Genomic DNA, 104,699 nt, shown 5'->3' with positions numbered 1-104,699 from the left:
GAGCCCTTCCAGCGCCGCGCCCGGGTCTGCTGCTGAGCATAGCTTGGCTTGTAGCCGACTTGCCTGCCACGGTTCCGCCTCAGCTCCCGAGAGATCGTTGATGGCGGCCGATCCAAAGCTGCCGCGATTTGCCCGACCGAGCCGCCATTGGCCGAAAGGCGGGCAATCTCGCATCGATCGTCAAGGGAGAGCTGTTTGTAAGTCCGCCCCATGGCAACACCTCCAGATGGAAGTGTTGCACTTCGTTTGTGAACTCAGGGGACCCATTACCCCGACAGCCGCTTGTTGAAACAAGCTGTCGCCGCCATCGTGCCCATAACCGTGTCCTGTGGTTATGGGTCCAGGCCTCCGCCAGGACGACGGCGGGGCAAGTGGCCGTATGTCGGCTGCCTCACACCAGCCGCAGCACCGCCGCTCCCAGCGCCCCCGCCCACAGCGCAATGGCCGCGATACCCTGAATAAAAAATCCCGGGCCGCGTTTTGCGGCGGCCTTCGAATAGCCGATGAAGTAAACGATGCGGCCGACGATCCAGACCGCGCCGATCGCCGCTGCGCCAGAATCGCTGATGTAAATCGCGAAAAGCCAGAGCGACGGCAGGAAGATCGGCATCCATTCCAGCGTGTTCATCTGGATCCGGAACGCGCGCTCGAAATCCGGATGGCCCGACATTGCCGGCACCTTGACGCCCGTTTTGGCGCGCGAGCGCGACACGTTGATGGAGGTGAAGAAGTAGAACAGGATCGCCAGCAGCGTGACGAGGGCGGTGAGGTGATGCATCGCTAGTCCCTTCGAAGAGGTCCCGGTTCAATACCCGGTCAGCTCGAGATAGCCAACGCCGTCATGCGTACCGGCAAAGCTGATCGGCCCTTCCCAATAGGAAAAACCGGTCCCCATCCACGCCTGTGGATTGAGCGGCTTGCACTGGATCGAGAACGACCGCGAGGGGATCGCGATCTGCCATTCCACCGGGAGCTTGTGTCCCGCGACCTCAGCCGTCGCTTTCGGCATCATCTGGATATCGTCGCCCGCGATCATCTGCGTCTCGCCCGCCGCGCTGATCCAGTTGCCGAACGGATAATCTTTGCCGTCCTTCTGCCGGAGCCGGTACAGCATCAGCTTGTCACCGGATGACAGGTGCAGCGACAGCCAGTCCCAGCCGGTCTGGTCGGCATCGAGTGGCTGGCTGCTCCATTCGCGGTCCATCCAGGCCTGGCCGGAAACATCGACCGTCCTATCGTCGATGGTGAGCGTGCCGCGGGCGCGATAGAACGGCTGGCTGTAATAATAGGAGGCCTGACCGCGCTCCGATTTACGGCTGTAGCCGCCGGCGCCCTGCAACACCACCGGACGATCGGCCTCGAGCGTCAGCACGTAACTGAAGTCGGCGCCCGAGGCCTTCAGCGTCAGCGGCGCTAAAGCGCGATCTTCGGTGCGCTCGGATCCGTTCATCTCCCAATCGTCGATCCAGGCCGAGAACGGTTTCGCCGTGACGCCGGCCTGTCCCACACCACCGCGGGAAAACAGCTCGTTGAAGCGGTGGGTGTCGGCGCGCGTTACCGCGGCATGCGCCATCCACACCTGTTGATTGGCCCAGCCCTCGCCCTGCGGCCCCGGCTGCGTCGCCTGCCGGAACAGCGTCCATTGCAGGCCGCAAGCCGCGCCGCTGCCATCGACGAGATTCGCCGTGAGATACCACCACTCGATGCGAAACTCCGGATGCGGCCCGTGATCGCCGGGAAAGGCGAACGTCTTCCCCGGTGTGACCTTCGCAAAGCCGTCGGCCGTTTCGCCGAGCCCGGCATAACCTTGCGCGCCCGCGCGGCTGACAGCCGCGAGCGCGGCGATCCCGCCCGCGAAGGTGCGCCGGGAGATCCTGTCAGCGCTCATTGGCAAACACCTTGACGAGGCCCGCCGGCTGCATCCGGGCCAGTCGGATCATCGGCGGCAGCGCGGCAAGCAACGAGGCGAACAGCGCGATCGCGACCAGTTCGACCAGTTGCAGCGGAAACACATGGAACGGCAGCCGCCAGCCGAACGCCTTCACGTTCACGATCGCGATCAGGCACCACGCCACCAGCAGCCCGAGCGGCACGGCCAGGAGCGAGGTGAACAGCGCGACCGACAGCGTCTTGGTCAATTCGATCGCGGCAAGGCGCGGCCGCGTGATGCCGATCGCCCAGAGCGGCGCGAGCTGCGGCAGGCGGGAGTTCGCCAATGTCAGCAAGCTGGCCAGAAGCGCGATCCCGGCGACGCCGAGCGTGAACGCGTTCAGCGCCGAAGTCACCGCAAAGGTGCGGTTGAAGATCCGGATCGACTCCGCCTTCACCGTCGCCTGGTCGGCGACGCTGCGGTCGTCCAGCGCAAACTGCTTCTGCAGCGCCGTGATCAGGCTGGGGATATTCTCCTTCGCGACGATGAGACCGATGCGCGTCTGCGGCGTCTGCGGAAAATGCCGGATCAGCGCCGCGACATTCACCGCCAGCTGTCCCTTGGGGTTGCCGTAGTCGGCATAGATGCCGACGATGTCGAGCTCCCAGGTCCCGCCCGGCGCCGGGACGTCTACGACGTCGCCGACGCGGACGTTGAGGCGGCGGCTCAGCTGCTCGCTGATGAAAGCGGCATTGCCGGGTATGAGTTGTGTCCAGGCACGGGGTGCGGCTTCGAGCAGCGGCCAGCGCTCGCGATAGAGCGCGTGATCGGGCAGGCCAAGCAATTCCACCGGCTGGCCCTGCACCTGCGCCTCGGCGCGTCCGCCCGACAAGATCGCCTGGACATCGCTGCGCTCCTTCAGCCAGCTGCGGATCGCGACACCTTTGGCGTTGTCGGAGGCGCTGATGTAGACGTCGGCGGCGAGCCGCCCGTTGAGCCAGCCGATGAAGGTGCGGCTGAACGTTCCCACCATGGTGGACACCCCGACATTGACGGCGAGCGCGAGCAGCAGCGCCATCAGCGCCAGCGACAAACCCGAGAGCTGCTGCCGACTGTCCGCCCAGAACCACAGCGCGAGCGGCCTCCGCGCCAAACGCTGCCCGGTCCGCAGGATGATGTCGAGGAAGGCCGGCAAGATCAACGCCGCGCCGAGCATCAGCGCTGCCAGCACGCCAAGGCCCGCGATCAGCGATTGCCCGTACTGGAGCAGCAACAGCGCGACGGCGAACACGGCGCAGGCAGCCCCGCTCTGCAGGATCAGCCAACGGCTCTGCCTCTGTTGCCAGGCGCGCGGCTGCGCGGTCGCCAGCACCGGCATCCTGACAGCCTTGATCAGGCTGGTCGCCGCGGCAACAAGCGCGCCCACAATGCTGATGCCGATCCCGGCGAGCCACCATTCGGGACGCAAGCTGAGCTGCCCCGGGATTTGCGCGCCGTAGAGCCCTCGCAGGGATGCTGCGACGTCGGGCAAGAGCGCGGCTGCAATGAAATAGCCGCAGGCGAGCCCGATCAGGCCTGCGACCAGCGACAGCGCCACGAGCTCGACCACCAGCACGGTGTTGACCAGTCGTGCCGAGGCACCGCAGGCCCGCAGCGTGCGCAGCATCGGCAGCCGCTGCTCGAAGGCGAGGCCGACGGCTGAATTGACGATGAAAAGACCGACGAAGAACGACAGTAGGCCGAACGCGGTGAGGTTGAGGTGAAAGCTGTCGGTGAGACGCTCCAGCTCGGTCTCCGCATCCGGCTCAACCCGCTGTAAGCGGTCGCCGACGACGCTCGCTAAGGGCGCGGGCTTGCCCTTGGGCTTGCCGATCAGAAGCCGCGAGATCTGGTCCGGCTTGTTCAGCAGCCGCTGCGCAACGCCGATATCGACCACGAGCACGTCGGGCACGAGCTGCGGCAGCACGCGCAGCGGCGGCAGTATTGCGCCGTTGCTGATCGGCGGCGCTGCGCCTTCCCGCTCCTGCAAGTCGGTCAACGTTTCCTTTGCCACCAGCGTCTGGCCCGGCGGCGCGACGAAGCTGCTCAGATCGGCGGCGCCGAGGCGCGGTGCGTTGCCGACATCGACCGGTAGCGTCACCGGCTCGATGCCGAGCAGCCGGACCGAGCGCCCGTTGACCTGGACCCGTCCCTCCAGCATCGGCGAGACCGGCCAGCCGGCGCGGCGCAGCTTGACGAACAGCTCCTGCGGAAAAGTCGCGGCATCAGGCGCGACCAGCATCGGCGTGCGCGCGCCGCCGAAGGTTGCCGCGGCGCGGTCATAGGCGCTGCGGGCCTGCTGGTTGATCGCCTGCACGCCGCTCCACAGCGCAGTCGCCGCGATCAGCCCGATCAGGAGCGTCGCGAACTGCATCTTGTGGCGCCGCCAATGGCTGAGCAGCACGGCGAGGACCCAGAGCGCGCGCCTCATGCGATCCGCCCGGCATGCAGGTTGACGTGGCGATCGAGTGCGGCGGCCAGATGCAGGCTGTGCGTCACCATCAGAAAGCCGCAGCCGGTGCGCGTGACGAGGTCGCGCGTCAAGGCCAGCACGTCCTCGGCGGTGGCCTCGTCGAGATTGCCGGTCGGCTCGTCCGCTAGCAGCAACGACGGCTTCGTCGCTAGGGCCCGGCCAATCGCGACCCGTTGCTGCTGTCCGCCCGACAATTGTTCTGGATAACGCTTGAGCAGGCCGCCAAGCCCGAGACGCTCGATCAGCTCCTTGTACCAAGCCTCGTCGTACCGGCCGGCGATCCGTGCCTGAAACACCAGATTATCCCCGACCGACAGACTCGGGATCAGATTGTATTGTTGAAACACCAGGCCGATCCGGTCGCGCCGCAGGCCCGCGCGTCCCGCATCGGACAATTTGGTGACCTCCGTGTCTTCCAGTCGGATCGTGCCGCCATCGGCGGCATCGAGCCCTGCGATCAGGTGCAGCAGTGTGCTCTTGCCGCTGCCGGACTCGCCGGTCAGTGCGACGCGTTCGCCGGCCTTGAGATCGAGATCGACGCCGCGCAGGACATGGACCGGCTCACCGGCCGAAGAGAACGTCTTGGAGAGGTTTCGGATGCTCAGCACGATGAATGGCGCCGGACGGAATTAGCGGAATTGCTGCGTAGCACACTTGCTGCGGAAATGCCGGGTTGCGTTGGTATTGAAGCCGTTGTTAGCTCCTAAGAGGACCACATCAAAAAAGTGCCAAAAAGGGACGACGGGGAGAACGATGAGCGCTCAGGCAACGCAGCCCGCGGCGGGCAAGATGACGGGGATGTCCAAGGAAACGTCGAAGGAAACGCAAAAGCAAACGCCAAAGGGCGCCTGGACCGTTACATTTCTCCTGTTTCTTTTCATGCTGGTGAACTTCGCCGACAAGATCGTCGTCGGTCTCGCGGGCGTTCCGATCATGACCGAGCTGAAGCTCGAGCCCGAGCAGTTCGGTCTGCTCGGCTCGTCGTTCTTCTTCCTGTTCTCGATCTCGGCGATCGTGGTCGGCTTCATCGTCAACAAGGTACCGACCCGCTGGGTGCTGTTGACGCTCGCGGTGATCTGGGCGCTGACGCAGTTTCCGATGGTCGGCACCGTCTCTTTCACCACACTCCTGATTTGCCGCATCGTGCTAGGCGCCGGCGAAGGCCCGGCGGCCTCGGTGGCGATGCACGCGATCTACAAGTGGTTCCCCGACGAGAAGCGCACGATGCCGACCGCAATCCTGTCGCAGGGTTCGGCCTTCGGCGTGATCCTGGCGGTCCCGGCGCTGAACTGGATCATCGTCAACCATTCCTGGCACTATGCGTTCGGTGCCCTCGGAATCGTCGGCCTGATCTGGGTCGCCGCCTGGCTCGCACTCGGCAAGGAAGGCCCGCTGGACACCCACGCATCGGCCGTGATCGAACCGAAAATACCCTATCTCCAGCTTCTGACATCGCGCACTTTCATCGGCTGTGTGACCGCGACCTTCGGCGCCTATTGGGCGCTGTCGCTCGGGCTCACCTGGTTCACGCCCTTCATCGTCAAGGGCCTCGGCTTCTCGCAGTCTCAGGCGGGCTTCGTCTCGATCCTGCCCTGGGTGTTCGGGGCGACCATCGTCATTCTCACGGGCTGGATCTCGCAGGTGATGCTGGCACGCGGCTACACGTCGCGGATCTCCCGCGGCGTGCTCGGCTCTGTGCCGCTGATCGTCGGCGGCCTGATCCTCGCGATGATGCCGCACGTCCAAGGTGCCGGCCTCCAGATCGCCCTGCTCGTGGTCGGCTCCGGCCTGTGCGGCGCGATCTACGTCGTCTGCCCGCCCATGCTCGGCGAGTTCACGCCGACGTCGCAGCGCGGCGCGGTTCTCGCGATCTACGGTGCGCTCTATACGCTTTCCGGCATCATCGCGCCGCTCGTGATGGGCAGCGTAATCCAGCGCGCCGGCAGCATGCTCGACGGCTACATGACCGGCTTCACCATCAACGCCGCGATCATGGTCGGCTCCGGTGCGCTCGGGCTGCTCCTGCTCTGGCCCAACACGGAAAAGGCCAGGCTGACCGGTGGAGCTGCTCCGCAGGCAGCGCCGCTGAAGAGCGCGGTGTCGCCGACGTAAGGGGCCACTTCAGCCAACCCAATCACAACTGTCATCCCGGCGAAGGCCGGGATCCATAACCACGATTTTTAGTTTGGCGAAGACTTGGAGTTGGCAGCTTTGCGCCACAACTCCGATTCGTGGTTATGGGCCCCCGGCCCCTATGCGCAATTGCGCACTAGGCCGGGACGACAATTGAGTTTGTTGCTCAAGCCGCGATTTGCCGCTTCCGCTCCGTGAACGGCGACAGCACCACCGTCGCGACCATGAAGATCACGGATGCGCCGAACACCCAATGCGGCGCGCTCTGGTCCATAATCCAGCCGAACAACAGCGGGCTGACGATGCCGCCGAGATTGAAGCCGGTGGAGACGATGCCGAAGGCGCGCCCCGCCGCGCCGGGAGGTGCTGCATTGCGCACCAGCATGTCGCGCGAAGGCGCGATCACGCCGGAGAGGAATCCCGCGGCCGCCATCGTGGCGGTCAGTGCCCAGCCCGGCAGCGTGACCAGCGCGATCAGCAGCACGATCGCCGCGTTCGCGGCGAAGCAGGCGGCGGCGACATAGCCGTGGCGCTCGGTGTGGTCGGCAAGAAAGCCGCCCGCGAGCACGCCGGCGGCGCTTGCACCGAGGAAGGCGGTGAGCGCGACATTGGCCGCGGAATAGGTGACGCCATAGCCACTCATCAGCGCCACCACGCCGAAATTGTTGATGCCGGCGACCGACAGGCTGAGCAGCATGAACAGTGCCGTCAGCGTGATCAGCGCCGGCGTGATCACGGCCTGTTTGGGTGCGTTCTCGGTGCCTGGCTTGGTCTTGTGCGCGCCGGCATCGGGAATGTTCATGGTCACCAGCAACACCGCGACCAGAACGCCGATCACGCCCGATGCGATCAGCGCACCGACACCGCCTGACACGATGACCATCGCGGCGACGATCGCCGGCGCCACCGCGCCGCCGAAATAGCCGGCAAAGGTATGGATCGAGAAGGCGCGGCCCATCCGCGCTTCGTCCATGTGCTCGGCGAGGATGGCGTAATCGGCGGGATGGTAGACGCTGTTGGCGAGCCCGAGCAGCACGGCGCAGGCGATCAGCGAGGTGTAGCTGAGATGCAGGCCAAGCAGGATCAGCGCGAGGCCGCCGAGGGTGAGGCCGCCCAGCAAAATCTTTCGCGCGCCAAAATGGTCGACGAGATAGCCGGTCGGCGCCTGCGTCAGCCCCGACACCACGGCCGACACGGTCAGCGCGAAGCCGAGCTCGACGTAGCCGACGCCGAGTTGATTTTTGAGGAAGGGAAACAGCATCGGCAGGACCAGCAGATGAAAATGGCTGACCCAATGCGCGATCGAAATCCCCGTCAGCGTGCGTAGCGCGCTGTCCGCCTTGCCTTGCTGCGGTGCGGCGAGAACGTCGACCATTGCAGTTCCGTTTCACGTCCTTTGGAGACGCGCAAACTATCGGGCAGAGCGGTTATTTGTCCATGAACGCAGGCGCATGGCAGTAGCGCGGGGCAGGACGACAGTTGAGAGCGTGGCAAGAGACGAGCCCCTCAAAACGGCTCGTCGTCCGGCCCGTAGCGGTCGCGCTTTGGTGTCGCGATGTCGCCGTCTTCGTAATCATCGTCTTCGGTGTCGCGCGGAGGCTGAGGCTTCTTCGCCTTGTCTTTTGCTGGCGCGTCGTCCGCAATTTTGGGCGGCGCGCTCGGCTTGCCGATCTTGGCCATGGCTGGTCCCGGACAGTGATGCTGCGCCCAAACCTATCCGGAAGATATGTGCAGTTCCTGACTTATCTCAAGGCGGTCAGTGCACCACCGGCCCGCCGGCCTTCTTCCAGGCATCGATGCCGCCGGCGATGTGGGCGGTGTTGGTGAGCCCGGCCTCCTTGGCGGCGGCGACAGCCATCGCAGAGCGTTCGCCGAAGGCGCAGAAGAACACGACGCGGCGACCGGTGGCGGCCGCGACCTCGCGCAGCATGCCGCCGGGCTTGAGGCTGTCCTCAACGGACGGATAGGGTGTATGCAGCGCGCCTTCGAGCATGCCGTGCTTCATCCGCTCATTGGTCTCGCGCAAATCGACCAGCAGGATATCGGGACGGCCGAGGCTGCGGATCGCCTCGACGGCGCGGAGCACGCGGCCCTCTTTCTCCAGCTCCTCCTGGTGCAGGCCGACATGCATGTTGGCGGGCACCGCGACGTCCATCATCTTCGGATTGGGCAGCTTCAGATTGGCCATCAGCTCGATATAGTCGTCGACCGAGCGCACCTGGAGCCGCGGATTGTAGCGTTTCTCCTCGCCGATGGTGGAGACGGTGTCGCCCTTGTAGTCATGCGCCGGGAACACCATGGTCTCGTCGGGCAGCTTGAGCAGGCGGTTGAAGATCGAATCGTACTGCGCGCGCGACGAACCGTTCTGGAAATCGGTGCGGCCGGTGCCGCGGATCAGCAGCGTGTCGCCGGTGAAGACGCGGTCGCCCATCAAGTAGGAGTAGGAGTCGTCGGTGTGGCCGGGCGTGTACATCACGTCGAGCGACAGGCCCTCGATCGTCACCTTGTCGCCGTCGGCAACCCGCATCGCCACCACGTCGGCCTTGGTCTGGTCGCCCATCACGGTCATGCAATGGGTGCGGTCGCGCAGCTCGCCGAGGCCGGTGACGTGGTCGGCGTGCAGATGGGTGTCCACGGCCTTGACCAGCTTGAGATCGAGCTCGCGCAGGAGCTGGCAGTAGCGGTCGACCTTCTCCAGCACGGGATCGAGGATCAGCGCCTCGCCGCCGGCGCGGCTCGCCAGGAGATAGCTGTAGGTGCCCGAAACACTGTCGAAGAGCTGGCGGAAGATCATGGCAAGACCCGGCGTGAACTACCCCGAGATTCTACTACATTTCGAGCTTACAAGAGAAGCAATTCACTGCGTAAGCAAGAAAATTTGGAAGATTTTTATTCCTGTGACGGGCGGGTGGGCGTCACCTAGCCACCGCTGCCATTCCCCGCGAAGGCGGGGAATCCAGTACGCCGCGCCCTCCCGTACCCCTCGCGCTCTCGGAGTACTGGATCGCCCGCCTTCGCCGGCGATGACACCGAGTATGCCGCGACGCTTCGCCCCGGCAAAAGGCTCAGGGCCTCACCACCGTGTATCCGTTCTCGCTGAGGAACAGGATCTGCCCGACCCCGACCTGCACCGGCGTAGCGGCAGGGATGAACTCCGGCCGCTTGCCGGTCTCCCGCTCGATCGTGTCGACAGTGTTGAGGCAGATGTCGAAGCGTACGCCTTGCGCGATCAGGCTCTCGACCTGCTTGCGGCGCTCGCTGCCGGTGAACAGGAGGTCGATGCCGGGACCGAACGCCACCACCTCGATTGCGACCTTGTCGGGGTCGTAGGCCTTCAGCAAATTGTTGGCGACGCTGAGCACCAGAGCTTGCTTCCTGGCATCGCCATCGGAGAGCTGCAGCACGATCTTGTGCTCGGCGAACGGCTTGTCCTGGAGCGGCACCTGCTGCGCGAAAGCCGGTGGCATCGCCGCCCAGGCGAACAGCGCCAGCAGCATCGCGGATAGGGTTTGCGACCGCATCATCCCTGTCCTGCGATGCCCGGATTACCCTCGACGCCCTTTAGCGTGACGCCGGAGCCGAGCCGCTCCTGAAACATCCGGCCCGAGCGCAGATATTTTGCCACCACATCCCACACCGGCGCGCCTTGCTGGCCGTTGACCGAGGCCCAGCCCGCGACCTTGTAGCGGTGGCTGGCACTGAGCGCCTTGCCGCCATTGAGCTTCAGCTCCGAGATCCGGCTGCCGATCGTCGCCGTCGGCGTGCAGGTGTAGCTGAGCCCACCGGCGCGCACCATGTCGCCGCCCTGCTGGTAATAGGGATCGGTATTGAAGAGGTTGTCGCAGACGTCTTCCAGCACGTCCTTGATCTCCGCGCCGGTCATCTCCTGCACATAGGTCTCGGGATAGCTGATCGCGGTTTCCGCGAGCAAATCCTCCATCGTCAGTGCCTGGCCGGACAGTCCGGTGACGCCCCAGCGGAAGCCCGGCGACAGCGCGATCTCGGCGTCGAACTCGGTGCGCAGCGCGCTGCAGATAAGCTCGTCGACCGGGCCGGCGAAATTGTCGCGTCGATACAGCAGGCGATCGGGCGTCGCGATCTTCTCCAACCAGTCGGTGACGAAGGGTGCCCGCAACCGGCCGATCAGTTCGGCCATCCCGGGATCGGGTTTCAACAGCTCGGAATAGACCGGCAGCAGATGATATTTGACGTCGCCGACCTTGCCCTTGTCGAGCGCGAGATCGAGCACGGCCAGAAATTTTCCGTTGGAGCCGGCATTGGTGACGAGCGTCGTGCCGCTCGCATTCTTCACGGCGATGGGCTGCGGGATCGCATCATGGGTATGGCCGCCGAGGATGACGTCGATACCGGTGACGCGGCTTGCGAGCTTGAGATCGACGTCCATGCCGTTATGCGACAGCAGGATGACCGCATCGACCTTGTCGGTGCCGCGCAGGCCGTCGACATGCTTCTGGAGCTCTTCCTCGCGGATGCCGAAGGACCAGTCCGGCGTGAACCGTTTGGGATGCGCGATCGGCACGTAAGGGAAGGCTTGGCCGACGATCGCGACGCGATGGCCGCCGAGCTCCTTGATCACGGAGGGCTTGAACACGCGTCCCGTCGCCTTGTCGAAGGCCGGGGCATCATTGAATGCGGCTTCCTCGGTGAGAAAAACGTTCTGCGCCAGAAACTCGCCCCTGAAGCGCGCGAGATTGTCGCGCAGCGCCTGCTCGCCATAGGTGAATTCCCAATGCCCGGTCATCGCCTCGACACCGAGCAGGTTTGCGGCCTCGACCATGTCGCGGCCCTGCATGATGTTGGCAAGTCCCGAGCCTTGCCAGAGGTCGCCGCCGTCAACGAGCACGGACCGTTTTTCGCCGACATCGCCACGCAAGCGGTCGATCAGCGTCTTCAGATGGGCGAAGCCGCCGAGCTTGCCGAAGCGGCCTGCGGACTTCTCGAACTCGAAGCAGCTGAAGGCATAGGCATCCGCGCTGTCGGGCCTGATGCCGAAACGGTCGAGAAAGGCGCGGCCGACCAGATGCGGCGGCCGTCCCGCCATCTCGCCGATCCCGATATTGACGCTGGGCTCGCGAAAATAGACTGGATTGAGTTGCGCATGCGTGTCGGTGAGGTGAAGGATGCGCGCATTGCCGAACCGTTCGAGGTCGTAAATGCTCGCAGCCTCAGCACCGAGCGCAAGCCGCGGCAGGCTCAGCGATGCGGCAGCAAGGCCTGCATTCTTCAGGAAATCGCGGCGGCGGATCGCCATCCAGAAATTCTCCGCGCCCTCTCACGGTCGCAAGGCTGTTGCACAAGCGAACAGTCTAACGGATTTCCATCGCCTTCCAGGCTTCTTTTTCGGAAATCGCCTGGAAGATCGACGCCTTCGCCAGCGCCTCGGCCTCCCTGGCTGCGGCCACGGCGCGGTCGAAATCGCCGCCATCGGCCGCCTTCTTTGCGGCGGCCAGCGTCGAGACGGTCACGGTCCATTGGTTGCGCATGCCGGCGGCCTCCTTGGAGGCGGCCTCGGCGGCGGCAAAGGCCGCCTTGTAGTCTGCCTCATCTGCCGCGCGCGCCGCCGGCGCGAGCCCGAGGGTAAGCAGCAAGGCAAGCAGCCGGGCGAAAGGGAGTGACAGCTTCATGGCCGCGCTCCCGGTCCCGATATCGGCAGGCCGTTGGCGACGTAGGACAGGAAATATTCGACGTCGCGATATTCATCCGCCTGCGGCTCCAGCGGAACCGCGCGGGTCTGGCTGTTGCAGGTGACGAAGCGGCGGCTGGTGGTGCCCATGCCGCTCCATTCGGAGCGGTAGATCGGCATCGCGTTCAGAATGCCAAGCGCCGGCGCCAGGGTCTCGGCGCGGATGCGCTCACCCGGGCTCTGCACATGGCAGCTCGCGCAGGAGAAATTCAATTGGCCGCGGCGGGTGTAGAAATAGCGCTTGCCGTTCTCGAATGCCGCGAGCGCGCGAGGATCGTCGGGGATCTTGATGTCCATCGGCTTGCCGCGCGAGGTGAAGGCCATGTACGCCGTGAGCGAGGCCATCTCGTCCTTGACGTAGGAATAGGGCGCCTCGCCATTGGCCTCGCGGCAGCGGTTGAGCGCCAGCTCCAGCGTGACGACCTTGCCTTCCTTCTCGTCGAAATAAGGATAGTTCTGGCGGATGCCGATGCCGCCGTTCGGGAAGCAGTCCGCATAGGTCTTGCCGTTCTTGAACGGGGTGGCGAACATCTCCTTGCCGGCGTCGAGCGCAAACTCGTAGGGCGGGAATTCCTCCTTCTCCCGCCACTGCCGCTTCATGTCCTCGTTCATGGAATAAGGACCGTTGACGAAATCCTCGTGCTTCACATCAGGGAATTTCTGGAAGAAGAAGTTCTGGAACGCCTTGGCATCGGCGATGGGATCGACCTTGTCGGCCGCCACCACGCGTGGAGAGGTGAGGGCCAACGCGACGAGCGCGGCGCTCAACGAACCAAGCAGGATGGTGGTGCGGGCCTTCATCACGAGATCTTCGCAGTGGTCGTGTCCGACGCACCCTTGTTATCCGTCCAGAAGACCTTGAGATCGTCGCCCTTCTTGGCTCCCTTGAAGCTGAACTTGACGTAGGGGTCCTTCGAGACCGCGGTGCCCCAATCGGCAACGAAGACGTCCTTGCCGTTACATTCGAATTTCAGCTGCTGGATGTAATGCGCCGGGATCAGTTCGCCTTTGGCGTCCTTGACGAAGCCGGTATCCATCGGGTGCTGGATCAGCGCCTGCACCTCGGTGATGTCGCCGTTGGTGGTGGCGCGGACGCGAATGCTGGATGCCATCTCGATCTTCCTCGCTTAGCCGCCGCAGCCGCCGACGGTGACCTTGACCTCTTTGGTCGCGCTGTAGAGCTTGCCGTCGGCCTCCACGATCGCGACCACGTTGGTGGTCTTGGCCATCTTCAGCCGGTTGGCGACAGCAGGGATCGTGCCTTCGGGAATCCTGTAGCTGGCGGCCAGCGCGCTGGGATTCTCGGCCACGAAGAATGAAATCGAGGTGACCTTGTCGAGTGTCGTCGTCACCGAGATCGGCACCACACCGCCGTTCTCGGCGATCTCGGGGGCGTCCAGCTTGACCTTGTCGGACGGCTCGGCGGTTTTGCCGTAGAGCGCCTTGATGGCGTCCGCCTCGCTCTTTTGCTTGAACGCCTCTTCCGGATATTTGTCGTTGGCCGCGGCGCGCGCGGGCGCGGCGCCGAACGGCAGATTGCCGAGGCCGAGCAACGCGACCGAGGCTGCGCCCTGAAGGATCAGGCGCCGCGTCGCGCTTGGGCCGGTGAGTGTGGTCATCTCTGGTCTCCCAACCAAATCTCGTGGCATGCCTGAAGTCACAGGGTCTGCAGGAAATCAACGATCGCGCTGATCTCCTGTTCGGTCACAATCCGGTTCCGGCCGAACGGCGGCATCATGGTCTGCGGATTGCGCTTGGTCTCGTCGAAGATGATCGCGGTCAGTTCGTTGCGATCGGGGTACTTGGCCTTGAGGTCCTTCAGTTCCGGCCCGATCGTTCCCGGCAGGTCGCCACCCCTGATGACATGGCAGGTCAGGCAATTGCCCTTGCCGCGGTCGAAAGCGAGTTTCTGGCCGTCGGCCACAGCGGACTGCGCCCACGCCGGGGTGGCGAGGCCGGCTGCAATGGCCAGCAAGATGAACAGAACGGGCGTCCGGGAAAAGGCGGTCAAGGCGTTATTCCGAGGCGTTATGCGATGGTCTCGATTACGAAATAGAAGCGTTCCAAAGCACAAAGGGCGCCGCCTGACAATCAAGACTATCCACGCGACAAAATGGAGTTAATATCTTCCCGATTGCAACTAAAGAGATTATTTGTTCAGCCGGCTTGGTCCGAGAGTTAGGGACCGTGGCGCGGGCCGGCTGTTTCCTGAGCGTTTGGGCGCTCAACCTGTTTTCATCGCGTTCTCGTTTTTTCAAGGGGACCTCACTTGGCTGAATATGTCGTCGAATTCGGCAGGGATGGCGGTCGGGTCGAGTCGGATGGGCGGCTCGATGCGCCGGCATTTCATCGCAATCACGAGCCGCTCTGGGCGGCACTGGAACGGCATCTCGCCGGCTGCACCGGCAACGTGGTCGAGCTCGGCAGCGGAACCGGCCAGCACGTGGTCTACTTCGCCCGTCACACGCCCGGCCTGATCTGGTGGCCCAGCGATCTCAACCAGCGCCACCTCAAGAGCATCGAGGCCTGGCGCGTTCATTCAGGCCTCAAAAACATCCGCTCGCCGCTGCGGATCGATCTCACCGATCCGGACTGGTGCCCGGAGATGAAAAGCGGGCAGGGGCCGTCGAGTCTTGCCGCATTGTTCTGCGCCAATGTCATCCACATCGCGCCATGGAGCGTCGCCGAGGGTCTGTTCGCCGGCGCCGGCCGCTATTTGCGGGCCGACGGCAAGCTGTTCCTCTACGGCCCGTTCAAGCGCGGCGGCAAGCACATCGCGCTCAGCAATGCGGTGTTCGACACCTCCCTGCGTGAAGGCAATCCCGACTGGGGCGTGCGTGACATCGCCGATGTCGAGGCGCTTGCCCGCGGCGTTGGTCTTCGCCTTGTCGATACGATGGACATGCCCGCGAACAATCTGACCTTGGTATTCGCGCGATAGGAGGTCGTCATGCCCGGGCTTGTCCCGGGCATCCACGTTCTTCGTGCACCAGCTAAGGCGTGGATGGCCCGGTCAAGCCCGGCCATGACGGTGCGGAGATGTCAGCGCCGCAAACGCTAGCCCTCGTCCTTCCACCCGATCTTGTCCTTTAAGAACCGAAAGCCAATCACCTCGAACCCGGCGCGCTCCTTGTTGTCCTTGCCGTAGCCGTGGCCACCGGCTTCAGGCTCGTAGAACCAGGCCTCGTAGCCCATGGCCTGGAGCTTTGCCGCCATCTTGCGCGCATGCCCGGGATGGACACGGTCGTCGCGTCGCGTGGTGGCGATCAGGATCGGCGGATACGGCTGGCCGGCCTTGACGTTGTGATAGGCGGAGTAGGACTTGAGCCAGTCCCACTCCTCGGGCTTGTCGGGATCGCCATATTCCGCGATCCAGCTCGCGCCGGCGAGCAGCTTCGTGTAGCGGCGCATATCGATCAGCGGGATGGTGCAGAACAGCGCGCCGAAACGTTCGGGGTATCGCACCAGCATGTTGGTGATGAGGATGCCGCCGTTCGATCCTCCCTGTGCGGCAATGCGCTTTGCCGTTGTCATGCCGCGGCGGACGAGATCGGCGGCAACGGCCGCGAAATCGTCGTGCGACAGTTTCTTGCCGGCGAGCCGGCCGGCATCGTGCCAGCGCGTGCCGAATTCGCCGCCGCCGCGCAAATTCGCCTGCACCGTGGTGCCGCCACGCTCCAGCCACAGCTTGCCGAGTGACGGGTTGTAATACGGCTTCACCGAATGGGCGAAGCCGCCATAGGCGCTCATATAGACCGGTGCATCGCCGGTCTCGCCGGCGGGGCCGGTCTGTACATAGGGGATGCGTTCGCCGTCGGTCGAGATCGCTTCGTGCTGGGTCACCACGAGGCCGTCGGCGTTGAATGTTTTCGGCGCCTGCTTTAAGACCGTCGGGCTCGCGACGCCGCGCTCGATCAGCAGCAACGACGGCGGCGTCAGCGGATCCTGCACATTGGCAAGCAGGTCGCCATTGCTCTCGGAGGGATGGCGATCCAGCGGCCAGATGTCGACGACGCCGATCTGCGGCAGGCCGCCGAGCGACGCGCGGCTCCAGCCTATGGCCGACGGCGTGCAGATCTCGAATTGCGGCTGGAGCTCGTCGAGGATCGACAGCACCAGCTTGCCTCCGGTCCAGAACAGGCCTTGCAGGGCGCGGCGAGGTTCCGGCTCGAACAGCACCGCGAAATCGCGGCTGCCGGCGAGGAACGCCGAGAGCGACATGCCGAGCACGGTGTCGGCGGCATAGGTCTTGCCCTCGATCGACCAGGCTTCGCGCAGCTTCATCGCGAACCAGTCGCCATGCGCCTGCAACCAGATGCCGGTCGGCAGATCGAGCTTCGTCGTCGCACCGTCTGCATCGCGCAGCCAGAGCGCATGATTGAAGAAGTCGATCTGGTCGACGATCCAGCTGCGCGGGGCCGCAGCGGTGTCGTCGACGATGCCGGAGATCGCCATATGATCGGCCGTGGTCTCGATGATCACCTGCGCCTGATCGACAGGCTGGCCGCGTCGCCACAGGCGAACCGTCCGGGAATATCCCGAGCTCGTCGCCATGCCTTCGCCATGGGCGCTCGACAGCAGCAGCGTGTCGGCATCGAGCCAATCGGCGCCGCCCTTGGCTTCCGACAGCGCAAATCCGTCCGCAACGAAACTCTTGGTGTCGAGGTCGAATTCCCGCAAGGTGACGGCATCGCTGCCACCGCGCGACAGCCCCAAAATGGCGCGCGCGCTTCCCGGCTGCGTGGTGATGCCGCTCAGCAGCCAGTCCTCGCCTTCGCGTGCCGCGAGCTGGTCGACATCCAGCATGATTTCCCACGTCGGATGCGGTTTGCGAAACTCCGCAAGGGAAGTCTTCCGCCACAGGCCGCGCGGGTTGGTGGCGTCCTTCCAGAGATTGTGCAGTTCGGTGCCGCGGCGGCTGACATAGGGAATGTTGTCGGGACGATCGTAGATCGCCGCGAGGATGTCGCGATCGCGCGCGAAGGCCGCTCCGCCGAACGCGTCGAGTGTCAGGCTGTTCTGCCGTGTGACGAAATCGAGCGCCTGCTTGCCTTCGATCTCCTCCAGCCAGAGCCAGGGATCGTCGTCAGGAGCGCTGAGCGTAGGCCTGTCGTCGACGGACATGAACGAAACTCCGGAAGGTCGCGGCGGATAGGATTTGATCGAGCGCAAGCCGTCAAGTGCGCGGCCCATTATCATCGGCCCGATTGCGTCAGAGACATGGCCTGCGCCCGTTTGCGCCGGTTGCCCGCCCTCCCGCGTCCCGCCATAGTGCCGGGAATCAAGCGAGCCCTTGAAAGCACTTAAAAGCCCGTTGGGGCGGAAATGCCGATGCTGGATGTGACTGCAGCCAATGAGGTCGCCGCCGACGCCCGCGTGCGCGCCAATGTGGTGCGCCTTGCTGCCGCGCAGGCGCTGACCGGCGCCAATTCGGCGGTGATCTTCGCCACCGGCTCCATCGTCGGTGCGACGCTTGCACCCGACATGTCGCTCGCGACGGTACCGCTGTCGATGTACGTGCTGGGGCTTGCGGCCGGCACGCTGCCGACCGGCGCGATATCGAGTCGCTTCGGCCGCCGCTGGGCCTTCATCATCGGCACGGGCCTGGGTACGCTCACCGGCCTGCTCGGCTGCTTCGCGATCTTGCACGCTTCGTTTCCGTTGTTCTGTCTGGCGACTTTTCTTGGCGGCCTCTACGGCGCGGTGGCGCAGTCCTATCGCTTCGCTGCCGCCGACGGCGCCAGCGCGGCGTACCGACCCAAGGCGGTGTCCTGGGTAATGGCGGGCGGCGTGTTCGCCGGCGTGCTCGGTCCGCAGCTCGTGCAATGGACCATGGATGTCTGGCAGCCTTATCTCTTCGCCTTCAGCTTCTTGGTCCAGGCGGCTGTCGCGCTCATCGCGATGGGCATCGTCGCCGGGGTCGACATGCCGAAACCGGCGCCGGCCGATCTTCATGGCGGGCGGCCGCTGCTCGAGATCGTGACCCAGCCACGCTTCATCGCCGCGGCGCTGTGCGGCGTCATCTCCTACCCCATGATGAACCTGGTGATGACCTCGGCGCCGCTTGCCATGAAGCTGTGCGGCTTGAGCGTTTCAGATTCCAATTTCGGCATTCAATGGCACATCGTCGCCATGTACGGGCCGAGCTTCTTCACGGGCGCGCTGATCGCCCGCTTCGGCGCGCGCAAGGTCGTTGCCGCCGGCCTGCTGCTGGAGGCCGGCGCGGCCTGCATCGGCCTGTCCGGCATCACCGCGATGCATTTCTGGGTCACGCTGATCGTGCTCGGTGTCGGCTGGAACTTCTCCTTCATCGGCGCCTCGGCGCTGGTGCTGGAGACGCACCGGCCGCAGGAGCGCAACAAGGTGCAGGCCTTCAACGATTTCCTGGTGTTCGGCATGATGGCGATCGGCTCGTTCTCGTCCGGCCAGTTGCTCGCCAGTTACGGCTGGTCCGCGGTGAACATGGTGGTGTTTCCGCCGGTGCTGCTCGGTCTCGCCGTGCTCTCGTTGGCGTCCTGGACCCGTCGCCGCAAAGCGCGGCTCGACGCGGCCATGGGCGAGTTCCCGGATGCGATCTGACATGGCGGGAGGCTGTCAGCAGCGTTGATAGTTCGATCCAGGTCGAAGTGATTTTCTGGTGAAGGTTACTAGATGTCGTCATGGCCGGGCTTGTCCCGGCCATCCACGTCTTGGGCGCGCGGATCGAAGAACGTGGATGCCCGGAACAAGTCCGGGCATGACGGAGTAAGCGGCATGCTCGATAACCCTCGACACGACGGATCCGTCGACGAATCCTCTCTCCGCTACGAAGGCTGGCGCATCGTTGCGGTCTGCTTCCTGCTCGCGACCTTCGGCTGGGGGCTCGGCTTCTACGGCCAGAGCGTCTATGTCGCCGAGCTCCAGCGTGCGCACGGCTGGTCGGCCTCGCTGATCTCGTCGGCCACGACGTTCTTCTATCTGTTCGGCGCGCTGCTCGTCGTCTTCGTCGGCGAAGCCGTCAACAAGTACGGCCCGCGCCTCGGCCTGATCGCAGGGACGCTGGCGATGTCGGCCGCGGCGGTCGCGATCGGCGCGGTGCGCGAACCGTGGCAGCTTTATCTCGCGAACGCCGTGCTCGCCTTCGGCTGGGCCGGCACGAGCCTGGCCATGATCACCAACACGATCAGCCTGTGGTTCGACCAGAAGCGCGGCATGGCGATCAGCCTCGCGCTGAACGGCGCAAGCTTCGGCGGCATCGTCGGCGTGCCGCTGCTGGTGACCTTGATCGGCCATGTCGGCTTCGCCAGCGCGATGTTTATCGTCGCCGGCGCCATGCTGGTACTGCTCGTGCCGGTGATCCTGATTGTCGTCGGCCGCCCGCCCGATCTCCATGGCCGGCGCGCCGCGACGAAAACGAAGCCGCAATCGTCGGCGCAGATTCGTAGCCAGGCGTTGCGCGATGTCGGCTTTCTTACCGTGACCATTGCCTTTGCTTTGGTGCTGTTCGCGCAGGTCGGCTTCATCGTCCACCTGATCTCGTTCCTCGATCCCGTGATCGGGCGCGAGCGCGCGGCCGTCGCGGTTGCGGTGCTGACCGCGATGGCGGTGATCGGCCGGGTGCTGTTCTCGCTGGTGATCGACCGACTCAACCAGCGGCTCGCCTCGGCGCTGTCGTTCCTGAGTCAGGCCGTGGCGCTGTGTGTCGTCATCAATTTGCACAATGATTACGTGCTGATCGCCGCCTGCGCGTTATTCGGCTTCTCGGTCGGCAATCTCATCACGCTGCCGTCGCTGATCGTGCAGCAGGAATTCGATTCCGCCTCGTTCGGCGTGCTGATCAGCCTCAACACCGCGATCAACCAGGTGACCTATGCGTTCGGCCCCGGCGTGGTCGGTTTTCTGCGCGATTTCTCCGGTGGCTATGAGCTGCCGTTCTATCTGTGTATTGCGCTGGAGCTGGTGGCCGCGGCGTTGATCATGGTGCGGGGGCACACAAGGCGATCGACCGCTTCAGTCTGATCGCGGCGCGCGCGGGGCCCGCTTGGGCGACCTCGCCTTTCCCAATGCCGCGACCCGCATGAGGCGGCGAAAATGCAGGCATTCCATGTGACTTGGCGCCGGACAGGCCGCGGCATGGCGCAGGCCGTCGCGCATCGCGATAAGCTTGCGGATCGTTCGGTCCAACTCGTCGGCCTTGGCGGCAAGCTTCCGCCGGTCGATACGCGGCCGTCCGTCGGGTGCGAACATCCGGGCAACTTCATCGAGCGAGAAGCCCGCCGCGCGCCCCAGCGCGATCAGCGCCAGGCGATCCAGGATCTCCAGATCGAACAGCCGGCGCAGGCCGCGCCTGCCGATCGGGGCAATCAACCGCTTTTCCTCATAGAATCGCAGCGTCGACGCCGGAACACCGGAGCGCCGTGCGACTTCGGCGATATCGATCGTCATCACGCCTCTTGACCTCAAGTTCACTTGAACTGGCAGTATGCCGCGTCCAACGCCGCCAAGGCAAGACGAAAGGGGAAACCATCATGGACGCTATGCAGAAGGCGATTGAGCAGATGAGGCTTTGGAATGGTCCCGCCGGACGCGCCTGGGTCGAGACCCAGGACATCCTGGATGAGATGTTCAAGCAATTCGAGAGGCCGCTGTGCGAGGCCGTTCCTGCCGGCTCCAATCGTCGCGTCCTGGACGTCGGCTGCGGCACCGGTGGTCTGACCGTTGCGGTCGCGCGAAAGCTCGGGCAAGGCGGCCGTGTGGTCGGCATCGACATCTCCGCGCCGATGATCGGGGCGGCGCTGGCCCGCGCCGAGCGCGAAGGCACCTCGGCCAGCTTTATCTGCGCCGATGCGCAGCACCATAAATTCGACCCGGCGAGCTTCGATACGATCATTTCACGTCTCGGCGTGATGTTCTTCGAAGACTTCGTTGCGGCCTTCGCAAATCTGAGGCGCGCTGCCGCCGAAGGCGCCGGGCTCGCCGTCGTTGCATGGCGGGGCGCAGCGGAGAATCCGTTCATGACGGCGGCCGAACGAGCCGCCGCGCCCCTTCTGCCGAATATGCCTGCCCGTCCATCCGGCGGTCCGGGGCAGTTCGCCTTCGCTGACAAAGATCGGGTCAGGATCATCCTGCTGGAGAGCGGCTGGACCGAGATCGACATCCGGCCGGTGGATATTCCATGCCGCTTTCCTGCCAGCGAACTCGCTCGCTATGTCGGTTGGCTGGGACCCGTCGGAACGATCCTGCAGGACGCCGACAGGGGATTGCGCGAAAGGGTCGTGGATGCGGTGCGGCCCGCCTTCGCCCCCTACGTGGAGGCAGATGCGATCCGTTTTACCGCCGCATGCTGGATGATCCAGGCGCGGGCTTCAGCCGACGCGGCAGGCGAGGTCTCGAATGGGTGAAATGATTGAATTTCTGGTCGGCGCCGCCTTGATCGGATCCGGTGCAACGGCCGTGATCGATGGTTGGGCAGTTCTCCGCGCGCATGTTCTTGGAATCCCATCGCTAGACTATGGACTCCTAGGTCGCTGGCTCATCCTGCTCGCGCGCGGACAGTATCGGCATCTTAAGATCGCGGCACCCGATCCGGCTCCACGCGAGCGCCTGATTGGGTGGGCCGCGCACTACCTGATCGGCATTGCGTTCGCGGCCGTCTTGCTGGCGATCTGGGGGCTCGATTGGCTGCATTCCCCGCGTGTCGGCCCCGCATTGATCGTCGGAATCGGCAGCGCGGCGGCACCTTTCCTGATCATGCAGCCGGGCATGGGCCTCGGCATTGCTGCCCATCGCGCGCCACGTCCCAACGTGGCGCGTCTCAACACGCTACTCACGCATGCCGTGTTCGGCGTCGGGCTCTATGCGGCCGGATGGGTCCTGAGGCTCGTGCAGTGGCGAGGTGCGGACTAGGCCTCCCGCTGCTTCAGCAGCTCCTCCACATCCAGCCGCTTCGTGAACATCGAAAGCTTGCCGTCCGGCCCGAATGGCCATTGCTCCCGCGGCTTGTCCCAATACAGCTCCACACCGTTCTGGTCCGGATCGCGCAAATACAGCGCCTCGCTGACGCCGTGGTCGCTGGCGCCGTCGAGCGCAATGCCGGCCGAGAGCACGCGGTGCAACGCATCCGCCAGCGCCGGCCGCGTCGGATAGAGGATCGCGGTGTGATAGAGCCCGGTCGCATCAGGCGGCGGCGGCGAGCCGCCCTTGCTCTCCCAGGTGTTGAGCCCGATGTGGTGGTGATAGCCGCCGGCCGAGATGAAGGCCGCGCCCGAGCCCATGCGCTGCATCAGCTCGAAACCGAGCACGCCGCAATAGAAGCCCAGCGCGCGATCGAGATCGGCGACTTTGAGATGAACGTGGCCGATCCTGGTGCCGGCGGCGACGGCTTGGTTTTGCGACATGCGGCTGCTCCGTTAATGAACTCCAATTAGGTCCGGCCTCGGGACAGTGCTACCGGCCGATCTCGAAACCCAGCGTTTCCGGATAGGCAACTTACGACAGCTCCCGCACCTCGCCCTCCGGCAGCTCGAACTCAAACGTGTTCAGCGTCATCGACACCAGCGTGTAATAGCCGCAGAGACCAATCACCTCGACCACGCCGCGCTCGCCGAGCAGCTTCACCGCATCGTCATAGAGGCCCTTCTCGACGCCGTGGCGCTCATGCAGCGATTTTGCGACGTCGTAGATCATCTTAGCCCTGGGATCGTCGAAGACGGGTGTGCGGCGGTCGCGGATCGCGTCGATGATGTCAGGGTCCATGCCGCCGGCAAGCGCCAGCCGCTTGTGCGCGTACCATTCGTAATGGGCGGTCCAGTGCCGCGCCGTCACCAGGATCGCGATCTCCGAAAGTTTCGCGGGAAATATCGTATCGTAACGCAGGACCTCGCCGAGCCGCGTGGCGTGACGGGCCATGTCGGGGCTGTTGAGCCAGGCCATCATCGGTGCCGGCGGCCTGCCGCGCTTGCCGGCAATCGACTCGTCATAGGTCTGCCGCTGGCTCTCGTTCATTTCGCCAGGCGAAAGAAGCTTCAGGCGCATTGTTGTTTCCTCTTTGTTTTCAAGCTCGCCGTGGCGGCAACTATAGCGGATGCGTGACACGGAAGTGGTTGAATTCCGCGGGAGCTTGGCCCAGAGTCGCGCCCAACAAGCCGATTTTGAATGATGGAAACGACCAATGACTGACTCCAGGGCCAGCGAGACTGAGACCGCCGATCTCGAAACATTCCGCAGCGAAACGCGCGCCTGGTTGGAAGCCAATTGCCCGCCGGAAATGCGCAAGCCCGCGACGTCCGACGCCGACGTGTTCTGGGGCGGACGTAACGCAAAATTCTCGTCGGAGCCGCAGCGCATCTGGTTCGAGCGCATGCGCGACAAGGGCTGGACCGTACCCGATTGGCCGAAGGAGTACGGCGGCGGTGGTCTGAGCGCCGCCGAGCACAAGGTGCTGCGCGCGGAGATGGCCAGGATCGGCACGCGGCCCCCGCTGTCGAGCTTCGGGATCTGGATGCTCGGGCCGGCGCTGCTGAAATACGGCAACGATGCCCAGAAGAAGGAGCATCTGCCAAAGATCGCCGCGGGCCTGATCCGCTGGTGTCAGGGCTATTCCGAACCGAACGCCGGCTCCGATCTCGCCTCGCTGCAGACCCGCGCCGAGAGCGACGGCGATGATTTCGTCATTACCGGCCAGAAGATCTGGACCTCCTATGCCAACTATGCCGACTGGATCTTCTGCCTCGTCCGCACCGATTCCGCCGCGAAGAAGCACGACGGCATCAGCTTCATCCTGTTCGACATGACCTCGAAGGGCGTGACGACCAAACCGATCCTCCTGATCTCCGGCTACTCGCCGTTCTGCGAGACTTTCTTCGACAATGTCCGCGTGCCGAAATCGCATGTGGTCGGCACCGTCAATCGCGGCTGGGACGTCGCAAAATATCTGCTCCAGCATGAGCGCGCGATGATATCAGGCATGGGCGAGCGCGGCGTCGGCCGTCCGCTCGGCCAGATCGCGGCCGATTCCGTCGGCACCGATGCGCAGGGACGGCTCGACGATTCCATGCTGCGTGGCCGGATCGCCAGCTTCGACGTCGACGAAGCGGCCCTTGCCGCCTGCGCCGAGCGCGCGGTCGATCTCGCCAAGGCCGGTCAGGCCCATCCGGCGTTCTCGTCGGCGATGAAATATTACGGGACCGAGCTCAACAAGCGCCGTTACGAGATCCTGATGTCGGCCGGCGGCGTCGATGCGCTTGAATGGGAGAGCGAGCGTTCGAAACAAGGAGCGCGTCCGCGCGCCTGGCTGCGGACCAAGGCCAACTCGATCGAGGGCGGCACCACCGAGGTCATGCTCGGCATCGTCGCCAAGCGCATCCTCGATTTGCCGGGGGCGTAACCCCAGCGTCGTTCCGGGGCGGTCCGCAGGACCGAACTCAGGTGCGCGGTTGCGCACCTGAGAACCTCGAAATTCCGGGTTCACGCTTCGCGTGCCCCGGAATGACAACAACAGACATGCATTCCGCCAGACGTTAGAGACATTGCACATGGCCCTCGTCCTCACCGAAGAACAATCGATGCTCCGCGACAGCGCGCGCGGGCTGATCAGCGACAAGGCGCCGGTGTCGCATTTGCGGCATCTGCGCGATAGCAAAGACCCCATCGGCTTCTCCAGGGAGTTTTGGCATTCCTTCGCCGAGATGGGTTTTGCCGGCTTGCTGGTGCCGGAAGAGTTCGGCGGCAGCGGCCTCGGCTATGTCGAGGCCGGGGTGGTGATGGAGGAGATCGGCCGCACGCTGATGCCCTCGCCCTTCCTCGCAACCAGCGTGGTCGCGGCCTCGGCACTGAACCGTGGCGGCAATGCCGCGCAGAAGTCGGAGTATCTGCCGAAGATTTCCAACGGCTCCCTGCTCGCGACGCTCGCGATCGACGAGGGCGCAAAACACCGCCCGCTTCAGACCAGCCTCCAGGCCGTGCGCGCCGGCAACGGCTTCAAACTCTCCGGCGCCAAGGCGCTGGTGGTCGACGGTCACGTTGCCGATCTCCTCATCGTCGCTGCGCGTACGGCCGGCTCAGCCGGCGAGCGCGAGGGGCTGACGCTGTTCCTGGTCAACCCCAAGGCCAAGGGCGTTGCGATCGAGCGCACCATCATGGTCGACGCGCACAATGCGGCGCGGATCGAGCTTGCCAATGTCGAGGTCAACGCCGACAGCGTGCTCGGCGAAGTCGACCAGGGAGGCGGGCTGCTCGAGGGCGTGCTCGATATCGGACGGGGCGCAGTGGCCTCCGAAATGGTGGGTCTGAGCGAAGAGGTGTTCAACCGCACCGTCGAGTACCTGAAGAGCCGCAAGCAGTTCGGCAAGCTGATCGGCGAATTCCAGGCGCTGCAGCACCGCGCCGCCGAACTCTATGTCGATATCGAGATCACCCGCGCCGCCGTGATGAAGGCGCTGCAAGCGCTCGATACGGACGTCGCCAAGGCGGCGTCAGCCGTCGCAGTGGCGAAAGCCCGCGCCGGCACCACCGCCACGCGCGCGGTGCAGGAAGGCGTGCAGATGCATGGCGGCATGGGCATGACCGACCAGTTCGACATCGGCTTCTTTATGAAGCGCGCGCGCGTGTGCGAGGAATTGTTCGGCGACGCCAATTACCACACCGAGCAGCTGGCAAGGGCGCGGGGGTATTGAGGCGAGGGTACCAATGGGCACAGCTGCGCCTCGAATAGAGGTGTCGTCCCGGCGAAGGCGCGGGACCCATAACCCCAGGGAGCAGTTTGAGAAAGACTCGGAGTTGCTAGCTGCCGCTACAATTTCCGATGGTGGTTATGGGTCCCGGCCCCCCGTGCGCAATTGCGCACTAGGCCGGGACGACAAAGACCTCTTACCGCACCGGCGGCGCGTACTGCACGCCGCCCGCATTCCACAGCTGGTTCATGCCGCGCGGGATCTTCAGCTTCGACTTCTCGCCGATGTTGCGCTCGTACATCTCGCCGTAATTGCCGACGTGGCGGATGATGCGGACCACCCAATCCTTGGTCAGGCCGAGCTGCTCGCCGTAATTGCCCTCGGTGCCGACCAGCCGCATCACTTCCGGCTTCTTCGACTTCAGGGCCTCGTCGATGTTCTCCGAGGAGACGCCGAGCTCCTCGGCGTTGATCATCGCGTACAGCGTCCACTTCACGATCATCATCCAGTCGTCGTCGCGCTGGCGCACGACGGGGGCGAGCGGCTCCTTGGAGATCATGTCCGGCAGGATCATGCTGTCGCCGGGCTTCGACAGGTTCAGCCGCAGCGCGTAGAGCTGGGAGACGTCGGCGGAGAGCGTGTCGCATTTGCCGGTGTCGTAGGCTTTCACGACGTCGTCCAGCTTGTCGAACTTCACCTCTTCATACTTCATGTTGTTGGCACGGAAGTAATCCGCGACGTTGAGCGCCGTGGTGGTCCCGGTCTGGACGCAGACCTTGCTCCCGGTCAGGTCCAGCGCGGTTTCCTTGTTGCGCGCGCGCGGCAGCATGAAGCCTGCGCCGTCGTAATAGGCGACCGCGGGGAAATAGAGATCGTAGTCGAGCTCGCGCGCCATGCTCCAGGTCGAGTTGCGCGAGAGGATGTCCACTTTCCGGCTCTGCAATTCCTTGAAGCGCTCGTTGGCATCGAGCGCGACGAATTTCGCCTTGCTCGGGTCGTTGAAGATCGCGGAAGCCACCGCGCGGCAGAAATCGACGTCGAAGCCGGTCCAGTTGCCCTTGTCGTCGGGGATCGAGAAGCCCGGCAGGCCCTTGTTGACGCCGCACAGCACTTCGCCGCGGCGGACGGTGCGCTTCAACGTGCGGGTGTCGTAGAATTCATAGATGATGGCCAGGACGGCGACCAGCACGGCGACTGCGAGCCCGATCAGCAGGCCGCCACGAAAAGTGCGCATCATGTTGCTCTCTCGAAAAATCGGGAAAAGGAATATTCGCTAATGCGAGGAGATCAGAGTTCGGGCTTCTGCCGGATGACGACCTTGGTGCCGACAGGGACGCGATCGTAGAGATCGGCGACGTCGCGGTTGACGAGCCGGAAGCAGCCGGAGGAGACCTTGGTGCCGATCGTGTCGGGCCGGTTGGTGCCGTGGATGCGGTAGACCGTGGTGCCCAGATACATGGCGCGCGCACCGAGCGGATTACCGGGGCCGCCGGCCATGAAGCGCGGCAGATAAGGCTGGCGCTGGATCATCTCCGGCGGCGGCGTCCAGTCCGGCCACTCCTTCTTGTTGGTGATGTTCACCAGACCCTGCCACTGAAAACCGTCGCGGCCGACGCCGATGCCGTAGCGGATCGCACGACCGCCAGGCTGCACCAGATAGAGATGCCGTTCGGCGGTCGAGATGATGAGGGTGCCGGGCGCTTCGGTGGTGCGGAAGTAGACGACCTGCTTCTGCCATTCCGGATCGAGTTCATAGGCATCGTCGGCGACCAGGCCCGGCTCGTCGCCGCGGTCGGGCTGCTGGGCGTAGGCGTGGGGCGCGGACAGGATCAGGCCGATCGCAGCCACAAACATCCCGGTCAGGCGACGAAAATCCGTCATTTCAAGCTCTCCCCGCGGCCAAAGCCAAATCATCTGGAACCATCAAATCTCAGGGCCATCTTCATGGCAAGTTCAAGGCACCCTTAGACCATATGTCACGAGAATGCTTTGGTTTTTTGACGGACCGCGCGCAATGCCACAAACGGGGGATGGCGCGAAAAGCAGTGGTCGCAGCATCCTCACCGCGCGCGGCCTGTCAGATCTGGTTATTCTCAGCCGCGATCCCGAGCCGCCGGACGATCTCCGTCCCCACGGCCCGGGCCTCAGGCCTCGAACCGATGCGAGGGCTGCGAAACCGTTGTCCTGACTGCAATCGGATCACGACGATGCAGTGCTCGTCCTCGGAGCGGCCGCGGCGCTCGACCGTGATCGTCTTGACGTCGCGCGCTTCGATGTGGTCGGCGCGCAACGTGCCGTCGCCCCACAGGCGTTCGATCCGGATATCGCCCTGGCGGATGATCCAGAACGCGCCGGTCACAAGGTTGGCATAACGGGAAACGCCAAAAGCGGCGAGCGCGCCGACGGGCAGCAGCACGATGTCGACCGACCCGGGCGACAGGCCACGCCAGAGCCTGTAGGCGTAGGGAACGGCGCACAATGCGACGACGATCAGTGCGATGATCCTGATGTCTCTCTTCGAGAACGGCTCGAGGGGGTCGCCGAGACGCATCTCGGGATTGCTGGCATCGAGCGGATTGACCGGAGACTCGACGTCGGGGACGTCGAATTGCGCGGCGATCCGCGCCACCGTGTCGTGCACATGGGTGACGTCGGAGATCGGCGGCGATGTCAGGCGCTCACCGGAGGCCAAGGTGAAGGCGAGCTGGAAGCGGGCTTTCGCCCTCTTGCTGCCGGGAACCTGCAATCCCCTGATGTCGTCCTTGGCGACGATCCGCGTCCGCAGTCTTCCGAACGGGCGCTGCTCGCCGATCAAGATCTCGTCCGGCGTGATGATCCACACCACCGCCGGCGCCAGCATGATGATTCCGACGAACGCGGCTCCCACCAGCAGGGCGACCACGGAGATGGTCACTTCCAGGATGTCATGGGTGAACAGGCCCGGCGTGAAGCACAGCGCAACGGCGGCCGCAAAGCCGGACATGACCAGCCGCTGCGCAATCGAGGCGCCTTCACGAAGGCGAATGTCGGTGCTGTTAGTGGCGTCGTCCATCGCGGGCGGCTGATTACGTGGCCCGCGAAACTCCACGGACGGGTCCGTGGAGTCAAGCAACAAGGGCGCGACCCGTGCCGGGCGTCAGCTATTGGCGTTCAGCAGCTTTGCCACGGTGCGATCGATCTCGTCATAGCGGCCTTCGCCCTCGTGCTGGAACACGATCTTGCCGTCCTGGTCGATGATGTACTGCGCCGGCCAATATCGGTTGCGGTAAGCGTTCCAGGTCCTGGAATCATTGTCCTGCGCCACCGGATAGGTGATGCCGTGGCGCTTCAGGGCGGCCTGCACATTGGACGCCGAGCGCTCGAACGGGAATTCCGGCGTGTGCACGCCGACCACGACGAGGCCCTTGTCCTTGTACTTGGCATAGAGATCGGTGACGTGCGGCAATGTGTTGACGCAGTTGACGCAGCCATAGGTCCAGAAGTCCACCAGCACGACCTTGCCGCGGAGATCGGCGATATTAAGCGGCTTCGAGTTGAACCAGTTGTTGATGCCGGCGAAGTCGGGCGCGGTGTCCTGGCTGGCGGCGGCGGTGACGACAGGGACAGCGTGCGCGGCCTCGTCGCAGATGCCGGGGATGACGGCGCCTGTTACGGCGATGCCGATCAGTGCGGCGGAGACGGCGAGCAGTTTGAAAGTCATGGAAAGATCCTCCGGTGAAAATGAGTGATGATCACAGGCCGATCTGGCCGGTGGGATAGAAGCCGGTGAGCCACGCCACGATCAGCGTGTCGTATTGGAAATAGGCGGCGAGCGCGAAGCCGATCACGACGACGCCAAAGCCCTGCTGCAGCCGCGGCGAGATGCGCGCGAGACTGCGCACCCGCGTGGTGGCGGCTTGCCCGCCATAGGCGATCGCCAGCATGGGAATCGCCGCGCCGATGGCGTAGGCGATCAGCAGCGTGCCGGCCCAGGTCGCGTTCTCAGTGGTCGCGACCAGCGTCAGGATCGAGCCGAGCACCGGGCCGGCGCAGGGCGTCCAGACCAGGCCGAGCGTGGTGCCGAGCACGAGCCCGCCGAGTGCGCCTTCGCGCTGCGTGGCGCTGGAGTTGCCGAGATCGAGCCAGCCGTTGAGCCGGATCGACAGCCATTCGAACGGCGCCGGCCACAGCATCAACAGGCCGAAGCCGAGCAGCAGGATCGATGCCGCGTCGCGCAGCACGTTCGGATCGAAATCGAACAGCCGCGTGATAGCGCCGAGCAACAGCGCGGTCGCGGAGAACGAGATGACGAAGCCGAGCGCGATCATCGCCGGGCGCAGATGCGAGCTGCGGCCGATCGAGGCGCCGAGCAGGATCGGCAGCATCGGCAGCGTGCACGGCGCGGCGATGGTGAGGATGCCGGCGAGGACAGCAAAGACAAGTTCGAGCATTGGGGCACTCGTGGAGAGGGTCACGAGGGCAGTTCGGGATGAGAGAGGCAGTCGTTACGCCGCGTCACGCCTTCGTGACGGGAGTGCTGCTGCCGCAGCGGTGCCCCAAGCACAAAACGACCCGGAGGGGGGCATCCCGTCCGGGTCGTTGGAGGTCTTGGGAGGTTTAACGAAACCGTATGTGAGCTTTATAGGAGGGAAGTTTTTCCGCCTGATGTTGTGCTTTGTTTCAATTGTTTCGTCGGCGGTAACACTTCCGTCCGGGGTAGGGTCTAAACTTGTGTCCTATCCCATTGAAATAGCTGAACTTCAGGCGGCGAAGCGCTCGACGCCACAGCCCTTAAGCAATTCGGCCAGTTGCTTGCGGGCGTAGAACATCCGGGTCTTCACCGTGCTCTGCGGGATGCCGATGATCTGTCCGACCTCCTCCACCGACTTCTCATGGTAGTAGACCAGCGTGATGATCTCACGATGCGCGGGCGACAGCTTCTGAACGCAGGCGCGCAGGATGGCGCTGGTGTCGCTGCGGTCAAGCGAGGTCTCCGGCGTGTCGCAACCATCGGCGATCTGGCGCACGTCTTCCTGGTCGATATCTTCGAAGCGGCGCTGGCGCATCGCAGTCAGCGCCTTGAAGCGAGCGATCGAGAGCAGCCAGGTCGAAACCTGCGAGCGGCCCTGGAATTGGCCGGCGGTCCGCCACACGTCCAGAAACACCTGGCTGACCAGGTCTTCCGCCGTGGTCGCGTCGCGCACGATCCGCAGGATGAAGCGGTAGACGCGCACATTGTGCCGGCAATAAAGGATGTGCATCGACGTCCGGTTGCCGTCGGCAATGCTTTCGAGAAGCATGTCGTCCGAGGTCGCCTGAGCGGCAATGATGCTCTGGCTGGCTTGGGCGTTGATGGCGATGACGTTCGGCATTGACTTGGCTCCCCGTAGCGCCGCAACCGAGCGGCGTTTCCTTGGACCAAAGTGTTAATGAGCCAACGTTTCGGGACGTCTGCACGAAAAGCGGAAAATGGTTTCGTGCGCCACCAAATTGTTTCGTCGAATTAGCCGCGACGAAACATTCGGGGCAAAAAAGCGTGTAATTTCAATGTACGGAAAATACGGGGGTGGGATTAGGGCGAGCGGATGCGCCGGGAACGTATTTCGGGCCTTTGCGTTCGCACTCCCGTGTCGTCCTGGACAAGCGAGCAAAGTGAGCGCCGATCCATGACCCATGACCCCAGGGAGACGTTTTGCGGAAACGCGTGGTTGCCAGCCTCGCGCCACAATCTCTGCCTGGGGTAATGGGTCCTGGCCTTCGCCAGGACGACGATGGGAGGCGCTACGCCTTCTCGCCCGCCGGCGAGAACAGATAGCCGCCGCCGCGGATGGTGCGGATCACGGCGGGTTTTGCCGGATCGGGCTCGATCTTGCGGCGGATGCGCATGATGCGCAGGTCGACGGCGCGGTCGAAGGCTTCGGCGTCGCGGGCATTGGCCAATTCCAGCAGGCGCTCGCGCGACAGCACGCGCTTCGGATTGGCCGCGAACACTTTCAAGAGCCCGAACTCGGATGCGGTCAGCGGATGCTCGTTGCCCTCGTCGTCGCGCAAGGCCTGCGCTTCGAGATCGAGCCACTTCGTCCCGAACCGTACCAATTGCTCCTTGTCCGATTTCGTAGCCGCCGTGTTCGCCACGGCTTTCGCCGGCGCGCTCCGGCGCAGCACCGAGCGGATGCGTGCCATCAGCTCACGCAGCTCGCACGGCTTGGCCACGTAATCGTCGGCGCCGAGCTCGAGGCCGACGACGCGGTCGATCGGGCTTGCCGTCGCCGTCAGCATGATCACCGGCACGTTGATGCGGCTCTTGAGGTCGCGGATGATCGAGAGCCCGTCTTCCTCCGGCATGTTGAGGTCAAGCACGACGAGGTCGGGCATGCTGCCGTCGATCGCCGTGCGCAACGACTTGCCGCCGTCGCACAGCGTCACGGTGAAGCCGTGCATCTTGAGGTAATCGCCGACCATCTCCCGGGCCGGGGCCTCGTCGTCGACGATCATGATGTGCTGGCTTTGGGTCATGGTCCTGAGATCACGAAATTTCGGTCGCGGGGAGGGTGATGGTGAAGATCGAGCCCTTGCCGGGGCCCTCGCTCTCGGCGGTCACCTCGCCGCCGTGCATGTCGATAATACGCTTGACGATGGACAACCCAAGCCCGGTCGAGCTCTCGCCGGCGGTCGGTTTTGCCGACAGCCGCTGGAACCGGCCGAACAGGCGGCCGAGATCCTCCGGCGACAGGCCGGCGCCCTCGTCGCTGACGCGGACGATGGTGTCGCCGCCCTCATGGCTGACGACGACGCCGATCTTGCCGCCGATCGGTGAGTATTTGATGGCGTTGCTGATCAGATTGTCGATCGCCTCGCGAATGCGGTCGGTGTCGCACATGGTGACGACGTTGACGGGCGCGGTGACGCTGATCGCCTGCTGCTTGTTGACGGCGAGCGGCTGGTTGGCCTCGGCGACCTCCTTGACCAGGGCCGCGACGTCGACGGGCTCGCGGCGGATGGTGATGTCGAAGGCATCGGCCATCGCATCCGAGATCAGATGATCGACCATCGTGGTCAGGCGCTTGGTCGCATCGCGGATGTGATCGACCTGGGCCACGACGCCGCCTGACGACGCGCCGGTCGAGATCAACTCCTTCAGCATCTCGGTGCGGCCGAGGATGACGCCGAGCGGATTCTTCAGATCGTGGGCAACGGTACCGAGGATTTCGTTCTTGAAGCCGTTGGCGCGTTGCAGCCGCAGCCATTGCGCCGAGAGGCGGCGGTTGGCCTGCATCAGCGCGCGGGTGCGCTGGGCGACGCGGTCTTCCAACTGGGTGTTGGCGGCCTGGAGCTGCTGGTAGAGGATGACGTTGTCGAAGGCGATCGAGAGCCGGCTGGAGAAGATCTCGACCAGCGAGCGGTCGGTCTCGGACAGCTCGCGCTCGGCCTGCAGCAGCACCACGACCTCGCGGCCGCTTCCGGTGCGCAAATAGATCACGCTGCGGTGGTCGGCGAATTCGTTCTTGCGGCCCTGGAACGCGGCTTCCACCATCGCGCGCAGATCGGGGTCGAGCGCCTTCGACGAGGTGGTGCCGATGAAGCGGCTGTAGCAGCCGCTGCCGGCGAGCACCGAGAGCTCGGGGTCGATGCCGCCATTGTCGCGCAGGACCAGGATGCCGGCGCAATCGACGTTGAGCAGCGAGGCGAGCTGGGTTAGCACGCCCTCGGCGAGCCGCTGCATCGACTTGAAGTCGTACAGCGTCGAAGCCGCGTCGATGATGATCTCGAGCCCGCGCCTTGTCTGCAGCATGCGCTCGAGCTGCTGGTAGGAGCGCAGTGCCGCGGTCAGCGAGGTGAACAGCTTGTCGGCGGTGAGCTCGGTCTTGGCCTTGTAGTCGTTGATGTCGTACTGCACGATCACGCGCCGTTCGGGCGCTTGACCGGGCTGTCCGGTGCGCAGGATGATGCGCACGGTCTCGTTCTTGAGCTCGTTGCGGATGTACTCGACCAGCTCGAGGCCGGCGACGTCCGTCTCCATGATGACGTCGAGCAGCACGGCGGCGATGTCGTTGTGCGCGGCCATCAGCTTGCGACCTTCGGCCGCGGAATGGGCGGAGAGGATCTCCAGGCCCTGGCCGTTGAGGGAATAGTCCGAGAGCGCAAAACGCGTACCGTCATGCACGGCCGGATCGTCGTCGATGACGGCGATCTTCCATTTCCGGGCGTCAACATCCTCCGATGCGGTACCGGTGTCGTCGATCAGGTGGAGGACATCGTCCTGTTCGGCCATTGAGAAGTCCCGTCAGTCTCTGTGCTTTGCCCGCCGCCCTTGGCGACCCGGGGCATGATAATGCGAAAAGTAGTGCCTTGTCCCAGCTTGGATTCCAGCATCATGCGACCGCCGAGCTGCTGGGTGACGAGGTTATAGACGATATGGAGGCCGAGTCCCGTGCCACCTTCATTGCGCCTGGTGGTAAAGAATGGGTCAAAGGCCTGGCGCTGCACGTCGGAGGTCATGCCGGCCCCGTCATCGGTGAAGATGATCTCGACGTCGTCGGCCCCGCGCGGCCGCGCCGAGATCGTGATCGTGCCGGCGCGGCCGTCGGCAAAGGCGTGGTTGGCGGCATTGAGGAACAGGTTGGTCAGGATCTGGCCGTAGGAGCCGGGATAGCCGTCGAGCAGCAGTCCCTCGGGCATGTCGACATGGAGCGTGATCGGCGACCGCTTCAGCACCGGCCGCAGGCTCGCGATGATCTGCTCGGTGGCTTCGCTCAGGGAGAACTGCCGGCGCTCGGCATGGGAGCGGTCGACCGCAACCTGCTTGAACGACTGGATCAGCTCGCCGGCGCGCTGGAGATTGGCGACGAGCTGCTGCGAGGCGTCGCGCGAGGACTGCACGAATTCTTCCAGCTGCGAGCGGCGCAGGCCGCCGTCGCCCTTGAGCTGGGCCTCGAAGATTTCGGTGCGCCGGGCAAAGCTCGACGCAACGGTGAGGCTGATGCCGATCGGGTTGTTGACCTCGTGCGCGACGCCGGCGACGAGGCCGCCGAGGGCTGCGAGCCTCTCGGCATCGATCAGATTCTGCTGCGCGGCGTTGAGCTCGAGCAGCGCGCTTTCGGCCTTCTCCTTGGACGCGCGCAGCTCGTCCTCGGTCTGGCGCTTCGCGATGGCGTTCTCGCGGAACACTTCCACCGCGCGCGCCATGGCCCCGACCTCGTCGCGCGCGCGCGTGCCCTGCACCTCGCGGCCGAGGTCGCCGAGCGTGATCGCGCGCATCGCCGCCATGATCTGCTGCAGCGGCAGCCGGATCGACAGCGCGATCAGCACGCCGGCGGTGAGGATGATGCCGAGGAAGATCACGGCGATGGAAAGAACGCGACGGGAAATGTCCGCCAGCGTGCGGTCGAACGTCTCCTGCGCCTTTTGCTCGCGCTGGCGCATCTTGGTGGAGAGATCGTCGATGGCGCCGATCGCCTCGGCCTGGTTGGCGTCGATGGTGTTGCGCAGCAGCTCGGTACGGTTCGTGAGCTGCTCGGAGAGCTTTGCAAAACCCTCGCGCAGCGCGGCGGTCCGGGCGGCGAGTCGTCGCAGCGCCATGCGCTGGAGGTCGTTGTCGGCGAGATCGATCATCACGGGGATGGTCTTCTCGATGGTCTCGGTGTTGCGGCGGGCGTCGTCGGCCGCACCCGATGACAGCGACAGATAGTAGGAATTGGCCGCGACCAGCATCGCGGTGAAGGCCTCGCGCGACTTGCCCAGCGAAGGCCAGATCAGCGCGTCGCGATGGCCGGTGGCGCCTTCGATGATGGAGTAAAGGCCGGCCATGTCCCTGGCCGGTGCCTGCACCTGATCCTCGTAGGTCTTCGCGATGGTGGCCTGCACGCCGCGCAGCTCGCCGAAGCCGTTGAGGAAGCGGTCGGTGGTGCGCTCCAGCTCCTCGACCGAGCCCGACAGCATCGGGTCCTTGGCGGCGCGATTGGTCAGCGTCCCCAGCACCGCCTCGCGCAGCAGCAGGATCTCGGCGAACAGGTCGGGGCTCGGCTGGTTGATGTAGCGGTGGATCAGATTGTGCAGCCGCCCGGTCTCGCTTTCGAGCAGCGCCAGAATCCGGTCGGATTCGCGCACCTGGCGCACGTCGTCCCAGGCTGAGCCGAGCACCTGCGAGCCGTTCCAGATCAGCCCGACCAGCACGATGACCACGGCGGAGTTCAGCGCCGCGATCGACAGGATGCGCCAACGGATCGGCACCGCCCGGAGCACGCCGACCAGCCGCGCGCGCAGCCGCCCCATCGGGCCGGGCGACCTGTCTGCATGCTCGCTGTGTCCAAGCCCGGGCAAGAGGCCTCACTCCACCTTGCGAATGCGTTCGATCAGCGCGGCCGCGGCCGGATCCTGCCCGGCCTTGGCGTAGATCGCGACCATCGCGTCTTCGAACGGCTTGCGGTCGATATCCCTGACGATGGTGACGCCCGCTGCTTCCGCCTTGCGCTGTGACTGCTCCTCCAGGTCGCGCCATTTCTCGCGCATGAAGCGGCTGGAGCGCTGTGCGGCTTCCCTGAAGATGGTTTGCTCGTCGGCCGACAGGCTTTTCCAGGCCTTCAGCGAGATCACCAGCACTTCGGGGCTCATGGTGTGCTCGGTGAGGGCGAGATAGCCGGCATGTTTGTAATGGTCCGTCGTCACGTAGGATGGCCAGTTGTTCTCGGCGCCGTCGATCAGGTGGTTGGCAAGCCCGGCAAGCACCTGCCCATAGGGCATCTCGACCGGCTCCGCGCCGAGCGCGCGGATCATCTGGCTCATCAACTCCGACTGCTGCACCCGGATCCGCAATCCCTTGAGGTCCGCGACGTTTCTGACCGGGCGGGCGCCGTTGTAGATCGATCGCGCGCCGGAATCGTAGAAGGCGAGGCCAACGAAGCCGTAGGGCTCGAAGCTGCCGAGGATCTCGCTGCCGATCGGCCCGTCCAGCACCTTCTGCATGTGCTCGATGGACCGGAACAGGAACGGCATCGCCAGCACGTTCATCGCCGGAACGAAATTGCCGATCAGCGCCACATTGGTCCGGTTGAGATCGATCGCACCGACCCGGGTCTGCTCGATGGTCTCCTTCTCCTCGCCGAGTTGGCGGGAGTGGAAGACCTTGACCTCGTGCCGACCGCCGCTGCGCTCGGCGATCAGGGCGCCCATGTAGCGCAGCGCCTGCACGGTCGGATAATCCTCGGTCTGGGTGTCGGCGGCGCGGAACTCACGCGCAGCAGCTCCCGTCGCGCAGAGGGCGATCAAAAGCGCGACGAAAACCACCCCGGTCCGCGTGCGTTCGGCACGGTTCAACACTGGCACACTCAACCCCTCAGTGGTGGAGTCTATGGCGGGAGGAAAAGGTTCAATGCAATCTAGCAGATGGTCGTGGGAAGGCCATCCCGCCGGGCGCCTCGACGTGATTGTGCGGCGCGGCCGGGGCTCATTCCCGGTTGAAACCGCAAATGCCGCGCCTTAAGCAGGGGCAGCCGCTTTCGTCGGTGCGGCATGGAAAGAGCCATCGTGACTTCAGCATCGCGCCTTTCGCAGGTCGTCGCCGTTTTTGCGGCCCTCTCATTGGCCGCGCCGGTGCGGGCCGCGACCGACATCGCGTGGTGGCACGCCATGTCCGGCGAACTCGGCCGCCAACTGGAAAAGCTCGCCTCCGACTTCAACGCCTCGCAGCCGGATTATCGCGTGGTGCCAACTTACAAGGGCAGTTACACCGAGACGGTGACGGCCGCGATCTTCGCCTTCCGCTCGCGCAGCCAGCCCGCGATCGTCCAGGTCAACGAGGTCGCCACCGCCACCATGACCGCGGCCAAGGGCGCGATCTATCCCGTGTTCAGCCTGATGCGGGACATGAAGGAGCCGTTCTCGCTCAATGACTACCTTCCCGCGGTCTCCGGCTACTACACCGATGCGGCCGGCAATCTCTTGTCCTTCCCTTTCAATTCGTCGACGCCGATTCTTTATTACAACAAGACCATGTTCCGCGACGCAGGGCTCGATCCGGAGGCGCCGCCGAAGACCTGGCCGGAGCTTGGCGCTGCTGCAAAACGCCTGCGCGATCGCGGCGCGGTGTGCGGCTTCACCACCTCCTGGCCGTCCTGGATCCATGTCGAGAATTTTTCAGCCTTCCACAATCTGCCGCTGGCAACGCGGGCGAACGGCTTTGCCGCGTTGGATGCCGAGCTGACCATCAACAATCCGTCTCTCGTGCGTCACGTCTCCGAGCTCAGCGAGTGGCAGAAAACGAAAGTGTTCGACTATAGCGGCCGCGGCCAGTCGGCCGAGCCGCGCTTCCAGAACGGCGAATGCGGCATCTTCATCGGCTCCTCGGCGACGCGCGCCGACATCAAGGCGAATTCGAAGTTCGAGATTGGCTACGGCATGATGCCGTATTGGCCCGACGTGAAGGGTGCGCCGCAGAATTCGATCATCGGTGGCGCCACGCTGTGGGTGCTGCGCGACCGTCCGCGCGAGGAATACAAAGGCGTGGCACGATTCTTCGCCTATCTGTCGCAGCCTGGCGTGCAGGCCGCCTGGCACCAGAACACCGGCTATCTGCCTGTCACCCGCGCCGCCTTCGAGCTGACGCGCGCGCAAGGTTTTTACGAGCGCAATCCGGGCTCGGCGATGTCGTTCGAAGAGATCACGCTGCATCCGCCGACGGAGAATTCAAAGGGCATCCGGCTCGGCTCCTTCGTGCTGATCCGCGGCGCGATCGAGGACGAGCTGGAGCAGGCCTTTGCCGGCCGCAAGAGCGCGCAAGCCGCGCTCGATGCTGCGGTCGAACGCGGCAACAAGATCCTGCGCCAGTTCGAGCGCGCCAGCCCGGATAGGTAGGGGGAGGGATGGTAGCTCGGCGTTAAGGCGCAAGGCCATTCCACAGCGTCATGGCCGGGCTTGTCCCGGCCATCCACGCCTTGGCCGCAGCACGAAGAACGTGGATGCCCGGGACAAGCCCGGGCATGACGAGCTCAACAGCCGTTAGGTTACGATGTCGATGAAACTCCCTCATTGCGCCGACGCGGCAAGCTTTCGCGCCTTTCGCGCCGACCCTCCGCGATGGCTGCCGATCGCGCTCGATATCGCCCGCAGCCACGATCTCGATGCCAGCGCGCCGCACGTCTTTGCGACCGGCACCAATCTCGTGGTCGGGCTCGGCGATCGCCTGATCCTGAAAATCTTCCCGCCGCTGCTCCGCGCGCAGTTCGTCTCCGAGCACGGCTCGCTGGCCCAACTTGCCGGTCGCATTGATTTGCCAATTCCCGAGATCGTCGCGGAAGGCGATCGCGACGGCTGGCCTTATCTGATCATCACACGCCTTGCCGGCACGCTCGGCTCGGAGGTCTGGCCGTCGTTGCCGGAAGCGCAGAAGGAGCGCGTGCTGCGACAGATCGGCGAGACCATCGCCGCCGTGCAGCGCGCGCCGCTCGGCTCACTCGCGCAGATCCAGCCGCGCTGGGACGACTTCATGCGGGCCCAGATGCAGGGCTGCAAGGCGCGGCACACGCGTCTCGGCCTGGCGCCGAAATTCCTCGCCGGCCTCGACGATCTCCTGCGTGATGCGGCCGCGCTCATTCCGATGGATGCGTCGCCGGTGATCCTGATCGGCGAATACATTCCGGAGAACTTCCTGCTCGCCCGCCACGACGATCAATGGTCGCTCGCCGGCCTGTTCGACTTCGGCGACGTGCTGGCGGGATGGCGGGACTACGATCTGCTCGGCCCTAGCGCCTTCATGGCAGCGGGCCGGCCGGGCAGGGTGCGCAACCTGCTCGAAGGCTTTGGCTATGCGAAGCTCGACTTCGCGCTCAAGCGACGGCTGATGGCCCTGATGCTGCTGCATCGCGCCAGCGACCTCAACAGCCACATCTGCATCGAGGGCTGGCAGGAGCAGGCGGATGATCTGGTCGAACTTCAGGAGCTGATCTGGCCGGGGTGACGGGCCGCGATCGATAGCCGCGCCACCTAGGGGCGAGACGCGCTCACGCAATAGGCTGGTATTGTCGAAAGTCTATTTTTTAGGCAAATATACCTGTTTGTATGCAATGTCCGACGGCTTGGCTTCTGATCGACGGCCCGGATAGCAGCCTTTTCCTATAAACATTTCATAGGCTTATGCTGGTTTAATCCTTGCTTAAGCCTTGGCACGAACCTTGCGAATCCAGTTCCAACCAGAACCTTTTGTGTTGGAGCCATTCCATGAAGCGCCGCGATTTCCTCAAGTCCGTTTCCGGATTGGCCGCAGGCGCGGCGCTTCCGACCATGCCGTCCGTGATCTCGTCGGCCAAGGCCGATGCGCGCTCGGAGACGCTGCTGATCGTCTCGGAAGGCGGCCCCAACAATCTCGATATCCACGGCGTCGGCACCAACGTGCCCGGCTATGAGGTGTCCTGGAATTGCTACGACCGCCTGCTCAGCCACGAGATGAAGACCGGCCCCGGCGGCGTGCCCTATTACGACCGCGACAAGTTCAAGGGCGAACTCGCCGAGGACTTCAAGATCGACGACATGTCGGTCACCTTCAAGCTGAAGAAGAACGCCAAATTCCACGACGGCGCGCCTGTGACCGCCAAGGACGTGAAGTGGTCGCTCGACCGAGCCGTCAGCGTCGGCGGATTCCCCACCTTCCAGATGAGCGCGGGCTCGCTCACGAAACCCGAGCAGTTCGTCGTGATCGACGACTACACGGTACGTGTCGACTTCCTGAAGAAGGACAAGCTGACGATCCCCGATCTCGCGGTGATCGTGCCCTGCATCATCAATTCCGAGCTGGTGAAGAAGAACGCCAGCGAGAAGGATCCCTGGGGACTCGAATTCACCAAGCAGCAGACCGCGGGCTCCGGCGCCTACAAGGTGACGAAGTGGACCGCCGGCACCGAAGTGGTGATGGAGCGCAACGACGATTGGGTCGGCGGCCCGCTGCCGAAGATCAAGCGCGTGATCTGGCGCATGGTGCCGCAGGCCGGCAATCGCCGCGCGCTGCTGGAGCGCGGCGACGCCGACATCTCCTATGAGCTGCCGTTCAAGGATTTCCAGGAGATGAAGGCGAGCGGCAAGCTCAACGTGGTGTCGCTGCCGTTCTCCAACGGCATCCAGTATATCGGCATGAACGTGACCAAGCCGCCGTTCGACAATCCCAAGGTACGTCAGGCGGTCGCCTGCGCGATTCCCTATCAGAAGATCATGGACGCGGTGATGTTCGGGCTGGCTAACCCGATGTTCGGCGCGCCCAAGGACAAGCCAACCGAAGTCGCCTGGCCGCAGCCGCACAAATACAACACCGACATGGACAAGGCGAAGGCGCTGCTGGCCGAGGCCGGCTACCCGAACGGCTTCGAGACCACGATCTCGTTCGACCTCAACTTCGCCGGCGTCAACGAGCCGCTCTGCGTGCTGGTGCAGGAGAGCCTGGCCCAGATCGGCATCAAGACCACCATCAACAAGGTGCCCGGCGCCAACTGGCGCACCGAATTGAACAAGAAGGAAATGCCGCTCTTCACCAACGTATTCTCGGGCTGGCTCGATTACCCCGAATACTTCTTCTACTGGTGCTATCACGGCAATAATTCCGTCTTCAACACCATGAGCTACAAGTCGGCGGAGATGGACAAGCTGATCGACGGCGCACGCGCGGCCGCCGCGACCGGCGACACCGCGACCTACGACACCGACGTGAAGGGCTTCGTCGACCTCGCCTACAGCGACATCCCGCGCATCCCGCTGTACCAGCCGTTCGTCAACGTCGCGATGCAGAAGAACATCAGCGGCTACCAATACTGGTTCCACCGGAGGCTGGATTATCGCGCGATGGCGAAGGGGTAAGGGGTGGCGGGCGCTGTCCTTCGCAGTGAGGTGAGCACGCTTTTCAGGCTCCCTCCCCCCTTGTGGGGGAGGGGTGGGGAGAGGGGTAGCCACAAACTCCGATCTCTCCCGGAGCCACCCCCCTCCCTAGCCCTCCCCCACAAGGGGGGAGGGAACGCAGCGGAGCGAGTGGCCGCGTGTCGGGTTCATTCAACGCGCAAGAGGAAGTCGCCATGCTGACCATGATCGGCAAGCGCCTGATGTTCGCGATTCCTTCGCTGATCGGGGTCGTCATCGTCACCTTCTTGCTGACCCGCGCATTGCCCGGTGATCCCGCGGCGTATTTCGCCGGCCCCGCCGCAACGAAAGAAGCCGTCGAGCAGATCCGGAAAAAACTCGGCCTCGACAAGCCGCTGATCGAGCAGTTCTTTCGCTACACCAACGATCTCGCCCATGGCGATTTCGGCAACTCGCTCACGACCGGCCAGCCGGTCGCAGCCGAGATCCGCAACCGCCTGCCGGCCTCCGCCGAGCTGACGCTGCTCGGCCTCATCGTCTCGGTCGTGATCGCGATTCCGCTCGGCGTGCTGGCGGCGACGCGGCCGGGCTCATGGGTCGACCATCTCTGCCGTGTGACGACGACGGCCGGCGTCTCGCTGCCGGTGTTCTTCACAGGTCTGGTGCTGGTCTATGTGTTCTATTTCCGGCTCGGCTGGTCGCCCGCGCCGCTCGGCCGGCTCGATGTGTTCTACAGCGCGCCGCCGACAGTGACCGGCTTCTATCTGATCGACACCCTGATCGCGCGCGACTTCGAGGTGTTCCGTTCGGCATGCAGCCAGCTCATCCTGCCGGCGACGACGCTTGCGATCTTCTCGCTGGCGCCGATCGCGCGCATGACGCGCGCCTCGATGCTGGCGGTGCTGTCCTCCGAATTCGTGCGCACCGCGCGTGCCAGCGGCCTGTCGCCGGCGACCGTCATCGTCACCTACGCCTTCCGCAACGCGATGCTCCCCGTCATCACCACGCTGAGCATGGTGTTCTCGTTCCTGCTCGGCGCCAACGTGCTGGTGGAGAAAGTGTTCGCCTGGCCAGGCATCGGCTCTTACGCCGTGGAAGCGCTGATCTCGTCGGACTTCGCGCCGGTGCAGGGGTTCGTGCTGACCATGGCGGTGATGTACGTGCTGCTCAATCTCGTGATCGACATTCTCTATGGCGTGATCGATCCGCGCGTGCGGCTGGAGGGGTAGAGCATGATCCGGAAAAGTGGGCACCGGTTTTCCGATCAGATCATGCTCAAAAGGATAGAGTCATGAGCACCGTTGCGCCTGCTGTTGAACCCGTCGGCCCCGCGCGCACGTCGGGTCTCGTCGCGCTCCTCGACCAGACCCGCTACGTGCTCGGCGAGAACAAGGTCACCGGCTTTGCATTCGCGCTGCTGATCGTGATCCTCCTTGCCGCGATCTTCGGCCCCTATGTGGTGCCGTATGACCCGCTGGCGTCCGACACCGTGGTGTCGCTGAAGCCGCCGTCGGCCGCGCACTGGTTCGGTACCGACCAATTGGGCCGCGACATCTTCAGCCGGGTCGTGGTGGCGACGCGGCTCGATACGTTCATCGCGGTCGCCTCCGTCGCGCTGGTGTTCCTGATGGGCGGGCTCGCCGGCATCGCGGCCGGCTATTTCGGCGGCTGGACCGATCGCATCGTCGGCCGCATCGCCGACACCATCATGGCATTCCCGCTGTTCGTGCTCGCCATGGGCATCGTCGCCGCGCTCGGCAATACGGTGCAGAACATCATCCTGGCCACGGCCATCGTGAACTTTCCGCTCTATGCCCGCGTCGCGCGCGCCGAAGCCAATGTCCGCCGCAATGCCGGCTTCGTGCAGGCCGCGCGGCTGTCCGGCAACGGCGAATTCCGCATTCTCCTCGTGCATATCCTGCCGAACATCATGCCGATCATGATCGTGCAGATGTCGCTGACCATGGGCTACGCCATCCTCAATGCCGCCGGTCTCTCGTTCATCGGCCTCGGCGTGCGTCCGCCGACGGCGGAATGGGGCATCATGGTCGCCGAAGGCGCCGGCTTCATGGTGTCAGGCGAATGGTGGATCGCGCTATTCCCGGGCCTCGCTCTGATGATCGCCGTGTTCTGCTTCAACCTCCTCGGCGACGGCCTGCGCGACATCGTCGACCCCCAGCGGAGGACGTGATGGCTGGGTTAGGCGTACTTTTTTGTTCGAAATTGCCCAATGAAATCAACCTCATTCTACTGTGCATGGGGTTGTTTTCGCCATTTTTAGTTGGAGGTGCCCATGACCGCCCCGCCGCTGCTCGACGTCCAGGACCTTACCGTCGAATTCACCACCCGCCGCGGCATCGTCAAGGCGGTGCAGCACGTCAACATTTCCGTCGCCAAGGGCGAGACGCTCGCGATCGTCGGCGAGTCCGGCTCCGGCAAATCGGTGACTTCCTACGCGGTGATGCGCATTCTCGACCGCGCGGGGCGGATCGCCGAAGGCTCGGTGATGTTCTCGGGCATCGACGTCAAGGCTGCGACCGAAGACCAGATGCGCGATTTGCGCGGTCGCGAAGTCTCGATGATCTTCCAGAATCCGCGCGCCGCGCTCAACCCCATCCGGAAGGTCGGCGACCAGATCGAGGACGTGCTGCGCACCCATGTCCAGCAGGCCATGGTTTCGGACCGCGGCGAGAAGGCGATCGAGGCGCTGGAGCAGGTCAAGATCGCCCGCCCGCGCGAGCGCTATCACGCCTATCCGTTCGAGCTGTCCGGCGGCATGTGCCAGCGCGTTGTCATAGCGCTCGCGCTCGCCTGCAATCCGCAGCTACTGATCGCGGACGAGCCGACGACCGGATTGGACGTCACCACGCAGAAGGCGGTGATGGATCTGATCGTGGAATTGACCAAGCGCAAGGCAATGTCCACCATCCTGATCACGCACGATCTCGGCCTCGCCGCTGCTTATTGCGACCGCGTCGTCGTGATGGAAAAGGGCAGGGTGGTCGAGACCGCCAAGGCCGCCGACATCTTCGCCAACCCGCAGCACCCCTACACCAAGAAGCTGATGCGCGCGACGCCCCGGCTTGGCGTGAGCTTGCGGGATCTGTTGCCGGAGGAGGAGGGCGCAGCACTCGCCGCCACGAGCGCAGCATCCGCGGAATTGGCTCCGACCGCCGCGGCGGGCAAGACGCCCCTTCTCCTCATCGACAAGCTGGTCAAGGAATATCCCCGTAAGGGCGCCACTGCCACGCTCGGGAAATTGTTCGGCCGCAAGCCGCCTGTAGAGCCCGACGTGTTCCGCGCGGTCGACGGCATCAGCTTCACGGTCGGTCACGGCGAGAGCGTCGGCCTGGTCGGCGAGTCCGGCTGCGGCAAATCGACCACGTCGATGATGGTGATGCGGCTGCTGGACCAGACCTCGGGCCTGATCCAGTTCGACGGCGAGGACATCGGTGCCATCGCGCCGGCCGGCTTTGCCCGGCTGCCGCAGCGCAGCCGCATCCAGATGGTGTTCCAGGACCCGACCGACAGCCTCAACCCGCGCTTCACCGCCGTGCGTGCCATCGCCGATCCCATCATGCAGCTCGGCGACATCAGGGGGCGCGGCGCGCTCCGCGCCCGCTGCGAGGAGCTCGCCACCATGGTGGGCCTGCCGCACAATCTGCTGGATCGCTTCCCGCACCAATTGTCGGGCGGCCAGAAAGCCCGCGTCGGCATCGCCCGCGCCATCGCCCTGCACCCGAAACTCGTCATCCTGGACGAGCCGACCGCCGCGCTCGACGTCTCGGTCCAGGCCGTGGTCCTCAATCTGCTCCAGGACCTGAAGGCGCGGTTAGGTATGAGTTATCTGTTCGTCTCGCATGATTTGAACGTAGTGCGCTTGTTGTGCGATCGTGTCATTGTCATGCGGTCGGGTCGAATCGTCGAGGAAGGATCTTCCGAGAGGGTCTTGAGCGATCCGCAGGACGACTACACTAAGGAGCTGCTGACGGCGATCCCGCATCCGCCGCTGCAGACACTGGGCGCACACTGAGAGCTTGTTTGGGAGCGTGATGGCCGAACCGTTGGACGATTATATCGACGCTGTCACCAAAGCGTTGGCGTTGCCCGTCGAGGAAGCATGGAGGGCGTCCATCCGCGCCAATCTCGAGGTCTCGCTGCGGCTCGGCCGCCTCGTCGACGAATTCGCGCTGCCGGACGAGACGGAGCCGGCGCCCGTGTTCACGGTCTGACGCCGCCATGACGACCAAGCCAGAGATGACGGCCTCCGAGATCGCGAGCGCGGTTGCCAGCCGCAAGATGTCGGCGCTCGATGCGACCGAAGCAGCGCTTGCGCGCATCAAGCAGCACGACACCATCCTCAATGCGTTTACCGACATCACTGCCGATCGCGCCCGCGCCAAAGCGCGCGCGGTCGATGCCGATATCGCCGCCGGCAAGACCGTCGGCCCGCTCGCCGGCGTGCCCTTTGCGGTGAAGAATCTGTTCGACATCGCGGGCCTCGCCACCCGCGCGGGTTCGAAGATCAACCGAGACCGCGTGCCCGCCAGCCGCGACGCCACGCTGATCGAGCGGATGGAAGCGGCCGGCGCCGTGCTGGTCGGCGCGCTCAACATGGGCGAATACGCCTACGACTTCACCGGCGAGAACGTCCATGACGGTCCCTCGCGCAATCCGCACGATACGACGCGGATGAGCGGCGGCTCCTCCGGCGGATCCGGCAGCGCCGTTGGTGGCGCGCTGGTGCCGATCGCGCTCGGTTCCGACACCAACGGTTCGATCCGCGTGCCGTCCTCGTTCTGCGGCATCTTCGGCCTGAAGCCGACCTATGGCCGGCTCTCGCGTGCGCGCTCTTTCCCGTTCGTCGCGAGCCTCGATCATCTCGGCCCGTTCGCGCGCTCCGCCACCGATCTCGCGCTGGCCTATGACGCCATGCAGGGACCGGATGCCGACGATGCCGCCTGCACCACCACACGTGGTCTGGAGCCGACGACACCGCTGCTTGCCAATCCGGTGTCCGACCTGCGCATCGCGATCGCCGGCGGCTACTTCCAGAAAAATCTGTTTCCGGAAGCCGTCGAAGCCGTCAGCCGCGTCGCCAAGGCGCTGGGTGCAACGCGCGTGGTGGACGTGCCCGAAGCCGCGCGCGCCCGCGCGGCGGCCTATGTCATCACCACCACCGAGGGCGCCTCGCTGCATCTCGATCGGCTGCGCAAGCGGCCGAACGATTTCGATCCCGCCGTGCGCGACCGGCTGATTGCGGGCGCCATGGTGCCGGCGCCGCTGGTCGACCGCGCGCAAAAATTCCGCCGCTGGTATCGCGCGCAACTCGCCGAGATTTTCAAATCCGTCGACGTGCTGATCGCACCGGCGACGCCATGCGCCGCGCCGAAGCTCGGCCAGGTCAATTTCAATCTTGGCGGCGTCGAGATGCCGGTGCGCGCCAATATCGGCATCCACACCCAGCCGATCTCATTCATCGGCCTCCCCGTCGTCGCCGTGCCGGTGCCGCTCGAACCGTTGCCGATCGGCGTGCAGATCATCGCCGCGCCATGGCGCGAGGACATCGCGCTGCGCGTCGCGTACGCGTTGGAGAAGATGGGCGTCGCCGCCGCGCCCAGCCCAAGAGGATTTTGAGATGGAGATCGATCTCCCCGAGGTGATCGCAGACGTCAAAGCTGCGTTCGAGCGCTATGAGCAGGCTCTGATCACCAACGACGTCGCAGTGCTTGGCGAGCTCTTCCGCAACGATCCCCGCACGCTGCGCTATGGCATCGGCGAGAACCTCTACGGCTATGAAGCAATCTCCGGCTTTCGCGCCGGGCGCTCGCCGGTCGGCCTCAATCGCCGCACCGCGAAAACCGTGATCACCAGCTATGGGCGCGACACCGCCGTCGCCTCCACCCTGTTCTATCGCGACACGATGCCGGGCAAGGTCGGACGGCAGATGCAGACCTGGGTAAAATTCCCGGAGGGCTGGCGCGTCGTCGCCGCCCATGTCAGCATCATCGACGAGTCGAAAGAGACCTGACCGTATGACGCTTGACGATCTTCCGCCCGGAGCGCTGCCGGCCGAACCGGCGGTGCCGCGTGTCGACCGGGGGTCGCCGTCAGCGCACAAGGTCACGCGCGCCGAGGAGCTGCGCCTGCAGCTCGCCGACGAGATCGTGCGCGGAGCTCTGCCACCCGGTGCGCCGCTTGACGAGACCGACATCGCGCGCCGCTTCAGCGTTTCGCGCACGCCGGTGCGGGAAGCCCTGCGTCAGCTCGTGGCAAGCGGCCTCGTCGAAGCGCGCGCTCATCGAGGCGCGGTGGTGGCGCAGCCCTCGTTCGAACGGCTGACGGGCATGTTCGAGGCCATGGCGGAGCTTGAGGCGCTGTGTGCGGGTCTTGCCGCCGAGCGCATGTCCGCCACTGAGCGTCACGGCCTGGAAGCCATCCACGAAGAACTGCGGGTGTTGAGCTACGCCGGCAATCCCGAGCGCTTCCACGAGGTCAACGAGCGCTTCCACAACGCGATCTATGCGGGATCGCAGAACGGCTACATCGCCGAGATCACGCTGGCGACGCGCGTGCGCGTACAGCCGTTTCGCCGCGCCCAGTTCCGCAATCTCGGCCGTCTCGCCAAGTCGCAAGCCGAGCACGACCGCGTTGTCGTCGCCATCATGCGCGGCGACAAGCAGGGCGCCGCCGCCGCGATGCGCGCGCATATCGAGCTGGTGCGCGGGGAGTACGAGATCTACGCGGTGTCGGTTTAGGGGCGCGCGCACGGTTGCGTAGGGTGGGCAAAGGCGCAAAGCGCCGTGCCCACCATCTCCCCAAGCTGACGGTGATGGCGGGCACGTTTCGCTTTGCCCACCTACGAGACCTACGCTGTCGTAGCTTCCGCCATATACTTCCGCCAGCCGCCATACGCGGTGATGTCGCGAGCCTCGCCCAGCACCTCGGGCTCGACGAGAAATCCCTTCACGCTGCGGCCATCAGCCAGCCGCACCGTGCCGATCGCCATCGGCGCGGGAATCGCGTTGACGAACTTGCCGAAGGCGGACGACGACAGCGACCAGATTTCCAGCTCGATCGACGCGCCCTTGCCGGCCTCGACGCGCAGCATGCCCGGCTTTGGCGGCGTGGTCTTCAATGCGTAGAGCTTGTAGTCCGCCGCGGTCCTGGTTGCCTCGATCAGCTGGCCGTTCAGCGCTTTCAGTTCGCCGTTCAGCGCCATGCCGGACAGATGCGCGCCGACCACGGCGATGGGAATCTCGTCGACGCCGCTTGCGGCAAGCGGCGCCAGCGAGGCTTGCACGACGCCCTTTGCGCCAAGCGTCAGTTTGGTATCGGCATGGAACACGCGGCCGATGCTGGCGAGCAGCGCATCGTGCCCGGTGGGTGCAAGAATTGTGATGCCGAACGGGATGCCGTCGGCGCGCATCGCCGCCGGCAGCGCGAGACCACAGAGATCGAGCAGATTGACAAAATTGGTATAGGTGCCGAGCCGGCTGTTGAGCTCGACCGGATTGGCCCGCACCTGCGCGGTCGTATAGGCCGTCGGCGCCGTCGGCAGCACCAGCGCGTCGATATTGGTGAAGGTGCGTTCGGCGATCTTGCGCAGGCCCTGCAGACGATAGAGCGCGGAGAAGGTGTCCGTCGCCGTCAACCGCGCACCGGCCGCGGTGATCTCGCGCGTCACGGGATGGATCGCCTCCGGTGCCGAGGCGAGCAGGTCGCGGATCACGAGATAGCGCTCGGCCACCCACGGTCCCTCGTAGAGCAGTCGGGCCGTCTCATAGAACGGCTCGAGGTCGAATTCGACGAGCGTTGCCCCAAGCGCGGTCCAGCGCTTCAGCGCCTCGGCGTAAGCCGCTTCCGCCTTCTTGTCGCCGAAGAAGATCAGCTGTCCGCTGCGTGGCACGCCCAGGCGCAGGTTTGCCGGGAGCGGGGTGATCGCGCCAAGCGGCCGGTCGCGCGAGAACGGATCTGCCTGATCGGGACCTGCCATCACGGAGAGCGCCAGCGCGGCGTCGTCGACCGTCAAAGCGAATACCGAGATGCAGTCGAGCGTCCGGCAGGCCGGCACCAGGCCAGCGGTCGAAATCATGCCGAGGCTCGGCTTGAGACCGACGATGTTGTTGAGCATCGCCGGCACGCGGCCTGAGCCGGCGGTGTCGGTGCCGAGCGACAGTGGCACCAGCCCGGCGCCGACGGCGGTGGCCGATCCCGAGCTCGAGCCGCCGGGAATGAGGTCCTCGCGGATCGCGTTTCTGGGGATGCCGTGGGGCGAGCGCACGCCGACAAGGCCGGTCGCGAACTGGTCGAGATTGGTCTTGCCGATGATGATCGCGCCGGCGGCGCGCAGCCGCTGCACCGCGGTCGAATCATGTGTCGGGGTATACGAGAAGGCCGGGCACGCCGCGGTGGTCGGAAATCCCAGCGCGTCGATATTGTCCTTCACCACGACCGGCACGCCATAGAGCGGCAGGCTGGCGGCGTCCTTGGTGGCGAGCTTCTCGGCCTCCGTGATCGCGTCCTTTTCGTCGCGCAGGCTGATGAAGACGGCGGGGTCGTTGTGGTCGCGGATGCGCTGATAGGTGCGCGCGACCGTCTGCGCCGGCGTGAGCGTGCCCGCGCGATGCGCGGCCACGATCGCGGCGACCGTTTCAGGCTGCTCAGCCCCCATTTCAGCCTTCATGGCGACAAATCTCCGGCTACGTCTCTTCACCCCGATCGAAGCAAGCGATGTGCCATTGTGTACAGAATCCGGGCAGGACAAGTGCTGCGGATATTACCGAGAGATCAGTGGCTTGTGGGATATTTCGAGCTCCGGCGGACCTTCGTGTCAGCGCCCTGTTACGAGCATTTGCGCAAATAATAGGCAGCTAGATCAGGTGCAGCCGGCAATCCATGCCGCGGATGCGCGGCGACCAGCCCTTTGAACGGCGGCGGGCCGTCCCACCTGGCCCCAGCTTGCGCCCCAACAATTGTCGTGGCCAACATGCTAGCCAACGCGGTCCGCGACGAGGCTGCGACCGGTCCCGGCTTCCGGGCGAGGAGGAAACCATGACAGCCGCCCCACGCGGTGATGCTTCGAGCCTGTTTGCGACACCCAGAACCGTTGCCGAGCATCGCGCCGACGGCAGCATCGTGCTGCGCTCGCCCGAGCCTCTGCGCGATGGCGCGCGCTGCGTCGGCGACTGGCTGGAGCAATGGGCGCGGCAGAGGCCCGACGCGATTTTCCTCGCCGAGCGCAGCAGTGCCGAAGCGCCATGGAGCACCGTTACCTATGCGCAGGCGCTGCGCCAGGTGCGCGCGGCGGCGTCCTGGATTCTGGCGCACGGTCTCGGCGCGGAGCGCCCGCTCGCGATCCTCTCCGACAACAGCATCGATCATGCGCTGCTGGCACTGGCGGCGCAGCATGTCGGCGTGCCCTCGGCGGCGATCTCGCCGGCCTATTCCCTGATGTCAAAGGACTTCGACAAGCTCAAGAGCATGATCGCGTTGCTTGAGCCCGCCGCGATCTATGTCTCAGCGACGAGGCCGTTTGCGGCGGCGCTGGCCGCGATCAAGCCGCTGCATAGCGCGCAGATTATCAGCGGCAATGCCGACGATGCCGATGCGCTGACCTTTCGCACTATCGCGGCAACGCCCGAGAGCCCCGACGTCGCAAAGGCCTTCGCCGCGGTGACGCCCGATACGATCGCAAAACTCCTGTTCAGTTCGGGCTCGACCGGCACGCCGAAAGCCGTGATCAACACCCAGCGCATGCTGACGTCCAGCCAGCAGGCCAAGGCGCAGACCTGGACTTTTCTCGAACAGGCGCGCGACGATCTGGTCATTCTCGACTGGCTGCCCTGGAGCCACACGTTTGGCGCGAACCACAATTTCAATCTCGTGCTGCGCAATGGCGGCTCGCTCTATATCGACGGCGGCAAGCCGGCGCCCGGTCTGTTTGCGATGTCGCTCGCCAATCTCAGAAGCGTGATGCCGACCGTCTATTTCAACGTGCCGCGCGGCTTCGACATGTTGATCGCGGCGCTGCGCGGCGACGAGGAGCTGTGTCGCCGCTTCTTCAGCGAGGTGAAATTCGCGTTCTACGCCGGTGCGGCGCTGCCGCAGAATCTCTGGGATGCGCTGGAAGAACTCTCCGTCAAGACTGTTGGCCGCGCGATGCCGATGGTCTCGGCCTGGGGCTCGACCGAGACGTCGCCGCTGGCCACCGACTGCCATTTCCTCGCGGAGCGCTCGGGCAATATCGGCGTGCCCATTCCCGGCACCGAACTGAAGCTCGTTACCTCCGGCGACAAGCTGGAGGTGCGCGTGCGCGGCCCCAACGTCACGCCGGGCTATTGGAAGGCGCCGGAGCTGACCAGGCAGGCTTTTGACGACGAGGGCTTTTATCTCATCGGTGATGCCGTGAAGTTCGCCGACGCGAACCGGCCCGAACGCGGCCTATTCTTTGACGGCCGCGTCGCGGAGGATTTCAAGCTCAATTCCGGCACCTGGGTCAGTGTCGGCACACTGCGCCTCGCCGGCATCGCCGCGCTGGCGCCGCTCGCGCAGGACATCGTCGTCACCGGCCATGGCGGCGACGAGGTGCGCTTCCTGGTATTTCCGAACATCGCTGCGTGCCGCGCGCATGCCGGCCTGCCCGAGACCGCAGGCGTGAACGACGTGCTCGCGCATGAGAAGATCAGAGCCGCGATCGCGCGGGGGCTGGCGAAACTGAAGCAACACGGCGCCAACTCCTCCGGCCATGCCACGCGTGCCCTGCTGCTCGCCGAGCCGCCGTCGGTCGACGGCGGCGAGATCACCGACAAGGGCTACATCAACCAGCGCGCGGTGCTGACGCGCCGTGCCGATGCGGTGGCGCGGTTGGATGACGATGCGCCGGGCGAGTGGATCGGGGTGTAGCGCTTGGGCCTGTGCCCCGGACGCAGCGCAGCACGCAGTGATGCGCTGCAGAGCCGGGGCCATTCTTCGTGATTGGCATCTATGGATCCCGGCTCTGCGCAGCAGCGTTTCACGCTGCAGCGCGTCCGGGACAAGAGAGCTCGGCAAACCCAACTACGCCAGCCGCCTTGCCGCATTATGCTGCACGATTCTTTTGTTGCCCAAGCAACTAATTTATGCGAACCGTTCCAGACACGGATGACGGCGGGAGGAACCGCCGCGTCGGATCGGAGGAAGCTATGCTCGGCAGAGAGGGTGCCGCCGGCGAATGTTGGCGCATGCCTGGAAATGACAGGGCTCAGCGCCCGCTGTGTGGCCCGTCAGGTCTCGGTGCTGCCGGTCACCGCGCCGAGATTTTCATGCAGGCGGCGCAACAGGTCGATCAGCACCTCGCGCTCGTCCTTGTCCAGGCAGGACAACAGGCGCCGTTCGCGCTCGAATGCAGCGACGATCACCTTGTCATGGATGGCGCGGCCCTTCGCCGTCAGCGAGATCGAATGGGTGCGCCCGTCATTGGGATCGGTACGGATCGAGATCAACCCCCGCTTTTCCAGGCCGGCCAGCGTCCGACTCACCGGGCCCTTGTCGAAACCGATGACGTGGCAGATGCGCGAGGCGGGAATGCCGGGCTCGATCGCGAGCAGCGACATGATCCGCCATTCCGTGACGTTGACGCCGAACTCTCGCTGATAGAACGCGGTGGCGCTGTTCGAGAGCTTGTTGGCGATGAAGGTGATGAACGCGGGGACGTAGCGGTCGAGATCGAGCGTCGGTCCCGTCTCGGCGGGCGCAGGTTTCTGGCGGGCTCTGGTCGAAGGCGGCGGCATGTTGGGATTCTGTCTCGCGGCGTGTCTGGAGACCTAAAGGTAAGCGCGGCCCTTTCACAAGATCAAAATGAGGGAGGACTTCCATGAGCACTTCCAGCTCCCAGGAAATTAACGGTTCGTCGGCCGTCCCGCATCTCGACGTCGATCCGTTCGCGATGGATTTTTTCGCCGATCCCTATCCCACGCATGAGCTGCTGCGGGAGGCGGGACCTGTCGTCTATCTCGACAAGTGGAACGTCTATGGCGTGGCGCGCTATGCCGAAGTTCATGCCGTGCTGAACGATCCCGCAACGTTCTGCTCCAGCCGCGGCGTCGGCCTCGCCGATTTCGCGAAGGAGACGCCGTGGCGGCCGCCCAGCCTGATCCTTGAGGCCGATCCTCCCGAGCACACCCGCACCCGCGCCGTGCTCTCAAAGGTGCTGTCGCCGACGGTGATCAAGGGGCTGCGCGACCGCTTTGCCGCGGCAGCGGAAGAGCGTGTGGACGCGCTGCTGGAGAAACGCAACTTCGATGCCATCACGGACCTTGCCGAGGCCTATCCGCTGTCGATCTTCCCAGATGCGCTCGGGCTTAAGCCTGAGGGACGCGAGAATCTCATTCCCTATGCGAGCCTGGTGTTCAACGCCTTCGGCCCGCCGAACCAGTTGCGCAACGAGGCGATCGCGCGCTCGGCGCCTCACCAGGCCTACGTCACCGAGCAGTGCCAGCGGGACAGCCTCACGCCCGGCGGCATCGGCGCCTGCATCCACGCCCATGTCGGCGAGGGTGCCATCACCGCGACCGAAGCGCCGCTGTTGGTGCGTTCGCTTCTGTCAGCGGGCCTCGACACCACCGTCAACGGCATCGGTGCAGCGGTCTACTGTCTCGCGCGCTTCCCTGAGCAGTGGCAGCGCCTGCGCAACGATTTTACGCTGGCGCGCAACGCTTTCGAGGAGGCCGTTCGTTTTGAAAGCCCGGTGCAGACCTTCTTCCGCACGACCACGCGCGAAGTCGAACTGTCAGGCGCGACCATCGGTGAGGGCGAGAAGGTGTTGATGTTCCTGGCGGCTGCCAATCGCGATCCGCGGCGCTGGGACAAGCCCGACAGCTACGACATCACCCGCCGCACGTCCGGCCATGTTGGCTATGGCTCAGGTATTCACATGTGCGTCGGCCAGCTGGTCGCGCGGCTCGAAGGCGAGACAATGCTCGCGGCGCTGGCCCGCCGGATCGCAAAGATCGAGATCATGGGCGAGCCGCAGCGCCGCTTCAACAACACGCTGCGCGGGCTCGACAGCCTGCCTGTGAGCATCACGCCAGCCTGAGGCTGTCGTCATCGCAAACAACAAATACGACAGGGGAGGGAACAATGAAGAACTTGAAGTGGACGCTTGCGCTGGCCGCGAGCCTGATTGGCGGCGCGGCAAATGCCGAGATCTCGGACAATGTCGTGCGCGTCGGCGTGCTCAACGACATCTCCGGCATTTTCCAGGACACCAACGGCATGGGCTCGGTCGAGGCCGCGCGCATGGCCGCTGAGGATTTCAACGGCGGCGGCAAGGGCATCAAGGTCGAGATCGTCTATGCCGATCACCAGAACAAGGCCGACGTCGGCAATGCAATCGCGCGCAAATGGCTCGATGTCGAGGGCGTCGACGCCATCGTCGACGTGCCGAACTCGGCCGTTGGCCTCTCCATCAACACGCTGCTGCGCGATAGCCGCATGACGTTCCTCGCGTCGTCCACCGCGAGCTCCGATCTCACCGGCAAGGCCTGCTCGCCCAACACCATCCAATGGGTCAACGACGCCTGGGCGACCGGCAACACCACGGCGGCCGCGATGATGTCGCGCGGCGGCAAGGACTGGTATTTCCTCACGGTTGACTACGCACTCGGCAAGGGCATCGAGGCGGAAGCCCAGAAATACATCGAGGCGCATGGCGGCAAGGTGTTGGGCTCCTCCAAGCATCCGCTCGGCACGTCCGACTTCGCGTCCTTCCTGTTGCAGGCGCAGGGCTCGAAGGCCCAAGTGATCGGGCTCGCCAATGCCGGCGGCGACACCATCAACGCGGTGAAGCAGGCGGCCGAGTTCGGGATACAGCAGGGCGGACAAAAGCTCGTCGCCTTCCTGCTCTTCATCAACGACGTCCACGGCATGGGCATCAAGGTCGCGCAAGGGCTCCAGCTCATGGAGGCCTTCTACTGGGACATGAACGACGACACCCGCGCCTTCGCCAAGCGCTTCGCGGCGCGGCCCGGCATGAACGGCAAGATGCCGAGCGGCAACCAGGCCGGGGTCTATGCCTCCACGCTCGCTTATCTCAACGCGGTTGCCGTCACGGGCAGCGACAATGCCAAGGACGCCGTGCCCGAGATGAAAAAGTTCAAGGGCAAGGACAAGCTGTTCGGCGACACCACGATCCGCCAGGACGGCCGCGTCGTGCATCCGATGTATCTGTTCGAGGTGAAGAAGCCGGAGGAGTCGAAATATCCCTACGACTATTACAAGCTGGTCTCGACGATCTCTGCGGAGCAGGCGTTTCGACCGCTCACGGAAGGTGGGTGCGAGCTGGTGAAGTAGGGGCGGCGATCGCGCCTCACTTAACCTCTCCCCGCTCGCGGGGAGAGGTCGGATCGCTCTTGCGATCCGGGTGAGGGGGTACAGGTCTCACCAATATCTCGTTCGCGGAGAGGCCCCTCACCCCAACCCTCTCCACGTAAGAACGGGGAGAGGGAGAAGAAGCCCTACACCACCTTGCTCGATCCCTGCGTGATCAGCCGCGCGGCGCGCTGGTCGCGGGCGTAGATCCAGAGCCAGCTCAGGGCGACGCTGAGGCGGTGGCGCAAGCCGATCAGGAAGTAGATATGGGCGATGCCCCAGATCCACCACGCGATGGTGCCGCGCAGCTTGATGCGGCCGAAGTCGATCACCGCCAGCCGCTTGCCAATCTGCGCGAGGCTGCCGGAGTGCTTGTAGCGGAACGCGCCTGTCGGCTCCTGGCGCAGCCGGGCCTTGATGGTCTCGGCCACGTGACGGCCCTGCTGCTTGGCGGCCGGCGCGATGCCGGGCACAGGCTTGCCGTCCCAGGCGTTGATCAAAACGGTGTCGCCAATTGCAAAGATCTCGGGATGACCGGGGATCGTAAGATCGGCCTCCACTTGGACGCGCCCGGCGCGATCGGCCGGTGCGCCCAGCCATTCCGCCGCGGGCGAGGCGCGCACGCCGGCGGCCCAGATTCGTGTCTTGGCTTCGAGCAGCTTGCCGCCGAACACCACGCCCTCGCGGTTGATCTCAGTGACGGCTTGGCCGAGCACGACCTCGACGCCGATCTTCTCCAGCGAGGCCTGGGCATAGGCCGAGAGATCATCTGGAAAGCCTGCCAGCACCCGCGGACCCGCCTCGATCAGCACCACGCGCGCCTTGTTGGTGTCGATGTTGCGGAAGTCGGCTGGCAAGGTGTGGTGCGCCATCTCGGCGATGGTGCCGGCGAGTTCGACGCCGGTGGGGCCGGCGCCGACGATGACGAAAGTCAATCGTGCCGCGCGTTTGGCCGGATCGGTCTCACGCTCGGCGCGCTCGAACGCCACCAGGATATGACGGCGCAGCGTGGTCGCGTCCTCCAGTGTTTTAAGACCCGGCGCCCATTGCTCCCATTCGTCGTGGCCGAAATAGGCGTGACGCGCGCCGGTGGCGAGCACCAGCGTGTCGTAAGGCACCTCGCTGCCGTCGTCGATCAGCACGCAGCGCCTGTCGGCATCGACGCCGCTGACCGTCGCAAACAGCGTCGTCACATCGCGCCGGTCGCGCATCAGGTGCCGGACCGGCCAGGCGATCTCGCTGGTGGCGAGCGAGGCGGTGGCGACCTGATAGAGCAGCGGCTGGAACAAATGATGGTTGCGGCGGTCGATCAGCGTGATCTCGACCGGGCTGCCGGCGAGCCGGTGGGTCGCCTCCAGCCCGCCGAAACCGGCTCCGACGATGACGACGCGGTGCGGTGTCGTGGTCATGATGCGCCCCTCCGAATCTCGCGGCTCTATCCTCATCTAAACGCTGATTGGGCGCCGCGGTCCAATAGCCGTCGTCAATCGAGGCATAGGCCGGATGTATCGCGCCCGCGAGAAAGCGCCGCAGCCTTAGCCGAAGTAAGTAGAATTATATTTCTTGCTATCGCCGTTCGGGGCGAAATATGGTGCAGGGCGGGCGCTGAACCATTGGCGGCGCGACAGATTTTGCGTTCAATAGAGATGACCCCGGGGCGGCAATCACCCTGCTTCCGGGCATAATAATATGGAGGGGAGTGGTTATGAGGACGGCATTCTGGCTGGCGGGCGCAGCGGCGCTGGTGCTGGCAGGCCCGGCATCCGCCGGCGACACCATCAAGATCGGCTTCGTTTCGACCTTCAGCGGCCCGACCGCCGTGATCGGCAACGACATGCGCAATTCGTTCGAGCTCGCGCTGGATCACATCGGCCGCAAGATGGACGGCAAGCCGGTCGAGGTGATTTACGAGGACGACGGGCAGAAGCCCGACGTCGGCAAGCAGAAGACCGAGAAGCTGGTGCAGTCCGACAAGGTCGACTTCATCGTCGGCTACATCTGGTCGAACGTGCTGCTGGCCTCGCTCAAGACCGCCGTGGACTCGCAGACCTTCCTGATCTCGGCCAATGCCGGTCCGTCGCAGCTCGCGGGCGAGCTCTGCTCGCCTTACGTGTTCTCGACCTCCTGGCAGAACGACCAGACGCCGGCCGCCATGGGCCTCTACATGAACCAGAAGGGCGTCAAGAGCGTGTTCCTGATCGGCCCGAACTACGCCGCCGGCAAGGACATGCTGGCGGGCGTGAAGAGCACGTTCAAGGGCGAGGTCAAGGGCGAGGAATACACGGTCTGGCCGAGCCAGCTCGACTTCTCCGCCGAGCTCTCCAAGGCGCGGGCCTCGGGTGCCGAGTCGATCTTCGTGTTCTATCCCGGTGCAGCCGGCGTGCAGTTCCTCAACCAATATGCGCAGGCCGGGCTGAAGAGCACGATGCCGCTCTACACGGCTTTCACCGTCGACGAGCTGTCGCTGCCGCTGCAAAAGGAGAACGCGCTCGGGGTGCCCGGTGCGCAGGAATGGGTGAATGATCTGCCCAACGAGCAGAACAAGCGCTTCGTCGCCGACTATCGCAAGAAGTACCCCGGGCTGCGTCCGACCTATTACGGCGCGCAAGCCTACGACGCGGCCCAGCTCATCAACAGCGCCGTGGTCGCGGTGAAGGGCGACACCAGCAAGAAGGACGCGATGAAGGCCGAGATGGAGAAGGCCAACTTCAAGTCGCTGCGCGGCCCGTTCAAGTACGGCAAGAACCACATCCCGGTGCAGAACTTCTACCTCCAGGACGTGGTCAAGGACGGCGAAGGCCAGCTCTCGCTGAAGACGGTCGCGACCATCGTCGAGAACGACCAGGATCGCTTCCACGACAAATGCGCGATGAAGTAGCCACAAGCACGATACCCCTTCTCCCCTTGTGGGAGAAGGTGGCGCGAAGCGCCGGATGAGGGGTTTGTTTCCGCGTATTCAAAAGTAAGGTCTCGCGGAGAGAACCCCTCACCCGTCTCGCCGCTTTGCGGCAAGCCACCCTCTCCCACAAGGAGAGAGGGAAAGTAAGCTACACGCGCGGCATGCTCGCGGGCCGCACCTCGCGCGCTTGCGCGGCAAGCCTGATCCCGGCATTGGCCGCGCCGAAGCCCTGATAATCCCGCCGCTCCACGATCTCGAAGAAAAACCGCTCGTCGAAGATGTGGGTGTAGACCTGGAAAAACTCTCCGTCGCCCTCGCGGTCGTAGAGAATGTGGTTGGCGCGCAGCTGCCTCATCAGCTCGGGTGCGAGGTCGTATTTGGCTTCGACGTCGTCGTAGTAATTATCCGGGATATCCAGGAAATCCGCGCCGCGCTTGCGCATCTCCGCGACTGCCGCAAAGATATCCCGGCACGTAAATGCGACGTGCTGCACGCCCGAGCCGAAAAACTCCGAGATGAAGCGGGCCGGCAGCGTGCGGTTGGCGGATGAGCCGTTGAGCACGAAGCGCAGGCTCTGGTCGCCGTTGATGACGGCCTGGCTTTGCACGAGGCCCCTGGGATCGGCGATCTCCATCTGCGGCAGCCGCTTGAGGTCGAGGATGCCGGTGTAGAACAGCAGCCACGACAGCATCTCGTCATAGGGCATCGACTGCGCGATGTGATCGACGGCCAGCAGGGCGTCCGCGCGAGCGTCGCTCGGTACCTGTTCGAAATCCGTGTCCCAGTTCTTGCCGGCCTGGTCCAGGAAGTAAAGCAGGCTGCCGCCGACGCCGTGGATCGCGGGAATCTCGAGCTCGCCCGGCCCGACCGGCTGATAGAAGGTGCGCGCTTTCAGTGTTTCGGCGCGCTGCATAACGAGGCCGGCATTGTCGATATCGAGCGCGATGGCGCAGACGCCGGGGCCATGCGTCACGTAGTGCGAATGCGCAAAGCCGTCGGTCTCGGAGTTGACGACGAGCTCGACCTTGCCTTGCGACCAGCGCTCCACCGCCTTGCTGCGATGCTTGCCGGTCTTGCGGAAACCGAGCTGCGCGAGCAGGCGGGCGAGTTCGCCGGCCTTGGTCTCGTTGACGGCAAACTCGATGAATCCCGTGCCGCGACTTTTGGGCTTGGGCGCCAAGGGTTCGCCGATGAGCTTTGGCCAATCCGGTGCAAGCTGGTCCTCCAGCAGGATCAGCGAACGCAGGCCGTCGACCGCGGTCTGCACGGCCGAGCCGGCACGGAATTGGTCGTTGAAGATCTCCAGCGACAGCGGCCCGGCATAGCCGGTCGCCGCGATCGCCGCCATGAACTCGCCGACCGGCAGGTCGCCCTGGCCGGGGAAGGAGCGGAAGTGCCGGCTCCACGACAAGATGTCGAGCTCGAGCTTCGGCGCATCTGCAAGCTGGACCAGGAAGATCTTGTCGCCGGGGATCGAGGGCATCGCGCGGACCGGAAAGCCGGGGGCCAGTGCGTGAAAGCTGTCGAGGATGACACCGATCGCGGGGTGATCGGCGCGCCGCACGATCTCCCAGGCATCGCGGTAATCGTTGACGTGGCGTCCCCAGGCCAATGCCTCGTAGCCGACGCGCAAAGACCGTTTGGCCGCGCGCTCGCCAAGCTCGCGAAAATCATCCGCGGCGCGGTCGATGCCGCCGAGCGCGGCCGGCGACACGTTGGAGCAGATCAGCAGCAGATCGGTGCCGAGCTCCTGCATCAGGTCGAACTTGCGTTCGGCGCGGGCAAAGTTTCGCGAACGCTGCGGCTCCGGCATGCCTTCGAAATCGCGGAACGGCTGAAACGCACAGATCTCGAGATTGAGGTCCCCGCAGAGCTTTGCGATGTCGCGCGGACCTGCGCCGAACGACAGCAGATCGTTCTCGAAAATCTCGACCGCGTCGAATCCGGCGGATGCGATGGCGCGGAGCTTTTCGTCGAGAGCGCCGGAGAGTGAGACCGTTGCGATCGAGCGTTTGGTCATGCTGCATTGTCCTCCATCGCGCCGCCGAGGAACAATTGTCCGATGCGGGGATCATTCAAAATGCGCTCCGCCTTGTCGACCATGCGGGTCTGGCCGAGCTCGAGCACGATCCCGATGTCGGAAATCTCCAGCGCCGAGCGGGCGTTCTGCTCGATCATCAGAATGGTGACACCGCGGTCGCGCAAGCTCTTCAGGATGTCGAAAGTCTGCTGCACCATCAGTGGCGACAGGCCGATTGAGGGCTCGTCGATCAGAACGAGCTTCGGTTCGAGCAGCAGCGAGCGGGCGATTTCGAGCTGTTTCTGCTCGCCGCCGGATAGCGTGGAGGCCTGCTGCGTCGATTTCCGCCGCAGCGCCGGGAACAGGTCGAGCGCGGCCTCGATCCGGCTCTGCAGGTCGATGCCCTTGCCCGCCGAAACGCCGCCGAGCTCGATATTGTGGCGCACCGACAGCTCGGGAAAGATGTTGCGGCCCTGCGGCACGTAGCAGATGCCGGCATTGAGCAGCGCGCGCTGGCTCAAATGGGTGACGTCGCGGCCGGCGAAGTTGATCTTGCCCTCACGCAGCTTGAGCAGGCCGAAGATCGCCTTGAACACGGTGGACTTGCCGGCGCCGTTCGGGCCGATGATGGTGGTGATGGTGGCCTGCGGCACGGCGAAGGTGGTGCCGTTCAGGATCGTCATCTTGCCGTAGCCGCCGACGAGATTGTGAACCGAGAGGATCGGATCGCTCATGGCTGGTTCCTCAATGTCCGAGATAGGCTTCGATCACGGCGGGGTTCTTTCGCACCTCGTCCGGTCGTCCCATCGCCAGCACCTTGCCCTCCGCCATCACCATCACGCGCGAGCACAGCGACATCACGAATTCCATGTTGTGCTCGATCACGACGAACGTGGCGTTCTTCTCGCGGTTGATCGCGACCAGCCGCTCCTTCAGGTCCGTCAACATCGACGGGTTGACGCCGCCGGCGGGCTCGTCGAGCAGCACCAGCCGCGGTCCGCCCATGAAGGCCATGGCGGCGTCGAGCAGCTTTTGCTGGCCATAGGAGAGCCCGCCGGCGGGCTCGTCGGCGAGATGATCGAGCTTGAAAAAGCCGATCATCTGGTCGGCGGCCTCCGTCAGTCCGGCATCGGAGCGGCCGACCAGGCGCGAGGCCATGCTGCCCTGGTGCTCCTGTCCCGCGAGGATCAGGTTCTCGCGCACCGAGAGTTTGGGGAACACTTGCAGGAGCTGGAAGGTGCGGCTGACCCCGAGCTTGTTGAGCTCGGCGGGTCGCAAGCCCGTGACGACCTTGCCGTCGAGCTTGACCTCGCCGCCGCTCGGCGTGAGCTGGCCGAGAATGCAGTTGAACAGGGTCGACTTGCCGCAGCCGTTCGGGCCGATCAGGCCGAGGATCTCGCCCTCGCGGACGTCGAAAGAGACGCCGCCGACGGCGCTGATGCCGCCAAAATTCTTCTTGATGTCGGTGACTTCGAGGACCGCGCTCATTGCGCTGTCTCCAGCCGGGACTTTGCGACGGCGCGCTGGGCGGAGGCCGCCTTGGTGCGGCGTTCGGCGAGATAGCGGTCGAGGATTCCCAAAATGCCGGTCGGCGACCAGATCAGCAGCCCCATCACCGCGATCGCGTAGAGCATCAGATAATAGCCCTCGGTGAAGCGCAGCCACTCCGGCAACAGCACCGCGATCATCGCGCCGAGGAACGGACCCAGGAAGAATCCGGCGCCGCCGACGATCACCATCATCAGGAGGTCGAGCGAGAGCGACAGGTTGAACGGCACGGGATCGATATATTGCGTCAGCGGGGCATAGAGCGCGCCCGCGACGCCGCCGAGCGCCGAGCCGATCGCGAACGCCATCAGCGTATAGCGCCGCGTGTCGACGCCCAGCGACTGCGCCCGCAGCGGGTTTTCGCGCAGCGCCATGAAGGCGCGGCCCCAGGGCGAGCGGATCAGCCACCACACCGCGAGCGACACGATCGCGAGCGAGCCGAGACAGACATAGTAGAACGGCAGCGGCTTGTTGGTCGCGATGCCGAGAATGTGCGGACGCGGAATATTGGAGATGCCGTAGATGCCGCCGGTGAGCCAGCTCTCGTTGCGAAATACCAGGAAGGCCAGCGTGGAGAAGGCGAGCGTGACGAAGGCGAGGTAGTGATGCTGCACCCGCAGCGCGGGATAGCCGAGCACCCAGCCGACCGCGAAGCTCAAGCCGATCGCGACGACGATCGCCGCCGGCAGCGGCCAGCCATGCGTGGTCATGATCGCCGCGGCGTAAGCGCCGATGCCGACGAAGGCGCCCTGCGCCAGCGAGACCTGGCCGGCATAACCGAGCGTGAGGTTGAGGCCCATTGCGGCGATGGCCATCACCGCCCACTGGCTCAGGATGAACAGGCCATAGCGGTTGAAGTTCATGGGGACAACGATCAGCGCAGCGACCACGATGAGGCCGAACGCGATCTTGAGAGGTTTGGCGAAGCCGCTCATACGGTGCGCTCCTCGGCACGGCCGAGCAAGCCCTGCGGTCGGAACAGGATGACGGCGATCAGGAAGATCATAGGCACGGCGGCGCGGTACTGCGTTGAAACATAGGCGGCCGCGAGATTGTCGAGCACGCCGATCAGGAGGCCCCCTGCGATCGCGCCGCGCACCTGGTTGAACCCGCCGACGATCGCGGCGATGAAGGCGGCCTGGCCCAGTACCTCGCCCGACGTGAATTTCGCGAGGTAGATCGGCGTGATCAACAGCGAGGCGAGAGCGACCAGGAACGCGTTGATCAGGAAAGTCAGGAGAATCATGCGCTCGACCGGGACGCCGATGATGCGCGCCACCGTCGGGTTCTGCGCCGCCGCCTGCATCTGGTGGCCGAGCGAGGTGCGGTTGAGAAGCGCAGTCAAGCCGAAGACGGCAAGGATGGCGAGGACGAGGACGCCGATGCTTTGCAGCGAGACGGCATGGCCAAGGATGGAGACGTCGCCGGTCGGCACGATCGAGGGGAAGGGTGAGGCTTCGGCGCTGAAGAACTGCTTTACGGCCTCCTTGAGACCGATCGCGAGCGCCATGGTCGCGATCGCGAGCGGCAGCACGCCATGGCGCAACATCGGATCCACCAGCAGCATCTTGAAGGCGAGGCCGAGCAGGAGCATCGAAAGCAGGATGCCGAGGATGATCGCGAGCCAGAACGGCGCGCCGGCATGCATCGCCGCCAGCATCAGGAACGCCGGCAGCATCACGAACTCGCCTTGTGCGAAATTGATGGTCTGCGAGGTCTGCCACAGCAGCGTGAAGCCGACCGCGACCAGCGCATAGATCGCGCCGGTGGCAAGTCCAGCGACCAGAAGATCGAACAGATTGGACATTTTCCCCTCTCGGCGCTCGCGCTCTGTCTCCCCGCTCTCCTCGCTCGTCCTTCTCCCTCTCCCCGCGAAGGGCGGGGCGAGGCAGAAGGGCAAGACCTCACTTCACCTTCGGCAGCACCTGCTTCACGACTTGCTTGCCTTCGACCACCTCGACCAGAAAGCTCTGGCGGTCGATGTCGCCGGTCTCGCTGAAGGTGACGTCCATCAAGATGCCCGGCTCGTCGGCGGCCTTGATGGTCAGGCCATGCAGGGTGTCGGCGAACGCCTTGGAATCGACCTTGCCCATCTTGTCGGTGGTGGCCTTCACCATGTAGACCGCGAGATAGCCTTTCAGCCCGTTATGGTCGGGCACGTAATTGTACTTCTTCGCGAACTTGTCGCGAAACGCCTTGATCAGGTCGACCGGCGCGTCGGTGGTGAGACCGACATGGCCGCGCGCGCCGTTGGCGGCATCGCCCGCAAGCTCGATCACCTTCTGGCCGATCAGCGTGGTCTCGCCCATCAGCGGTGCGGTGACGCCCTGGCGCTTCAGCTCCTTGAGGATGCGTGCGCTCTCTTCCTCGTTCAAATAGACGAATACGGCGTCGGGATTGGCGGCCTTGATCTTGCCGACGTCGGCGGCGAAATCGGCCTGGCCCGCCTCGGTGGAGAGATCGGCGACGACCTTGGAGCCGAGACGGTCGAGCTCCTTGACGACGACATCGCGGCCGCCGCGGCCAAAGTCATTGTTGACCCAGACCACGGCGACCGACTTCGCCTTCATGTCGTCGTGAATGTATTTGGCGACCTTCGGCATCGAGGATTGCTGGCCGAACGAGGTGCGGAACAGGAATTTGTTTCCGCCTTGCGTCAGCTCGGCGGCTTCGCCACCCATGATCTGCGCGATGCCGGCTTCGGCCGCCAGCGGCGCGGTCACCTTCACCGAGCCGGAATAGCCGGGTCCGAGCAGCACATAGGGCTCGGCGTCGAGCGCCTTCTGCACCTGCGCGCGCGCGACGCCCGGGTTGGATTGCGAATCCGCATGAGTGACTTCGAGCTTGCGGCCGAGCACGCCGCCCTTGGCGTTGATCTCCTCGATCGCGAGGTCGATGCCGTTCTTCCAGTTGGTGCCGACGGTGGCGCCGCCCCCGGAAAGCTCGGCGACGTCGGCGAGCTTGATCGCCTGGGCGTGCACGCTGGTTGCAGTCGCGAAGGCAAGCAGGGCGCCCGCCAGCAAAGTCGATTTCATGGTTTCTCCTCCTGTTTCGTGATGGTGTCCGCGGCCTTGTGTCCGGCCGTTTCGGTTACGCTGCGTGATAGGCCGAGCTTCGTGCCGCCATCACCTCGTCGAATGCCTCTCCCATGATCTCGGTGGATGGGGCAAGGCCAGTGAACAGTTCGAAAGCGTCGGCGGCCTGGTAGATCGCAAGCTCCCGTCCGGTCATGATCCGCGCGCCCTTGGCTTGGGCAGCCGCCAGCAGCGGCGTGATCAGCGGCGAATAGACGGCGTCGGCGACCCACAGGTTTTGACGTAGCAGCGTCGGCGCGACCGGCGTTTCCCGGTTCGGCAGCATGCCGACCGGCGTGCCGTTGACGAGGCCCGTTGCGCCGTCGAGCGCGGCCTCGACGCTTGCGGCGACCCTGGCGCCACCCTGTTTGTCGAGCAGCGCGGCGAGTTTTTCGGCGCGTGCCGGCTCGCTGTCGAAGATACGGATGTCGGTCACGTCAAGGCTCGCCAGGGCAAACGCGATGGCCTTGCCGACGCCGCCGGTGCCGATCACGGCGACTGCGTTTCCAGAGGCCGCCAGCAGCGGCGCGACGGCGCGCGCAAAGCCCGTCGTGTCGGTGTTGTGGCCGATCAGCCGGCCGTTCCTGACGACGACGGTGTTGACCGCGCCCATGGCGGCGGCACCCGGTGCCAGTTCATCGAGCAGCGGGACCACCGCCTCCTTGTAGGGAAAAGTGACGTTGACGCCGGCAAAGCCGAGCCGCCGCACGCCCTCGAGCATCATGCGGAGCCCGCCCGCGTCGGCGCCGGCGACCTCGATGAGCTGGTAATGGCCGCGCAGCCCAAGCCCCTCCGCGGCGCGCTCATGCATGGCAGGGGAGGCAGAATGCGCGATGGGTGCGCCGATCAGGCCGGTCAGGAGCTTTTTGGGTGCGGCGGGTCCGCGCTTTGACATGGTTCGCTATCGTCTCGTTGGGAGCGTTTGATCCCGGCCTTTAGCGGGGAGATCCGCCCAATTCCAAGGGGCTTCCCCCAGGAACGATAGCCTTTCCTCGGCCTAACACAATTACCCTTTTGTGCTGCAAACCTAACATAATGTTATCTCTTCCGCGCCCGTGGCGGCGCGGCCCTGCCTTTGCCCCGCGACGGCTCGACCGCGCGCATCTCCGCGCGCAGGGACTCGATGAAATACTCGACATGAAGCGACAGCGGCGCGCCGCGCTTCACCGCGATATAGGTGTCGAATCGCGTCGGCTCGGTGATCTTGATCAGCTCGATGCCGGGATAGCCCCCATGGGCCACCGTGAACTGGTCGATGATGGCGATGCCGAGCCCCGCCTTCACCAGCGCGCAGACCGTGGTGCCGAAGCGGGCGCGGATGGTGATGTTGTACTCGAGGCGGTGGCGCGCGAAGATCTCGGCCATGATCCGCCCGTAGGGATCATTGGGATCGATGCCGATCAGCGGATAGCGCGTGATCTCGGCGGCGGAGACCTGCTTGCGGCCGGCGAGCTCGTGGCCCGGCGGCACGATGCAATAGAGCTCGCCCGAGGCGAGCGGCATGAAGTCGAGCCCGGAATGCTCCAGGCGATAGCTCATCGCCACGCACTCGCCGCGGCCGAGCATGAGATAGTCGATGGCTTCCTCGAGCTTGAGGATGTTGATGTCGATGCCCAAATCCGGATAGCGCCGCCGGACCCGCTCGATCGCGCGCGGCACCATGACTTGCGAAATGCTCGGCACCGAGCCGATGCGCAATTCCGACAATCCGCCGCGCCCGATCTTGGAGATGATCTCGGAGAGGTCGTCGACCTTCTTGTAGACGCCGTTGATCTGCTCGAAGATGTTCTCGGCTTCCGGCGTCGGGAAATAGCGGCCGTTCTGGCGCTGGAAGAAGCGGATGCCGAGCGAGCGCTCGGTATATTTCACCAGGCGGCTGATGCCCGGCGCCGAAACGTTCAGCAGCTTCGCCGCGCCGCCGATCGTGCCCGTCACCATCACGGCACGGATCACTTCAACCTGGCGCAGCGTCATCATGTCCTGGGCATCCGAAGGTAATCGTGGTCGGCGCTGCCTTTCCCTCTTCCCTTGTGGGAGAGGGCGGATCGCCGCGATAGCGCGAGGCGGGTGAGGGGTTCTCTCCCCGCACGAGCCTCGCGCATTTGAACGCGTGGAAACAACCCCTCATCCGGCGCCATAGCCGATGCGAAGCGTCGGCGTTTTGTTTTAAGAACGGCGGCCGAAGGCCGCCTATGCCACTTCTCCCACAAGGGGAGAAGGAAGGAAACATTCGCGTTCGGTTGTTCGGTTCAGATCAGAGGAAGGCATGGCGCCGAACGGACCGTTCGTGCGCTCACAGCAATTGCGTGCTAGCTCGCCGGTCCGTCCGGCGTGGCGCTCTCTGCCGGCTTGCTGCGCTCGCTTTGCAGCACCCCGCGTGCGAACTCGATGATCTTCTGCTTGTTTGCCGTTTCGCGGACGGCGAAAAATACGCGGTTGAGTTCCAGGCCGAGCACGCTGTTGAGGGCGATGTCCTCGTCTTCCATCGTGGTTTCCCCGCTTCAGACATTGTAGGTGTATCTTGACGTCCCTTCTTCCACAAGTAGATGAAGCCTTCGGGGTCAATGGGATACCGGGAAACTACGGAATCCGTGAATTGAGGCAGTGCCCAAAGACGTGCTATATCGCACAGCGAGGGTCAGGAAACGCACCGATGTCCGCCGTGGATTATGGCCGGGAAGCGCTCGACTTCATCGAGGGGCTTGGGGCCTATCGCAAGGTGCCCGACGCCATGAATGCGCTCGAATCGGCCTTTGGTCGCTTCGGTTTTGAAACCATCATCGTGACGGGGTTGCCCAATCCCGACCAACAGTTTGCACAGATGGTGCTCGCCAAGCGCTGGCCGGCGGGCTGGTTTGGTCTCTACACCGAAAATAACTACGACCGTTTCGACCCGGTGGTGCGGTTGTGCCGCCAGTCAGTCAACCCGTTCGAATGGTCGGAAGCACCCTATGATGCGGAGCTCGAGCCGAACGCGGCCGAGGTGATGAACCGCGCCACCGATTTTCGCATGACGCGCGGCTTCATTGTGCCGATCCACGGACTCACCGGCTACGAGGCCGCGGTGTCGCTCGGGGGCGTCCATCTCGACCTCAATCCCCGCAGCAAGCCGGCACTGCACCTGATGGCGATGTATGGCTTCGACCACATTCGCCGTCTGCTCGATCCAGCGCCGTATCCCTCGGCACGCCTCACCCCGCGCGAGCGCGAGGTGATCGCCTGGGCCTCGCAGGGCAAATCGGCCTGGGAAATCGGCGAGATCCTGCACATCACGCAGCGCACCGCCGAAGAGCATCTTGCAACCGCCGGGCGCAAGCTCGGAGCCGTCAACCGTACGCATGCGGTAGCACTGGCGATTCGCAACAAGATCATCAATCCCTAAGCGACGTACTGGGAAATTTCCCAATACCGAACCATCCTCTTTTCGCAGAGGGTGCCCTCCATTGAGGATGAATGGGGGTTTTCATGATTCACGCCATTTCTGCAGTAAATCGCCACCTTTACGAAGATGTGCTCGATCAGCATTTCCGGCTGCGGCACGACATCTTCGTCGAAGAGCGGCGCTGGGAGACGCTGCGCAGGCCGGATTGCCGCGAAATCGATTCCTATGACGACGAGGACACGGTTTATCTGCTTGCGCTGGAGGGACGCCGCGTCATCGGCGGTCACCGGCTCTACCCGACCACCAAGCCTTCGATGATGAGCGAGGTCTTTCCCCATCTGGCAGCGGTGCGCGGCTACCCGGTGGATCCTCTGGTCTGGGAATGGTCGCGCTACTTCGTCGTGCGCGATCGCCGCGACGGCGCGCTCAACCTGCAACTGATGGCGGCCGTGCAGGAGTTCTGCCTCGGTCAGGGGATCGCGCAGGTCAGCGCGATCATGGAAACCTGGTGGTTGCCGCGCTTTCATGAGGCCGGCTTCGTCGTGACCCCGCTCGGTCTGCCGGCACTGGTGGAGAACGCATGGACCATTGCGGCGACCATCGACATTCTCCGCGAGACGCTCGATGCCCTGCATGATCGCATCGGCGTGCCTTCCATCGTCCAACAGGACGGTCCGCGTATCAATTGCATCGCCCTTGCCAACCTCTGCGGCCTCGCTGCCGCGCAACGAAAGAGCGCCTGAGATGTCGAACATGATGCGGGACAGCCAGATCATGGCGCAGATCAAGGACGAAAATCTGGGCTACATGTCCGACATGGCGCTCGAACTCGCGCAGATGGCGGAAGACACCGGATTGGCGACGCTCGCCTATCTGTTCCGGATGGCGGCGCTGGAGGCCTCGACGGCCAACAGCGTGCTTGCCGAGCCGGATGACCTTCGCCGGCAGATGACGTCGCACTAGGCGTCTCCATCCACACGTTGCGACGAATTCACACCCTCTCTCCCGCAACGGAGGGAGGGTGATCCGTTTGGGTGCGGCAGGTTGACCCATCCTGCGCGGCAGTCTTCTTGCAAGACCGATTGCAGGGCCAGGACCGATCGGATGCATCGGCATGCAACAAAGTGCATGTTGGGTGTCGAATCGCTCTTGCCTCGGAACGATACTGCCATTACCCATTTTTCCGCCTTGTCCAGGCAGGGGGAGCTCTTTCACTGATGGCGACCGTGTTCGAACATCGGCGCGAACCTGCGTGCGCCTGAAAGAGTTTTGATGCTGCTCGTCGTCGAACAGTTCTTGAACGGATTGCAGTTTGGCCTGCTGCTGTTCCTGCTCGCCGCCGGCCTGACGCTGGTGTTCGGGATCATGGATCTCGTCAACCTCGCGCACGGCTCGCTGTACATGATGGGCGCCTATTTCGCCGCGACCTTCGCAGCCTGGACCGGAAGCTTCCTGCTCGGTGCGCTATTGGCGCTCGGCGCGACGCTCGTGCTCGGCATCGTGCTCGAGATGACCGCGCTGCGGCATCTCTACGGACGAGACCATCTTGACCACGTGCTCGCGACCTTCGGCCTGATCCTGTTCTTCAACGAGGCCGTGCGGCTGATCTGGGGGCCGGCCGGCCTTGCGCTGCCGCTGCCGGCCTGGCTCACCGTGCCGGTGCCGATCCTGCCGGGCATTCACTATCCCGCTTATCGCCTCGCCATCATCGTCGTGGCGCTGCTGGTTGCGCTGCTGCTCTATCTCGGCGTGATGCGCACCCGCATCGGCATGCTGATCCGGGCCGGCGCCTCCAATCGCGAGATGATCGGTGCGCTCGGCATCAACATCAAGCTGCTCTACACCCTGGTGTTCGGCCTCGGTGCCGCGCTCGCCGGTCTTGCCGGGTTGATGCAGGCGCCGATCCTCACCGTGCAGATCGGGATGGGCGAGAACATTCTGATCCTCGCCTTCGTCATCATCGTGATCGGCGGCATCGGCTCGATCCGGGGCGCGTTCCTGGCCGCGATCTTCGTCGGCATGATCGACACCCTCGGCCGCGCCTTCCTGCCCAATTTGTTGAGGCAGGTGCTGAGCGGCGCCGCGGCCTCCACCGCCGCGCCCGCGTTGTCGTCCATGCTGATCTACCTGCTGATGGCGATCGTGCTGGTGGTGCGTCCGGAGGGGCTGTTTCCGGCCAACCGCCGATGAAGGCTTTCACTGTGAGCAAGGTGGTCACGGTCCTGCTGCTGGCGGGCCTCGTGCTGCTGCCGCTCTATTCGCAAGCATCCGGCAACATCTTCATCCTGACGCTGCTCACCCGCATCGTCATCCTGGCCCTGGCGGCCGCGAGCCTCAACCTCATCATGGGTTTTGGCGGCATGATGAGTTTTGGCCATGCCGCCTATCTCGGTATCGGCGGCTATGCGGTCGGCATGCTGGCGCAGGAAGGCGTGGGCTCGGGCTTCATCCAGTTTCCGGTCGCGCTTGCGGCCTCCGCGCTTTATGCGTTGGTGATCGGCGCGCTGTCTTTGCGCACCCGCGGCGTCTATTTCATCATGATCACGCTGGCGTTCGCGCAGATGGCCTATTACGTCGCCTCGGGGCTGGCGCGTTATGGCGGCGATGACGGCCTCACCGTCTACAAGCGCAGCGACTTCTCCGGGCTGATTAATCTGTCGAACCGCACGCAATTCTATTATCTCTGCCTCGCCTGCCTGTTCGGCGTGGTCTTCCTGATCTGGCGCATCGTCAATTCGCGCTTCGGCCTCGTCCTGCAGGGCCTGCGCTCCAACGAGCAGCGCATGCAGGCGATCGGCTTTCCCTCGAAACGTTACCAGCTGGTCTGCTTCGTCATCTCGGGCATGATGTGCGGCCTCGCCGGCGCGCTGCTCGCCAACAACACCGATTTCGTCAGCCCGGCCGCGATGTACTGGACCCGTTCCGGCGACCTCATGGTGATGGTGATCCTCGGGGGCATGGGCACGCTGTTCGGTCCGGTCATCGGCGCGGTGGTGTATTTGTTGCTGGAAGAGTTCTTGTCGCAGCTCACCGAATACTGGGCGCTGATCATGGGTCCGCTGCTGCTGCTGATCGTGCTGTTCGGCCGCGGCGGCATCATGGGCCTGCTCGGGAGGTTCAATCGTGGCTGAGCCGCTGCTCCGCGTCGACAGGCTGGTGCGCCGCTTCGGTGGCATCATTGCGACGGACAACGTCTCGCTCGACGTTGCGGCAGGCGAGCTGCACGCCATCATCGGCCCGAACGGCGCCGGCAAGACCACGCTGATCAGCCAGCTCACAGGGCATCTGGAGCCGCATTCCGGCAGCGTCTCGCTGGCGGGGCGCGACATCACCTATCTGCCGGCCTATCGCCGCTGCGCGCTGGGCCTGGCACGTTCGTTCCAGATCACCTCGCTGCTGCTCGATTTCACCGCCGCCGACAATGTCGCGCTCGCGGCGCAAGCGCATGCCGGCACCTCGTTCCGTTTCTTCGCCGATGCACGCAAGGAGAAGGGCCTGCGCGATGCCGCGCATGCCGCGCTCGACCGCGTCGGTCTCGTCCATCGTGCCGATGTGCTGGTGTCCAGGCTCAGTCATGGCGAGCGTCGCCAGATCGAGCTGGCGGTTGCGCTGGCAAGCAAGCCGAAGCTTTTGCTGCTCGACGAGCCGATGGCGGGACTCGGCGTCACCGAATCCCAGCGCATGGTGCAGCTGCTCCAGGAGCTGCGCAAGGAGGTCTCGATCGTCCTGGTCGAACACGACATGCCGGCGGTGTTTGCGCTCGCCGACCGCATCTCCGTGCTGGTCTATGGCCGCGTCATCGCCTCCGGCGATCCGGCCGCGATTCGGGCGAACGAGGACGTCAAGCGCGCCTATCTCGGCGAGGCCCATGTGGTGACGCACCATGGATGACACGCTGCTCGAGGTCGACGGCATCGAGACCTGCTACGGCCTGTCCCAGGTGCTGTTCGGCTTGTCGCTGTCGGTCAAATCAGGCGAGATGGTCTCGCTGATGGGCCGCAACGGCATGGGCAAGACCACGACCATCCGCTCCATCATGGGCCTGACGCCGGCGCGGGCAGGCAGCATCCGCTTTGCAGGTTCGGAAGTGCGGACGCAACCGTCCTACAGGATCGCGCAACTCGGTGTCGGCCTCGTCCCCGAGGGGCGGCAGATTTTCCCGAACCTCACCGTGCGCGAAAACCTGGTCGCGGCCGCGGCCGATCGTTTCGGCAGCAGCAATCCCTGGACGCTGGCGGCGATCTACGTGATGTTTCCTCGCCTGGCCGAGCGCGCTTCCAATATGGGCAACCAGCTCTCCGGCGGCGAGCAGCAGATGCTCGCCATCGGCCGCGCGCTGATGACCAACCCGAAGCTGCTCATCCTGGATGAAGCGACCGAAGGCCTGGCGCCTCTGATCCGCGAAGAGATCTGGAGCTGCCTGTCGCTGCTCAAGAGCCGGGGACAGTCGATCCTGGTCGTCGACAAGAACGTCGACCACCTCGCCCGCATCTGCGACCGCCACACCATCATCGAGCGCGGCAAGACGGTATGGAGCGGCACCTCGGACGAGCTGTTGGCCGAGCCGGATCTGCAGCACAAATATCTAGGGATTTGAGGGTGAGGGCGCGATGCTGGGCGCCGCTCATACGTTATCGTCCTGGCGAAAGCCAGGACCCATAGCCACCGAATTCAGTTTGGCGAAGATTGGCGGTTAGCAGCCGCGTGCGAGAACTTTTCCCTGGGGTAATGGGTCCTGGCTTTCGCCAGGACGACATTGGCAATCACCAGTAAATCCCGTGCCGATGCAGTTCGCGAATCACGCGGGCCTCGGTGGATGGCTGGCGACGTTTCGGCTTGGTCGTTTCTCTTGTGCTGGCAATCGGCGCGGCACTGGACTGAGTTGCGGCCGGAGCGATCGCGGTTGTCGTCGCAGTCGCTGCCGGAGACGTTGAAGCTGGGGCCGTGGTCGCCGTCTGGACATTCGTGGGTGCTGCCGCCGGAGCTTGTGGCGGCGTGGCTGCTGTCGTTCCCGGCTCGGCGGTCTGCTGGCTCGCATTTGTCGCCGCAAGGCTAAGGCTCCGTGGTCCGCCGGCATAGGCCTGGCTTCCCAGCAGCGACATTGCCGCGATCAGGATCAGCTTTCGCATGACACCCTCCGTTCGCTAGTCAATCGCTCTTACCTAAATCCGCTGGGCCTCTATCGCGACGAGCGACCCGCCCCGATCTCAATCAGAGTGGCGCGGCAGGACAGGCGATAGATCAAACTGAACAGATGACCCCACATGACCGAACTCCTTTGTTGATCACGGAGCAAATCTACACCGCCCATTTTTCCGGCGGTTTTCGCGGGCCTTGGAAAATAGCTTCGTCGGGAGCGGTGAAATGTCGTCGGAACTGAGCGGACGAAGTCGCCTCACGGGGAGGTGAGGGCGTGTCTGGCTCAAAACACCTCGAAATATTCGCGGTGCTCCCAGTCGGTCACCTCGGACAGAAAGCGGTCGATCTCGGCATTCTTGATGTGGGTGTAATAATCGACGAACTCAGGCCCGAGCTTTTCGCGGAAGAACGGATCGTCCTTCAGCGCGCTGACCGCGTCGCGCAGCGATTTCGGCAACAGCGGCGCCTTGGTTTCGTAAGGCGTGTCGGCCGACGGGCCGGGATCGAGCTTGCGGTCGACCCCGTCGAGGCCGGAGAGGATCTGCGAGGCCATGTAGAGATAAGGATTGGCGGCGGGCTCGCCGATGCGGTTTTCCAGGCGCGTGGCGGCGTCGCCGGCGGCGCCGAGCACGCGGATCATCACGCCGCGATTGTCGCGGCCCCAGATCGCGCGGTCCGGCGCCAGCGAATAGGAGCGGTAGCGCTTGTAGCCATTGATGGTCGGGGTGGTGAACACGGTCGACGCGCGGGCGTGGTCGAGCAGGCCCGCAAGCCAGGCGCGGGCGAACGCGCTGAGCGGCTCGCCGCCGTCTTTGGCCATGAACTGGTTCTCGCCGGTCGCGCGCGAGACCACCGATTGGTGCAGATGCCAGCCGCTCGCGAACAGGTTCGGCAGCTTCGGCCGGCACATGAACGTGGCGTGATAGCCGTGGCGGTGCGCGATCTGCTTCACGGCAGAGCGAAACAGCACCATGTTGTCCGCGGGCTCAATGCCCTTCTTCGGGGCGAAGGTGAATTCGCACTGGCTCGGCCCGAACTCCACCTCGACCGAGCGCAAGGGCAGACCGAGCGCGACGATGTCACGCCGCAAGATCTCCAGCACCGGCTCCATCTGGTCGAAGCGCTGCTCGGTGAGGTATTGATAGCCGTGGCTGAGCAGGCTCACCGAAGGCGGTGTGCCGGGCTGGCCGGCATCCTCCGGGCGCATATGCGGATCGTCGAGCTTGAAGATGTGGAATTCGACCTCGAGGCCCGCCACGAAATCATGGCCGCGACTTGCGAGCTCGTCGAGCACCTTGCGATAGAGCCCGCGCGTCGCGAACGGCACGGGACGGCCGTCGTTGAAATAGAGGTCGCAGAGAACCCAGCCCGTGGTTGGCGCCCATGGCAAAACGCGAAACGTCGTGGGATCGGCGACCATCAGCACGTCGGCCGCGCCCTCCATCTCCTTCATGCCGAAGCCGCCGCCTGACGTGAACACCGGAAACACCGTGCGGTGCGAGGTGTCCTTGGCGAGCATGGTGGTGGTGATGGAGCAGCCGCTCTCCAGCGAGGCGATCGCCTCGGAGGCGACGATGGTCTTGCCGCGCAAAATGCCGTGCTGGTCCGGGAAGGCGAGGCGGATGACCTCGAGATTCTTCTCGTCGACGATGCGCCGCACGCGCAATGCGGCGTCCTTCTGCTCATCCGACCACAGCGCATGACGCGCGACGAAAGTCACTTTGGCAGTTCCTTCTTGCTCGGCGAGAGTATAGCGGACACTGTCATCGTCCGCGAAGGCGGACGATCCAGTATTCCAGAGACGTCCGTGTGTTCACGAGAGGCCGCGACGTACTGGATGCCCCGCTTTCGCGGAGCATGACAGCGGAGAATGTGGAGCCGCCGTCTCGCCTCGCTAGCGGCGAACTGCATTATCACTCCGCCGCCGTCAGGCGATGCACGTTGTCCGCAATCTCCTTCGGCACCGGCGCCGTCCACGGCGCGCTGCGGCGGCGCTTGACGTCGACTTCCATCCAGTAGATCTCCCAGCCTCGGGTCGGCCCGATGCCGTCCATGGTCGCCGGGCCCTGGATCGATCGTGCGGTGGCCTCGTCGAGATGCAGCATCGGCTTCTCGCCGCCTGCGACCTTCTCGATCTCCTGCCGCAGCAGCCGACGGTATTGCACGATCGCCTTGTCGCTCGTGCCGAGGTGCTCCCGGGTGCGGTCCTGGATTGCGCCCATAGACTCCACCGCCCACTGGTCGTGGACGTTGATGTCGGTGCCCATGCCGGTATAGGTCGCCGTCTGCTGCTCGTGCGGGTCGAAGCCGTAATCGTTGGTCCTGTTCTTGCGAGATTTGTAGTCCGGCAGCTCATAGAGCTCGAGCCGCTGGTCGCGCATCTTCTGCTTGTCCACGGGGTTCGAATAACTGGTGAAGATCGCGTACCAGTAGCAGTTCTCGTCGTCGACCGGCACGTGCCACTGTGTGATCGTCATCTCCGTGCTCATGGGAATGACGAAGCCGTGCGGAAAGAGCTGGTTGGTGACGCGCACATGGGTGCGCTCCTCGTCGATCTCGCGCAGTGCGATCAGCCGCAGGCCGTATTCGGTGTGCTCGACATTGATGATCGGGCGATCGTATTCGCGCAAAATCTTCGTCATCGGCAGATCGCTGCCTGCCGATGCGCCCCGGAACTGCTTGCCGTAGGCCGTCGAGGTGTCCTCGTCCTCGAAGAAGCGATGCAGATAGGAGGCGTGCGCGGGGTCGATGCCGACTTCGAGCGCCTGGAGCCAGTTGCAGGCCATATGGCCTTTGAACGCGAAGGTGTGCGTGCCGGGCGCGACGAAGCAGTCGAGCTCGGGAAATGCCGGCGGCTCGCCCTCGCCGAGATAAGCCCAGAGGATGCCGCTCTTCTCCACCACAGGGTAAGAGCGCTGACGGATGTTCTGGCAGAGCTTCGAGTCCTTCGGCTCCGCCGGCGTCTCGATGCACTGCCCGGTGGCGTCGAACAGCCAGCCATGAAAGGCGCAGCGCAGGCCGCCATGCTCGAGCCGTCCGAAGGCGAGATCGGCGCCGCGATGTGCGCAGTGGCGATCGATCAGACCGTAGCGCCCGGTCTCGTCGCGGAACAACACCAGGTTTTCACCGAGCAATCTGACGGGACGGATCGGTCGATCGCCGTCGAGCTCGTCCACCAGCACCGCCGGCTGCCAGTAGCATCGCATCAGCTTCCCGCAGGGGTCCTTCGCACCGGTGCGGGTGATCAGGTCGTTCTGCTCCTGGCTCATCATGGCGAGTGCATCCTTTATGGAGTGGCGTTTGTTCGCCTATTGAACGAATGGGCGAATTATGGCATGCCTTGACGCGGCAGCAAGCACTATTTTGCACGAATGACCCGACACCATGCCCAAGCTGAAGCGACGCGAGAGCGACGAACGTGCGACGGATTTCGTCGAGAGCCTCGATCGCGGGCTGCGCCTGCTGCAATGCTTCGGCATCACGGCCGGCCCGATGACGCTGAGCGATCTCGCCCGTGCCGCTGAGCTTCCCCGCGCCACCGCGCGGCGCATGCTGTTCACGCTCCAGCGCGGCGGCTTCGTCAGTGGCGACGGGAAGCTGTTCTCGCTGACGCCACATGTGCTGACACTCGCCGCGTCGTATCTGCGGTCGAGCCAACTCGTCACGGTCCTGCAACCGGTGCTCGACCGCCTCGCGACAGCGGCCAACGAAATCTCCTCGCTCGCGGTGCTCGACGGCGATGAGGTCGTGTTCATCGCGCGCAGCAGTCCGGCGCGGATGTTCTCGGGCGGATTGGAAATCGGCTACCGGCTTCCGGCCTTCTGCACTTCGGTCGGCCGCGCCATGCTCGGTCAACTCGACGATGCCGAGCTTGCTGCGCGCCTGACGGCGACGAAGCGCGAAGCGCTGACGCCGCAGACGGTAACCGATCCCAAGGTGCTGCTCGCGCGCACCGTCGCCGATCGCGCGCAGGGCTATTCGCTGGTGGACCGCGAGGCCGAGCCGCATTTCCGCTCGATCTCGGTCCCCGTCCGCCGCTACGACGGCGTGATCGTCGCCGCCATTAACATGGGCGCGCACGTCGATCGCGTGCCGGCGCAGGAATTGATCGAGCGATTTTTGCCGCTGTTGCGTGAGGGCGCGGAGGCGGTGCGGTCGCAACTCTTGTAGCCCGGGTGAGCGAAGCGATACCCGGGAAAGTCATCGTGAAGACCCGGATGTCGCTTCGCTCATCCGGGCTACGCGCCCGTGCAAAAATCACTAGCGGTTGCGCATCCAGTCGGCGAGGCCGGACAACGCCTTGTCGAGGTCCTGCCGCGCTGCGGCGTCCACAACCGTCTCCTCCAGCGCACCGCGCATGCAGAGCATCCACGCGTCGCGCTCGGCATCGCCGATGGCAAAGCCGATGTGGCGCTGGCGCAGCCGCGGGTGGCCCTTCTCGACCGAATAGAGTTTCGGGCCGCCGGTCCATTCGGTGAGATAGCGCTTCAGCACATCCCTGATCAGGCCGAGGTCGTCCGCATGCATCGCGCGGATGATCTTCGCCTCCGGCAGCGTATCCATCCGGTCGTAGAAGCGATCGACCAGTCGATCGATCGTGGCGCTGCCGCCGATCCGCTCGAACATGGCGATTGCGACGTCGCTCTCGGTCATGGGAGTTCGGACCTACAGCGCCACGCTGCGCAGCCCGAAGCTGCGCGCTTCGTTCTGCAGCACCGGCCGCACCGCATCAACCAGGCGCGCCGCGGCGGCATCGACGGACAGTCCCGCCGTGTCCACCACCGCCGTCGCGCGCGCATATAGCGGCTCGCGGCTCAAGAGGATGTTGCGCAGCTCCGCCATCGCGGAGCGGTCGTCGGCCATCGGGCGCAAATCGCCTTGGCGGCGGACGCGGGCCATGTGCTCCTCGGGCTCGGCCTTCAGCCAGATCGTGTAGAACGACGACAGGATCTGGTCGAAGGTCAGAGGTTCGGAGACGATGCCGCCGCCGGTCGCCAGCACCATCAGCTCGTGGCGCGCGAGCAGCTGCTGCAGCGCCGCCTGCTCCATGCGGCGAAAGCCTTCCTGGCCGTAGAGCGCGATGATCTCGGCGACCGACAGCCCGTTCTGCTGCTCGATCTCCTTGTTGAGCTCGACAAAGCTCCAGCCGACCTTCTTCGCCAGCATCCGCCCAAGCGTCGATTTGCCGGCGCCGCGCAGGCCGATTAGCGCGATGCCGCAGAACGGCGCGCGCCGCGGCGCGGAGGCGCTGCCGCCTGCGAGCAGATCTTTTGCTTGTGCGACCTGCGCCGGCGTCGCCTTGCGCAGGAGATCGCGAAACATCTGCCAGTCCGGGGTCGGATCGGCCGAGGGAAGCAGGTCTTCGAGATGCGCGCCCATCGCGTCGGAGACGCGGCGCAGCAGCACGATGGAGACGTTGCCCTTGCCGCTTTCGAGCTGCGCGATGTAGCGCTCCGATATTCCTGATACCTTAGCGAGCACCTTGCGCGACATGCCGCGCAGCGCGCGCATGGTGCGCACGCGCTGGCCGAGCTGTTCGAGAAATCGGGATTCGGCGTCGGGACTGTCGGTCATGGACTGCGGATCATGGGCCTGCCTGAGCGGATGTCTTCTTTTAAAGAGGTCCTGCGGCGCGTATTAATGAAACATAGTGCCTGCTGGCATTGACAGCAAGCCGAGGCGGTGTCTTTCTATGAATTATAATTCTAAATTCAGGGGAGAAGTCCGTGAGCGAGGGATCCTATAACGCGGTGACCTGGCTGCTCGACCGGAACGTCGAGGAGGGACGCGGCAACAAGCTCGCCTTCGATGACACCGTCTCACGGCTCACCTATGGCGAGCTCCAGCGCGAAACGCGGCGCGCCGCCAACATGCTGCGCCGGCTCGGGGTCCGCCGCGAAGAGCGCGTGGCCATGATCATGCTGGATACGGTCGACTTCCCGATCGTGTTTCTGGGCGCGATCCGCGCCGGCATCGTGCCGGTGCCGCTCAACACGCTGCTGACATCAGATCAATACGCCTACATCCTCGCCGATTGCCGCGCGCGCGTGCTGTTCGTCTCGGAAGCGCTCTATCCCGTCATCAAGGACGTCGTCGGCCGCATGCCGGATCTGGAGCATGTCGTGGTCTCCGGCGCCAAACAGAACGGCCACAAGCAGCTCGCCGAGGAGATTGCGGACGAGAGCGATCAGTTCACCACCGCCGCCACCCATTCCGACGAGCCGGCATTCTGGCTGTATTCCTCAGGTTCGACCGGCATGCCCAAGGGCGTGCGGCACATCCATTCGAACATGCAGGCGACCGCGGACACTTATGCGAAGCAGGTGCTCGGCATTCGCGAGAACGACGTTTGTCTTTCCGCGGCAAAGCTGTTCTTCGCATATGGCCTCGGCAATGCGTTGACCTTTCCGATGTCGGTCGGCGCCAGCGTGGTGCTCAACAGCGAACGGCCGACGCCCGCACGCATGTTCGACCTGATGAACCGCTACAATCCCTCGATCTTCTACGGCGTGCCGACCCTGTTCGCGGCGATGCTCAACGACGAAGCGATGAAGAGCGAGCGCGGCGGCAAGTCGCTTCGCATCTGCACCTCGGCCGGCGAGGCGCTCCCGGAGTCCGTCGGCAACAGCTGGAGGGCGCGCTTCGGCGTCGATATTCTCGACGGCGTCGGCTCGACCGAGCTGTTGCACATCTTCCTGTCGAACGCGCCCGGCGACATCAAATACGGCTCCTCCGGCAAACCGGTGCCCGGCTATGCGGTGCGGCTTGTCAACGAGGCCGGACAGGATGTCGCCGACGGCGAGGTCGGCGAGCTCCTGGTCGATGCGCCCTCCGCCGGCGAGGGGTACTGGAACCAGCGCCACAAGAGCCGCCGCACGTTCGAGGGGCCGTGGACCCGCACCGGCGACAAATATGTCAGGGATTCCGAGGGCCGCTATACCTTCTGCGGCCGCGCCGACGACATGTTCAAGGTCTCTGGCATCTGGGTCTCGCCCTTCGAGGTCGAGAGCGCGCTGATCACGCATCCCGCCGTGCTGGAAGCTGCCGTCGTGCCCGAAGCCGATCCGGAAGGTCTGCTGAAGCCCAAGGCCTTCGTCGTGCTGCGCCCCGGCGCGACGACGGCGGGCCTGCAGGAGATGCTCAAGGATCACGTCAAGCAGAAGATCGGCCCGTGGAAATATCCGCGCTGGATCGACGTGGTGGATTCCTTGCCCAAGACGGCGACGGGGAAGATCCAGCGGTTCAAGCTGCGGGACGGGGCGAATTGACAACAGGTCGTCATGGCCGGGCTTGACGACGGAGAGAGAAGAGCGACAGAGCATGACCGACCTCGCCCCCACCGGCTTTCTCAGCATCCGCGACGCCAGCCTCGAATACAAATGGCTGGCGCCGCAATCCGCCGATGCACCGACCATCGTCATGCTGCATGAAGGCCTCGGCTCGGTCGGGCTCTGGGGTGACTTCCCCGAGAAGCTGCGAGAGGCGACTTCCGCCGGCATCTTCGTCTATTCGCGCGCGGGCTACGGCCAGTCGAGCAAGGTCGCGCTGCCGCGGCCGCTCGACTACATGCAGCGCGAGGCACTCGACGTGCTGCCGAAGATCCTCGACGCGATCGGCTTCAGGCGTGGCCTGCTGCTCGGCCATTCCGACGGCGCGTCGATCGCGACGATCTATGCCGGCGCGCATCAGGATCATCGCCTGAACGGCCTCGTACTGATCGCGCCGCATTTCATTGTCGAGGACATCTCGGTGAAGTCGATTGCGGACATCAAGACGGCATTTGAGACCACCGACCTGAAGGCAAAGCTCGCGCGCTGGCACACGGACGTCGACAACGCCTTCTACGGCTGGAACGCCGCCTGGCTCGATCCCAAATTCCGCGACTGGGATATCTCGGAATATCTCGCTTATATCCGCGTTCCCGTCCTGATCCTTCAAGGCGTGGACGACCAATACGGGACGCTGCGTCAGGCCGAGATCGCGCAGCACGAATGCTATTGCCCGGTCGATTTGAAAGTCATGTCAGGCGCGGCGCATTCTCCGCATCGCGAAGCTCCGGGAGCGACGCTTCACGCGATTGAGCAATTTGCAGCAGCGGCCCTAGGAGAGGGCATGCAACAAAATGCATGTATGGGCCGTTAAAGTCTAGACGCGCGCAACAATATGCATTATTGTGCATCTAACGGTAAACCAAGACGAACTCAAGGGTGGCCCATGGCCGAGGAAGATCGGCGCCTCGCAGGCGGCGCGACATTCATCGATTTCCAGACCGAGCCGTCCCGCTACCGGCACTGGAAGCTCGCGGTTGACGGTGACGTCGCCACCCTGACCATGGACGTCGACGAGAATGGCGGCCTGTTCGAGGGCTATCTGCTCAAGCTTAATTCCTACGATCTGGGCGTCGACATCGAGCTTGCCGACGCGGTCCAACGCCTGCGCTTCGAGCACCCCGAGGTGAAGGTCGTGGTGATGCGCTCGGCCAAGAACCGCGTGTTCTGCGCCGGCGCCAACATCCGCATGCTCGCCGGCTCGACGCATGCCCACAAGGTCAATTTCTGCAAGTTCACCAACGAGACCCGCAACGGCATGGAAGACTCGTCGGAGAATTCCGGCCAGCGCTTTATCACCGTCGTGAACGGCTCGGCCGCCGGCGGCGGCTATGAGCTCGCGCTCGCCACCGACTACATCATGCTTGCCGATGACGGCGCGTCCGCCGTCGCCTTGCCCGAAGTGCCGCTGCTGGCGGTGCTGCCGGGCACCGGCGGCCTCACGCGTGTGGTCGACAAGCGCAAGGTGCGCCGCGATCACGCCGATTTCTTCTGCACCATCGAAGAAGGCGTGAAGGGCAAGCGCGCCGTGCAATGGCGCCTGGTCGACGAGATCGCGCCGAACAGCAAGCTCGAAGGCAAGGTTGCCGAGCGCGCCAGGGAATTCGCCCAGGCCTCGAAGCGCAAGGGCAGCGGCAAGGGCATCGCGCTGACGCCGCTCAAGCGCATCATCGATGAGACGAGCATCCGCTACGGCTTTGTCACCGTCGACGTCGACCGCGCCGCCCGCATCGCCACGATCTCGATCAAGGCGCCTGAAGCCGCGCCGCCCGCCGATATCGACGGGATGATGGCGCAGGGTGTCGCGTTCTGGCCGCTCCAGGTCGCGCGCGAACTCGACGACGCCATCCTGCATCTGCGCATCAACGAACTCGAGACCGCCATGCTGGTGTTCAAGAGCCACGGCGGCCGCGCCCATGTGCTCGCCTGCGACGCCTTCCTCGAAGCCAACAAGGCGCACTGGCTGGTCAACGAAATCAGGCACTACTGGAAGCGCGTCTTGAAGCGCATCGACGTCACCTCGCGCACGCTGGTGACGCTGGTCGAGCCCGGCTCCTGCTTCGCCGGCACGCTCGCCGAGCTCGTCTTCGCCGCCGACCGCTCCTACATGCTGATCGGCACGCGCCAGGGCGACAACCGCCCGCCACCGTCGATCGAACTGTCAGCGATGAATTTTGGCCCGTATCCGATGAGCCATGGCCTGACGCGGCTTCAGTCGCGCTTCCAGGCCGATCCGTCCGATGTGGAACGCGCGGAAGCCACGATGGGCACCGCGCTGGACGCCGAGCAGGCCGAAGAGCTCGGTCTCGTCACATTCGCACTCGACGACATCGACTGGGACGACGAGGTCCGCGTGTTTCTGGAGGAACGCGCCAGCTTCTCGCCCGACAGCCTCACCGGCATGGAAGCCAACCTGCGCTTCGTCGGCCCCGAGACGATGGAATCGAAAATCTTCTCGCGCCTCACCGCGTGGCAGAACTGGATCTTCCAGCGCCCGAACGCGGTCGGCGAGGAAGGCGCGCTGCGCCGCTACGGCACCGGCCAGAAGCCGAAATTCGATATGACGCGAGTGTGACGACATTTGCTGCGTCGTGGCCGGGCAAAAGCGCGAAGCGCGTCTTCGTACAGAATGTCCCGGCCATCCACGTCCTTGGCTGAGCAAGCAAGAACGTGGGTGCCCAGCACAAGGCCGGGCATGACGAAAGAAATCCAAGGAGCACGGCCATGAACGTGAACATCATGAACGTCGACTACTCGACCAAGATTCCGAACAACGTCAATTTGGCCGAAGACCGCCAGGTGCTCAAGGCGCTGGAAGGCTGGCATCCCGGCTACATGGACTGGTGGAAAGACATGGGGCCGGAAGGCTTCCAGGAATCGCTGGTGTACTTGCGCACCGCCTATTCGGTCGATCCGCGCGGCTGGGCCAAGTTCGACTACGTGCGGATGCCCGAGTATCGCTGGGGCATTCTCCTTGCTCCCCAGGAAGAGAACCGCGTCGTGCCGTTCGGCGAGCATTTTGGGGAGCCGGCCTGGCAGGAAGTCCCAGGCGAGTATCGCGCCATGCTGCGCCGTCTGATCGTGATCCAGGGCGACACCGAGCCTGCCTCGGTCGAGCAGCAGCGCCACCTCGGCAAGACCGCGCCCTCGCTGTACGACATGCGCAATCTGTTCCAGGTCAATGTCGAGGAAGGCCGTCACCTCTGGGCGATGGTGTACCTGCTGCAAAAGTACTTTGGTCGCGACGGACGTGAAGAGGCCGACGATTTGTTGCGCCGCCGCTCGGGCGACGCCGACTCGCCGCGCATGCTGGGCGCCTTCAACGAGGCGACGCCGGACTGGCTGTCCTTCTTCATGTTCACCTACTTCACCGACCGCGACGGCAAGATGCAGCTGCACTCGCTTGCGCAGTCCGGCTTCGATCCCCTGTCGCGCACCTGCCGCTTCATGCTGACGGAAGAAGCGCACCACATGTTCGTCGGCGAGACCGGCATTACCCGCGTCGTGCAGCGCACCTGCGATGCGATGCGCGAAGCCGGCATCACCGATCCCACCGACATCGCGAAGGTCCGCGCGCTCGGCGTGATCGACCTGCCGACCATTCAGAAGAAGCTGAACCTGCACTATACGCTGTCGCTCGATCTGTTTGGCTCGGAAGTCTCGACCAACGCGGCGAACGCCTTCAACACCGGCATCAAGGGTCGCTATCACGAGACCCAGATCGACGACGATCATCAGCTCAAGAACGCCACCTATCCGGTGCTGAAGTTCATCGACGGTGAGATCAAGCTCGTCGACGAGCCGGCGCTGACCGCGCTCAACATGCGCCTGCGCGACGATTACAGCCAGGATTGCGTCAAGGGCATGCTGCGCTGGAACAAGGTGATCTCGACCGCGGGCTACCAGTTTCAGCTCAAGCTGCCCAACGTCGCCTTCCACCGCCATATCGGCGAGTTCAAGGGCATCCACGCGACGCCCGACGGAATTTTGATCGACGATGCCACCTGGGCGAAGCGCAAGGACGAATGGCTGCCCTCGACCGCGGACGGCGACTTCATCACCTCGCTGATGCAGCCCGTCACCGAGACCGGCCAGTTCGCCTCCTGGATCTCACCGCCGAAAGTCGGCATCGATAACAAGCCCGGCGATTTCGAATATGTGAGGATCGAGTCGTAAGGGCCGCCAGCGAGGCGCGACGGCCGCGCTACATACTCACCTGTCGTCCCGGCGAAGGCCGGGACTACACCGGAGTGTGAGGTGAGGGCGTCGTGCTGACGCGCCCCCGCCTACCCCGCGATCTCCAGCCCCGCGTTCGCGTACACCACGCCGCCATCCACCGCGATGGTGTTGCCGACCACGTAGTCACCCGCGCGCGAGGCGAGATAGATCGCCACGCCGGCCATGTCCTCGTCGGTTCCGATCCGCCGCGCCGGAATGCGCTTGGCGACCTCGTCCGAATGGTCGCGCGCAGCCCGGTTCATGTCGGACTTGAACGCGCCGGGCGCGATCGCGGTGACGTTGACGTTGTCCTTGATCAGTTTCGTCGCCATGCGCCGCGTCAAATGGATCACCGCGGCCTTGCTCGCGGCATAGGAGTAGGTCTCGCCGGGATTGACGAAAATGCCGTCAACCGAGGCGATGTTGATGACCTTGGCGGGCCGCTCATGCGAAGCCGCCGCGCGCAGCGGCTTGGCCAGCGCCTTGGTCAGGAAGAACAGCGACTTGACGTTGAGGTCCATCACCTTGTCCCAGCCGCTTTCGGGGAATTCGTCGAACTCCGCGCCCCAGGCAGCCCCTGCATTGTTGACGAGGATGTTGAGCTTCGGCTCCAGCTTGATGATTTCGCCAGCGAGCCTGTCGCAGCCGTCGACGGTCGAGATGTCGATCGGCAGCGCGATGCACTCACCGTCATATCGGCCTGACAGCTCTCTCGCGGTGGCCTCGCAAGGTCCTGCCTTGCGCGCGGTGATGTAGACCTTCGCGGCTCCCGCGCTGAGAAATCCCGCCGCGATCATCTTGCCGATGCCGCGCGAACCACCGGTCACCAGCGCGACGCGGCCTTTGAGCGAGAACAGATCGTTGAACATGGTGCCTCCCTTGGTGTTTGGCGACGTTTTGAGCGGGGTAGGGAGGGGAGTCAAGGAAAGCGCCGCATCGTCGTCCTGGCTTTCGCCATGACGACGTCCGAGTTCGGGCAGCCAAGACGGAGAGATTTAAGCCGCCGCGATCCTGCGGAAGCCGTTCCACATCGCGGTCGCGGCGCCCGAGGTCAGCACCGGCAGAATCCGCGTGTCCTGGTAATTGCCGTTGAGCGAGACCCGTGGCAGCGCCGTCATGCGGCCGGCGTTTTCGGCGAACAGCATGCCGGGCCGCGTCGTCACCGCGGTCTTGAAGCCGGCGGATGCAGCGAGCACGAATTCACGCTCGCCCGCCGCCTCGCGATCGCCATAGGGATAGGCCAGATGTTGAACGTTGCGGCCGAGCGCCTGCTCGATCCGCGCGCGGCTCACGGCCATCTCCTGCGTGGCGATCGCTTCGCTTTGCTTGGCGAGATTGCAATGGCTGACGGAATGCGCGCCGATCGTGACCAGGGGATCGGCGGCAAATGTCTTCACCTCGTCCCAGGACAGGCAGAGGCTGCGGCACAGCGCGGCCATGTCGACGCCGTACTTCGTGCAGAGCGCCTCGATCTCGCGCTTGAGATCGTGCTCGCCGGGCAGTGCGCGCAACCAGTCGTGCAGGCGATCGAAGGCCACCTGCTTGGCGGCTGGCGTCGTCGCATCGAGCCGCAGCGCGGCATTGCCAATCGTCACCTCGATCTGCTCGGTCTTGGCGATCACGGCCTCCAGCGCCTCCCACCACAGCCGGCCCGTCCCCTCCGCGAAATCGCTGGCGACATAGACCGCCAAGGGCGCGTCAAATTCGCGCAGAACTGGCAGCGCAAAATCGAGATTGTCGCGATAGCCATCGTCGAGCGTGAAGGCGGCGAAGCGGCGGTCGAACCGGCGCCGCACCAGCCGCTCATGCAGCTCGTCCATGCTGACGATGTCGATCTCGCGCGCGCGCAGGTGGCGCAGTGTGGCACGCAGGAATTCGGGGGTGACTTCGAGATGCCGGTTCGGCTGGAACGCCGCGCCGCGGGCCGGCCGCACGTGATGCAGCATGAATATGGCGCCGACGCCCGACAAAAGCGGGCGCAACAGGTGGTGGGCGCCGCTGAAATAGAGTGCTTCCAGCCCGGCGCGGATGACGTTGTTACGGAGTTGTTTCATGACCCGCTGGCGGACTTTGGCATTCCGCTTTCAACTTACGGAAGAACCCTTGAAGAAAAAGTTATTCCAATTGTCCAGGCCCGGCCTTCGGAAGGGCGTCATTTCCGGTTTGACAGCCTGCCAAGGGTTTGTTTTGTCTCCGGTTCCAGAGTTCGGGTCGTCGAATGCACAAGCTTTTCAGGTGGGCCAGCAAATGGTGGCCGGGGCTGATCCCCCTGGCCGTCATGTGGGGATTTGCGGCCTGGAATAACACTTTGCCGGTCGAGGCGGACCTTTCCGCCCGCAGCTCGGCGGCGCTAAAGGATACCGTTCTGGACAAGACCCGGATCGCGGTGGATGGCCGCGACGTCAGCCTGGCTGCGGACGCGTTTTCCGAGGAGGGGCGCCGCGACGCCGTTGTGGCGGTCGAGACCGTCCCCGGCGTGCGCCTGGTCGACGACCGGACCCGCCTCGTGCCCGAGGCAAAGCCCTTCGTCTGGAACGCCGAACGCGACGTGGTGCGGGTGACGCTGTCGGGCTCCGCGCCGCTGCCGTCGATGAAGGGCCGCCTGACCGAGGCGGCCCGCAAGGAGGTCGGCGGCACCGAGGTGGTCGATCAGATGGGTTTGGCGCGCGGCGCACCGCCGCGGTTCGAGGCGGCTGCGATGCTGCTGCTCGACCAGATCGGCAAGCTCAAGGACGGCAAGATCACGATCACAGACACCAAAGTCACTCTGTCGGGGATGGCGCGCGATCTCGGCGGCCGCGAAGCGGTCGCAGCGGCACTTAAAAACCTGCCCGAGGGCTTTTCGATCGCCGCCAACGACGTCAAGGCGCCGCCTTACGTGTTCCAGGCTTACAAGGATCCGGTGGCTGCGACGGTGACGCTGACCGGCTATGTTCCCGACAACAATGTCCACGCGGCCATCGCCACCAGTGCGTCGCGGAAATTCTTCAACGAAAAGGTCGTCGACAATCTCAAGGCCAGCGTCGGCGCGCCCGGCTCGTTCAGCCCCGCCGTGGTCGCAGCGCTCGGCGCGCTGTCGCGACTGTCGACCGGCACGCTCGTCGTGTCCGACCGCGAGGTGAAGCTGTCGGGCGATGCGCTCTATGAAGGTGCCGCCAACGACATCCGCGCAGGCCTCGGCAAGGATTTTCCGAAAAACTGGCAGTACAAGCCGGAGATCACGGTGAAGCCCGCGGCCGGGCCGGTCGACGGCACCGTGTGCCAGCAATTGTTCTCCGAACTCTTGGCCAAGGCCAAGATTCGCTTCGGGGCGAAGCGCGCCGAGATCGATCCGGATTCCGCCGGCATTCTCGATCATCTGATCGAGACGGCATTGCGATGCCCCACCACCAATATCGAGGTCGCCGGGCATACCGATGCCGACGGCGAGGATTCCTTCAACCAGGCACTCTCGGAGAAGCGCGCGCAGGCGGTGATCGACTATCTGGTCAAGGCCGGCCTGCCTGCCAACCGGTTCACCGCGGTCGGCTACGGCAGCACGCAGCCAGTCGCCGGCAATGACAGCGAAGACGCCAAGGCGCAGAACCGCCGCATCGAATTTCTGGTGAGGTGACGATGCCCTATCTCGTCTCGTTCCATCTGGGCTGGCTGATCGGCTCGCTGCTGCTCGGCTTCTGCATGGGCTGGATCTCGGTGGTCCAGCGCGGCAACGGCACCTCGAAGGTGACCGCGCGCTGGCTCGCCGTGCTTGTTGCCGGCCTGGTCGCGGCCTCGTTCGCGCATGTGGTCCCCGGTCGCTTCGGCTACTGGCTCGACCTCGGCCTGACCATGTTCGGCTGCTACCTCGTCGGCGCCGCCATCGGCGCCTGGCTGCGCGATCGGGTGGTCGCACGCAGCATGCCGCCGGCCTGAGCGGCTGAGCTGAGAGGCAAACGCGCGCCCGCTATCGCGCTCATCACTTGCTCCGCCATCAGGTTTCAAGGGCAAGGGCGGGGCGCTTGACATTAATACGTACGTGCGTATTATTTCGCCATGCCAAAGCCCTCGCTCAAAGACGCCATTCTCGACGCCGGCCTGAAGGTCATGTTTCGGACCGGCTATCACGGCACCAGCGTGCGCGACGTCACCACTGCTGCGGGCGCGCCGCAGGGGTCCTTCACCAATCATTTCCGCTCCAAGGAAGCGTTCGCCTCCGAGGTGCTCGACCGCTATTTCGATCTCACCAGGAGCTTGGTCGCGGAGGCATTGCAGGATGTCTCGCTGAGCCCCCGCGCACGGCTCAAGCGCTACCTCGACGTCATCACGGGCAGGCTGGAAGCCGACGGCTTTGGTCGCGGCTGCCTGATCGGCGATCTCAGTCTGGAAGCGACCGGCAGCAGCGAGATGCTGCGCGTGCGCCTCGCCGACATCTTTGCCGAATGGCGCGTGCCGTTCGCCGCCTGCATCGCCGAGGCGCAGACCCGCGGCGAGATCGCATCCGATTTCGAGCCCGAGGAGCTCGCAGACTTCCTGCTCGCGTCCTGGCAGGGCGCGATCCTGCGCATGAAGGTCGACCGCAATCCCAAAGCGCTCGAACGTTTCAAGAGCATCGCATTCCAAACCGTGTTCAAGGAGCTGACATGACCAAGCAGATCGACATCAAGATTCGCAAAGCGTCCGTCCTCGGAAGCAGCATGGCCTATCGTGAGGCAGGCGCGCAGAACGCGCCGGTCGCGCTCTTCTTGCACGGCAATCCGACGTCCTCGCACATCTGGCGCAACATCATGCCGTTGGTGTCACCGGTCGCGCATTGCCTCGCGCCCGACAACATCGGCTTCGGTCAGTCCGACAAGCCCGACATCGCGTACCGCTTCTTCGATCACGTCCGCTATCTCGATGCCTTCATCGAACAGCGCGGCATTACGTCGGCCTATCTCATTGCGCAGGATTGGGGCACAGCGCTCGCATTTCATCTTGCGGCGCGCCGGCCGGATTTCGTGCGCGGGCTCGCCTTCATGGAGTTCATCCGTCCGATGCCGACCTGGCAGGACTTCCACGACACCGAGGTTGCCGCGGAGCAGGAGCATGCCGAGGCGGCGCGGGCGGCCTTCCGCAAATTCAGGACGCCGGGCGAGGGCGAGGCGATGATCCTCGAGGCGAATGCCTTCGTCGAGCGTGTGCTGCCGGGCGGCATCGCCCGCAAGCTCAGCGATGACGAGATGGCGCCCTATCGCGCGCCGTTTCCAACACCAGAGAGCCGCCGGCCCGTTCTTGCACTTCCGCGCGAACTGCCGATCGCAGGCGAGCCCGCTGACGTTTATCAGGCTCTGCAGTCCGCGCATGCAGCGCTGGCCGCGTCGTCCTATCCAAAGCTCCTGTTCACCGGCGAGCCCGGAGCTCTGGTCTCACCGGAATTTGCCGAACGGTTTGCAGCCTCCCTGAAGCACTGCGCGCTGGTTCGTCTCGGCGCCGGCCTGCATTTCCTCCAGGAGGATCACCCCGAGGCGATCGGGCGCTCCGTCGCCGGCTGGATCGCGGGCATCGAGGCAGTGCGCCCGCAGCTTGCGGCCTGAGCAGAACGCTACCTCCGAACGACGTGCTCATCGCGGCCGCTGGCGGGCGGCCGCAATGACGTCTGTGATGTCGCAGTGCAACCGGATGATCGAGCGCGAGCCGTCGGCCACGTAATCGTGCGCGCCGCAGCGGCCGCGCGCGGCGCGACCCTCTTTCAACAGCGAAATCCCGCCCATAGATTGATTTCGACTTAAGCCGTGACGGAACATTGTATGGCCGAAATCATCAAAACTTCATGGCGTCTGCGCCAGGATGGCCATGGAGATTCGCGTCAGGCTTGCCGCCGAAAGCGCCAAACCGTGCATCAGGAGCCCGCAACCTGCCTAAAACCTTGAAGCCACGACTTTTTGTTCGAATTGTCGAATTCCACTCCGCCCCAAAACGCGCTAGTGGAGGGGCAGGGGGCATGCGCGATGCCGGAGCCGCCGGCGAGGATTCGTCGGGTGCCTGCGTGTCGTCCGCCTGTTCGCCGGCCACCCTGGCCGCTGAAGCGTTGTTCGAGGTTTAGATGCTGGAAGCCATACGCAGGGCGATGTCGTTTCTGCGCCAGAAGCAAATCCTGCATAAGCTTGGAGTTGTGATCAGCGTCGCGGTCATCGGCATCGCTTGCTATGTGCTCTACCACATGCTGCGCGGCATCGATGTCAACGAAGTCCTCGAAGCGATCAAGAGTACCGAGCCGAGCCAGATCGCGATGGCGGCGCTGTTCGTCGCTGCGGGCTATTTCACGCTGACCTTCTACGACCTGTTCGCCGTGCGCGCGATCGGCCATCCCCACGTGCCCTATCGGATTAACGCGCTCGCTGCCTTCACCAGCTATTCGATCGGCCACAATGTCGGCGCCAGCGTCTTCACCGGCGGCGCGGTGCGCTACCGCATCTATTCCGCCTACGGCCTGAACGCGATCGACGTCGCAAAGATCTGTTTCCTCGCGGGCCTGACCTTCTGGCTCGGCAATGCCGCGGTGCTGGGCCTCGGCATCTCCTATCATCCGGAAGCCGCGGCCTCGATCGACATGCTTCCGCCCTGGCTGAACCGGATGCTGGCGATGATGATCATCGTCGGACTGGTCGCTTACGTGGTCTGGGTCTGGACCCAGCCGCGCATGGTCGGCCGCGGGCCCTGGACCGTGATGCTGCCGGGCGGCCCGCTGACGCTGCTCCAGATCGCGATCGGCATCATCGATCTCGGCTTCTGCGCGCTCGCGATGTACGTGCTGGTCCCTGACGAGCCCAATCTCGGTTTCGTGGTGGTCGCGGTGATCTTCGTCTCGGCCACGCTGCTCGGCTTTGCCAGCCATTCGCCCGGAGGCCTTGGCGTGTTCGACGCGGCGATGCTGGTCGGGCTCTGGCAGATGGACCGCGAGGAGCTGCTGGGCGGGATGCTGCTGTTCCGCGTCCTCTATTATCTGTCCCCTTTCGTCATTTCTGTAATCTTGCTGACGTTTCGCGAAGTTATCATCGGCGCGCGATCGAAGCGCCTGCAGCAGGCGGCGCTCAAGCTCGACCCCGGCCCCGCGCCTGAAGCCGCTTACGTGAGAAAGCGCAGCGACAGCGGCGCCTGACCGGCGCAAGGCCTTTTGGAGAAGCCCGCCCCGATGGCGATCGACGCCCCAACTTCTCCCTCCTCCCCGCCCTGGTCCGACCGGCTGCGGCACTCGACCGTCATCCTGATCGCCGCGGCGCTCGCGCTATCCGTGGTGGTCTCGCTGGGGGAATTATCGGCGCTGCATGCGATTGCGGTGTTCCTCTGCATCGCGGCCGCAGCGCTGATCCCGTGGCGCCTGCACGATACCGCCGCCTCGCGCGAAGAGACCCGCCGCGTCAACCCGGTCGAGAGCGCGGCGGTCGCCGCAGTGGTCGCCGGCATGCCCGATCCCGCGGTCCTGCTCGACCGCGCCGGCCGCGTCATCCATCTCAACGCCGCAGCCGCCCAGCTCGCGCCGGCACTGCGCCGGAATGAGCTCGCCCAGTTCGCGCTGCGCTCGCCCGAGATCATCACGGCGCTGCGCGAGTCGATCGCGACCACCGAGCCGCGGCGCGCGACCTATCTCGACCATGTCCCGGTCGACCGCTGGATGGAGCTGACCATCACGCCGGTGCCGGTGCCGACCACCTTTGGCGGCGCCGACAAATGCATGCTGATGACCTTTCACGACCAGACGCCGCTGCGCCGGGTCGAGGAAATGCGGGCCGATTTCGTCGCCAATGCCAGCCACGAGCTGCGCACGCCGCTGGCCGCGCTGTCCGGCTTCATCGACACGCTCCAGGGCCAAGCCAAGGAGGATCCCAAGGCGCGCGAGCGCTTCCTCGGCATCATGCACAACCAGGCCACCCGGATGGCGCGCCTGATCGACGATCTCTTGTCGCTGTCGCGGGTGGAGCTGTCGGCCCATGTGCGGCCCGACACCCTGGTCGACCTGCTGCCGATCATCTTGCAGGTCGCCGATGGGCTCGAACCGCTGGCGCGGGAACGCCAGGTCGAGGTCGAGACCCAGCTGCCCGAGACCCCGGTGCTGATCGCGGGGGACCGCGAGGAGTTGCTCCGCCTGTTCGAGAATTTGATCGAGAACGCGCTCAAATACGGCGCCTCCGGTGGACGCATTATCGTGTCGCTGATATCAGGCGCGGCCCCTGATGGAACTCAGGAAATCCGGGTGCTGGTCCGGGATTTCGGCCCCGGCATCGCGCCGGAGCACCTGCCGCGGCTGACCGAGCGCTTCTACCGGGTCGATGTCGGCGACAGCCGCTCGCAGGGCGGCACCGGCCTGGGATTGTCGCTGGTGAAACATATTCTTAACCGTCATCGCGGCCGGCTTTTGATCGAAAGCGTGCCCAAACAGGGCGCCACTTTCACCGCCTGTTTTCCCCAGGGCAAGCCTGCGGCTCTGAGCTAAATTCCAGCGATTTCAGCTGCTTAACACTGTCATCCGACTGTCACCAAACCTTCGTAAAAGCTCAGCTGTCCGCTCCTAAAGGGGCGGCACGGGGAGCGCGATCGGGCGCGGATGGCGCTTCGCTCCCCTGTATGGAGACCAGCATGAATTTCCTCAAAACACTCGTCGCTGCTGGCATGGTCGCCGCATCGACGACGGCGGCCTTTGCTGCCGACATCACCGGAGCCGGCGCGACGTTCCCGTTCCCGATCTATTCCAAATGGGCCGACGCCTACAAGAAGGAGACCGGCAACGGTCTGAACTACCAGTCGATCGGCTCCGGCGGCGGCATTAAGCAGATCCAGGCCAAGACCGTGACCTTCGGCGCCAGCGATGCGCCGCTCAAGGCCGAGCAGCTCGAGAAGGACGGCCTCGTCCAGTGGCCGATGGTGATGGGTGCCATCGTGCCCGTCGTCAACATCGAGGGCGTGAAGCCCGGTGAACTGGTGTTCGACGGCGAGACGCTGGCCAGCATCTATCTCGGCAAGATCACCAAATGGGACGACGCCGCGATCAAGAAGCTCAACCCGAACGTGAAGCTGCCCTCGGAGGCCATCACCGTGGTCCGCCGTTCGGACGGTTCGGGCACCACCTTCAACTTCACCAACTACCTCGCCAAGGCCAGCGCGGATTGGAAGAGCAAGGTCGGTGAGGGTACCGCGGTCGAGTGGCCGGTCGGCGTCGGCGCCAAGGGCAATGAAGGCGTGTCCGGCAACATCAGCCAGACCAAGAACTCGATTGGCTATGTCGAGTACGCCTATGCCAAGCAGAACAAGCTGACCTACACCGGTCTCATCAACAAGGCCGGCAAGCCTGTGCAGCCCACCGTCGAAGCCTTCCAGGCGGCCGCCTCCAACGCCGACTGGGCCAAGGCTCCCGGCTACTACGTCATCCTGACCGACCAGCCCGGCGAGAAATCCTGGCCGATCACGGCGGCGACCTTCATCCTCATGCACAAGGACGCCACCGACAAGGCGGCCTCGCAGGAAGCCATCAAGTTCTTCCGCTGGGCCTTCAAGAGCGGCGGCAAGGCGGCTGAAGAGCTCGACTACATCCCGATGCCGGATCCGGTCGTTCAGCTGATCGAGAAGACCTGGGCTGCCGACATCAAGAGCTAGGTTCGCGACGCTCGTGCCCCCGGATGCGCTGCGCTGCATCCGGGGCACGGACCAACAAAAAACGTATACTATTTGGTACAGGGGATCGGCGTGGCAGAGATGGCCGTTCAGAGCGATGTAATCGACGACGCCGGACCGTATGACCGCGCCAAGGCCTTGAGCGCGTTCAAGCTCGGCGACGTTACCTTCTACTGGATTACGCGGCTCTCCGCGATCTCGGTGCTTCTGATCCTCGGCGGCATCATCATTTCGCTGATCGTCGGCGCTTTCCCGGCGATGAAAGAATACGGCGTCTCCTTCCTGTGGACGCAGCGCTGGGCGCCCTCCGCAGATCCGCCGGTGCTCGGCGCGCTCGGGCCGATGTACGGCACGCTCGTCACCTCCTTCATCGCGATGCTGATCGCCATTCCCGTGGGTCTCGGCATTGCGATCTTCCTCACCGAGCTCTGCCCGCAATGGCTGCGCCGCCCGATCGGCATGGCAATCGAGCTGCTCGCCGGTATTCCCTCGATCATCTACGGCATGTGGGGCTTCTTCGTGTTGGGTCCGTTCCTGGCCAACACGTTCCAGCCCTTCATGATCAAGATCTTCGACGGCGTTCCCGTGCTGGGCGCGATCTTCGCAGGTCCCCCGTCCTATCTCAGCCTGTTCAATGCCGCGCTGATCCTTGCCATCATGGTGCTGCCCTTCATCACCTCGATCTCGGTCGACGTGTTCAAGACGGTGCCTCCGGTCCTGAAGGAAGCCGCCTACGGCGTCGGCTGCACCACATGGGAAGTCGTCCGCAGCGTGGTGATCCCCTACACCCGGGTCGGCGTCATCGGCGGCATCATGCTGGCGCTGGGCCGCGCGCTCGGCGAGACCATGGCGGTGACCTTCATCATCGGCAACTCGTTCCGGATCTCGTCATCGATCTTTGCGCCGGGCACCACGATCTCGGCGGCGATCGCATCCGAGTTCGCCGAGAGCGACGGCCTGCACCAATCCGGCCTGATCCTGCTCGGCCTCCTGCTGTTCGTTCTGACCTTCTTCGTGCTCGCAGCGGCGCGGCTGATGCTGATGCGGCTGGAAAAGAAGGCGGGGAATTAGCGCCATGAATCCGATCTATTCACGCCGACGCCGCAAGGACATCGTCGTCCGCGGGCTCTGCATCGCCGCAACCGCCTTCGGCGTCACCTGGCTCGCGCTGATCCTGATCACGCTGCTCTACAACGGGCTGGCGGGACTCAATGTCCAGCTGTTCACCGAGAACACGCCGCCACCGGGATCGAACGAGGGCGGTCTGCTCAACGCCATCGTCGGCTCGCTGATCATGACCGTGATCGGCGTCGGCATCGGCGCGCCGCTCGGCATGTTCGCCGGCACCTATCTCGCCGAATACGGCCGCAACGACCGGCTGACCTCGGTGATCCGCTTCATCAACGACATCCTGCTCTCGGCGCCCTCGATCATCATCGGCCTGTTCATCTACGGCGCCGTGGTGGTGCCGATGCGCGGCTTCTCGGCGATCGCAGGCTCGCTCGCCCTCGCGGTCATCGTGATCCCGGTGGTGCTGCGCACGACCGAGGACATGCTGCTGCTGGTGCCGAACGCGTTGCGCGAGGCGGCCTCGGCGCTCGGCCTGCCGCGTTCGCTGGTGATCAAGCGGATCGCTTATCGGGCTGCCCGATCGGGTCTCATCACCGGCGTGCTGCTCGCGACCGCTCGCGTCGCCGGTGAAACCGCGCCGCTGCTGTTCACCGCGCTATCGAACCAGTTCTTCAGCCTCGGCCTGAACAAGACGATGGCGAACCTGCCTGTGACCATCAACAACTTCGTGCAGAGCCCCTATGCCTATTGGAAGCAGTTGGCCTGGAGCGGGGCGCTGCTCATCACCCTGACCGTTCTTGCCCTTAATATTTTCGCGCGCATCCTTGGCGCCGAGAGGACCGCAAAATGAGTGATCTTTCCGTGTCGATGAGCGCGTCCGGTGGACTGCCGCACGCGGCGGTGCTGCCCGAGGCGCCCCCGAAGGTGACCGTGCGTAACCTGAACTTCTATTACGGCGAGCACCATGCGCTGAAGAACATCAACCTGACGCTCGGCGCCAACCGCGTTACGGCGTTCATCGGACCGTCGGGCTGCGGCAAGTCGACCCTGCTGCGCATCTTCAACCGGATGTACGACCTCTATCCCGGCCAGCGCGCCACCGGTCAGCTGATGCTCGATCAGACCAACATCCTCGACCCCAGGCTGGACCTCAATTTGCTGCGCGCCCGCGTCGGCATGGTGTTCCAGAAGCCGACGCCGTTCCCGATGACGATCTACGAGAACATCGCGTTCGGCATCCGTCTCTATGAGAAGATCTCGAAGTCCGAGATGGACGGCCGCGTCGAGAAGGCGCTGCGCGGCGGCGCGCTGTGGAACGAGGTCAAGGACAAGCTCAACGCCTCCGGCCTGTCGCTCTCCGGCGGCCAGCAGCAGCGCCTCTGCATCGCCCGCACCGTCGCGGTGCGGCCCGAGGTGATCCTGTTCGACGAACCCTGTTCGGCGCTCGACCCGATCTCGACCGCCAAGGTCGAGGAGCTGATCCAGGAGCTGTCCGAGGATTACACGATCGCTATCGTCACCCACAACATGCAACAGGCGGCGCGCGTCTCCGACAAGACCGCCTTCATGTATCTCGGCGAGCTGATAGAGTTCGACGACACCAGCAAGATCTTCACGTCGCCGTCAGATCGGCGCACGCAGGATTACATCACCGGCCGGTTCGGCTAGGAGACGCGACATGGGTTCTGAACATACCGCAAAGGCTTTCGACACCGACCTCCAGGAACTCACTCGCCTGGTCGCCGAGATGGGCGGCATCGCCGAGCGCATGATCGTCGAGTCCGTCGACGCGCTGATCCGCCGCGACGTCCCGCTCGGCCAGCGCGTCGTCGCCATCGACACCGAGCTCGACGCGCTGCAGAAGCGCATCGAGGAGCGTGCGGTGCTCACCATCGCCCGCCGCCAGCCGATGGCGGTCGATCTGCGCGAGATCGTCGGCGCCATGCGCGTCGCGACCGATCTCGAGCGCATCGGCGACCTCGCCAAGAACATGGGCAAGCGCGTCGCGGCGCTGGAGACGGACTTCCATCCGCTCAAGCTGTTCCGCGGCCTCGAGCACATGACCGACCTCGTGCAGCAGCAGGTCAAGTCGGTGCTGGACGCCTATGCCGCGCATGATCTGCCGGCGGCGATGGCGGTCTGGAAGGGCGACGAGGAGGTCGACGCCATCTGCACCTCGCTGTTCCGCGAGCTCCTCACCTACATGATGGAGGATCCGCGCAACATCTCGTTCTGCATCCATCTGATGTTCTGCGCCAAGAACATCGAGCGGATCGGCGACCACGCCACCAACATCGCCGAGACCGTGTTCTACATGATCGAGGGCCAGGCCATCACCGACAAGCGGCCGAAGGGCGACATGACGACCTTCGCCAACACGGTACCGAACACCTGAAGACTTAGGGAGCGACGACCCGATGGGCGCACGCATTATGGTGGTTGAGGACGAGGAAGCCCTGACCGAGCTTCTCCGCTACAACCTCGAAGGCGACGGCTATGACGTCGAGACGGTGATGCGCGGCGACGACGCCGACACCCGCCTCAAGGAGCACATCCCCGATCTGATCGTGCTCGACTGGATGCTGCCGGGCCTGTCAGGCATCGAATTGTGCCGGCGGCTTCGCACCCGTCCCGAGACCAAGCAGCTCCCGATCATCATGCTCACCGCGCGCGGCGAGGAGAGCGAGCGGGTGCGGGGTCTTGCGACCGGCGCCGACGATTACATCGTCAAGCCGTTCTCGGTGCCGGAGCTGCTGGCGCGCGTGAAAGGCCTGCTGCGGCGCGCAAGCCCGGAGCGGCTCGCGACGGTGCTTGCTTTTGGCGACATCGAGCTCGACCGCGACAAGCGCCGCGTGGCGCGCTCGGGCCGGCCGATCGATCTCGGTCCGACCGAATATCGCCTGCTGGAGTTCTTCCTGGAGCATCCGGGGCGCGTGTTCTCGCGCGAGCAACTGCTCGACAGCGTCTGGGGTCGCGACATCTATATCGACGAGCGCACCGTCGACGTGCATATCGGCCGCCTGCGCAAGCTGCTCAATCTCGGCCGCGAGCAGGACCCGATCCGCACCGTCCGCGGCGCCGGCTACGCGCTGGATGATCGGTTTGCCAAGGCGGAGCAGGTGTAGGGTTGCAGGCTTGTTTGTTGGCGAGTTGTCCCTGCATTCTCAGCCGTCGTCCCGGACAAGCGAGCGAAGCGAGCGCTGATCCGGGCCCATAACCACCGAACGTGGTTTGGCGAAGACTCGGAGTGACCCCTTCCGCACGATTATTGCGTGCTCGGAGTATGGGTCCCGGCCCCCCGTGCGCAATTGCGCACTAGGCCGGGACGACGCTGAAATTGTTGAATCGTCTTCGCGCGACGACTTGCCGTGATTACCGCGGACCCGGCTTCACCGGTGCGCGGCGCCGATCCGACGCCGGCTGGTACGCAACGCGCGAGTGCTGGGCGCAATAGGGCAGTCCGGACAGCGCCCTTCCACCGCAGAAGAAGAAGTCCGGGCTCGAGGGATCGCCGACCGGCCAGTGGCAGGTCGCCTCGTTCAATTCCAGCAGCGACAGCCGCTGGCTCATCGGCACCACGTTGTCATAGGTGACCGGATCCGGCTCAGCCTCCACCTCGAAGGCCTGCGCCAGCGCGGTGTTGCCGCGCGAGATCGGGCGGCTCACCCGCATCATGTGCTGCGCGGGGCGCGCCTTGCGCGGCCGCGGCGCTGCCGATGATGGGCTCTTGGCGCGGCCCGAAAGGCCGAGCCTGTGCACTTTGCCGATCACGGCATTGCGGGTCACATTGCCGAGCTCCGCCGCGATCTGGCTGGCCGAAAGTCCGGCCTCCCAGAGCTTTTTCAGCTGCTCGACGCGATCATCGGACCAGGTCAAAACCGTCATTGCACCCTTTCCCTCGCTGCGCGCCAGCCATCCTGGGGCCTCGCAGCGAATGCCTAAGCCTTCAAAAACCCGTGCCGCCAGAATCCCTTAAGGCTCGCCGGGCGCGTCTTGAACGCCCGAACGTTTACGCCGGTACATAAGGACTTAAAGATCAGAACCACTGCACGAGATGTCGTATCTGACAATCCAAACGCTACAATATGGCGTGACTCCCGCGCAAGAGTCCGCCGACTCGCTTCCACATGTTCCGTGGCCAAATCCCGCAAAATCGGCACCGCAAGACTACGGATTCAGCGTTTCGCGAGGCTTTCCGGGCGGCATTGACACCCGTTTCACCAGGCCTAAGATAGTCGCACGTGCCGCCCTCAAGAGGCGGCACGTTTCGTTTTCCGGGCCGGTCGATGGTGCGTTGCGCAATGCACGCTCACTCCGTCCGCAACATTCAAGTGACCATCATGACTAACAGCGCAGCGCCGCATTTGCTCCCCGTTTTCGCCAGGTCCGACCTTGGTTTCGAGCGTGGCGAAGGCTGCTGGCTGATCGCGACCAATGGCGAGCGCTATCTCGATTTCACCTCCGGGGTGGCGGTGAATGCGCTCGGCCATGCCCATCCGGCGCTGGTCGCGGCGTTGCAGGAGCAGGCCACCAAGCTCTGGCACATGTCGAATCTGTTCCAGAGCCCGGACGGCGAAAAGCTCGCCGCGCGCCTGTGCAATGAAAGTTTCGCGGATTTCGTGTTCTTCTGCAATTCCGGCGCCGAAGCGCTGGAATGCGTGATCAAGGTCGTGCGCCGTTATCACGCCGCAAAGGGTCATCCCGACCGCTATCGCATGATCACCTTCGAAGGCGCCTTCCATGGCCGCACGCTGGCGACGCTGGCCGCAACGGGATCGGCAAAATATCTCGAAGGTTTCGGCCCTCCGATGGAGGGCTTCGACCAGGTTGCGCATGGCGATCTCGATGCCGTGAAAAAGGCAATCGGTCCGCAGACCGCCGGCATCCTGATCGAGCCGATCCAGGGCGAGGGCGGTGTGCGTTCGGCAACGCCCGCCTTCCTGAGGGCGTTGCGCCAGCTCTGCGACGAGAAGGGTCTGTTGCTCGCCTTCGACGAGGTGCAGACCGGCATGGGCCGCACCGGCGATCTGTTCGCGTACCGCCGCCTTGGCGTCGAACCCGACGTGATGTCGCTGGCCAAGGCGCTCGGCGGCGGCTTCCCGATCGGCGCCTGCCTTGCGACCGCGGAAGCGGCGTCCGGCATGACGCCGGGCTCGCACGGCTCGACCTTCGGGGGCAATCCGCTCGCGATCGCGGCTGCGAACGCCGTGCTCGACGTCATGCTCAAGCCCGGCTTCTTCGACCACGTGCAGAGGATGTCGCTGCTGCTCAAGCAGAAGCTCGCCTCCGTGATCGACCGACACGGCGATGTCGTCAGCGAAGTGCGCGGCGAGGGCCTCCTGATCGGCATCAAGGCCGTGGTGCCCTCCGGCGATCTCGTTGCAGCCTTGCGCGACCAAAAGCTGCTCACCGTCGGTGCCGGCGACAATGTCGTGCGTTTCCTGCCGCCTTTGATCGTCACCGAAGCCGAGATCGAGGACAGCGTCGGGCGGCTCGAGCGCGCCTGCACCGCGTTGTCCGGCAACAAGCGGGCGGCAAGCTGATGAGCAAGTCGCCCGATAAAACACCGAAGCACTTCCTCGATATCAACGAGCTGCCGCTGTCGGAGCTCAAGCGCATGCTCGCTGCGTCCTCCGCGATGAAGGCGAAGCAGAAGGCGCATCAGCCGGTCAGGCCGCTCGAAGGCAAGACCCTGGCGATGATCTTCGAGCGCCCCTCGACGCGGACGCGGGTGTCTTTCGACGTCGCCATGCGCCAGCTCGGCGGCGAGCCCATCATGCTCACCGGCGCCGAAATGCAGCTCGGCCGCGGCGAGACCATCGCCGACACCGCGCGCGTGCTGTCGCGCTATGTCGACGCCATCATGATCCGCATTCTCAATCACGATGCGCTGCTGGAGCTTGCGGCAAACGCCACCGTGCCCGTCATCAACGGCCTGACGCGCCGCTCGCATCCCTGCCAGGTGATGGCGGACCTCATGACCTACGAGGAACATCGCGGCCCGATCGAGGGCAAGACCGTGGCCTGGACCGGCGACGACAACAACGTGCTCGCCTCCTGGGCGCACGCCGCCGAGCGCTTCAAGTTCCAGCTCAATGTCGCGACGCCTCCGGAGCTCGCGCCGAAAAAGGCGATGCGCGACTTCATCAAGGCGACGGGCGCGCCGATCATGCTCGGCACGGATGCCGAAGCCGCCGTGCGCGGCGCCGATTGTGTCGTGACCGACACCTGGGTGTCGATGGGCGACAAGGAAGGCGAGCACCGCCACAACGTGCTCAAGCCCTATCAGGTCAATGCGCAGCTGATGTCGCTTGCCAAGCCGGATGCGCTGTTCATGCACTGCCTGCCCGCCCATCGGGGCGAGGAGGTCACCGACGAGGTGATCGACGGTCCACAATCCGTCGTGTTCGACGAGGCCGAAAACCGCCTGCACGCGCAGAAGGGCATTCTGGCCTGGTGCTTCGACGCGGTGAAGTAATCCGGGCCGGTATCCGCCGTGCCGGCGAAGTAGGTCTTCATCGTCGTCCTGGCTTTCGCCAGGACGACGCTGAATTTGCCCTGCTTGCGTACGATCCGTTCTGCATTCCGGACCCCAGCCCTCACCCCCTTCCAATTCCGCCTTCCGACCCCAGATAAAGCGCCATGGTTTCCCAATCCCCTGATATGAAAACCGGGCCTGAAGGCCCGGTTCGCGCGCCATCCGCGGTTCCGATCGATGACGCCGTGCTGCCTTACGAGGTCGACGCGCTCGATGTGCGCGGTCGGCTGGTGCGGCTTGGTCCGGCGCTCGACGAAATCCTGACCAAGCACGATTATCCCGCGCCGGTCGGCAAGCTGCTCGGCGAGGCCATCGTGCTGACCACGCTGCTTGGCTCCTCGCTGAAGTTCGAGGGCCGCTTCATTCTCCAGGCCCAGACCGACGGTCCGGTGTCGTTCCTGGTCGTGGACTATCAGGCGCCGGATCGCCTGCGCGCCTATGCGCGCTACGACGCCGCGCGCCTCGGCGAGGCCAAAGATACTGGCACGCATTCCGGCGCGCTGCTGGGCCACGGTCATCTCGCCATGACCATCGACCAAGGCCCCGACATGAGCCGCTACCAGGGCCTGGTCGCGCTCGACGGCGGCAGCCTCGAAGACGCCGCTCACGAATATTTCCTGCGCTCCGAGCAGATCCCGACACGCGTGCGTCTCGCTGTCGGCGAGGAATGGCGTTCGAACGACGGCGGCAAGCATCGCTGGCGTGCTGGCGGCATGCTGATGCAGTTCCTGCCGAAGGCGCCCGAGCGTGCGCGGCAGGCCGATCTGCATCCCGGCGATGCGCCCGAAGGCGTCGAAGTGCACGCCGTCGCTGAAGACGATGCCTGGGTCGAGGCACGCTCGCTGATCGAGACCGTCGAAGACGTTGAGCTGATCGATCCGGAGCTGTCCGGGGAGCGGCTGCTCTACCGCCTGTTCCACGAGCGCGGCGTGCGCGTGTTCAATCCGCTGCCCTTGAAGGCGCAATGCTCCTGCTCGCGCGATGCGGTGGCATCGATGCTAAAGAGCTTTTCGTCTGACGACCGTGCCGCGATGGTCAAGGACGACAAGGTCGTCGTGACCTGCGAGTTCTGCAGCTCGGTGTACGAGTTCACGCCGGATGAAGCAGGCGTGGAAGACGCGTAAGGCGTTAGCCTGCAGGTGCGATAGGGTCGGCCAAAGCGGAGCGCGCCCACCATCTCCTGCCCTAATTCAACACCCGCTTGTTGTCCGGGCTGTCCAGCGAGAACGTGGGCACGTCGATCTCGAAGCGTTCGCCGGTCGCGCTGACCATCTGGTAGCGGCCGGTCATGAAGCCCGAGGCGGTCGTGAGCGGCACGCCCGAGGTGTATTCGAAGCGTTCGCCAGGCGCGAGCGTCGGCTGCTCGCCGACGACGCCCTCGCCCTTCACCTCCTGCTGCCGGCCGGTGGCATCGGTGATGATCCAGTGCCGCGTCTTGAGCTGCACGGTCTCGTCGCCGGAATTGGTGATGACGACGGTGTAGGCCCAGAAATAACGGGAGCGGTCGGCCGACGACTGCTCCGGAACAAAGTTCGGCTCGACGGTCACTTCGATCTGGCGGGTCACGGCGCGGTACATGATTGCCATCATACCGAAAACCGCTCCGGAACCAAACGCCGGAGACGCCTTGGCGACATCGTCCCGCCAGAATTCGCAGGGAAGTACACGTCCAAATGGGCTTGCAAATGTACTTGCTTGTGATCCGGTCGCTTTGCGAGATGACGGCCGGACCGGTACACTCCTTGCCACGTCGCGATTTGCGGAAGGGTTTTTAGGCCCCCGATGACCATTGCCGACCAAGTGACGGGATCGACGATCGCGGGAACCGCTA

Annotated in this window: 100 protein-coding genes and 1 pseudogene (1 of these 101 running past the window's edge); 50 read left to right on the top strand and 51 right to left on the bottom strand. The window is 64.5% G+C overall.

Annotation, left to right across the window (positions count from 1 at the left end):
* From ACIPUD_RS22775 to ACIPUD_RS22755, 5 genes are all read right to left on the bottom strand, one after another.
* The coding region (locus ACIPUD_RS22775; protein ID WP_446481580.1) for a helix-turn-helix domain-containing protein at positions 1-212 on the bottom strand (212 nt) is incomplete at its 3' end.
* Positions 213-391: 179 nt separating this feature from the next.
* Positions 392-778 carry an MAPEG family protein gene (locus ACIPUD_RS22770; protein WP_446481579.1) on the bottom strand — a complete coding sequence of 129 codons (387 nt, stop codon included), beginning with the start codon at positions 776-778 and terminating at the stop codon, positions 392-394.
* Positions 779-805: 27 nt separating this feature from the next.
* Positions 806-1,888, bottom strand: a complete 1,083-nt coding sequence (locus ACIPUD_RS22765) for a lipocalin-like domain-containing protein (protein ID WP_204513130.1) — start codon at positions 1,886-1,888, stop codon at positions 806-808.
* Positions 1,878-4,340, bottom strand: coding sequence for an ABC transporter permease (locus tag ACIPUD_RS22760; RefSeq protein WP_446481578.1), 2,463 nt, complete (start codon positions 4,338-4,340; stop codon positions 1,878-1,880). Before ACIPUD_RS22760 ends, ACIPUD_RS22765 begins: the two co-directional genes overlap by 11 nt.
* Positions 4,337-4,990 (bottom strand): ABC transporter ATP-binding protein, encoded by a 654-nt coding sequence (locus ACIPUD_RS22755; protein WP_018455977.1) that lies wholly within the window; start codon positions 4,988-4,990, stop codon positions 4,337-4,339. The genes ACIPUD_RS22760 and ACIPUD_RS22755 overlap by 4 nt, the downstream gene beginning before the upstream one ends.
* A gap of 145 nt (positions 4,991-5,135) precedes the next feature.
* On the opposite strand from ACIPUD_RS22755, the gene ACIPUD_RS22750 reads away from it, so the two are divergent.
* On the top strand, positions 5,136-6,494 hold the full coding sequence (locus ACIPUD_RS22750; protein ID WP_085349635.1) for an MFS transporter: 1,359 nt from the start codon (positions 5,136-5,138) through the stop codon (positions 6,492-6,494).
* A 187-nt stretch (positions 6,495-6,681) separates the two neighbouring features.
* On the opposite strand, the gene ACIPUD_RS22745 is transcribed toward ACIPUD_RS22750, so the two are convergent.
* The 10 genes from ACIPUD_RS22745 to soxX form a co-directional block, all read right to left on the bottom strand.
* Positions 6,682-7,890 carry an MFS transporter gene (locus tag ACIPUD_RS22745; protein WP_018455979.1) on the bottom strand — a complete coding sequence of 403 codons (1,209 nt, stop codon included), beginning with the start codon at positions 7,888-7,890 and terminating at the stop codon, positions 6,682-6,684.
* 131 nt (positions 7,891-8,021) lie between these two features.
* On the bottom strand, positions 8,022-8,195 hold the full coding sequence (locus ACIPUD_RS22740) for a hypothetical protein (protein ID WP_018455980.1): 174 nt from the start codon (positions 8,193-8,195) through the stop codon (positions 8,022-8,024).
* A gap of 76 nt (positions 8,196-8,271) precedes the next feature.
* Positions 8,272-9,309, bottom strand: coding sequence for an MBL fold metallo-hydrolase (locus tag ACIPUD_RS22735; RefSeq protein ID WP_018455981.1), 1,038 nt, complete (start codon positions 9,307-9,309; stop codon positions 8,272-8,274).
* A 271-nt stretch (positions 9,310-9,580) separates the two neighbouring features.
* A complete protein-coding gene (locus ACIPUD_RS22730) occupies positions 9,581-10,039 on the bottom strand; it encodes a DsrE family protein (RefSeq protein WP_018455982.1) in 459 nt (152 codons plus the stop codon).
* On the bottom strand, positions 10,036-11,787 hold the full coding sequence (gene soxB / locus ACIPUD_RS22725) for a thiosulfohydrolase SoxB (RefSeq protein WP_018455983.1): 1,752 nt from the start codon (positions 11,785-11,787) through the stop codon (positions 10,036-10,038). The genes ACIPUD_RS22730 and soxB overlap by 4 nt, the downstream gene beginning before the upstream one ends.
* A gap of 55 nt (positions 11,788-11,842) precedes the next feature.
* Positions 11,843-12,160: a hypothetical protein gene (locus ACIPUD_RS22720; protein ID WP_085349637.1), complete on the bottom strand. Its 318-nt coding sequence runs from the start codon at positions 12,158-12,160 to the stop codon at positions 11,843-11,845.
* Positions 12,157-13,020: a sulfur oxidation c-type cytochrome SoxA gene (gene soxA, locus ACIPUD_RS22715; protein WP_446481577.1), complete on the bottom strand. Its 864-nt coding sequence runs from the start codon at positions 13,018-13,020 to the stop codon at positions 12,157-12,159. Before soxA ends, ACIPUD_RS22720 begins: the two co-directional genes overlap by 4 nt.
* On the bottom strand, positions 13,020-13,331 hold the full coding sequence (gene soxZ / locus ACIPUD_RS22710; RefSeq protein ID WP_446481576.1) for a thiosulfate oxidation carrier complex protein SoxZ: 312 nt from the start codon (positions 13,329-13,331) through the stop codon (positions 13,020-13,022). Before soxZ ends, soxA begins: the two co-directional genes overlap by 1 nt.
* A 15-nt stretch (positions 13,332-13,346) precedes the next feature.
* A complete protein-coding gene (gene soxY / locus ACIPUD_RS22705) occupies positions 13,347-13,838 on the bottom strand; it encodes a thiosulfate oxidation carrier protein SoxY (protein ID WP_018455987.1) in 492 nt (163 codons plus the stop codon).
* A gap of 38 nt (positions 13,839-13,876) precedes the next feature.
* Positions 13,877-14,230, bottom strand: coding sequence for a sulfur oxidation c-type cytochrome SoxX (soxX, locus tag ACIPUD_RS22700; RefSeq protein WP_446481575.1), 354 nt, complete (start codon positions 14,228-14,230; stop codon positions 13,877-13,879).
* A gap of 258 nt (positions 14,231-14,488) precedes the next feature.
* On the opposite strand from soxX, the gene ACIPUD_RS22695 reads away from it, so the two are divergent.
* Entirely contained in the window at positions 14,489-15,160 is a 672-nt protein-coding gene (locus ACIPUD_RS22695; RefSeq protein ID WP_018455989.1) for a DUF938 domain-containing protein, read from the top strand.
* A 116-nt stretch (positions 15,161-15,276) separates the two neighbouring features.
* Here ACIPUD_RS22695 and ACIPUD_RS22690 read toward each other — a convergent pair whose 3' ends face one another.
* A complete protein-coding gene (locus tag ACIPUD_RS22690) occupies positions 15,277-17,343 on the bottom strand; it encodes a prolyl oligopeptidase family serine peptidase (protein WP_446481574.1) in 2,067 nt (688 codons plus the stop codon).
* Positions 17,344-17,550: 207 nt separating this feature from the next.
* On the opposite strand from ACIPUD_RS22690, the gene ACIPUD_RS22685 reads away from it, so the two are divergent.
* Positions 17,551-18,798 (top strand): MFS transporter, encoded by a 1,248-nt coding sequence (locus tag ACIPUD_RS22685; RefSeq protein WP_446481573.1) that lies wholly within the window; start codon positions 17,551-17,553, stop codon positions 18,796-18,798.
* A gap of 174 nt (positions 18,799-18,972) precedes the next feature.
* On the top strand, positions 18,973-20,217 hold the full coding sequence (locus tag ACIPUD_RS22680; RefSeq protein ID WP_446481572.1) for an MFS transporter: 1,245 nt from the start codon (positions 18,973-18,975) through the stop codon (positions 20,215-20,217).
* On the opposite strand, the gene ACIPUD_RS22675 is transcribed toward ACIPUD_RS22680, so the two are convergent.
* Positions 20,209-20,643 (bottom strand): helix-turn-helix domain-containing protein, encoded by a 435-nt coding sequence (locus ACIPUD_RS22675; protein ID WP_018455993.1) that lies wholly within the window; start codon positions 20,641-20,643, stop codon positions 20,209-20,211. The genes ACIPUD_RS22680 and ACIPUD_RS22675 overlap by 9 nt on opposite strands.
* An 83-nt stretch (positions 20,644-20,726) precedes the next feature.
* On the opposite strand from ACIPUD_RS22675, the gene ACIPUD_RS22670 reads away from it, so the two are divergent.
* Positions 20,727-21,599, top strand: coding sequence for a class I SAM-dependent methyltransferase (locus ACIPUD_RS22670; RefSeq protein WP_446481571.1), 873 nt, complete (start codon positions 20,727-20,729; stop codon positions 21,597-21,599).
* Entirely contained in the window at positions 21,592-22,104 is a 513-nt protein-coding gene (locus tag ACIPUD_RS22665; RefSeq protein WP_085349644.1) for a DUF2938 domain-containing protein, read from the top strand. The genes ACIPUD_RS22670 and ACIPUD_RS22665 overlap by 8 nt, the downstream gene beginning before the upstream one ends.
* On the opposite strand, the gene ACIPUD_RS22660 is transcribed toward ACIPUD_RS22665, so the two are convergent.
* On the bottom strand, positions 22,101-22,595 hold the full coding sequence (locus ACIPUD_RS22660; RefSeq protein WP_018455996.1) for a VOC family protein: 495 nt from the start codon (positions 22,593-22,595) through the stop codon (positions 22,101-22,103). The genes ACIPUD_RS22665 and ACIPUD_RS22660 overlap by 4 nt on opposite strands.
* Positions 22,596-22,686: 91 nt before the next feature.
* Positions 22,687-23,232, bottom strand: coding sequence for a carboxymuconolactone decarboxylase family protein (locus ACIPUD_RS22655; protein WP_446481570.1), 546 nt, complete (start codon positions 23,230-23,232; stop codon positions 22,687-22,689).
* Positions 23,233-23,368: 136 nt separating this feature from the next.
* On the opposite strand from ACIPUD_RS22655, the gene ACIPUD_RS22650 reads away from it, so the two are divergent.
* Together ACIPUD_RS22650 and ACIPUD_RS22645 are read left to right on the top strand one after the other, a co-directional pair.
* Positions 23,369-24,583 carry an acyl-CoA dehydrogenase family protein gene (locus ACIPUD_RS22650; protein WP_446481569.1) on the top strand — a complete coding sequence of 405 codons (1,215 nt, stop codon included), beginning with the start codon at positions 23,369-23,371 and terminating at the stop codon, positions 24,581-24,583.
* Between the two features lie 148 nt (positions 24,584-24,731).
* On the top strand, positions 24,732-25,871 hold the full coding sequence (locus tag ACIPUD_RS22645) for an acyl-CoA dehydrogenase family protein (protein ID WP_446481568.1): 1,140 nt from the start codon (positions 24,732-24,734) through the stop codon (positions 25,869-25,871).
* Between the two features lie 193 nt (positions 25,872-26,064).
* Here ACIPUD_RS22645 and ACIPUD_RS22640 read toward each other — a convergent pair whose 3' ends face one another.
* The 10 genes from ACIPUD_RS22640 to ACIPUD_RS22595 form a co-directional block, all read right to left on the bottom strand.
* Positions 26,065-27,102, bottom strand: coding sequence for an amino acid ABC transporter substrate-binding protein (locus tag ACIPUD_RS22640; RefSeq protein ID WP_026233067.1), 1,038 nt, complete (start codon positions 27,100-27,102; stop codon positions 26,065-26,067).
* Between the two features lie 53 nt (positions 27,103-27,155).
* Positions 27,156-27,749: a L,D-transpeptidase gene (locus ACIPUD_RS22635; protein WP_007597994.1), complete on the bottom strand. Its 594-nt coding sequence runs from the start codon at positions 27,747-27,749 to the stop codon at positions 27,156-27,158.
* Positions 27,750-27,945: 196 nt separating this feature from the next.
* Entirely contained in the window at positions 27,946-28,920 is a 975-nt protein-coding gene (locus tag ACIPUD_RS22630; protein ID WP_446481567.1) for a hypothetical protein, read from the bottom strand.
* 84 nt (positions 28,921-29,004) lie between these two features.
* A complete protein-coding gene (locus tag ACIPUD_RS22625; protein ID WP_446481566.1) occupies positions 29,005-29,568 on the bottom strand; it encodes a redoxin domain-containing protein in 564 nt (187 codons plus the stop codon).
* 31 nt (positions 29,569-29,599) lie between these two features.
* Positions 29,600-30,298, bottom strand: coding sequence for a cytochrome c biogenesis CcdA family protein (locus ACIPUD_RS22620; protein ID WP_377791571.1), 699 nt, complete (start codon positions 30,296-30,298; stop codon positions 29,600-29,602).
* 309 nt (positions 30,299-30,607) lie between these two features.
* Complete coding sequence (locus tag ACIPUD_RS22615) at positions 30,608-31,219, bottom strand: sigma-70 family RNA polymerase sigma factor (protein ID WP_018456005.1); 612 nt, start codon at positions 31,217-31,219, stop codon at positions 30,608-30,610.
* A 409-nt stretch (positions 31,220-31,628) separates the two neighbouring features.
* Positions 31,629-32,363, bottom strand: a complete 735-nt coding sequence (locus tag ACIPUD_RS22610; RefSeq protein WP_446481565.1) for a response regulator — start codon at positions 32,361-32,363, stop codon at positions 31,629-31,631.
* Between the two features lie 10 nt (positions 32,364-32,373).
* Positions 32,374-34,119: an ATP-binding response regulator gene (locus ACIPUD_RS22605; RefSeq protein WP_446481564.1), complete on the bottom strand. Its 1,746-nt coding sequence runs from the start codon at positions 34,117-34,119 to the stop codon at positions 32,374-32,376.
* Positions 34,089-36,119: a sensor histidine kinase gene (locus tag ACIPUD_RS22600; protein WP_085385497.1), complete on the bottom strand. Its 2,031-nt coding sequence runs from the start codon at positions 36,117-36,119 to the stop codon at positions 34,089-34,091. Before ACIPUD_RS22600 ends, ACIPUD_RS22605 begins: the two co-directional genes overlap by 31 nt.
* A gap of 54 nt (positions 36,120-36,173) precedes the next feature.
* On the bottom strand, positions 36,174-37,169 hold the full coding sequence (locus ACIPUD_RS22595) for a TRAP transporter substrate-binding protein (RefSeq protein WP_026233068.1): 996 nt from the start codon (positions 37,167-37,169) through the stop codon (positions 36,174-36,176).
* A gap of 186 nt (positions 37,170-37,355) precedes the next feature.
* Here ACIPUD_RS22595 and ugpB point away from each other — a divergent pair, with 186 nt between their 5' ends.
* From ugpB to ACIPUD_RS22545, 10 genes are all read left to right on the top strand, one after another.
* Positions 37,356-38,696 carry a sn-glycerol-3-phosphate ABC transporter substrate-binding protein UgpB gene (gene ugpB / locus ACIPUD_RS22590; RefSeq protein ID WP_085349649.1) on the top strand — a complete coding sequence of 447 codons (1,341 nt, stop codon included), beginning with the start codon at positions 37,356-37,358 and terminating at the stop codon, positions 38,694-38,696.
* Positions 38,697-38,850: 154 nt separating this feature from the next.
* Entirely contained in the window at positions 38,851-39,798 is a 948-nt protein-coding gene (locus ACIPUD_RS22585; protein WP_085349650.1) for an aminoglycoside phosphotransferase family protein, read from the top strand.
* 260 nt (positions 39,799-40,058) lie between these two features.
* The gene (locus tag ACIPUD_RS22580; RefSeq protein WP_446481563.1) at positions 40,059-41,681 is read left to right on the top strand and encodes an ABC transporter substrate-binding protein; all 1,623 of its coding nucleotides are present in this window, start codon (positions 40,059-40,061) and stop codon (positions 41,679-41,681) included.
* 212 nt (positions 41,682-41,893) lie between these two features.
* The gene (locus tag ACIPUD_RS22575; RefSeq protein ID WP_377828510.1) at positions 41,894-42,907 is read left to right on the top strand and encodes an ABC transporter permease; all 1,014 of its coding nucleotides are present in this window, start codon (positions 41,894-41,896) and stop codon (positions 42,905-42,907) included.
* A gap of 62 nt (positions 42,908-42,969) precedes the next feature.
* Positions 42,970-43,869 (top strand): ABC transporter permease, encoded by a 900-nt coding sequence (locus tag ACIPUD_RS22570; protein ID WP_377828509.1) that lies wholly within the window; start codon positions 42,970-42,972, stop codon positions 43,867-43,869.
* A 102-nt stretch (positions 43,870-43,971) separates the two neighbouring features.
* Positions 43,972-45,711, top strand: coding sequence for a dipeptide ABC transporter ATP-binding protein (locus tag ACIPUD_RS22565; RefSeq protein ID WP_446481562.1), 1,740 nt, complete (start codon positions 43,972-43,974; stop codon positions 45,709-45,711).
* Between the two features lie 19 nt (positions 45,712-45,730).
* Positions 45,731-45,910 (top strand): DUF4089 domain-containing protein, encoded by a 180-nt coding sequence (locus ACIPUD_RS22560; protein WP_018456016.1) that lies wholly within the window; start codon positions 45,731-45,733, stop codon positions 45,908-45,910.
* A 7-nt stretch (positions 45,911-45,917) separates the two neighbouring features.
* Complete coding sequence (locus ACIPUD_RS22555; protein ID WP_446481561.1) at positions 45,918-47,315, top strand: AtzE family amidohydrolase; 1,398 nt, start codon at positions 45,918-45,920, stop codon at positions 47,313-47,315.
* Between the two features lies 1 nt (position 47,316).
* Entirely contained in the window at positions 47,317-47,709 is a 393-nt protein-coding gene (hpxZ, locus tag ACIPUD_RS22550; protein ID WP_027514468.1) for an oxalurate catabolism protein HpxZ, read from the top strand.
* A gap of 4 nt (positions 47,710-47,713) precedes the next feature.
* Positions 47,714-48,436, top strand: coding sequence for a GntR family transcriptional regulator (locus ACIPUD_RS22545; RefSeq protein WP_446481560.1), 723 nt, complete (start codon positions 47,714-47,716; stop codon positions 48,434-48,436).
* Between the two features lie 110 nt (positions 48,437-48,546).
* Here the strand turns inward: ACIPUD_RS22545 and atzF are convergent, their stop codons facing one another.
* Complete coding sequence (atzF, locus tag ACIPUD_RS22540) at positions 48,547-50,352, bottom strand: allophanate hydrolase (RefSeq protein ID WP_085349654.1); 1,806 nt, start codon at positions 50,350-50,352, stop codon at positions 48,547-48,549.
* 380 nt (positions 50,353-50,732) lie between these two features.
* Between atzF and ACIPUD_RS22535 the strand changes: the two genes are divergently transcribed.
* Positions 50,733-52,583, top strand: a complete 1,851-nt coding sequence (locus ACIPUD_RS22535) for a feruloyl-CoA synthase (RefSeq protein WP_446481559.1) — start codon at positions 50,733-50,735, stop codon at positions 52,581-52,583.
* 359 nt (positions 52,584-52,942) lie between these two features.
* Here the strand turns inward: ACIPUD_RS22535 and ACIPUD_RS22530 are convergent, their stop codons facing one another.
* Complete coding sequence (locus ACIPUD_RS22530; protein ID WP_018456022.1) at positions 52,943-53,449, bottom strand: MarR family winged helix-turn-helix transcriptional regulator; 507 nt, start codon at positions 53,447-53,449, stop codon at positions 52,943-52,945.
* A gap of 83 nt (positions 53,450-53,532) precedes the next feature.
* On the opposite strand from ACIPUD_RS22530, the gene ACIPUD_RS22525 reads away from it, so the two are divergent.
* Positions 53,533-54,753 carry a cytochrome P450 gene (locus ACIPUD_RS22525; protein WP_446481558.1) on the top strand — a complete coding sequence of 407 codons (1,221 nt, stop codon included), beginning with the start codon at positions 53,533-53,535 and terminating at the stop codon, positions 54,751-54,753.
* Between the two features lie 44 nt (positions 54,754-54,797).
* Entirely contained in the window at positions 54,798-56,009 is a 1,212-nt protein-coding gene (locus ACIPUD_RS22520) for an ABC transporter substrate-binding protein (protein WP_085349656.1), read from the top strand.
* Positions 56,010-56,173: 164 nt separating this feature from the next.
* On the opposite strand, the gene ACIPUD_RS22515 is transcribed toward ACIPUD_RS22520, so the two are convergent.
* On the bottom strand, positions 56,174-57,436 hold the full coding sequence (locus ACIPUD_RS22515; RefSeq protein WP_446481557.1) for an NAD(P)/FAD-dependent oxidoreductase: 1,263 nt from the start codon (positions 57,434-57,436) through the stop codon (positions 56,174-56,176).
* A 296-nt stretch (positions 57,437-57,732) separates the two neighbouring features.
* Between ACIPUD_RS22515 and ACIPUD_RS22510 the strand changes: the two genes are divergently transcribed.
* Positions 57,733-58,905: an ABC transporter substrate-binding protein gene (locus ACIPUD_RS22510; protein ID WP_018456026.1), complete on the top strand. Its 1,173-nt coding sequence runs from the start codon at positions 57,733-57,735 to the stop codon at positions 58,903-58,905.
* Positions 58,906-59,074: 169 nt separating this feature from the next.
* Here ACIPUD_RS22510 and ACIPUD_RS22505 read toward each other — a convergent pair whose 3' ends face one another.
* The 9 genes from ACIPUD_RS22505 to ACIPUD_RS22465 form a co-directional block, all read right to left on the bottom strand.
* A complete protein-coding gene (locus tag ACIPUD_RS22505) occupies positions 59,075-60,946 on the bottom strand; it encodes a bifunctional sugar phosphate isomerase/epimerase/4-hydroxyphenylpyruvate dioxygenase family protein (protein WP_018456027.1) in 1,872 nt (623 codons plus the stop codon).
* Positions 60,943-61,680 (bottom strand): ABC transporter ATP-binding protein, encoded by a 738-nt coding sequence (locus ACIPUD_RS22500; RefSeq protein ID WP_085349659.1) that lies wholly within the window; start codon positions 61,678-61,680, stop codon positions 60,943-60,945. Before ACIPUD_RS22500 ends, ACIPUD_RS22505 begins: the two co-directional genes overlap by 4 nt.
* A 10-nt stretch (positions 61,681-61,690) precedes the next feature.
* Positions 61,691-62,434 carry an ABC transporter ATP-binding protein gene (locus tag ACIPUD_RS22495; RefSeq protein ID WP_085357710.1) on the bottom strand — a complete coding sequence of 248 codons (744 nt, stop codon included), beginning with the start codon at positions 62,432-62,434 and terminating at the stop codon, positions 61,691-61,693.
* A complete protein-coding gene (locus tag ACIPUD_RS22490; RefSeq protein ID WP_446481556.1) occupies positions 62,431-63,429 on the bottom strand; it encodes a branched-chain amino acid ABC transporter permease in 999 nt (332 codons plus the stop codon). The genes ACIPUD_RS22495 and ACIPUD_RS22490 overlap by 4 nt, the downstream gene beginning before the upstream one ends.
* On the bottom strand, positions 63,426-64,301 hold the full coding sequence (locus ACIPUD_RS22485; RefSeq protein WP_018456032.1) for a branched-chain amino acid ABC transporter permease: 876 nt from the start codon (positions 64,299-64,301) through the stop codon (positions 63,426-63,428). The genes ACIPUD_RS22490 and ACIPUD_RS22485 overlap by 4 nt, the downstream gene beginning before the upstream one ends.
* A 97-nt stretch (positions 64,302-64,398) precedes the next feature.
* Positions 64,399-65,529: an ABC transporter substrate-binding protein gene (locus ACIPUD_RS22480; protein WP_018456033.1), complete on the bottom strand. Its 1,131-nt coding sequence runs from the start codon at positions 65,527-65,529 to the stop codon at positions 64,399-64,401.
* A 55-nt stretch (positions 65,530-65,584) separates the two neighbouring features.
* Positions 65,585-66,463, bottom strand: coding sequence for a shikimate dehydrogenase (locus ACIPUD_RS22475; protein WP_018456034.1), 879 nt, complete (start codon positions 66,461-66,463; stop codon positions 65,585-65,587).
* A 143-nt stretch (positions 66,464-66,606) separates the two neighbouring features.
* Positions 66,607-67,545 (bottom strand): LysR family transcriptional regulator, encoded by a 939-nt coding sequence (locus tag ACIPUD_RS22470; RefSeq protein ID WP_018456035.1) that lies wholly within the window; start codon positions 67,543-67,545, stop codon positions 66,607-66,609.
* Positions 67,546-67,877: 332 nt separating this feature from the next.
* A complete protein-coding gene (locus ACIPUD_RS22465; RefSeq protein WP_018456036.1) occupies positions 67,878-68,054 on the bottom strand; it encodes a hypothetical protein in 177 nt (58 codons plus the stop codon).
* Positions 68,055-68,221: 167 nt separating this feature from the next.
* Here ACIPUD_RS22465 and ACIPUD_RS22460 point away from each other — a divergent pair, with 167 nt between their 5' ends.
* The 7 genes from ACIPUD_RS22460 (at position 68,222) to ACIPUD_RS22430 (ending at position 73,547) form a co-directional block, all read left to right on the top strand.
* Complete coding sequence (locus tag ACIPUD_RS22460; RefSeq protein ID WP_018456037.1) at positions 68,222-68,950, top strand: helix-turn-helix transcriptional regulator; 729 nt, start codon at positions 68,222-68,224, stop codon at positions 68,948-68,950.
* 83 nt (positions 68,951-69,033) lie between these two features.
* A complete protein-coding gene (locus tag ACIPUD_RS22455) occupies positions 69,034-69,693 on the top strand; it encodes an acyl-homoserine-lactone synthase (RefSeq protein ID WP_446481555.1) in 660 nt (219 codons plus the stop codon).
* A 1-nt stretch (position 69,694) separates the two neighbouring features.
* The gene (locus ACIPUD_RS22450; RefSeq protein WP_026233073.1) at positions 69,695-69,913 is read left to right on the top strand and encodes a hypothetical protein; all 219 of its coding nucleotides are present in this window, start codon (positions 69,695-69,697) and stop codon (positions 69,911-69,913) included.
* A gap of 309 nt (positions 69,914-70,222) precedes the next feature.
* Entirely contained in the window at positions 70,223-71,140 is a 918-nt protein-coding gene (locus ACIPUD_RS22445) for a branched-chain amino acid ABC transporter permease (protein ID WP_007615745.1), read from the top strand.
* Positions 71,137-72,081: a branched-chain amino acid ABC transporter permease gene (locus ACIPUD_RS22440; protein ID WP_446481554.1), complete on the top strand. Its 945-nt coding sequence runs from the start codon at positions 71,137-71,139 to the stop codon at positions 72,079-72,081. Before ACIPUD_RS22445 ends, ACIPUD_RS22440 begins: the two co-directional genes overlap by 4 nt.
* The gene (locus ACIPUD_RS22435; RefSeq protein ID WP_018456042.1) at positions 72,074-72,841 is read left to right on the top strand and encodes an ABC transporter ATP-binding protein; all 768 of its coding nucleotides are present in this window, start codon (positions 72,074-72,076) and stop codon (positions 72,839-72,841) included. Before ACIPUD_RS22440 ends, ACIPUD_RS22435 begins: the two co-directional genes overlap by 8 nt.
* Complete coding sequence (locus ACIPUD_RS22430; RefSeq protein WP_018456043.1) at positions 72,834-73,547, top strand: ABC transporter ATP-binding protein; 714 nt, start codon at positions 72,834-72,836, stop codon at positions 73,545-73,547. The genes ACIPUD_RS22435 and ACIPUD_RS22430 overlap by 8 nt, the downstream gene beginning before the upstream one ends.
* Positions 73,548-73,713: 166 nt before the next feature.
* On the opposite strand, the gene ACIPUD_RS22425 is transcribed toward ACIPUD_RS22430, so the two are convergent.
* The 3 genes from ACIPUD_RS22425 to ACIPUD_RS22415 all read right to left on the bottom strand — a co-directional run bounded on the left by ACIPUD_RS22425 (position 73,714) and on the right by ACIPUD_RS22415 (position 77,361).
* A complete protein-coding gene (locus ACIPUD_RS22425; RefSeq protein ID WP_446481553.1) occupies positions 73,714-74,079 on the bottom strand; it encodes a hypothetical protein in 366 nt (121 codons plus the stop codon).
* Positions 74,080-74,372: 293 nt separating this feature from the next.
* A complete protein-coding gene (locus ACIPUD_RS22420; protein ID WP_204513151.1) occupies positions 74,373-75,809 on the bottom strand; it encodes a glutamine synthetase family protein in 1,437 nt (478 codons plus the stop codon).
* A 193-nt stretch (positions 75,810-76,002) separates the two neighbouring features.
* Positions 76,003-77,361 (bottom strand): aromatic ring-hydroxylating dioxygenase subunit alpha, encoded by a 1,359-nt coding sequence (locus tag ACIPUD_RS22415; protein ID WP_085357720.1) that lies wholly within the window; start codon positions 77,359-77,361, stop codon positions 76,003-76,005.
* A 112-nt stretch (positions 77,362-77,473) separates the two neighbouring features.
* Here ACIPUD_RS22415 and ACIPUD_RS22410 point away from each other — a divergent pair, with 112 nt between their 5' ends.
* On the top strand, positions 77,474-78,259 hold the full coding sequence (locus ACIPUD_RS22410; RefSeq protein ID WP_085357722.1) for an IclR family transcriptional regulator domain-containing protein: 786 nt from the start codon (positions 77,474-77,476) through the stop codon (positions 78,257-78,259).
* 90 nt (positions 78,260-78,349) lie between these two features.
* Here the strand turns inward: ACIPUD_RS22410 and ACIPUD_RS22405 are convergent, their stop codons facing one another.
* The gene (locus ACIPUD_RS22405; protein ID WP_018456047.1) at positions 78,350-78,742 is read right to left on the bottom strand and encodes a group II truncated hemoglobin; all 393 of its coding nucleotides are present in this window, start codon (positions 78,740-78,742) and stop codon (positions 78,350-78,352) included.
* Positions 78,743-78,754: 12 nt separating this feature from the next.
* Positions 78,755-79,675: pseudogene (locus ACIPUD_RS22400) on the bottom strand (helix-turn-helix transcriptional regulator); the annotation flags it as partial.
* Between the two features lie 140 nt (positions 79,676-79,815).
* On the opposite strand from ACIPUD_RS22400, the gene ACIPUD_RS22395 reads away from it, so the two are divergent.
* The 4 genes from ACIPUD_RS22395 to boxB all read left to right on the top strand — a co-directional run bounded on the left by ACIPUD_RS22395 (position 79,816) and on the right by boxB (position 85,593).
* The gene (locus ACIPUD_RS22395) at positions 79,816-81,357 is read left to right on the top strand and encodes a benzoate-CoA ligase family protein (protein ID WP_085349671.1); all 1,542 of its coding nucleotides are present in this window, start codon (positions 79,816-79,818) and stop codon (positions 81,355-81,357) included.
* 52 nt (positions 81,358-81,409) lie between these two features.
* Positions 81,410-82,231 carry an alpha/beta fold hydrolase gene (locus tag ACIPUD_RS22390; protein ID WP_446481552.1) on the top strand — a complete coding sequence of 274 codons (822 nt, stop codon included), beginning with the start codon at positions 81,410-81,412 and terminating at the stop codon, positions 82,229-82,231.
* A 72-nt stretch (positions 82,232-82,303) separates the two neighbouring features.
* Positions 82,304-83,992, top strand: a complete 1,689-nt coding sequence (gene boxC, locus ACIPUD_RS22385) for a 2,3-epoxybenzoyl-CoA dihydrolase (protein ID WP_446481551.1) — start codon at positions 82,304-82,306, stop codon at positions 83,990-83,992.
* A 149-nt stretch (positions 83,993-84,141) separates the two neighbouring features.
* A complete protein-coding gene (gene boxB / locus ACIPUD_RS22380) occupies positions 84,142-85,593 on the top strand; it encodes a benzoyl-CoA 2,3-epoxidase subunit BoxB (RefSeq protein ID WP_085349674.1) in 1,452 nt (483 codons plus the stop codon).
* A 110-nt stretch (positions 85,594-85,703) separates the two neighbouring features.
* Here the strand turns inward: boxB and ACIPUD_RS22375 are convergent, their stop codons facing one another.
* Together ACIPUD_RS22375 and ACIPUD_RS22370 are read right to left on the bottom strand one after the other, a co-directional pair.
* Positions 85,704-86,504 carry an SDR family oxidoreductase gene (locus tag ACIPUD_RS22375; RefSeq protein ID WP_377828489.1) on the bottom strand — a complete coding sequence of 267 codons (801 nt, stop codon included), beginning with the start codon at positions 86,502-86,504 and terminating at the stop codon, positions 85,704-85,706.
* A 126-nt stretch (positions 86,505-86,630) separates the two neighbouring features.
* Positions 86,631-87,689 (bottom strand): polysaccharide deacetylase family protein, encoded by a 1,059-nt coding sequence (locus tag ACIPUD_RS22370; protein ID WP_085349676.1) that lies wholly within the window; start codon positions 87,687-87,689, stop codon positions 86,631-86,633.
* Positions 87,690-87,853: 164 nt separating this feature from the next.
* Here ACIPUD_RS22370 and ACIPUD_RS22365 point away from each other — a divergent pair, with 164 nt between their 5' ends.
* The 4 genes from ACIPUD_RS22365 to ACIPUD_RS22350 all read left to right on the top strand — a co-directional run bounded on the left by ACIPUD_RS22365 (position 87,854) and on the right by ACIPUD_RS22350 (position 91,187).
* On the top strand, positions 87,854-89,248 hold the full coding sequence (locus tag ACIPUD_RS22365; RefSeq protein WP_446481550.1) for an OmpA family protein: 1,395 nt from the start codon (positions 87,854-87,856) through the stop codon (positions 89,246-89,248).
* 2 nt (positions 89,249-89,250) lie between these two features.
* Entirely contained in the window at positions 89,251-89,547 is a 297-nt protein-coding gene (locus ACIPUD_RS22360) for a hypothetical protein (protein ID WP_085384937.1), read from the top strand.
* 120 nt (positions 89,548-89,667) lie between these two features.
* Positions 89,668-90,258, top strand: coding sequence for a TetR/AcrR family transcriptional regulator (locus ACIPUD_RS22355; RefSeq protein ID WP_368508874.1), 591 nt, complete (start codon positions 89,668-89,670; stop codon positions 90,256-90,258).
* Positions 90,255-91,187 (top strand): haloalkane dehalogenase, encoded by a 933-nt coding sequence (locus ACIPUD_RS22350; protein WP_446481549.1) that lies wholly within the window; start codon positions 90,255-90,257, stop codon positions 91,185-91,187. Before ACIPUD_RS22355 ends, ACIPUD_RS22350 begins: the two co-directional genes overlap by 4 nt.
* Before the next feature lie 27 nt (positions 91,188-91,214).
* Here the strand turns inward: ACIPUD_RS22350 and ACIPUD_RS22345 are convergent, their stop codons facing one another.
* Positions 91,215-91,364: a hypothetical protein gene (locus ACIPUD_RS22345; RefSeq protein ID WP_018456059.1), complete on the bottom strand. Its 150-nt coding sequence runs from the start codon at positions 91,362-91,364 to the stop codon at positions 91,215-91,217.
* Between the two features lie 332 nt (positions 91,365-91,696).
* On the opposite strand from ACIPUD_RS22345, the gene ACIPUD_RS22340 reads away from it, so the two are divergent.
* The 8 genes from ACIPUD_RS22340 to phoB all read left to right on the top strand — a co-directional run bounded on the left by ACIPUD_RS22340 (position 91,697) and on the right by phoB (position 99,455).
* Positions 91,697-92,752: a lysylphosphatidylglycerol synthase domain-containing protein gene (locus ACIPUD_RS22340; RefSeq protein WP_018456061.1), complete on the top strand. Its 1,056-nt coding sequence runs from the start codon at positions 91,697-91,699 to the stop codon at positions 92,750-92,752.
* 33 nt (positions 92,753-92,785) lie between these two features.
* Positions 92,786-94,084 carry an ATP-binding protein gene (locus ACIPUD_RS22335; protein WP_085349681.1) on the top strand — a complete coding sequence of 433 codons (1,299 nt, stop codon included), beginning with the start codon at positions 92,786-92,788 and terminating at the stop codon, positions 94,082-94,084.
* Positions 94,085-94,227: 143 nt separating this feature from the next.
* Positions 94,228-95,241, top strand: coding sequence for a phosphate ABC transporter substrate-binding protein PstS (gene pstS / locus ACIPUD_RS22330; RefSeq protein WP_085358361.1), 1,014 nt, complete (start codon positions 94,228-94,230; stop codon positions 95,239-95,241).
* A 99-nt stretch (positions 95,242-95,340) separates the two neighbouring features.
* On the top strand, positions 95,341-96,330 hold the full coding sequence (gene pstC, locus ACIPUD_RS22325) for a phosphate ABC transporter permease subunit PstC (protein ID WP_018456064.1): 990 nt from the start codon (positions 95,341-95,343) through the stop codon (positions 96,328-96,330).
* Positions 96,331-96,334: 4 nt separating this feature from the next.
* On the top strand, positions 96,335-97,180 hold the full coding sequence (pstA, locus tag ACIPUD_RS22320; protein WP_018456065.1) for a phosphate ABC transporter permease PstA: 846 nt from the start codon (positions 96,335-96,337) through the stop codon (positions 97,178-97,180).
* On the top strand, positions 97,177-97,998 hold the full coding sequence (gene pstB, locus ACIPUD_RS22315; RefSeq protein ID WP_085349683.1) for a phosphate ABC transporter ATP-binding protein PstB: 822 nt from the start codon (positions 97,177-97,179) through the stop codon (positions 97,996-97,998). The genes pstA and pstB overlap by 4 nt, the downstream gene beginning before the upstream one ends.
* A 10-nt stretch (positions 97,999-98,008) precedes the next feature.
* Positions 98,009-98,725: a phosphate signaling complex protein PhoU gene (phoU, locus tag ACIPUD_RS22310; RefSeq protein WP_018456067.1), complete on the top strand. Its 717-nt coding sequence runs from the start codon at positions 98,009-98,011 to the stop codon at positions 98,723-98,725.
* 22 nt (positions 98,726-98,747) lie between these two features.
* The gene (gene phoB / locus ACIPUD_RS22305) at positions 98,748-99,455 is read left to right on the top strand and encodes a phosphate regulon transcriptional regulator PhoB (protein ID WP_007597871.1); all 708 of its coding nucleotides are present in this window, start codon (positions 98,748-98,750) and stop codon (positions 99,453-99,455) included.
* A 247-nt stretch (positions 99,456-99,702) separates the two neighbouring features.
* Here the strand turns inward: phoB and ACIPUD_RS22300 are convergent, their stop codons facing one another.
* On the bottom strand, positions 99,703-100,215 hold the full coding sequence (locus ACIPUD_RS22300) for a GcrA family cell cycle regulator (protein WP_007597869.1): 513 nt from the start codon (positions 100,213-100,215) through the stop codon (positions 99,703-99,705).
* Between the two features lie 455 nt (positions 100,216-100,670).
* Between ACIPUD_RS22300 and ACIPUD_RS22295 the strand changes: the two genes are divergently transcribed.
* The 3 genes from ACIPUD_RS22295 to ACIPUD_RS22285 all read left to right on the top strand — a co-directional run bounded on the left by ACIPUD_RS22295 (position 100,671) and on the right by ACIPUD_RS22285 (position 103,992).
* On the top strand, positions 100,671-101,873 hold the full coding sequence (locus ACIPUD_RS22295) for an aspartate aminotransferase family protein (protein WP_026233078.1): 1,203 nt from the start codon (positions 100,671-100,673) through the stop codon (positions 101,871-101,873).
* A complete protein-coding gene (gene argF / locus ACIPUD_RS22290; protein WP_085349685.1) occupies positions 101,873-102,808 on the top strand; it encodes an ornithine carbamoyltransferase in 936 nt (311 codons plus the stop codon). Before ACIPUD_RS22295 ends, argF begins: the two co-directional genes overlap by 1 nt.
* Before the next feature lie 164 nt (positions 102,809-102,972).
* On the top strand, positions 102,973-103,992 hold the full coding sequence (locus tag ACIPUD_RS22285) for an Hsp33 family molecular chaperone (protein WP_026233079.1): 1,020 nt from the start codon (positions 102,973-102,975) through the stop codon (positions 103,990-103,992).
* A gap of 61 nt (positions 103,993-104,053) precedes the next feature.
* On the opposite strand, the gene apaG is transcribed toward ACIPUD_RS22285, so the two are convergent.
* Positions 104,054-104,446 (bottom strand): Co2+/Mg2+ efflux protein ApaG, encoded by a 393-nt coding sequence (gene apaG / locus ACIPUD_RS22280; RefSeq protein WP_026233080.1) that lies wholly within the window; start codon positions 104,444-104,446, stop codon positions 104,054-104,056.
* Positions 104,447-104,650: 204 nt separating this feature from the next.
* On the opposite strand from apaG, the gene ACIPUD_RS22275 reads away from it, so the two are divergent.
* Positions 104,651-104,699: the beginning of an OpgC domain-containing protein gene (locus ACIPUD_RS22275; protein ID WP_085349686.1), read on the top strand. The gene runs 1,217 nt beyond the window's last position; the window shows 49 of its 1,266 coding nt (coding positions 1-49); it begins with the start codon at positions 104,651-104,653; its stop codon lies off the right edge, out of view.

Source organism: Bradyrhizobium sp. CAR08, assembly GCF_052871955.1.
Note: the sequence above shows the minus strand (reverse complement) of the source record. Positions and strands in the feature narration are given on the sequence as shown.

Bases quoted from the DNA above. Each gene is read 5' to 3' on its own strand.
- atzF (WP_085349654.1), bottom strand. From the start codon at position 50,352: ATGGGGGCTGAGCAGCCTGAAACGGTCGCCGCGATCGTGGCCGCGCAT.
- pstC (WP_018456064.1), top strand. From the start codon at position 95,341: ATGGCCGTTCAGAGCGATGTAATCGACGACGCCGGACCGTATGACCGC.
- ACIPUD_RS22505 (WP_018456027.1), bottom strand. From the start codon at position 60,946: ATGACCAAACGCTCGATCGCAACGGTCTCACTCTCCGGCGCTCTCGAC.
- boxB (WP_085349674.1), top strand. From the start codon at position 84,142: ATGAACGTGAACATCATGAACGTCGACTACTCGACCAAGATTCCGAAC.
- ACIPUD_RS22635 (WP_007597994.1), bottom strand. From the start codon at position 27,749: ATGACGGATTTTCGTCGCCTGACCGGGATGTTTGTGGCTGCGATCGGC.
- ACIPUD_RS22480 (WP_018456033.1), bottom strand. From the start codon at position 65,529: ATGAAATCGACTTTGCTGGCGGGCGCCCTGCTTGCCTTCGCGACTGCA.
- ACIPUD_RS22440 (WP_446481554.1), top strand. From the start codon at position 71,137: ATGAAGGCTTTCACTGTGAGCAAGGTGGTCACGGTCCTGCTGCTGGCG.
- ACIPUD_RS22405 (WP_018456047.1), bottom strand. From the start codon at position 78,742: ATGACCGAGAGCGACGTCGCAATCGCCATGTTCGAGCGGATCGGCGGC.
- ACIPUD_RS22295 (WP_026233078.1), top strand. From the start codon at position 100,671: ATGACTAACAGCGCAGCGCCGCATTTGCTCCCCGTTTTCGCCAGGTCC.
- ACIPUD_RS22560 (WP_018456016.1), top strand. From the start codon at position 45,731: ATGGCCGAACCGTTGGACGATTATATCGACGCTGTCACCAAAGCGTTG.
- ACIPUD_RS22770 (WP_446481579.1), bottom strand. From the start codon at position 778: ATGCATCACCTCACCGCCCTCGTCACGCTGCTGGCGATCCTGTTCTAC.
- ACIPUD_RS22300 (WP_007597869.1), bottom strand. From the start codon at position 100,215: ATGACGGTTTTGACCTGGTCCGATGATCGCGTCGAGCAGCTGAAAAAG.
- ACIPUD_RS22640 (WP_026233067.1), bottom strand. From the start codon at position 27,102: ATGCGCACTTTTCGTGGCGGCCTGCTGATCGGGCTCGCAGTCGCCGTG.
- ACIPUD_RS22285 (WP_026233079.1), top strand. From the start codon at position 102,973: ATGGTTTCCCAATCCCCTGATATGAAAACCGGGCCTGAAGGCCCGGTT.
- ugpB (WP_085349649.1), top strand. From the start codon at position 37,356: ATGGAAAGAGCCATCGTGACTTCAGCATCGCGCCTTTCGCAGGTCGTC.
- ACIPUD_RS22625 (WP_446481566.1), bottom strand. From the start codon at position 29,568: ATGACTTTCAAACTGCTCGCCGTCTCCGCCGCACTGATCGGCATCGCC.
- ACIPUD_RS22455 (WP_446481555.1), top strand. From the start codon at position 69,034: ATGATTCACGCCATTTCTGCAGTAAATCGCCACCTTTACGAAGATGTG.
- ACIPUD_RS22465 (WP_018456036.1), bottom strand. From the start codon at position 68,054: ATGGAAGACGAGGACATCGCCCTCAACAGCGTGCTCGGCCTGGAACTC.
- ACIPUD_RS22340 (WP_018456061.1), top strand. From the start codon at position 91,697: ATGCTGGAAGCCATACGCAGGGCGATGTCGTTTCTGCGCCAGAAGCAA.
- ACIPUD_RS22740 (WP_018455980.1), bottom strand. From the start codon at position 8,195: ATGGCCAAGATCGGCAAGCCGAGCGCGCCGCCCAAAATTGCGGACGAC.
- argF (WP_085349685.1), top strand. From the start codon at position 101,873: ATGAGCAAGTCGCCCGATAAAACACCGAAGCACTTCCTCGATATCAAC.
- ACIPUD_RS22530 (WP_018456022.1), bottom strand. From the start codon at position 53,449: ATGCCGCCGCCTTCGACCAGAGCCCGCCAGAAACCTGCGCCCGCCGAG.
- soxB (WP_018455983.1), bottom strand. From the start codon at position 11,787: ATGGCGATCCGCCGCCGCGATTTCCTGAAGAATGCAGGCCTTGCTGCC.
- ACIPUD_RS22565 (WP_446481562.1), top strand. From the start codon at position 43,972: ATGACCGCCCCGCCGCTGCTCGACGTCCAGGACCTTACCGTCGAATTC.
- pstA (WP_018456065.1), top strand. From the start codon at position 96,335: ATGAATCCGATCTATTCACGCCGACGCCGCAAGGACATCGTCGTCCGC.
- ACIPUD_RS22375 (WP_377828489.1), bottom strand. From the start codon at position 86,504: ATGTTCAACGATCTGTTCTCGCTCAAAGGCCGCGTCGCGCTGGTGACC.
- ACIPUD_RS22690 (WP_446481574.1), bottom strand. From the start codon at position 17,343: ATGTCCGTCGACGACAGGCCTACGCTCAGCGCTCCTGACGACGATCCC.
- ACIPUD_RS22745 (WP_018455979.1), bottom strand. From the start codon at position 7,890: ATGGTCGACGTTCTCGCCGCACCGCAGCAAGGCAAGGCGGACAGCGCG.
- ACIPUD_RS22515 (WP_446481557.1), bottom strand. From the start codon at position 57,436: ATGACCACGACACCGCACCGCGTCGTCATCGTCGGAGCCGGTTTCGGC.
- ACIPUD_RS22630 (WP_446481567.1), bottom strand. From the start codon at position 28,920: ATGGACGACGCCACTAACAGCACCGACATTCGCCTTCGTGAAGGCGCC.
- pstS (WP_085358361.1), top strand. From the start codon at position 94,228: ATGAATTTCCTCAAAACACTCGTCGCTGCTGGCATGGTCGCCGCATCG.
- ACIPUD_RS22670 (WP_446481571.1), top strand. From the start codon at position 20,727: ATGGACGCTATGCAGAAGGCGATTGAGCAGATGAGGCTTTGGAATGGT.
- apaG (WP_026233080.1), bottom strand. From the start codon at position 104,446: ATGTACCGCGCCGTGACCCGCCAGATCGAAGTGACCGTCGAGCCGAAC.
- ACIPUD_RS22730 (WP_018455982.1), bottom strand. From the start codon at position 10,039: ATGATGCGGTCGCAAACCCTATCCGCGATGCTGCTGGCGCTGTTCGCC.
- ACIPUD_RS22355 (WP_368508874.1), top strand. From the start codon at position 89,668: ATGCCAAAGCCCTCGCTCAAAGACGCCATTCTCGACGCCGGCCTGAAG.
- ACIPUD_RS22665 (WP_085349644.1), top strand. From the start codon at position 21,592: ATGGGTGAAATGATTGAATTTCTGGTCGGCGCCGCCTTGATCGGATCC.
- phoU (WP_018456067.1), top strand. From the start codon at position 98,009: ATGGGTTCTGAACATACCGCAAAGGCTTTCGACACCGACCTCCAGGAA.
- ACIPUD_RS22650 (WP_446481569.1), top strand. From the start codon at position 23,369: ATGACTGACTCCAGGGCCAGCGAGACTGAGACCGCCGATCTCGAAACA.
- soxZ (WP_446481576.1), bottom strand. From the start codon at position 13,331: ATGGCATCCAGCATTCGCGTCCGCGCCACCACCAACGGCGACATCACC.
- ACIPUD_RS22535 (WP_446481559.1), top strand. From the start codon at position 50,733: ATGACAGCCGCCCCACGCGGTGATGCTTCGAGCCTGTTTGCGACACCC.
- ACIPUD_RS22490 (WP_446481556.1), bottom strand. From the start codon at position 63,429: ATGAGCGGCTTCGCCAAACCTCTCAAGATCGCGTTCGGCCTCATCGTG.
- ACIPUD_RS22610 (WP_446481565.1), bottom strand. From the start codon at position 32,363: ATGACCCAAAGCCAGCACATCATGATCGTCGACGACGAGGCCCCGGCC.
- ACIPUD_RS22410 (WP_085357722.1), top strand. From the start codon at position 77,474: ATGCCCAAGCTGAAGCGACGCGAGAGCGACGAACGTGCGACGGATTTC.
- ACIPUD_RS22585 (WP_085349650.1), top strand. From the start codon at position 38,851: ATGTCGATGAAACTCCCTCATTGCGCCGACGCGGCAAGCTTTCGCGCC.
- ACIPUD_RS22545 (WP_446481560.1), top strand. From the start codon at position 47,714: ATGACGCTTGACGATCTTCCGCCCGGAGCGCTGCCGGCCGAACCGGCG.
- ACIPUD_RS22520 (WP_085349656.1), top strand. From the start codon at position 54,798: ATGAAGAACTTGAAGTGGACGCTTGCGCTGGCCGCGAGCCTGATTGGC.
- ACIPUD_RS22675 (WP_018455993.1), bottom strand. From the start codon at position 20,643: ATGACGATCGATATCGCCGAAGTCGCACGGCGCTCCGGTGTTCCGGCG.
- ACIPUD_RS22460 (WP_018456037.1), top strand. From the start codon at position 68,222: ATGTCCGCCGTGGATTATGGCCGGGAAGCGCTCGACTTCATCGAGGGG.
- ACIPUD_RS22470 (WP_018456035.1), bottom strand. From the start codon at position 67,545: ATGATGACGCTGCGCCAGGTTGAAGTGATCCGTGCCGTGATGGTGACG.
- ACIPUD_RS22615 (WP_018456005.1), bottom strand. From the start codon at position 31,219: ATGCCGAACGTCATCGCCATCAACGCCCAAGCCAGCCAGAGCATCATT.
- ACIPUD_RS22600 (WP_085385497.1), bottom strand. From the start codon at position 36,119: ATGGGGCGGCTGCGCGCGCGGCTGGTCGGCGTGCTCCGGGCGGTGCCG.
- ACIPUD_RS22765 (WP_204513130.1), bottom strand. From the start codon at position 1,888: ATGAGCGCTGACAGGATCTCCCGGCGCACCTTCGCGGGCGGGATCGCC.
- ACIPUD_RS22620 (WP_377791571.1), bottom strand. From the start codon at position 30,298: ATGCTCGAACTTGTCTTTGCTGTCCTCGCCGGCATCCTCACCATCGCC.
- soxA (WP_446481577.1), bottom strand. From the start codon at position 13,020: ATGAAGGCCCGCACCACCATCCTGCTTGGTTCGTTGAGCGCCGCGCTC.
- ACIPUD_RS22500 (WP_085349659.1), bottom strand. From the start codon at position 61,680: ATGAGCGATCCGATCCTCTCGGTTCACAATCTCGTCGGCGGCTACGGC.
- ACIPUD_RS22525 (WP_446481558.1), top strand. From the start codon at position 53,533: ATGAGCACTTCCAGCTCCCAGGAAATTAACGGTTCGTCGGCCGTCCCG.
- ACIPUD_RS22685 (WP_446481573.1), top strand. From the start codon at position 17,551: ATGCTGGATGTGACTGCAGCCAATGAGGTCGCCGCCGACGCCCGCGTG.
- ACIPUD_RS22345 (WP_018456059.1), bottom strand. From the start codon at position 91,364: ATGGGCGGGATTTCGCTGTTGAAAGAGGGTCGCGCCGCGCGCGGCCGC.
- soxY (WP_018455987.1), bottom strand. From the start codon at position 13,838: ATGACCACACTCACCGGCCCAAGCGCGACGCGGCGCCTGATCCTTCAG.
- ACIPUD_RS22575 (WP_377828510.1), top strand. From the start codon at position 41,894: ATGCTGACCATGATCGGCAAGCGCCTGATGTTCGCGATTCCTTCGCTG.
- ACIPUD_RS22365 (WP_446481550.1), top strand. From the start codon at position 87,854: ATGCACAAGCTTTTCAGGTGGGCCAGCAAATGGTGGCCGGGGCTGATC.
- boxC (WP_446481551.1), top strand. From the start codon at position 82,304: ATGGCCGAGGAAGATCGGCGCCTCGCAGGCGGCGCGACATTCATCGAT.
- ACIPUD_RS22370 (WP_085349676.1), bottom strand. From the start codon at position 87,689: ATGAAACAACTCCGTAACAACGTCATCCGCGCCGGGCTGGAAGCACTC.
- ACIPUD_RS22445 (WP_007615745.1), top strand. From the start codon at position 70,223: ATGCTGCTCGTCGTCGAACAGTTCTTGAACGGATTGCAGTTTGGCCTG.
- ACIPUD_RS22475 (WP_018456034.1), bottom strand. From the start codon at position 66,463: ATGTCAAAGCGCGGACCCGCCGCACCCAAAAAGCTCCTGACCGGCCTG.
- ACIPUD_RS22360 (WP_085384937.1), top strand. From the start codon at position 89,251: ATGCCCTATCTCGTCTCGTTCCATCTGGGCTGGCTGATCGGCTCGCTG.
- ACIPUD_RS22335 (WP_085349681.1), top strand. From the start codon at position 92,786: ATGGCGATCGACGCCCCAACTTCTCCCTCCTCCCCGCCCTGGTCCGAC.
- ACIPUD_RS22750 (WP_085349635.1), top strand. From the start codon at position 5,136: ATGAGCGCTCAGGCAACGCAGCCCGCGGCGGGCAAGATGACGGGGATG.
- ACIPUD_RS22350 (WP_446481549.1), top strand. From the start codon at position 90,255: ATGACCAAGCAGATCGACATCAAGATTCGCAAAGCGTCCGTCCTCGGA.
- ACIPUD_RS22760 (WP_446481578.1), bottom strand. From the start codon at position 4,340: ATGAGGCGCGCGCTCTGGGTCCTCGCCGTGCTGCTCAGCCATTGGCGG.
- ACIPUD_RS22580 (WP_446481563.1), top strand. From the start codon at position 40,059: ATGAAGCGCCGCGATTTCCTCAAGTCCGTTTCCGGATTGGCCGCAGGC.
- pstB (WP_085349683.1), top strand. From the start codon at position 97,177: ATGAGTGATCTTTCCGTGTCGATGAGCGCGTCCGGTGGACTGCCGCAC.
- ACIPUD_RS22735 (WP_018455981.1), bottom strand. From the start codon at position 9,309: ATGATCTTCCGCCAGCTCTTCGACAGTGTTTCGGGCACCTACAGCTAT.
- ACIPUD_RS22485 (WP_018456032.1), bottom strand. From the start codon at position 64,301: ATGTCCAATCTGTTCGATCTTCTGGTCGCTGGACTTGCCACCGGCGCG.
- ACIPUD_RS22425 (WP_446481553.1), bottom strand. From the start codon at position 74,079: ATGCGAAAGCTGATCCTGATCGCGGCAATGTCGCTGCTGGGAAGCCAG.
- ACIPUD_RS22645 (WP_446481568.1), top strand. From the start codon at position 24,732: ATGGCCCTCGTCCTCACCGAAGAACAATCGATGCTCCGCGACAGCGCG.
- ACIPUD_RS22655 (WP_446481570.1), bottom strand. From the start codon at position 23,232: ATGCGCCTGAAGCTTCTTTCGCCTGGCGAAATGAACGAGAGCCAGCGG.
- ACIPUD_RS22660 (WP_018455996.1), bottom strand. From the start codon at position 22,595: ATGTCGCAAAACCAAGCCGTCGCCGCCGGCACCAGGATCGGCCACGTT.
- ACIPUD_RS22495 (WP_085357710.1), bottom strand. From the start codon at position 62,434: ATGAGCGCGGTCCTCGAAGTCACCGACATCAAGAAGAATTTTGGCGGC.
- ACIPUD_RS22510 (WP_018456026.1), top strand. From the start codon at position 57,733: ATGAGGACGGCATTCTGGCTGGCGGGCGCAGCGGCGCTGGTGCTGGCA.
- ACIPUD_RS22680 (WP_446481572.1), top strand. From the start codon at position 18,973: ATGCTCGATAACCCTCGACACGACGGATCCGTCGACGAATCCTCTCTC.
- ACIPUD_RS22415 (WP_085357720.1), bottom strand. From the start codon at position 77,361: ATGATGAGCCAGGAGCAGAACGACCTGATCACCCGCACCGGTGCGAAG.
- hpxZ (WP_027514468.1), top strand. From the start codon at position 47,317: ATGGAGATCGATCTCCCCGAGGTGATCGCAGACGTCAAAGCTGCGTTC.
- ACIPUD_RS22720 (WP_085349637.1), bottom strand. From the start codon at position 12,160: ATGAAGCTGTCACTCCCTTTCGCCCGGCTGCTTGCCTTGCTGCTTACC.
- ACIPUD_RS22450 (WP_026233073.1), top strand. From the start codon at position 69,695: ATGTCGAACATGATGCGGGACAGCCAGATCATGGCGCAGATCAAGGAC.
- phoB (WP_007597871.1), top strand. From the start codon at position 98,748: ATGGGCGCACGCATTATGGTGGTTGAGGACGAGGAAGCCCTGACCGAG.
- ACIPUD_RS22605 (WP_446481564.1), bottom strand. From the start codon at position 34,119: ATGGCCGAACAGGACGATGTCCTCCACCTGATCGACGACACCGGTACC.
- ACIPUD_RS22570 (WP_377828509.1), top strand. From the start codon at position 42,970: ATGAGCACCGTTGCGCCTGCTGTTGAACCCGTCGGCCCCGCGCGCACG.
- ACIPUD_RS22390 (WP_446481552.1), top strand. From the start codon at position 81,410: ATGACCGACCTCGCCCCCACCGGCTTTCTCAGCATCCGCGACGCCAGC.
- ACIPUD_RS22555 (WP_446481561.1), top strand. From the start codon at position 45,918: ATGACGACCAAGCCAGAGATGACGGCCTCCGAGATCGCGAGCGCGGTT.
- ACIPUD_RS22430 (WP_018456043.1), top strand. From the start codon at position 72,834: ATGGATGACACGCTGCTCGAGGTCGACGGCATCGAGACCTGCTACGGC.